Source organism: Paeniglutamicibacter gangotriensis Lz1y, from assembly GCF_000348945.1.
Classification (GTDB): domain Bacteria; phylum Actinomycetota; class Actinomycetes; order Actinomycetales; family Micrococcaceae; genus Paeniglutamicibacter; species Paeniglutamicibacter gangotriensis.
Window position 1 is genome coordinate 57,321 of record NZ_AOCK01000013.1, and the last position, 103,390, is coordinate 160,710.

Consider the following 103,390-nt stretch of genomic DNA (forward strand, 5'->3'; position numbering starts at 1 on the left):
GGGTGGTGGTGCTGGGGCTCGGGCTAGAAATTCTGGGAGTCGCCGCCCTCGTGTTGGTACTGCGTGTCGGGGCACCGATGCCGGCGCTGGTGGGGTTCTTGGTGCTCTACGGGCTGGGATTGGGGTTGGCCTCCGCACAGTTGACCAGCACCGTGCTGCGTGACATTCCTACTGCCGCCTCGGGGCAGGGCTCGGCCACTCAGAGCACCGTGCGGCAGCTGGGGTCCGGGTTCGGCACCGCAATTGCGGGCAGCGTGCTGGCAGTGGTCACCACGCACGCGGCAACGACCAAGCTGGAGGCGCTGTCACTGCCCGGGATCAACGCCGCGGAATGGGCCCAAAAACTCAGCGATTCTGCCGGCGGCTTGATCCCGCTGGTACTACATACCCATGCCGGCGCCGCTTTCGGGGAACATGCCGCCCAGGTCGCGGGGCTTATGTCCGATGCCTTCACCAGCGGTGTGGAGGCCGCCATGGGCACCGCCGGGATCTGCTTGATGGTGGGGTGGATCGGATCCCTACTGCTCAGCAGGGCGGCACAGCACAAGACACCGTTACCGCCGAGCGCACCCTGAGAAAACGCCAAGGGGCGTGGCGCGGACGCCGCCAGGATGATTTCCTGTTGGTGTCCGCGCCACGCCCCTGGTGCTGGTGGAACCTAGTCGTTGATGAGATCGTGGCGGACGATGGTCTGCTCACGATCCGGCCCGACGCCGATCGCGGAGATCCGGGTACCGCTCATGGCCTCGAGCGCCAACACGTACTTGCGCGCGTTTTCCGGCAGGTCTTCCAGTGTGCGCGCGGTGGTGATGTCCTCGGTCCAACCATCGAAGTACTCGAAGATCGGCTTCGCGTGGTGGAACTCGGTCTGCGTCATCGGCATTTCGTCGTGGCGCACCCCGTCGACATCGTAGGCGACGCACACCGGGATCTTCTCGATGTTGCTCAGCACGTCAAGCTTGGTCACGAAGTAGTCGGTGAAGCCGTTCACACGCGAGGCCTGGCGGGCCATGACTGCGTCGTACCACCCGCAGCGACGTGGGCGGCCGGTGTTCACACCGAACTCGCCTCCGGTCTTCTGCAGGTATTCGCCCATGTCGTCAAACAGTTCGGTCGGGAACGGACCGGCTCCCACACGGGTGGTGTAGGCCTTGATGATGCCGATCGAACGGCTGATACGGGTCGGACCAATTCCCGAACCGACCGAGGCGCCGCCTGCGGTGGGGTTCGACGAGGTCACGAACGGGTAGGTGCCGTGGTCAACGTCCAAGAAGGTGGCCTGGCCGCCCTCCATGAGCACGACTTTCCCTGCATCCAAGGCATTGTTCAGCTCAAGGGTCGCGTCGATCACCAGCGGACGCAGGCGGTCGACGTAGGAGAGGAAGTATTCGACAATTTCCTCGACCTCGACGTCGCGGCGGTTGTACACCTTGACCAGCAGCTCGTTCTTCTGGCGCAACGCACCTTCGACCTTTTGGCGCAGGATTGACTCGTCAAAGACGTCCTGAACTCGGATGCCGAGGCGTCCGATCTTGTCCATGTAGGCCGGACCGATACCGCGGCCGGTGGTTCCGATGGCACGCTTGCCCAGGAAACGTTCGGTGACCTTGTCCATGGTCTGGTGGTACGGGGCCACCAGGTGGGCGTTCGCCGAGACGCGCAGCTTCGAGGTATCGGCGCCGCGAGCTTCCAACCCGTCGATTTCCTCGAAGAGTGCCTCGAGGTTCACGACGCAGCCGTTGCCGATGATTGGGATGGCGTTGGGTGAAAGAATACCGGCGGGAAGGAGCTTGAGCTCATACTTTTCACCGCCAACGACGACTGTATGCCCTGCGTTGTTGCCGCCATTTGGCTTCACAACGTAGTCGACATGACCACCCAAAAGGTCTGTGGCCTTACCCTTGCCTTCGTCGCCCCACTGGGCTCCGACGATCACGATTGCTGGCATGGGATCCTCCCCCTTGCATCGATTCAGCGCGGCCGGCAAATATACCGGGTCCCGGCGGTGCCGGGCGCAGAAATGCCCCTCGCTCTTCGAATGGCCCAAGCATGGATCAGGAAGAACAGTAAGGGGCTCTTACGGCACGAGTTTACCCGATGAAGCATCAATGGGTGGATTTATGGTTCCTAGGGCTCGTCATCCGCCGCGTGCGCCGCGGTTAATGCTGCCCGCAACAAAGTTTCCCAGTGGGACATTGAACTCTCGGGGACACCGACCCAGTCCCGGAAGGGCCGACCCTGGCCCGAGGGGTCAAAGAGTTCTGCCCCGGGGTATCCCATGGCGGTCCGCATTGCTTCGCTGCCACGGCCCACCTTGAACCCCATGACGTCCTCGAGCAGACAGGCGATTGCCTTCGACTCATATTTCAGGGCGTCCTTGCCAAACATCTTTCCCTCGACGATTCCTTCGCCGAGCGTGGCCCGGGCGATCCTCTGGAACTCGCCCATTGCCTCTGGGGTAGGAAATTGCATGCTCATGCCCCCATCAAACCTCGCTACTGCCCCTCGCGTCGAGAGGTGAGCCACAAAGTTTTCGAGCGAATGCCAAAACGTCTAGGCTTCCTTTGCTTCCTTGCGCCGGTTGCGTTTTTCCCTCAGCCACCAGAACGGGAGCAGGAAGGTACCCAAGGCGCTGACAAGCCAGACCAGAAGAGCCCCCAGCACCCAGGTGCTGCCACCCCTGATCTCCAGCCCGCCGGGGAAAAGCTGGGCGATGAACAGTGCTAATGCGGTCGCCAGCAATCCGACTCCGCCCAGGAATGCCGAGGCGTAACGTTTGGCCATGGTCGCAACAAACGGGGTGATGATCCCCTGCACCACGGTGAACACGAGCACGGCAACGATGAATCCGGACACTTGGATCTTGAAGTTCTCCAGAAGCCAACTGGTCACGATGAGCCCAAGGGCCGATGAGACCACAAAGATAGCGAGTCTGATCAGGAAGCGGATCATAGCCCCGAGTGTACGGCCAGCAACTTACTCGGCATAGCCAGGTGGGGACGGAGTCCCCACCTGGCTATGCCGCCTAGACTGGATCCATGGCCCTGACTCGTGGACAACTTATCGATGCTGCTGTGGGCGTGCTTTCGGAATTTGGTCTGGCCGACCTGTCGATGCGCCGTCTGGCTAGGGAACTCGACGTCCAGGTGGGCGCGTTGTATTGGCATGTGAAGTCCAAACAGGAACTTCTCGTGGATGTCGCCTCGAAGCTTCTGGATTCAGTACCGCGGCCCGAGACTCCCACTCCTGGCCTGGCCCCGATGGCGGTTGCCGTTCTGTTGCGCCACCTGCGCAATGCCTTGATCACGGTTCCGGACTCTGCAGAGGTGGTGCAGCTGGCCCTGTCAATGCGCCCGGAATCGCTTGATCCGTTGGGTTGGCTTCTGGATTTCTTGAAGATCGCAGGGCTCCCCGATCCCGAGGCCGGATTTGCTCGCCACGTGCTGGTCAACCACTTGTTGGGCTCGATCGCTGCGCACCAGGAAGCAGTGGCACTTGCCGCAGGCCAGGAGTCTTCTCAGATTTTGGCCGAGTGGGAAGACTCAGCCTTTGACTACGGGGTGCGGGTGATCCTGCAAGGGATCTCCGCGGAGCACCCGGCAACCATTTAGCTTCCCAGTCGGCCGTGCGAGGCTTCCAGGTAGCAGGATCCGCATAGCGATTCGTACCAGACCTCGTCTCCGTCAATAGCCACCTGGTCTCCGTCGAAAACAATCTTGTTGCCGAGGCGCCGGGTGTTGAAGACCGCTTTCCGGCCGCAGCGGCAAATGGTCTTGAGTTCCTCCAGGGTGTGCGCGATTTCCAACAGGCGCCGTGAACCGGGAAAGGCGTGGGTCCGGAAATCCGACCGGATCCCGTAGGCAAGCACCGGGACGTTGTCGAGGATTGCGACACGAAACAAGTCATCGACCTGTTCAGGACTCAGGAATTGGGCCTCATCGATCAATAGGCACGCCACCGGCGGCGCATCCACGTGCTGCAGTAGCGCGTCCGGATCGTCCCCGGACGCTTGTTGGGCAAATAATTCCCTGACATTGGCCGTCGGAGGGATCAGGAAATCCACGTCGCGGCTCATGCCCAGCCGCGACACAATACCGGAATCACCCTTCGTGTCCGCACCAGGCTTCGCCAGCAGGACTCGCTGCCCACGCTCCTCATAATTGAACGCGGCCTGGAGCAGTCCAGTGGACTTGCCGGAATTCATCGCGCCATAACGGAAATACAGCTTCGCCACATCGTTCCTTTCGATTTGGACCCAGTGGACGATTCTATGCGATGGCGCGAAGGGGCCCGGTGTTGCCCGAACACCCAATTACTCGTTCCTACAACACCGGGCCCCACCCAGGGGACGATCCACTAGCGATGGTTCGGCGGCTACACCGATTCGTCGATCAGCTCGGTATCACCGTCGGGATTCCCCTCACCGCTCGATTCCTCTGCAGCGTCGTCCGCCGGGACCATGCACTTACGCATCACGAAGTAAAACACCGAGACGGCCGCGGCAAAGGGAACCCCGAAGATCAGCGTCATGGTGAATTTCTCGGTGAACAGCGTGGTGAATAGCAGAGCAGCCATCAGCAGAGCACCGCAATGAGCCCGCCGATGACGTAGCTGATGATGACGCGGGGCCCGCGAAAGAGATCGCGAACTTGCTGCCCAGGAACAGGCCCGTGCCGATGGCCCCGCCCTGAGCAATCATGCTCAATTGCGGGGATGTCAGCTGCCGGGAAAGCCCGGCCTCTCTTTTTTGATGTGATCCAGTGACGAACTCATGGGAGACCTCGAATGATGTGGAGGGGGTGCTGCGACGGGAGTTTTTGGGTATGACGATTCCCGCGATGGGGTACCGGGCAGATTTCTCCCGTGCCCAACCGCTGAGGTGTGTTGTTGCGGTCGCCAGCGGGACTAGGTGACGGCGTTGCGATTCCTGTAGGCCGGAACATCCCAGGCCCGGGTTTCAAGGATGTCGCGCAGGATCTCCACCGCGTCCCAGATATCGGTGTAGGAGAGGTAGAGCGGGGTGATGCCAAAGCGCAGTACTTCTGGCTCGCGGTAGTCGCCAATGACGCCGCGGCCGATCAGCGCTTGGATAATGGCGTAGCCCTCGGGATGACGGAAGCTGACGTGGCTTCCACGTTCTGCATGGTTTGTGGGGGTGATCAGTTCGAGCCCGAACTCGCCACAGCGCTCGTCGACCAGTGTGATGAACAGGTCGGTGAGCGCCAGCGACTTGTCCCGTACCGTGCCCATGTCTGCGTCTAATGCCACGTCGAGCCCACATTCGACCATTGCCATGGAGGTGATGGGCTGGGTACCGCAGAGGAACCGGCGGACATCGTTGGCAGCGGTGTAACTATCTGCCATCTCGAACGGGGCCGCGTGCGACCACCAACCGGTCAGCGGCTGCCAGAAGCGGCCCTGGTGGCGGGCGTTGACCCAGATGAATGCCGGTGAGCCGGGACCACCGTTAAGGTATTTGTAGGTGCATCCCACCGCGTAGTCGGCGTTGGCACCGTTCAGGTCCACCGGGACGGCGCCTGCCGCATGGGCGAGGTCCCAGATGACCAGCGCGCCGGCCGTGTGTGCGGCAGCGGTCACTGCGTCCATGTCCCACATGGCACCGGTGCGGTAATTGACATGAGAGAGGGCCAGCACCGCCACCGAATCATCCAGGGCCTGCTCCAGCGACAGGTCCTCGTCGATCAGCCGCACTTCATAGTGCTCATTGGTTTCGGCGTTGACGGAGTTCAGGAAGTCGCTGATGCCCTCGGCAATGTAGATGTCGGTCGGAAAGTTGTCGCGTTCGGTCAGGATCACCCGACGTTCCGGGGCGTCCTGCTGTTGAATGCGAACGGCGGAGGCAATGGCCTTGAAGAGATTCAGGCTGGTGGTGTCGGTGACAACGGTTTCACCGGCGTTCCCGCCGATGAGCTTCGAAAGCTTGTCTCCCAGACGGGATGGCATGTCAAACCAGCCAGCATCGTTCCATGAGCGGATCAGTCCATTGGACCATTCCTCGTTGATGACCTGTGCCGCGCGTTCGGCAGCACCCACGGGGTGGGGCCCCAACGAGTTTCCGTCAAGGTAGATCAGGTCCTCGGGAAGGGAGAACCGCTCGCGGAACGGTGCCAAGGCATCGTTCTTGTCCGCTTCTTGAAGATCTGTGCGGCTGGTACGCAGGGCTGGAGTGCTCATGAGATGCTGGTCCTTCGTAGAATATTGAGAGTCAGCGACGATAGTCATGCTGGATCGATGCTCAAAGACCATCCTAGAATTATTCGTCACTCAATTGATAGCATGCTGAATAACTGATCAGATCCAAGGGGGAATCTCGTGCTGAGTTCAGAATCGATCGGAAATCATCACCAACAGCTGAATACAGTTCGGCTCGACGACGCCGATCTGATCATTCTTCGGGAGCTCAGCAAGGATGCCCGGACACCGAACAATTTGCTGGCTTCCCGTGCGGGGATAGCGCCGTCGACATGCCTGGGTCGCGTTCGCGCGCTTCAGGATGCGGGGGTCATCAGGGGGTTCCACGCCGACATCGACCCACAGCTGCTCGGATTGCACGTCTCCGCCATGATCTCCGTGATGGTGCGACCCGACTTCCGGCACGAGATGTTGAATTCCGCCCGCATGCTGCAGTCCCTGCCGGAAGTACAAGACGTATTTGTCCTCGGCGGAACGCCCGACATCCTTATCCACGTCATCTGCACCTCGGTTGAGGCCTTGCGCGACTTCGTGGCCAGGAACCTCGGAGCAAAAACGACGTTCTCTGCGACGCAGACCAATCTGGTCTTCGAGCACCTCTCCCCCACTGCGTAGGGATACTGGGCGTGGAAAACCACCATCCAAAGCCCTCAGGGCGCCGACTCCGCATAGGCCCGAAGCGCCCTCAACGTTCCGGCTTCCGCCGAGGCCACCGCGGCGCGCAACTCGCCCACCTCATCGGCCAACAACTCAGAGGCATCAATGACCACCCGCAGCCTGACCCGGGTATGCCCGGAGTCCTCCGCGAGGTCATAGCAGTAGTGCACACTGACATCGCCTCCACCAGAAGACAGCGTGATCGACTGCTCCTCGGATAGTTCGATGATGGCCAGCTGGCGTTCATGGGTCCCCGAACGATAGTCGAGCACCGCGCCAAGTCCCGTGAGTTGCTCGGCTTCCATTGAATCGACGCCGGGCATCCAACGTGGAGCAGCAACCCAATCGGTGAGAAGCTCCCACACCCGTGCCACCGAGAGGTGAATCAGCTCTTGGGTATCCAAAGCCTGAAACTGTGCCATAACCGAATCGTGCCACGCCGCGTACCAAAATGAAACGCTTAAACGACTGGTGTCCGCTCCAGCCCCAATTGGGGCCGGTGCGAACACCAGTCATGAATCCACGATAAGCCCGAAGCTACTCGGCTTCGAGAGCCGCAACCGCCAACGGGTCGGAGTCGTTGAGGAAACGGCCGATGCGTTCGACTTCCTCACTCTCGCCGATGGCAGCTGCAGCGCGCAGCAAGGCGTACAGCGAGCGCAGGAAGCCGCGGTTGGGAACGTGCGCCCACGGCACCGGCCCCTGGCCACGCCAACCGGCCTTGCGCAGGGCGTCAAGCCCACGGTGGTAGCCCACGCGGGCATAGGCGTAGGACTCGATGATGTGGCCCTCCGCATGCGCCTCATTGGCCAGCAACGCCCATCCGATCGAGGATGACGGGAAGGCTGCGGCAATGTCTACTGCCTCATCTCCGGCGTCCACGCGCGCGTTGACCTCGGTTTCCTCGGGCAAGGTGGTTGCCGGGATGCCGAGCAGGTTCGCTCCTATTGCTGCCATTTTTACTTCAGAGCCTTTCCTGCAGAACCGAGCTGCTGGGCAGCCTCGACGATGCGGGCGGCCATGGATTCCTCGGCCTTGGCACCCCAGACGCGCGGATCGTAAGCCTTCTTGTTGCCAACCTCGCCGTCAACCTTCAGCACACCGTCGTAGTTGGAGAACATGTGTCCAACGACCGGGCGGGTGAAGGCGTACTGGGTGTCGGTGTCGATGTTCATTTTGATGACGCCGTAGGAGACCGCGTCGGCGATTTCCTTTTCCGAGGAGCCGGAACCGCCGTGGAAGACCAGGTCGAACGGGTTGGTCTTACCGAGCTTGGCGCCGACCTGCGCTTGGATGTCCTTGAGCAGCTCGGGGCGCAGCTTGACGTTGCCCGGCTTGTAGATGCCGTGGACGTTGCCGAAGGTCAGCGCGGTGATGTAGCGGCCTTGCTCACCGGTGCCCAGAGCAGCGATGGTGGCCAGGGCGTCATCGACGGTGGTGTAAAGCTTTTCGTTGATGGCGTTTTCCACGCCATCTTCCTCGCCGCCGACAGCACCGATCTCGACCTCGAGAATCTGCTTGGCCGCAGCGGTGCGCGGCAGCAGTTCCGCAGCGATGCGCAGGTTCTCTTCAAGGCTCTCGGCGGAGCCGTCCCACATGTGGGAGTTGAAGAACGGATTGCGGCCCGCGGCGACCTCGGCCTCGGAGGCGGCCAGCAGCGGCAGGACAAAGTCATTGAGCTTGTCGGCCGGGCAGTGGTCGGTGTGCAGCGCGATGTTCACGTCGTAGCTCTTAGCGACTTCGCGGGCGAAAGCGGCGAAGGCCAGTGAACCGGTGACCATGTTCTTGACCGAGGATCCCGACCAGTAGGCTGCACCGCCGGTGGACACCTGGATGATTCCGTCGGATCCGGCTTCGGCGAAACCGCGGATGGCGGCGTTCAAGGTCTGCGACGACGTCACGTTGACCGCGGGGTAGGCGTATCCGCCGGCCTTCGCGGAATCGATCATGGCGTTGTACTGTTCCGGTGTTGCGATGGGCATACTGACTCCTATGTAGATAAGGAATGTGTGGGGAGTAGACCTCGTTGGCTGTTCCCATCCTATCTACTTGTGTGCGAGATAGCTCACGGCATGACGCCGGCGTCGAAGGCGGAGACCCCGAAGAGGGTCATGGGGGTCCGCAGCGGAGCTTTCCCTCAGTGCGTGTCTTCGTCCCGGAGATCCCCGAGGTGCCCGGCAAGGCGGAGGACTCCGTCGAGGTCTACACAGGGTTCGTCTGTGGCGTGGTCTGGGCCGGGTTCGTCTAATTGCTCTTGGTCATCGGCGGAGACTGCTTCACACTTCGGGGCCTTCTCTAAAGGTGCGGGTTGCTGCCCGGATTCCGCTAGGGGCGGTTCCGGGACGGGCTCCGTCGTCTGGGGTGTGGCCGATTTGGGACCTTTTTTCGCCACCGGGGGTGCAGTGGTGGCCCCGGGGACATCGGATGGTTGGCTCGGGTCATCCGAAGGGGGTGCCGGAACCTCGAGTAGGGGAACATCTTTCACCGGAGGTAGCGTCTTGCCGGGCTTCGGATTAGCGGTGGTCGGTGCCTCGGCTTCCGGAGCAGGGGCCTCGGTTTCCGGCGGCTCGGCGGTCGGTGCCGGTGCCGTCGTTTCTGGGCTCGTGGTTTCCGGTGCTGGCGGCGTGGGCTTGGGGCTTGGCGATGGCTTCGGTTCAGCCTTCGGTGTCGGCGCGGGCGATACTGGTGGCGTGGGCCTGGGGCTTGGCGCTGGCTTCGGGTCGGCCTTCGGCGTCTGCTTGGGGCTTGGGGCTGGCTTCGGTTCGGCCTTCGGCGTGGGCTTGGGGCTTGGCGCTGGCTTCGGGTCAGCCTTCGGCGTGGGCTCGGGTTTAGTATCCGACTTTGGTTTTGGCTTTGGCGCGGGTTCGGGCCGAGCTTTGTCATCGGGCTTGGCCCGCGGCTTCGGTGTCGCGGTCGGCCCCTGCTGGACAACCGGCTCAGGCTTCGAGCCGCGCGGCGCGGAGTCGGTGAGCTCCGGGAAATCATGGGCCCCTGCTACCGGGGTCCGAGGAGTGCCGGCGTAGCGAATCGGCGGGGCCCCAACGGTGGTCCGGCGCGAATCAATCATGGCATTACGCTGGCCGGAGATCGGCGGCAGGAAGTTACGCGGGTCGTTCCAACGACCGTTGATGATCACTTCGAAGTGCACGTGGCAGCCGGTGGAGTTTCCCGTGGTGCCGCTCAAGGCAATGATCTGGCCCTGTTTGACGCTGTCCCCCACCCGGGCAATGAGCCGCGAGTTGTGGCTGTAGCCCGTGCGTACCGACGAGCCGTGATCGAGGGTCACCCGCATCCCCGAGTGTCCGGCCCATGCAGATTGGATGACCACCCCGTCCGCTGAGGCATACACCGGGGAGCCGCAGGCAATCGCGTAATCCTGGCCAATGTGAATCTGCGTTCCAGCTCCGGTGGGGTTGTTTCGCCAGCCGTAGGGGCTGGTGATGTGTCGGGAGGAGACCGGATGCATCAGCTGGATCGCGCCCGGCAACGCCCCCAGCACTCCGACGCTTTGACCCACTATGGTCGTGTCGCCGTTGAATGGTGCTGCTGCCTGTTCGGCCCCGGTGCCCTGTCCCGGGTAGACGGAAGGGCTCTGGGCGGTCCCGCCCGCAGTTCCGGGACCCGCTGCGCTGCTGGTGATGTCGGGGGCTTGGAAATTGATCGCGTCCACCCCACTGAGCAGCGAAACGCTGACCGGCTCCAGATAGGCGATCGCTTGGTAGCCGGGGGTTTCGGCGGGATGCGCTGCCCGTTGGTCCGGTACCACTCCCAAACCCGGGGCTCCGGAAACAGCCACCGCTGCCGCCACTGCCAGGCACAGCGCCGTAAGTCGGGGGATCTTGAATTTGCGGGCACCGGTTCGTCGGGGAGACCGGCCCCGATTCACCTGATGCTTGTTCAACGGTAACAACCCCCTGTTGCGTCACCCTGAAGATCTTGCGCAGCCACATGAGGGCCGGATCCTGGCCCCAAGCCAGCGGATTATTCGTGTCGCCCCCAAGCAACTGAACACTTAGCGCCCACCTTAACCCACCGTGCGCGCGGAACAAAGGGGTTTTGCTGCCGCAACGTAAATTGTCCCAATAATTCTCTGGCGACAGCGCTTCGCTGCCCAGGCTAAAAGCGGGCGGGAATCCACCGCGGCCAGCGACGACAGAGACCAACGCGGAGGTGGCGGGCCAAAATGATCAGGCTTTTGGACAGCGGTGAGCGGTGCCGCGAGTCCGGGCAGCCTGGGTAGTGGCTACGAGGATTTCGTCGTGGAGGATTCCGTCGTGGCTCCTGATGGGGAACCTTGCGTGGTTTCGGTCTGGCCTCCGCCGCCCTTGCTCGATTCCGAGCCGGGGGCACTTGAGGTTGGCTTCTCGGGCTTGGGTTCGGTTTCCTTGGGCGGCACCGTCGTCGGTGCTGCGGGGCCCGAGTCCGTCGGGTCCGGACTAAGTACGTCCGTCGGGCTGGGATCCGGCTTGCCGGTGTCTGTTGGCAAAGGCGTGGTGGTTCCCGGCGGCGTGGTCCCGGGCTTCTCAGACTCCGAAGGATCCGGCTTCGGCTTGGGCTTCGGCTTGGTGTTTTCCCCCGGCGTCGGCGAGCCTTGGTTCTGTTCAGGAGTCTTGGACGGCGGCTGAGCTTTAGGCGGATCGGGCAGTTTGGCATCGATGTCGTGCCCGTTGCTATTTTCGGACTTCGGGGCGGCACCATTGCGGATCGGGTCGGCTGCGATGGTCGTGCGACGCGAATCGATCATGGGGTTGGGCTGACCGGGAATGGCAGGCAGGAAGTTGCGCGGGTCGTTCCATCGTCCGTTGATGATGATTTCAAAGTGCACGTGGCAGCCGGTCGAGTTTCCGGTGGTTCCGCTCAGCGCAATCAGCTGGCCTTGTTCCACGTGTTGCCCAACGGCCGCGATGAGCTTGGAGTTGTGGCTGTAACCCGTCCGCACCGAGGACCCGTGGTCGATGGTCACACGCATGCCCGAATGCCCTGCCCAGGCGGACTGGACCACTGTCCCGGAGGAGCTGGCATACACCGGAGATCCGCAGCCGATGGCGTAGTCCTGGCCGATGTGGATTTGTGTTCCAGCACCCGTGGGGTTGCTGCGCCACCCATAGGGGCTGGTGATGTGTCTGGAAGATACCGGGTGCATCATCCGGATCCCTGCGGGGAGCACTCCGAGCGGGCCCACGTTTTGTCCGACCAACTGGGCGGTCGCCCCGGCAACGCCGATCACGGCTCCGGGGTCGGAGGCATCTGCGACTTGGGCGCCGGCCGCGGCGCTGGTGATGTTTTCAGACTCCCAACGGATCGCGTCGACTCCGCTGAGCAGTGATACCTCGACGGGTTGGGCAAAGGAAGCTGCTTGGGCATCAACGGCACCCAGGCCCAGTGGGGAAGCATCCACCTGGCGACCTTCGAGGACCGGGGAGACCGACAGCGCAAGAGTTGCCAGTACCGCGGTACCTACCGCGGCCGCGCGGGAGAGCTTGGGCCGACGGCGCAGTTGCCATCGTTTGGGCAGCTGAGGTGAGTGATTGACTTGATGCTTCTTCACCAGCTGAGTGCTCCATTCCCGTAGCCTGAGACCTCGTCCGACGACCGGCACGGACCGACTTGCCGTTCACCGGTCCGGCTGCCTCGCCTGCACGGTGCACTGGATTGAACGTCCAAGATTCAGGCTAACCCACGCTGCACAGGGAATGAAAGGGTATTCGCTAAACGTTTGGCTTTCTAGCCATACGGCCAGTCGCGACTACACCGACTGGCTGAAAACGTGCCGGCGGATCCAGGCGTGCATGGCGATCCCAGCTGCCGAGGCGGCATTGATGGAGCGGGTAGAACCGAATTGTTCGATCGAGAGGGTCGTTTCGGCGACCTGGTGGACCTCTTCGCTCAGCCCGGGCCCCTCCTGCCCGAAGACCAGCACACAGTTGCGTGGCAGGTCGTAGGTTTCCAGTTTCTGGGAATCCGGGAAGATGTCGATCCCGATGATCGCCAGCCCCTCGCCCTGTGCCCAGGAAACAAAATCCTCGACCGTTGGATGATGGCGCACGTGCTGGTAGCGGTCGGTGACCATGGCCCCACGCTTATTCCACCGGCGGCGCCCGATGATATGCACCTCTTTGGCCAGGAACGCGTTGGCGGTACGCACCACGGTGCCGATGTTCATGTCGTGCTGCCAGTTCTCGATGGCAATGTGGAAATCATGGCGGCGCGTATCGAGGTCGGCGACGACGGCTTCCATCGACCAGTAGCGATATTTGTCCGCTACATTGCGTCGGTCACCGTTCTCCAGCAGGTCGGGATCATAATGCTCACCTTCTGGCCACTCGCCTTCCCATGGGCCAACGCCCACTTCGGGGCGCTCCTCATGGACGGGGTCGTATTCGACGGGTTCTGATGCGGGGGAATCAACGGCGGAAGTCACCCTCCAAGGGTAGTCGCCATTACCCGAACACCGTTCTCGAGGATTGCCTCCCGACCGGATCCGCTGTGTCCGGGCTGCCTTGGGGACCGCTTGATGGCAAACTTGGCTAAAGATCCATTGGCCCGCCGGATATTTCTCCGGCCCGACGCGCAAGGAGGCCGCCATGCCCATCGTTGACAATGCAATCTATGTTGCCGGAAAGCGCGTGATCCACCCGCCCGATCTCAGCAGTACTTTCGAATCGTTGAAGGAATGTGGCGGCATGGCCTGGTTGGGCCTGTATCGCCCGGACCAAGCGGAGATGAAAGAGGTCGCCGAGGAACTGGGCCTACACGCGCTGGCCGTGGAAGATACGCTTGCCGGCCATCAGCGTCCCAAGCTGGAGCACTACGGCGACCATCTCTTTGTGGTGCTGCGCCCGGCCCGCTACATCGACGAGTCTGAAAAAGTCGAGTTCGGGGAACTGCATATCTACGTCGGGACCGACTTCGTGGTCACCGTCCGCCATGCCGAGTCTCCCCAGGTCGCGGCCGTACGAAAACGCCTCGAACATGAACCCGACTTGTTGTCCATCGGTCCGGCTGCCGTGGTTTATGCGGTGCTTGACCAGGTCGTCGATGAGTATGAGCCGGTCTTAGTCGGGTTGGGCAATGACATCGATGAAATCGAGGATCAGCTCTTTTCCGGTGCAGCACACGTCTCGCGTCGCATCTACGAGCTCTCACGCGAAGTCATCGAGTTCCAGCGTGCCCTGGCCCCGTTGGAGGCTGTACTAGGTGATCTCCGCCGGGACTTCAGGCTCAGCAACATTTCCGAGGACGACGCCCTGGAACTGGACCGCAAGCTCATTGACGTTCAGGACCACGCGATCCGACTCACCGAGCGCATCACCTCGTTTCGGGCGCTTCTAGCCAACGCGCTCTCGCTCTCTTCGACGCTGGCATCACAAAGGGCCACCGAAGCCGGTTTGGCCCAGAACGAGCAAATGAAAAAGATCTCCTCCTGGGCCGCGATCATTTTTGCGCCGAGTCTGGTCACCGGCATCTACGGCATGAATTTCAGCAACATGCCGGAACTGGAATTTAGTTTTGGTTATCCTGCCGCAATCGGTTTGATGCTGGTGCTTGCCGGGGGCCTCTATGCCATTTTCAAGAAGAACAATTGGTTGTAATCCGTTCCTCACTTCACGCGCAAGGCCGGAACCTGAAAGACTGGCAGTTGCAGCAGGTTTTCTCTCGAAAGGAACACCCCCCTCGTGTCAACGCATGAACCACGTAACGTCCACGACATCGAAAGTTGGCTCACGGACATGGATGGGGTGCTGATCCACGAAAACGAGGCTATCCCCGGAGCCGCGGAGATGATCTCGCACTGGGTTGAAACCGGCAAGCGTTTCTTGGTGCTGACTAATAACTCCATCTACACCCCGCGCGACCTGCGCGCCCGACTGCTGTCCTCCGGCCTTGATGTCCCGGAGGAAAACATTTGGACCTCGGCCATGGCCACGGCGGAGTTCTTGCGCCGTCAGCGTCCGGGCGGACGCGCATTCGTGATCGGCGAGGCCGGACTGACCACCGCGCTGCACGATGCGGGATTCATCCTGACAGACCAGGATCCGGAATACGTGGTGCTCGGTGAGACCCGCACCTATTCGTTCGAGGCCATCACCAAGGCCATCCGGTTGATCGCCGCAGGCGCCCGGTTCATCACCACCAACCCGGACGCCACGGGTCCGTCGCCCGAAGGCCTGTTGCCGGCCACCGGTTCGGTGGCCGCGTTGATCACCCAGGCCACCAGTCGCGCGCCGTACGTGGTGGGCAAGCCGAACCCGATGATGTTCCGCTCCGCCTTGAACCGAATTGACGCACATTCGGAAACCACCGCGATGATCGGTGACCGCATGGACACAGACATCATTGCGGGCATGGAAGCCGGGCTGCTGACCATCCTGGTGCATACCGGGATCACCAAGCCCGGCGATGTGGCTTCGTTCCCGTTCCGCCCGGATCTGGAACATGATTCGGTGGCCGACATCCTGGCCGAGCTTCACGAGCGCGACGGCCTCGAAGTAGGTATTTCCTCGGGTCCGCACGAAGACTGAGCCCCGCCCGAGCCTTGGTGGCTGTGCCCTGACAAGGGCACGGCCACCGCGCGTTAAGCTCCGGGCCGGCCCTCGTCCCCGGTACTGCCTGCCATCGCGATGTGGGTCATGGGCTTCCAGACCAGCAGCAGCACGATGAAGGATCCGACAAAACCGAACCAGAACGGTGCACGATAGTCGAAGAGCTGGCCCAGCACCCCGCCGAGCAGGGCCCCGGCGGCGATGCCGCCCACGCCGCCGAGCATGTAAACCGAGTTCACCCGGCCGCGCAGCCTCTCGGGGACCGCCCGTTGGCGAACGGTGGAGGAGACCGAACTCCAGACCAGCGTATGGACTCCGAAGAGGAAGAGGACGCTCATCGCCAGCCAGGCCTGGTGGGTGAGTACCAGCACCACATGCGTCAGGGTTTCTAGGACCAGTCCGGTGCGCAGCAGCGAAGCATAGCTGAACTTACGCTCCAAACACGGGAAAAGGATGGATCCGATGATGCCGCCCACGGCGCTGGCGCTGATCAGCAGGCCGTAGCCCACATCGCCGAGCCCCAGCTGCCCCGTCGCATAGAGCACCAGCATCGCGAAGGTGGCCCCGAAGGTGATGTTGAAGCTGGTGATCAAGATGGCCAGGGCGCGCACGGCAAAGTGTCTGCGCATCCAGCCCAGCCCCTCCCGGACCTCCAATAGCATCGACGTGCCGGCGGGGCCGGTGCTCCCAGGTGCCGGCAATGGCACCGCAACCTTTGAATAGAGCACTACGGCCAGCGTCAGCAGCACGGCGAATCCCGCGTAGGGGAGGGCGTGGGACATGGCAAAGAGCAAGGCACCCAGCGGTGGTCCGGCCAATTGGTTGCTCACCGTGATGGTGCCAAAGAGTCGTGAATTCGCTAGGCCCAACTGGCTGCTGGGCACCAGTGCGGGGATCAAAGAGGTGGAGGCGTTATCGGCAAAGGTCTCCGCGGTGCCCAACAGGAACAGCGCCCCGTAAAGCACCGGAAGACCCAAGGCACCAGAGAATATGACCACAGCCAGGGCTGCCATAACCAGCATCCGCAGGAAGTTGACCAGAATCATCAGCTTGCGCCGATCCACCCTGTCCACGACGGCACCGGCCAACAGCCCGAAGAGCACCCACGGGACCTGTTGGGCAAAAAGCGCCAGAGCCACGGCCAACGGGTCGCGGGTGATGGTGGTGACCAGGAGCGGGCCCGCGGCCAGCAGCATTCCGTCCCCGAGGTTGCTCACGGAGGCACCTGCCCACAGCCAACGGAACGGCACCGGCAGCTTGTTGTGGGCTCGATTCGTGTTCACATGCCACAGCGTACGGGACAGCTGCCCATCCCCATGGCTGCGATCGTCCCTGCGTGGGCGCCATCGATCTTGGTACCGCGCCCAGCCTGGCGACGGAGGGAGTCCCGGATGTCGACCGAACACGTTGTGCGCCCGGGCTGTCGAGTCCGTTCCCTGGGGGAACGCTGCACCCCGCCCCGGATACGGCAAAGGGTGCGATGTCGGACGGGATCCCATTCCGGCACCGCACCCGGAGCTCTCTGACGCTAGGCACGCTTTTGCCGCCAGGCCGCTGCCCGGCTGGCCAATTGCTCCGGCGTGGCAGCGATGTCCAGCACCACGGCGGCCTCGACCCGGCCCAACGGTTCGAGCGTTGCCAGCTGGAATTCAAGCAGGCCAAACAAGTTCGCGGAGATCGCGTGGCTTCAAGGTCCAGAGGGCAGCCCATTGGTAGATTATTTCTCGGCCATGATCGAAGCGGAATTTCGCGAACGATTTCGGGCCAAGACCCACACGATCCTTTTCTGCCGTGTTCGCCATGCTGAGGTCACCGACATCGGGCCGATGGTCTACAAGGCCGGACGCTTCTACAACGGGGCTAACCTCGAGTCTCTCGAGAGGGACGGCCATCGGGAGTTCCTCGATAGGGACGATGAGACAGTGCCCTTACATTACTGATATCATTTTTCACTTCGGTTTCCGCGCGACTTAACGCGCCTTGGTGCTCTTGAAGCCAGATTTGGATGATGGGACCCATAACCATGTAATCGTGAAGCTGGCTCAGTTGTATTTCACTGTCCGCGGCGGAAAACACACGTCTTTCTAAACCCCTCGAGCCGCCCCAGGCCACACCGAATATTGGAATCATGCCTAGATATCAGGCCAAATCTTACTTTTAGTCATACATTCTTGATTCTTATCGAGCCCTCGAATGGCCCGGAATCACAGAAAGCTTTCCCCTAGTCGACCGAACAAGAACGAAATAGCCGGGAAATTCCCGCTAGAGCACCACACACTAAGCCGCCCGGCTGTTCAGGCGGACCATGCACATTAATGTAGGAGACCGTTATGGTCGAGAAGACACTTGCCAAGAAATCGAGTCTTGGTGCGACTCAACGAGGCCCAGCGCCACAGAACGACCAAAAGGCCCGAATTGGTGCCGTGTTCTGGGCGTCATTGATCGTGCTTGCTGCGTTCCTGCTTTGGGCCAGCATCTCCCCAAGTAGCTTGGGTGAACTCATGACGAGCAGCATGGATTGGATTGCGCGGTCTGTCGGCTGGAGCTATCTGCTGGTGACGCTGGGGTGTATCGGCCTGATGGTCTATTTGGGCGCCAGCCGTTTCGGCAAAATTCGACTCGGTTCGAACGACGACAGACCTGAATTCTCCACGTGGGCATGGCTGGCAATGATCCTTTCCGCCGTGATGGGAATTGGCTTGATCAGCTACGGCGTCGCAGAACCAATCTCGCATTTCATGGCTCCCCCGCATGCTCTAGAAGAGCCAGAAACAATGGCGGCCGCTGTGCGAGCGCTGCAATTCAGCTTCTTCGATTGGGGCCCCCATGCGTGGGCGGTATTCGGCGTCTTCGGTCTTGCCATCGGATATTCGACTCATCGCAAGGGTCGTCCGGGGTTGGTGTCCCCCATGTTGCGCCCCGTGTTGGGGCGCTTGGTGGATGGATGGTTCGGAAAGCTCATTGATGTATTTGCCATCCTTGCCACACTGTTTGGCACCACAACGTCCCTTGGCTTGGGTGCGGCTCAGATCGAAGAAGGACTCAATCGGGTTTTCGGGCTGCCTACCGGCATCGGTGTTCAAGTCATCATCATCGCCATCATCACCGTGTTGTTCACGCTTTCGGCATTGTCGGGAGTTAACCGTGGCATCAAGTACATCAGTCAGGTCACGATGGCGCTATCGGCCGGGCTCGCACTTTTTGTGCTGCTTTTCGGCCCGACCAGCTTCGTCGGAAATATCTTCTTCCGGTCCGTCGGCCAGTATGCCAACGATTTCTTCCAGGTTTCTCTACTCACTCCTTCCACCCCCGATGACCTGCAGTGGATGCAGGGGTGGACTTACTTCATGATGGCCTGGTGGCTCAGCTGGGGAGCGTTCGTCGGAGTTTTCTTGGCGAAAATATCGAAGGGCCGAACGATCCGCCAATTCGTCGCCGGTGTCCTCTGTGTCCCCAGCTTGGCTTTCTTCGCATGGTTCTCCATCTTTGGCGGAACCGCCATTAAGTTTGAGATGGAGGGAGCCACCATCGCTGCTCAAACGGCGGAGAACTTGAATTCGGCCTTCTTCGCAATGCTCAACGAGCTACCGCTGGTTCCGCTCACGTCCGTGATCACCATGATTCTTGTAGCCCTGTTCTTCATCTCAGGCGCCGATGCGAACACCTATGTTCTGAGCATGATGTCCAGCCAGGGACATTTGTCGCCGACCCGGCCGGTATTGACTCTTTGGGGTTTCCTTACCGGCCTCTGCGCAGTGCTTCTTCTTCTTGTCGGCGGGCTGGCAGCCTTGCAACAGGCCGCGATGCTGTCCGCGTTGCCATTCACGATCATCGTTGCGCTGCTGGGAATTTCGCTGACCAAAGAACTGCGAAAAGATCCGGATTTCGATCTGTAGCGGAAATCCAGGTTAAGTTTGCGCAAGGCCGTCTTCGTACAAGGGCAGCCGCCGAAAAAGTAGTCCTCGCTCAAACTGTAAATTGATCGCCTTTGTGGCAGCCTTAGCTGCCGCAAAGGCGATTTTCATTGCTATTCATGACTGTGGCAGTGAGGTCGCATGAAAACCGCGGACTTTTGCACTTGTGGTCTGAATCTTCGGACACGACGACCTCGTACGGTCGGCGGCCGTCCCACAACCGTCGAGAATCTCATTCTCCTAGGACTACAAGTGCTTGCAATGAAGCCGGATTTAGCTCAAGAAAGTTTCTAGGGTTCGTGGTGCTCGGGATGCAAGGCCGAGTGCGGTGCCTGCATCTGGTGCAACAGCCGATGCACGTCCGGATGGGTCAGAATCCAGCGGCGGTAGCGGCCATCGGCCCGCACATCCACCACCCCGGCCTTATACAAGGTGGCCAGTGCCTGGGTGACGGTGTTGGCGCCCAAGGACGTGGCGGCTGCCAGCTGGCTGACCGAGGAATCCGGGGCCGCATGCATGGCAATGAGGATCTTCATTCTGGTGGCATCCGCACAGAGGGCAAAAACGTCGATCCAGTCGGGCATGCTGTCTTCGGATGCGGCCACCGCGTCCGCCCCGATCCTGCCGTGTTCCGTTTCCGGCATCTGGTGATCCCCCTCTCTAGGTCGAAATTCGTTTGTTGGTGCGTGAACTCACCGGTGTCTATTCCTCAACCCCTCATCTGTCTGCTCACACAGATGTAAGGTGGGGGAAAGCTCCCCTCACACACGCCCCGGTGACCGACGCGAAAGGCCAGAGCCCGCAACATGCGCAAACTCACATCACTGACGCCATGGGCAGTTCTTGGCACCATTCTATTGGTCACCACCGGTTGTGCACTCTCGGCCCCGGGCAACGGCGACGCCACGGGGCAGAACACTTCGTTGGCCCTGTTGACCCCGGCACTGCCCGAGACGCTGAATCCACTGGCGGGATTCGACAACAACGGTACGGGCAAGATCAACGAATCGCTGTACACCCTCGAGGGATCGCCCAATCAGCTGCCGCAGATCGTACCCCTGCTAGCCGCGGACGAGCCGAAAATTTCGTCCGATGCCCGCACCTGGACCATTTCGCTGCGCACGGATGCCTCATTCAGCGACGGAACCACCTTTGAAGCGTCCGACGTGGTCGCCAGCTACCAGACCATCATGGATCCGGCGAGCGCTTCACCCATTCTTGGCACCCTGACCAACCTCGCGGAAGTGAAGGCCCTTGACGCACACACCGTTGAATTCACCTTGCGCGAATCCCAAGTTTCCTTCAAAACCGCCCTACTCATCGGCATCGCTCCGTCCGAGGCCGTGATTTCCGGCCAACGCGTGGAGGAATCGGTGCTTAATCGCGCACCGGTGGGCACCGGCCCCTACCGGGTAGATTCCATCGGCCCCGCACGCTTGGTCCTGGTGGCCAACCCGGATTTCCGCGACGGGGAGGCCGCAGTCAAACGCGTCACCTATGAGGCAGCACCGGACGACAACGCCCGCGCCCAACGCATGATGGCCGGCGATTTCGATGGCACAGTCCTGCCCCCGCGACTGGCCCAGAGCTTCGCCACGAATCCGGAATTCGATGAAGTGGTGGCCACCTCCGCTGACTGGCGCGGGCTCTCACTTCCTGCCGACAATCCGCTCACTGGCGATGCGCAGGTTCGGCTGGCACTGAACCTCGCGGTGGACCGGCAGGTACTGATCGACGGGGTGCTGGCCGGTGCTGGGCGCCCGGCACATACCTTTGTGCCGGCAGAGTACGGGGAGGCGTTTGATCCCTCCGCCGTCTTTGCCCACGATCCGCAGCGCGCCGCAGCGCTGCTCGATGAGGCCGGCTGGGTGGCCGGGAGCGACTCGATGCGCTCGAAGAACGGGACCCCGGCGGCATTTACGCTCATGTACAACCCCGGCGATGCGATGCGCCGCGACCTGTCCCTAGCCTTCTCGGCGCAGATGCAGCAGCTGGGCATCGATGTGTCCGTCGAGGCGGCGACGTTCGAGACCGCCGAGCCACGGGCAGGCACCGACGCGATCATGCTCGGCGGGGGCGACACCCCGTACGACGTGGACACCCAGCTGTACAAGATGCTGCATTCCACCTACCCGGCCACCGGTGCCTACTACGACAACCCCAGCAGGTTCGCGGACCCCGCCATGGACAAGGCCTTGGAAGCCGGGCGCACCTCCCTGGATCCCGCCAAGCGTGCCGCAGCCTACCGCGAGGTCCAACGCCGCTACGTCAAGGACCCGTCCATGGTCCTGCTGGCCTTCATCGATCACACCTACATCCAGCGAGCCTCGGTCTCCGAGACCTGGCAGGGCACCGGAACATTACTCGAACCCCACGACCACGGCACCGCCTGGGGTCCGTGGGCCAAGATCGGCGACTGGGTCCCGAAACCATGAACGCCCGAGTCCCGGCACTGAGTCCGGCATCGCGGCGTTCGCGTACACGCGAGGTCTTCTCCCTGCTCGGTCGCCGGGCACTGGTGGGGGTTCCGGCCACCGCCGGGATCACCGCCGCGGTCTTCTGGCTCGCATCATTGGCCCCGTTCAACCCGCTGGCCCAATACTTGGGCACGCAATACGAACATGCGACGCCGGCTCAACGCGAGGCGCTGGCCGTACAGCTGGGGCTCAATGACGCTTGGTATGCGATCTGGGGCCGTTGGATCGGCTCGGTGGTGCGCGGAGACTGGGGAACATCCAGGGTCTTTGGGCAACCCGTGGCCCAGGTGCTCACCGAACGCCTGCCCTACACCGCGTTGTTGGTGGGGCTCGGACTGCTGGTGGCCATTGCACTCTCGGTGCTGCTGGCGGTGGGTGCTGCCCGGCGTCCCGGCTCGCTGATCGACGCGGTGGCCTTGGGCCTGGTGCACCTGGCCCAGGCGATCCCGCCCTTTGTGTTGGGTTTGGTGGCCATTGCCGTCTTCGCGATCGGTCTGGGTTTGCCGGCCGGAGGCGCTTCCTCGGGAGGCTTGGACCCCACCATCGGCGGCCTTGCCCTGCATCTGGTGCTGCCCGTGGGCGTGCTGGCCGTGACCCTACTGCCATGGTTGGTACTGAATCTACGGGCCTCGATGCTCGAGGCATTGGAGTCCGATGCGGTGCTGGCAGCGCGCGGACGCGGGTTGGGCGAGTTCACGGTGCTGCGTACCCACGTGCTTCCGGTGGCGTTGTTGCCGTTCATCACGGTGCTCGGTTCCCGGCTGGGCGAACTGGTCACCGGGGCGCTGCTCGTCGAGGCGGTGTTCTCCTGGCCCGGCCTAGCCTCGGCGACGGTGTCTTCGGCAACGGCCGGGGATTTTCCGTTGCTTGCCGCGGTGACCGCGCTGACCTGCGCGGCGGTCTTTGCCGGGTCCGCTTTGGCGGACGCCTGCTACCTGGTCCTTGATCCACGGGTGAGCGATGTTTAAGCCTCGCCTGGTGCCCTTGGTGCTGCTGGGCCTGGCCCTCGCCTACGCCGTGCTGGTTCCATGGCTGCAACCCCTGGATCCGCGTGCCGTGGACCTGTCCGCGGTGCTGCAAGTCCCCTCGACCGACCATTTCTTTGGCACCGACCAATTGGGCCGCGACGTATGGATCCGCTCCGCCCAGGGCTTGCGCATGTCCCTGCTGCTGGCGTTGTTAGCCTCGGTCTTTTCCACCGTCTTGGGTGTGGGGGTGGGGTTGCTGGCAGCCTGGCGCGGAGGGACCGTGGACAGAATTGCCATGCGCCTGGTGGATGTCACCAACGCCTTGCCGCACCTCTTGCTGGCGGTAGTGATCGTGGCCCTGTGGCGCGGACAATGGTGGGCGATCGTGTTGTCCATAGCCTTGACGCACTGGACCCAGGTGGCACGGATCGTGCGCTCGCGGTTGCTGGCCGAGCGCACCGCGGACTACGTGCAGCTGGCCCGGGCTTCGGGGGCCCCGACGGCCGCCATCTGGTGCACCCACTTAATTCCGGCTGTCGCGCCACAAGCAGCCATTGCGCTGGTGCTGCAGTTGCCCCACGCCATTTGGCACGAAAGCGCCCTGTCGTTCCTCGGGGTTGGCCTGCCGCCCGAATCCGCGTCACTGGGCCTACTGCTGGAGGATGCCCGTGGCGGGCTACTGGCCGGGGCATGGTGGCTGTTGGTGTTCCCCGCCGGGCTGCTGGTGTTAGTCAGCTGGTCCACTGCGTCGATGGTGGATACCGCGGGGCCTGGGCGTAGGCGCGGCCCGATACCCCGACTGTTGTCCGGGCTCTTCACCAAGGGCCGCGGCCCGCTCCCAGCAGCCGGTGCCGCCAGGGTCGATCCATCGGTGCGCCAGTCCCCTGCCCCCGCGGCGATCCAGAGCAGCAACCTAGACGTTTTCCTCCCTTCGACCACGGGCACCGACACACCTTCGCGCCTCCTGCGCGGGGTCGATTATCGGGCCGAGGCAGGGGCTATCAACGTCATCCTCGGGGCCTCGGGGGCCGGCAAGTCGCTGCTGCTGCGTACGCTGACCGGGTTGCTGCCTCTCGGCGCCGGCTTCACGGGAAACATCAGCATCAACGGACGTTCCCGCGACACAGCAGGGCTGGCTGAAGCACGGGGGCCAGAAACAGTTCTGGTCCCGGGATCGGCAGGCACCGCGCTGAACCCGGTGCGCACCGTTGCCGCGCAAATGCGGCAAACGCTCAAGGTTGCAAGGCGGCCTGCCTCCCGGGCCGACGTCCTCCAGGCGCTGAGGGACGTGGCCATCGACGAATCGCTGGCGCACCGCTACCCCCATGAATTATCCGGCGGGCAGGCCCAGCGGGTGGCCCTCGGGCTGGGCGTTGCCGTGGGTTCACGGATCCTGTTGGTGGACGAACCCACCAGCGCGTTGGATGCCCAGACGATCGGCCGCATGGAAACGCTGCTGCTGGCCCGCGCCGCGGCAGGAGTAACCATCATCATGATCACCCACGATCTCGAGCTGGCCCGGCGCATCGCTGATTACGTAACGGTGCTCCAGGAGGGGCGGGTCATTGAATCTGGCACCGCGACCGACGTGCTGGGCGACCCCGCGCCGCCGGCGACCGGCGTGCGGTTGGGAGTGCCTCTATGAGCCTGGAACTCAGAGGTGTCTCCTTCACCCATCGCGGGGCCGATCCGGCCGCCGGGAGACTGCTTGATGGGGTGGACCTGAGCGTGGGTTCCGGGGAAGTCACGGGGCTCAGTGCCCCGTCAGGTGCCGGTAAGTCGACATTGCTGCGTTTGGCTGCCTTGATGGTTCCCGCGGATTCGGGAACCGTGCTCATTAACGGGCGGGGATTTGCCTCCGGGGCCACGGTGCCGCGTGCGGTGCGCCAGTCCGTGGGCATGGTGTTCCAGTCCCCACGTGCTGCGGCGGATCCGAGGTTGCGTCTAGATGCCTTGGTCTGTGCTCCGTTGGACTTCCGCGATGGTGCGCTGCGTCCGCGCCCGCGGCATCATGCCGAGCGCCTCGCCGAACTTACCGAGCTGGCCCAGTTGGATGCGGCGCTCCTGCACCGCTATCCGCATGAGGTCTCCGATGGGCAGCTTCAGCGGGCCATGGTGGCCCGCGCGCTCGCTCTTGATCCGGACGTGCTGATCTGCGACGAGCCTACGGCCCAGCTTGATGCAGAGACCACCGCGGCAATCCTGGGTGTGCTGGCCGATTGCGCCGCTGCGGGGGCTGCGGTCCTGATCGCTTCGCACGACCGTGCGGCGCTGTCCAGGGTTGCCGACACCATGGTGGACCTGTCGCAGATCAACCATGCGAGCTCCGCCTGAACACCGATTTCCGGTGCGTGACCGCAGCCAGGTGTTTCACGGATTCCAGCTACGGATTCCTTCAATCCATCTCCAAAGAAGTCGGGGGCTGTATCCGGATATCTAGGTACAGCCCCCGACTCAGGATGGGGAAGCGAAATGATCAGCCGACCGGCGCGAAGGCGGCCCGGCCCTGGACGGCGGAGGTGCCCAAGTCGCTCTTGGGAAGCGCGGCACCCTCCTCGATCTGGAATGGCTATATGGGTGGCGCCATCCGCTCCGGCCGCCGGGCTGCTGACGAAATTCTCCACGCCTTCTGATGAGGTGGCCGTATCTACGGCTCCCTGGCACTCCGACCCCGGATTGGCGTCGGAGTGCCAGCGAGCTTCGGCGTCCTACCCACACGAGTACTAGCTGCTAGTAATTGAGGATGCGCGTCAACCTCACCTAGATGCCGCAGTCGACTTCTGAATAAGTTTCAGAGCCGCATCGGGCAGTGAGTGCGCACGAGGCATCCTCGCTCGACTCTTGCTCCTCAGGCACGCATGCGGCCCGGCGAGCAGGCCCGTGCAGTGAGTCGATTCATGGCAACTCGGCGACAGGTTTCGGGCGGCCTTTCCTGGGCAAGAGCCGTGCAGTCCGGACCTTCAGTCGGGCGGGCGCTGGGCGGGAATCGTGCCCGGCATCGAGAAGAGGGCTGCCGGCGGCCTTCAAATGGAGCATCGTGTCGGCGCTCAGGGTGTCGTAGAACGGGACCTCCATGCCTCGGCGCACGGCGCTCAGCACCCCCAGGGCAACGAAGCCGGTGAGCAGTTTATCGGCCAGCGAATGAAACACATTCGATCCCAGTACGGCCACGGACAGGGGGTTTCCCATCGCCGTGAGGTTCCGGGTAGTGGACTCGGATGCGTGGCCGGTTCCTCCGTTGAACAACAGGACCAGCAGGGTGGATGCGATCACCGAACAGCTGAGCGCAACCAAGACATTCAGCAACAGGTATCTCGGGAGGGTTTGGCACAGCCGGAGGCGACGTGCCCCGTATCCCCACACCAGGGCGCCGACGATATTCACCAGCCCGAAGGCAATCGACGAAGAGTCGGTGATTGCCAATCCAATGGCGTTTGTTGACAGCCCCACGGCCACGCCCGCCCAAGGGCCAAGCGCGATTGCTGCAACGGCGGTCCCTATCATGTCGAAATAGAGCGGAAGCCCCAACATCGCCACGACAGTGAACCCCAAAACGTTCAATCCGATACATGCCAGGATCAGCATAAGTTTGCGGCTTTTCGCCGGAGTCTGTGTTTCGACCACTGCTGGCTGAGGTGTCGGCGGGTCCGGTTCGGGCACGGCGATTGGTGCCGCCGGAGGGTTCTTTCTGGCGAGAAGGCAACGCGCCTCCCACTGCGCTACTTCAAGGTCCGAGGCCCCGAGTGCGCCGGCGATTTCGCCGACAAGATGCGGATTGACCCGAGTCCGTCCGATCCTGAAGACGTCGTAAACGGTAGTTCGGGCGGGGCGGGCATGACCTGCTTGCACGCCGTTGCGTTCACGGCGGACCGCGATACGTCGAACGATCTCGGCGTAGGGTACGTCGCCTGCGGCGAAGCGCATTTGCTGCAGGTCCTGCGCGATTTCGTCATACAAGCCCGCCGGGGCTTCCACTACGCGCGGCTCGTCAGTCAGTTGATCCCCTTTGGCCGCGACCGCGCGAATCCCGCGCGATGCATTATCTGCAATCTTAGGCCCGGCTAGCGTCACTTTGAACGTTGCGACGAATCGTTGGGAACATCCGGCGTTGTTCGGGGTTGTTCGGATACCGACAGTTCAGGTATTTTCGCTTGCTGTGTGGGCTATCTTGATATTTAGGTGGCATGCAACGCGCAAAAGTCCTGCATCTTGAACTTTCCGTATTGGCTAGCGGTGGCCGCGGGATGCTTGAACGCTCGGGCCCTGGCTATATTCCTCATTTGGAGTTTGATACCAGTACGGTGCCGTGCTGCACCAAGCAAAGACCCTGTCGGTTCCAGGACCGTCATCCTTGTACTCGGCGCGACCAAACTTGGGGGCGTGCCGAGCACAAGGATGACGGTCTTCCCTCCGAGCGACGTCCGCGGCGGGACAGCACGGCCAAAATTATCCCCTGCAGGCCATCCACAGGACCCGGGCTGGGCCATCGGAGTGCAGAATGGGGAGAGCGCCCTAATATTTGCGCAGGTTCAGTGGCTTTTGGCCCCGCAGGTGGTGGCGCAGCGCGTCGATCACTGCCATCAGGACCGCGTTGATGGCCTCGGTGGAGTTCGACAGTGCCCGCACCGCGATACCGGGACCCGGCACCTGGCTGATGCCTAGGTGCACCTCTGTGCGCTGGGCCTCGCCGATCTTGTAAGCCAATTCCCGCATGCGCTCGACGTCCCCGGCACCAATGTTCGCATCGATGGCCAACAACATGCCCACGTGCGTGTAGTCCTGCAAAAAGAGCAACGAGTCCAGCGAATCCGCCCCCGGCTTCACCAACAGGTTGTCCAGCACCACCAAGCGCCCGTCCACCGATACCTCGGTGCGCATCCGCACCTCGTCGTAGCGGAAAAGTTTCCCGTCCGGGCTCCAGCCCGGGGTCAGCACCTCGCAGAAAAGCAGGCTGGAATCCTGTTGCATGTCCACGTGCGTGAATTGCCGGTAACTGGCACCCCTGTACGCGATGAGCTGGTCGGGCACGTACTCGAGCACAGCCCCAGGGCCCAGGCTCACCACCATGTCCTGTCGGACAAAGGTGCCGGGGGTCTTGTAGACCTTGGTCGCCGACTGGGTGGTCAGCAGCAGCGAGGTATCGGCGTCTACCGAGACCTCAATGCCGTAGTTATCTCCGCCCAGGTACCCGCCGCCGGGGTTCACGATGGTGTAGCAGACCTGTGCGGTGTCATCGAGGTAGTGCGGGCGCAGGATCCTTAGGGCACCGGCATGGTATTGCCGGGTGGCGATTCCCTTGCCGGCGCGCGTGCCCACCTGCAGGCGCAGCTCGCCAACGAGCTTGGTTCCGGCAAAGGGCGAGGGGCCCAGCTCTCGGATCGCCGGTGGCTCGGCCATGATTGCGCTCATCCTCGCCTAGCCCAAATCCAGCATCAGCACCTCGTGCTTGAGCCAGTCGATCACGGTGTCCAGGCCCTCGTCGGTTTTGAGGTTGGTGAAGCAGAATGGCTTCTCACCACGGAATTCCTTGGAATCTCGTTCCATCACCGACAGGTCAGCGCCCACGTAAGGGGCCAGGTCCATCTTGTTGATGACAAACAGGTCCGACTTGATCATGCCCTGGCCGGCCTTGCGCGGAATCTTCTCCCCCTGGGCCACGTCAATGATGTAGATCGAGAAGTCGACGAGTTCCGGGGAGAACGTCGCAGAGAGGTTATCTCCCCCGGATTCGACGAAGATGATCTGCAAATCGGGGTGTTTGGCCTTTAGTTCCTCGATCGCCGCGGAGTTCATCGAGGTGTCCTCGCGGATAGCGGTGTGCGGGCAGCCGCCGGTCTCGATACCGACGATCCGATCCAGTGGCAGCACGCCGTTGGCGGCCAGGATCTTGGCGTCTTCGATGGTGTAGATGTCGTTGGTGATTGCCGCCATCGACACCTCGTCGTTCAGCCGCCGGGTGATCCGCTCGATGAGCTGGGTCTTGCCCGCTCCCACGGGTCCTCCGATGCCAATACAAATCGGTTCCATCATGCACTTCCTTCTTCTCTAGGTAACTCGTGCCCACCTGTCCCTGTCCTATTAGGACATGAACATGCGGGCGCGTAAGTGTTCGTGGCGCATCTGCGCTATTTCCAGGCCCGGTGCCGCAGCACCCAGATCTTGGACCTCAAGCCCGAAGATCATGTCCACGGTTTGCAGGACCGGTGCGTGCATGGCCCGCAGGACCCGCTGCCCGGCGTTCTGCCCGATGGGGATCCCACGGATCGCATTCTGTGTCAGCGAGGTGATGGTGGAGAACAGGTAGGCGGCCACGGTATCGGCGCACGGGGCACCTGCACCGCGGGCGCCCAGCGCAAAGGCAATGCCCGGGTGCCCGGAGCATGCCCCGGACTGAACCTGCAGGCGGTACTCCTCCAGCTCGGGCGTGGGGAAGACGTTGGTGGCCACGTGCAACATGCGCGCACCCATCTTCACCCCGGCCTCACGGATCTGCCGTGGCACCGCCGCGGCAGTCACCAGCGCATCGATGCGTGCCAGCTCTGCTCCGCCGGCCGCCTCGTAGGCCAGCCGCACGGTGAGCCCGTCGGTGTAGGCCAGCGACTGGGACAGGAACTTTTCAAGCCACAGCGTGAAGCTGGCCTCGTCGTGCACCGCCTCGGTGGACAGGTAGCTTTCCAGGCCCAGCGAGTGGCTGAACGACCCGGTGGGCAGCGCCGAGTCGGAGAGTTGCAGCAGCGTGAGCAGGTGCCCCGCCGCCGGGCTAGTGGGTGTGTTCGGCATGGCGGAACGGCACCGGCATCACGCGTTCCTGGCGCTGATAGGGCGTGTGGTGGTGCTTGAGGAAGTCCTCCACGGTGTGGTCGTATTGCACCACCATCACCGCCGCGGCGTAATCGGAATCCGCGTCGAAGAACTGGGCCTGTAGGTGCCGGTTGCCCAGCGCGTGGGCGACCTGGCCCATTTCGAAGATGGATTCCGGGGCAATGACCAACACGTCGGTGGGCAGCACCGAGATCGTGATGATCTCCTCCTCGTTGCGGAATAAGATGTCCCCATCTTCCAGGTCGGCGCCGGGGGCCAGACGGATGCCCAGCTCCCGACCGTGGTCCGTGGTGACGCGCTGAATGCGCTTGACCAGAGCCGAGGAAGGCAGCACGACTTTTTCTTCGTGCAGCTTCGCCAGCTCGGCCGCGGGAACGTCTTTCTTGTTCCCCGTGAGCCGCTCGATGATCATGAAACTCCTTGTGGTTCTCGCCGTCGGTCTAAAAGAGGAAGTAGCGCTGGGCCATGGGCAGCACGCTGGAAGGCTCGCAGGTGGCCAGTACCCCATCGACGGTGACCTGGTAGGTTTCCGGGTCGACCTTGATGTCGGGGGTTTCCCCGTTGAACTTCAGGTCAGCCTTTTTCAGTGTCCGGATTCCGGACACCGGTCGGATGACCTTGCGCAGCCGCAGGCGTTCGGGCACGCCCTCCTCGATGGCTGCCTGGGACAGGAAGGTAATGGAGGAGGAGTGCACCGCGGTGCCCAGCGCACCGAAGTTCGCGCGCAGCGTGCGCGGCTGCGGGGTGGGGATCGAGCCGTTCGAATCCCCCATCAGCGACTGCACGATCAGCCCTCCCTTGATCACCATCTCCGGTTTGACGCCGAAGAACGCCGGATCCCACAGCACCAGGTCGGCGAACTTGCCTTCCTCGATGCTGCCGATGGAATCGGCGATGCCGTGGGCAATGGCCGGGTTGATGGTGTACTTCGCGACGTAGCGCTTGATCCGGAAGTTGTCCCCCACCTCCAGGTCCTGCGGCAGCTTCCCGCGTTGGCGTTTCATGGCGTCGGCGACCTGCCAGGTGCGCAGCACCGTCTCACCGACTCGGCCCATGGCCTGGGAGTCCGAGGAAGTGATGGAGAAGACGCCCATGTCGTGCAGGACGTCCTCGGCGGCGATGGTCTCCGAGCGGATGCGCGAATCGGCGAAGGCCACGTCCTCGGGAATATCGGCGTTGAGGTGGTGGGCCACCATGAGCATGTCCAAGTGCTCGTCCACGGTGTTGTTGGTATAGGGCAGCGTGGGGTTGGTGGAGGCCGGGAGCACGTTGGGCAGGCCCGCCATGCGGATGATGTCCGGGGCGTGCCCGCCACCTGCCCCTTCGGTGTGGAAGGTGTGGATGACCCGTCCATCGATGGCGGCAATGGTGTCCTCCACAAAGCCGCACTCGTTGAGGGTGTCTGCGTGGATGGCGACCTGAATATCGAATTCGTCGGCGATCTTCAGTGACTCGTTGATCGAGGAATGTGTTGCTCCCCAGTCCTCGTGGATCTTCAGGCCGATGGCACCGGCACGGATCTGCTCGGCCATCGGCCCACGCGCACTGGCGTGGCCTTTGCCCAGGAACCCGATGTTAATCGGCAGATTTTCCACTGCCTGTAGCATCCGGGCGATATGCCAGGGCCCGGGCGTCACGGTCGTTGCCTTGGAGGCATCGGAAGGTCCGGCGCCACCGCCGATCATGGTGGTGACTCCGGAGGCCAATGCCACGGGGACCTGGTCGGGGCTCACGAAGTGCACGTGGGTGTCGATGGCACCGGCGGTAAGGATCTTGTGTTCCCCGGCGATGATGTCGGTGGCGGCGCCGATGGTGATGTTCACCCCGTCGGTGATGTCGGGGTTTCCTGCCTTGCCGATCTTGAAGATGTGCCCGTCACGCAGGGCCACATCGGCCTTGTAGATACCGGTGTAGTCCAGCACCACCACGTTGGTGATGACGGTGTCGGGGATGTCCTGATCGCGGGTCAGTTGGCCGTTTTGGCCCATGCCGTCGCGGATGACTTTGCCGCCGCCGAAGACCACTTCGTCGCCGTAGTTGGTGTAATCGTGCTCGATCTCGGCCAGCAGCTCGGTATCGGCCAGACGAACGGCGTCCCCGGTGGTTGGCCCGTACATTTCCGCATAGTGTTTGCGGCTCATTTCGAAGCTCATGCTTGGTCCTCCTCCTGGGTCGGGTTCTTCGCGGCATTTTTCTCGGTGGCGCGCCGGACCTCATCGGGGTGCGGCGGCAGGGTTTCATCCACCGGGTCCACACCGTAATCGGTGTGGAAGCCCTTGGATTCGCGGCCAAGGTTGGGCAGGTCGATGTCGTAGTCGGAGACAAGCTCGGCTTCTGTCACCGGGTTGATGCCTGCGGAACCGCCGATGGCCTCGGTTTCTTTGGCGGGGATGGTCTCGCCCAGCGGCCCGTTCACCCGGTCCTGGAAGCCGTAGACATGCCGACGGCCGGCGAATTCGACCAGGTGCACGGTGCGTGCGTCCCCCGGTTCGAAGCGCACCGCGGTTCCCGCGGGGATATCGAGCCGGAAGCCGCGGGCTGCGACCCGGTCAAGGTCGAGCTGCGGGTTGACTTCGGCGAAGTGGTAATGCGATCCAACCTGGACGGGGCGGTCCCCGCGGTTGACCAGGTTCAGGATTCGGGTTTCGAGTTCCGCGTTGCAGAGCACTGGCTCGTCACGCAGGATGTATTCTCCCGGTTTCATGCTGTTTTCTCCCTTGCCTAGCGAATCGGGGTGTGGACGGTGATGAGCTTGGTTCCGTCCGGGAACGTCGCTTCGACCTGGACGTCGGAGATCATGTCGGCGACGCCCTCCATGACCTGTTCGCGGGTCAGGATGGTGGTTCCGTAGCTCATTAAATCCGCCACGGTGCGCCCGTCCCGGGCGCCTTCGATGAGTTCGTAGGTAATGATGGCCACGGACTCGGGGTGGTTGAGCAGCAATCCGCGGGCTTGGCGTCTACGCGCCAGATCGGCAGCCACGACAATCATGAGTTTTTCGTGCTCACGCGGGGTCAGATGCATCTATGGGCTCCAGTTCTCAACAGCAGTAAAAACAATGCGCCACCCGTTATCTACAACCGGCGAAATACTACGCCGGGAGGTCCGTGGATAAGGCCACAGTAGCAGATCAAACCGGGTAAATGCGCCACTTTCACTGGCACGTTAACCCTGCGGAACCGTAGTACTTCACAGGCGGCTTCCAGAGCCCTTGGGCGCCGCTTAAACCACGATGTCCCACGGTTTCCATTGGTGATGGAACCGCGGGACACGCAGGTTTTTGTTGACAATTTTTCGGACGTTTACAGACCCAGTTCGTCTTTGCCGAAGGCGTAGAGGTACGGTACCCCGGCCTCGGCCTCGATGCGCTCCTTCGACCCGGTGTCGCGGTCGACGATCACTGCCACGGCCACGACGTTGCCACCGGCCTTGCGCACTCCCTCGACGGCGGCCAGTGCCGATCCACCGGTGGTGGAGGTGTCTTCCAGGACCACGACGTTGCGTCCTTCGACCGAGGGGCCTTCGACCTGGCGGCCCATGCCATAGGACTTCTGGGCCTTGCGCACCACAAATGCGTCAATCGCCCGTCCCGCATGGCCGGCGGAGTGCATCAGCGCGGTGCCCACCGGGTCGGCGCCCATGGTCAGGCCGCCGGCGTTGGTGAAGTCGATGCCGGCCGTATCAAGCATTTCCAGCATGACGGAGCCAACCAGTGGTGCTGCCTCGTGGTGCAGGGTGATGCGGCGAAGGTCGATGTAGTAATCGGCCTCCTTGCCGGAGGAAAGGATGACCTTGCCGTGGACCACGGCGAGTTCCTTGATGAGTTCGAGCAGGCGGGTGCGCGCGGCAGTGTTGGTCATGGTCATAATTCTAGATTGGTCGCTGGGCCACTCGCGATCGCAGCCGCTATGTGTCACCGAAAAGCCGTCTTCGGCCCACGACCTGCTGCCCCCGGACAGGGGACCAAACTCGCTACAGACAGGCAGGTGGTCCCCGGGTTAGGGTAGGGACATGACCGATTCTCGCCCATTGGGTTACTGGCTTAAATTGGTTGACTCGCTCATTTCCGAGCAGTTCGCCAACTCCCTCGAAGAGCACGGCGTTACGCGCCGACAATGGCAATTGCTCAATGTCTTATCCGTTGGTCCCGCCTCCGGCGGTGAACTCACCGCGGCTCTGGCCCCGTTCTTCGGGGAGGCACAGGCCGAGGACGAGCCCTCCAGCCCCTCCGAGCATTTATCGGAGCTCGTTGAATCCGGTTGGGTCGCCGAGGAAGGGCAAACCTTTACGCTCACCGAGCGCGGCGCTGTCTCTTTGGACCGGCTGACCGAGATCGTCGATGAGATGCGTGAGGAATCCAGCGCCGGGATCACCTCGGAGGAGTATTCCACCACCGTGAAGTCGCTGAAGAAAATGGCGGCCAACCTTGGCTGGGATCCCAACAGGCCACCTGCCGACCTCTAAGTCCCCGCTGGTTCCAGGCCAGTCCCGGAGACGGGCTAGTCTTGGTTCATGCGCGAACTACAGGCCGTCATCATCAAGGAAATGGGTGTCAAGCCCCGGATCGATCCCGCCGCGGAGGTCCGTGCCCGCATCGATTTCCTCAAGGACTACATCCGTGCCACACACACCAACGGCTTCGTCTTAGGCATCTCCGGAGGCCTCGACTCCACGCTGGCGGGCCGATTGGCGCAGCTTGCCGCCGAGGAGCTGCGTGCCGAAGGCACCGAAGCCTCATTCGTGGCCGTTCGGTTGCCCCATGGGGAACAGCTCGATGAGGCCGATGCGAAGGCTGCCATGGACTTCGTTTCCGCCGATGTGGAACGCACGCTGAATGTGCGTGCCGGTGTCGAGGGGCTCGAAGAAGCATTCAGGTTGGCCACCGGCGGACCGATCTCCGATTTCAACAAGGGCAACGTCAAGGCCCGCATGCGGATGATCGCCCAATACACGCTGGCCGGCGAGGATAATCTGTTGGTCATTGGGACCGACCACGGCGCCGAATCGGTCACCGGCTTCTTCACCAAGTTCGGCGACGGTGGTGCGGACATCCTGCCCCTCTTTGGGCTGGACAAGCGCCAGAACCGTGAACTGCTGCAGTATTTGGGCTCGCCACGGTTGCTCTGGGAAAAGGTTCCCACCGCGGACCTATTGGATGGCCAGCCGCTGCGCACCGACGAGGACGAGCTAGGCATCACCTACGACCAGATCGATGACTACCTTGAGGGACGCCAGATCCCGGAGGATGCTGCAAAGATCCTCGAAACGAAGTTCTTGCGCTCACGCCACAAGCGCACCACCCCGGTCACCATTTTCGATTCATGGTGGCGGTCCTAGAACGCGTTGTTCTCGCAGCCACGGGCCGCGCGGCGTTGACGAAGCCACCCAAGAACCGCGTCGCCCTGCTGTTTCTGGAAGGCCCGAAGGATGGGACCGGGTTTGGCTCGCCGCGATGCCGGGGCTAATCAAATAGGGTGGACGTTGTGGAAGCCACCGAAAACGACCCAATCCCAGAGACCACCGCCGAGACCAGTGTCGAGGAGTTCCCGGAGCCGACCGGCGAGCTGGTTCAGCCGATCATCTTGCTGGTGGACCGCGAAGAACCCTGCCCGGAGGAATCCGGCATTGCCGTGGCCGCCCTGGCATCGGTGAGCGCGCTGCTGGCCAATCCGCGCCACCCCTATTGGCGGCCTTGGGCACAGGGCGCGTTTGCCAAGAGCGTCCGCCGGGCTGATGCCAAAATGTTCGCGAAGGTCGCCGCCGAGTTCCCGGACCACGTACTGGCCGAGATCGGTACCGCCAAGGCATTGGGGTTTGCCCCAATACAGGCCGACTCCCTGGCCAAACGTCTGGCCAAGCTCCAAGTCTCCGGGACCACCCTGCCACCCGGCGATCCCATGGATTCGACCCCGGTTCGCATCGTGCTGAACGATTCGCTGGGGATGAGTACGGGCAAGGCCGCCGCCCAGGCGGCCCATGCCTTGTTCGCCTGGGTCCTAGAGGGAAAGCCGGCGGAGCTTGAAGCCTGGCGCTCCGGCGGCTGCGCGCTGTCGATCGAACGCGCGGATTCCAAGATGTTCACGAAGAACGCGCGCACCGCCAGTGGTCCGTTGATCCACGATGCCGGGCGCACCGAAATCACACCCGGCTCGGCGACCGCGTTTGTCAGTGTCCACTGACGAAGGCGGAGATCCCGGTCATGGCCCTTCCGACGATCAGCGAGTTGATCTCGTACGTTCCCTCGTAGGTATAGAGGACTTCCACATCGCCGAATAGCTTGGCCATCTCATGGTCGGTGGTGATGCCATTGCCTCCCAGCAGGGCGCGGCCCTTGGCCGCGGATTCACGCGCCAGACGCGTGGTCGTCGACTTCGCCATGGCCGCCTGGACCATTTCAAGGTCCCCGGAACTCTGGATCCTAGCTAGGTCGGTCATCAGGGAAAGGCTGGCCATGGCGTTGCCCAGGATCTCGGCCAACGGCAGTTGCACCAACTGGAATCCGGCGAGAGCTGTGCCGAACTGCGATCGCTCCAGCGCGTAGTCCCGCGCAATGTCAAAGATCCCCAATTGGACCCCGGCCGCCTGCCAGCCCACCCAAGCACGCGAATGCTTAAGCAGTTCGTTCGCGGCGGCAAAGTTCTTGACCCCGGGAAGTCGGTTGCTTTCGGGCACCCTGACTGCCTCGAGGTCGATGTCGGCATTCTGCATGATCCGCAGGCCGATCTTGTGGGAGATCTTTGTCGCGGTGAAACCTGGCCGGTCGGATTCCACGATGAAGGCCTTGATTTCTCCGTCCGAGGTGTCTCTGGCCCACACCAGGGAGAAGTCGGCCATGGTGGCCGCCCCAATCCAACGCTTAGCACCGTTGATGACCCATTCATCTCCTTCGCGGGTGGCGGTGGTGGCGAGCCCTCCGGCGATGTCGGATCCGTGGTCCGGTTCGGTCAGGGCGAATGCCCCGAGCGCGGTGAAGTTGCCCAGTGCGGGCAACCACTTTTCCTTTTGTTCCTTGGATCCGAGTTGGTGGATCATCCCGACGATGAGCTCGTTGTGGATCCCGACCATGGCGGAGAGCGAGACATCGGCGCGTGCGGCCTCGACGTAGACCAGCCCCTTGAACAGGTCGCTACTGCCGTCAATCTGGAGGTTGCCCAAACCGTGGGCGGCCATCTCGGGTAGGAGGTGGTGCGGGAACTCCTCGCGGTTCCAGTAGTCGATGGACTCCGGGCGCAACCGTTCCTGTAAGAAGGTTCGGATCTCGAGCAGTCGTTGGTGCTCGGCCGGATCTAGGAGCTGCCATACGTGCATGAGGTCAACGTCCATAAATGCAGGTTCCGGGGTGCTGGAGGTCCGACTCTTGGGGGTGGCTGGTGTCGGGGATTCGCTCAGTGGCATGAGAGGGGGTGTCTCCTGTCGATGAAATATTTGGCTCGGTGGTGGTCAACCCTTCCAAACCCTTGGATATCAAAGTATATTTGCAAGTGACTCAAATCACTAGGGCTTCCTACTAATTAGGGATCGAAGCGACAGGACGACAATGACCGTTACCGAAGAATTCCGTACAGCACGCAACCGACTCCTCGAATTGCGCACCAACTATGCAGGGGCGATGGCGGAATTCCGATGGCCCGAGTTCACCGAGTTTAATTTCGCTCTCGACTGGTTCGATGCTGTCGCCAAGGACCCGGCGCGCGCCAACACCAACGCTCTGGTCATTGTCGAGAAGAATGGTTCCGCCACCCGCTGCACCTGGGCTGGCCTCTCGGCCCGATCCAACCAGGTTGCCAACTGGATGCGCTCAATCGGCATGAAGCGCGGCGAAAAGATGATCGTGATGTTGGGCAACAGGGTGGAACTCTGGGAAATCATGCTCGCCGGCATCAAGCTGGGCATGGTCATGATCCCCACCACCACCCAAATGAACCATCTAGACCTGCAGGATCGGGTTGATCGCGGAGGCGCCCGCTGGGCGCTGGCGGGATCCGGCGATACCGGCAAGTTCGACAAGGTCACCGGCGAGTGCACGGTCATCCACGTCGACGGCGATGTCCCGGACGGCGCCCTGGACTACACCCAGAGCAGTGGGCACCCCACGGATTTCGTTCCCGAGGTCCCCACCAAGGCCGACGAGACCTTGCTGTTGTATTTCACCTCCGGGACCACGTCCAAGGCCAAGCTGGTGGAGCACACCCACACCTCGTATCCGGCGGGCCATTTGAGCACGATGTTCTGGATCGGGCTGGAACCAGGCGACGTGCACCTAAATGTCGCCTCGCCCGGGTGGGCCAAGCATGCCTGGAGCAACTTTTTTGCTCCCTGGATCGCCGAGGCCACGGTCTTCCTCTACAACTACGATCGGTTTGATGCCAAGGCACTCATGGGGCAGATGGACGCCGAGTCCGTCACCAGCTTCTGTGCACCGCCCACGGTGTGGCGCCTGCTGATCCAAGCCGACCTCACCGCGCTGAAGACACCGCCGGCCAAGCTGGTCTCTGCCGGCGAGCCGCTGAACGCGGAAGTCATCGACCAGGTCAACCAGGCCTGGGGCCAAACGATCCGTGACGGATTCGGGCAAACCGAAACCACCGTGCAGATCGCCAACCCGCCGGGGCTTCCGATCAAGATCGGCGCCATGGGCCGCCCAATGCCCGGCTATGACGTGGTCCTGATCGATCCGGCCACCGGCCAGGCGGGGCGCGAAGGGGAAATCTGCCTACGGCTGGACCCTCGCCCGCTCGGGTTGATGAAGTCCTACTACGGGGATCAGGAAAAAACCGACGAGGCCTTCCGCGACGGTGTTTACCACACCGGGGACATGGCTGAAATGGACGAGCAGGGGGTCATCACCTATGTGGGGCGCGGCGATGACGTCTTCAAATCCAGCGACTACAGGTTGAGCCCCTTTGAATTGGAGTCTGTACTGATCGAGCATCCCGCGGTGGCCGAGGCAGCGGTGGTCCCCTCCCCCGATGCCCTGAAACTCTCGGTCCCCAAGGCCTTCGTGGTCACCGCCGACGGGTACCAGGCCTCGGCGGAGCTGGCCGAGAGCATCCTGCGGTACTGCAGGGAAAATCTGGCTCCCTTCAAACGGATCCGCCGGCTGGAATTCGCTGACCTTCCCAAAACCATCTCCGGGAAAATTCGTCGGGTGGAACTGCGGCGCAACGAAGCCGCACGCCACGAAGGCGCCGCGGCAGCCGAAGGCCAAGGCATTGAATACCGCGATGACGACTTCCCGTCGCTGAAATCCTGATCGCCGTGCGGGCTTGGATATGCTGGGGCACGAGTTCTAACCGGAGGGAAAATTGAGCCAGCCATTATCGCGCGACCCGATCCTGGAAGCGCAACGCAATTGGGAACGCCACGGGTGGGAGGATGTCGCCGAGCCCATGGCCGCGATCACCGCCCTGATGCGCACGCAACAGATCCTCTTGCAGCGCGCGGAAACGGTGCTCAAGCCCTTCGGCCTGACCTTCGCCCGCTACGAGATGCTCGCACTGCTCAGCTTCACCCGCGACGGTGCGCTGGCCATGAACAGGGCCAGCGCACTACTCCAGGTCCATGCCACCTCGGTGACCAACGTCGTGGACCGCTTGGAGCGTGCCGGACTGGTGGCCCGCACCAAGCATCCGACCGACAAGCGAACCACCCTCATCGCTTTGTCCACGCAGGGTCGTGATTTGGCTGCCGACGCCACGCTCGAATTAAACGCCCAGGTCTTTGCCGACTCCGGTTTCTCGGATCGGGACATCTCCACGTTGATCCGGATCTTTTCCAAGTTCCGTAAGGAGGCCGGGGACTTCGCCGCAGAGGATTCCATCGACTCGTAGTGCCGGAGATGCCCCCGATCCCCTACTCTGGCATGTCCCCCGGGGGGGGTGTTCTTCCTAGACTCCGACGAGCTCGGAGGCTCCCAGGGCTCCGTCACGCATGGTGGCGACCGAGTCGGTGAGAGAAATGAATTCGGTGTCGTGCGTGACCATGACCGTGGCGACCGAGAATTCCTTGGTCACCTGGGCCAGCAGCTTCACGATCGATTCGCTGCGCGCATTGTCTAGCGCGGCGGTAGGCTCATCGACCAACAGCACCTTGGGCTGCCCCATCAGGGCCCGGGCGATGTTCACGCGCTGGCGCTGACCGCCGGAGAGCTGGTGCGGGCGCTTCTTGGCACTGTCCTGAAGCCCCACGATCTCCAGCAATTCCAAGGCACGGACCTTGGCGGCCTTCAACGGCTTGCCGCGCAGGTGGTCGGAGATCATCAGCTGCTCGACGGCGGTCAGTGAGGCCAACAGGTTGGGCTGCTGGAAGATGATGCCGATCTTCTCGCGGCGCAGGGTGGTCATCTGGGCATCGTTCAGGTCGCTGGCGGTGGTCCCGTCGATGATCACCAATCCATGGGTCGGACGGATCAGGGTGGCAGCCGCGGCCAGCAACGAGGACTTGCCTGACCCCGAGGGGCCGATCAATGACAGCACTTGCCCCGCACCGACGCTGAGGTTCACCGAGTCCAGTGCCTTGATGGTGCCCTCCCCGTCGGGGTATTCCAGGGTCAGGTCAATCAGTTGCAGGGGCATGGCGGCGGATGCTGCGTACTGTGTGGTGGTGGGGGTGTTCATGGGGGTTCCTTTGCACAGAAGTCTGGGGCGAAACGGGGAGAGGTGCGGGGGGGGTGCTAGTTGCCGCCGAGGGCGATGAGCGCATCGACCTTGGTGACACGGGAGACGGCGAGCGCCGCACCGGCCAGCCCGAGCACGACGACCCCGACGATGGGCAACACCGTGGTGGCGGGGCTGACGAGGAAGGGTGCGGCGTTGGCGGCGAAGAAGCCACCGATAATGCCGATGCCTCCGCCGATTCCCGCGCCGAGCAGCAACACGATGCTGGCCTGCGTGATCGCGTCCTTCAAGACGTAGCTGCCGGAGCCACCCAGGGCCTTGAGCACCGCGATGTCACGGGTGCGCTGCACGGTCCAGACCGTGAGGAAGGCCAGAATCACCAGGGCCGAAATTCCGTAGAGGAATCCCTGCATCATCAGCAACGAGCCGTTCTCGCTCTTGTAGGAGCCCAGTGCCGCATACGATCCGGTGCGGGTGGTGCTGAGCGTTTCCGCTGCCGCGTTTGCGGCCTCGGTGTCAACGGTGGCCCCGTCCTGGTTGGTGATGGCAATGACGGTTCCGGCCTGGCTGGTATCACCGAGGTGGGCCAGCTTGGCCCACGAGCCCAGATCCGTGTAGAGGACCGAGGTGTGCGAGTACCAGTTGTCGGCCTCGATCCCGCCCACGACCAGGTCGACCCCGGCCATGGAAATGGTGTCGCCCTGTTCCAGGGCGAGGTCCTTGGCCACCGATTCACCGATGACGACCTTGCCCTCTTCGACCGGCGCCGGTGCTAGGGAACTTCCCGCTGGAACACCGAAGACCGCAACGTTGGTGGTTCCAGAGCTGGTCTCGGACCCTGCTGCGGATCCGGTCAGGCGGGTCTGGGTGATGCCGATGGCCTCGGCCGAGGCGACGCCGGGGCTCGTGGACCAGGCCTCGACCTGCTCCGCCGAGACCTGGCTTTCGGTGAAGGATGCCTTGGGTTCGTTGCCGCTGGCGGCACCAAAGGCGATGGAGTCGACGGGTGTGGTGGCCGAGCCGAGGTTTTTCAGCGCCGAGGTGGATTGGTCGCCCAACCCCGCGGTGAGCCCCGAGAGCATAACCAGCAGCAGCGTGATGAGGGCGACCACCGAACCCATGAGGGCGAAGCGGCCCTTGGCGAAGCGGATGTCGCGGATTGCAAGAAACACGGTAGGAGGTTCTCTTTCAGTGGAGGGTTCGAGGCTCTTGCCACCGGCAATGTCCCCGTTCTTATCTCTATCCTCCAATTTCCCCCGGCGTTGCACATCGACCATTCGGTCGATAGTTGCACCCGACCCTATTCGGGCATTTCTCCGCGGACCCACGAAATATAGCGCTTCAGGGTTTCCTCGACGATGGCGTGTGCGTCATCCTCCAACACGGCAAATGCGCTATACATCCGAGTGAACTCCAACGGCAGCACGGTCTCAAGGATCCGTTCGATGGTGGTGGCCGGCAAGGGGATGTTATTCACGTAGCTGCGCATGGCATTTGCCGATTTCCTGTCCCCGCCCACGGCGATGGTGTCCCCGGTGATCAGCACCCCTGCACCGCGGTTCCCGGCCGGCCAGTGCACCACGGAACTCCCGGCAAAGTGTCCACCGCATGGGTACATCCAAAGCCCGGGGAGCAGTTCAGTTTTCCCTTCCCAGAGTCTGATGACCGGGTCGGGACGTTGGATCCACTGGACGTCGGCCGCCGCGACGTAGACGGGCACATGGCCGAAACGGTGACTGTACTGGATCGAGGATCCGGTCAGGTGCGGGTGGCTGGAGGCAATGGCGGCAACCCCGCCGAGCTCATTGATGCGCTGTGCCCCGGCGTCGTCGATGAATCCGGGCGGTTCGAAGAGTAGATTGCCGCCGGGCGTGCTGATCAACAGCCCGCGTTGTCCGATGCCCAGTCGCGGTGTGGAGGTGATGGCGTGGAGGCCGGGCTCAAGTTCGTTGATGACCAGCGTGGTGCCCTGGGACGCGAGTTCCTCACGCGTGGTCCAGGACTGCCCGGAGGCGGGAACCCACTGGCGTTCGTCCTGGCAGATCGCGCAGCACGCCGGCGGGATCGGCGCCTCGGAATGCTCGATGGCGCAGGTGGAGCAGCTGAAGATCGTCATCGAAGTACCCCCGGAGATAGGTGTCGAGTCGTGGCCGTTTGATACAAAAGGCACCCACGGTCTGGGACGGTGGCCCCGGAGCAAAGACGTTTAGCGCTGGTCTCTTCTCCGGGATCATCGTCCCCTTTCCATCGATGGGTCGACGCTAGGCTTGCGAGCCGTCCCTGATATCGGTGATGATGCCGGAGAAATCGCGGCCAGCCCCGCCCTCGTCGGCGAACTTGCGGTAGATCTGCGCGGCCAGCGGGCCCAGCTGCGCGGCAACCCCGGCATCTTCGAGCGCATTCAGCGCCAGCCCCAGGTCCTTGGCCATCAAGGCCCCGGCAAAACCGGGGACATAGTCCCGGTTCGCCGGGGAAGCCGGCACCGGACCGGGGACCGGACAGTTGGTGGTGACCGCCCAGCATTGGCCCGAGGCCGTGGAGATCACGTCGTAGAGAGCTTGGTGGCTCAGGCCCAACTTTTCGCCCAGCACGAAGGCTTCCGCCGCACCGATCATGGAGATGCCCAGCAACATGTTGTTGCAGATCTTCGCCGCCTGGCCAGCCCCGTGTCCACCGCAGTGCACCAGCTTCTTTCCCATGACTTCCAGCAGCGCAGTGAGCTGTTCAATCTCCGATTCTTCGGCCCCGATCATGAAGGTCAGGGTTCCGGCCTCGGCGCCGACCACCCCGCCGGAGACAGGTGCGTCGGCGGAGCGGTGTCCGGCGGCCACCGTCAGCTCTGCTGCTTCACGGGCCTGAGCCACATCGATGGTGGAGCAGTCCAGAAACAGGGTGTTTGGCGGTGCGACCTCGAGCAGCCCGGGTTCGCCGGCACCACGGTAGGCATCTAGCAGGATGGCCCCGGAGGGGAACATCGTCAGCACGACCGATGCCCCGGTCACGGCCTCCGCAGCGCTCGTGGCACAAGGCACTCCGGCCTCGGTGGCTGCGGCCATCGCCGCGGGAACCACGTCGAAGCCCACCACGTCGAAGCCCGCTTTGATGAGGTTCACCGCCATGGGTTCGCCCATGTGTCCAAGCCCCAGGAACGCTATCCGGCCCGCGGAGACGGGTGATTTCTCGGTCATGTTCTTCCTCCAGTCCTATTCGGCCGCGTCGCTGAGAGCGCGTGGGTTGAGTTTGAGTTCGCGTTCCCCCAGCGAGGCGAAGCTTGCCTCCAACACCGAAGCGTCCACCTCGCCCAGGGTGGCGGGGTTCCACGCCGGGGCGTAGTCCTTGTCGATGACCTGGGCCCGAATGCCCTCGGGGAAATCGCTGGAATCCAGGGCCCGCAGCCCCACCCGGTATTCCTGCTCCAAGACCTCTTCGAGGGTGGTCATGCCCTTGGCACGGCGCAGCGAGGCGAGCGTGAGCTTCAGAGCCGTCGGGGATTTTTTAGCCAAGGTCTCCACCGCAGTCTTGGCCTCCTGATTGCCTTCGGCCGCCAAGACTTCTAGTGCCGAGACGATATCTTCAACTTCGGTGCCGGCATAGGCAGCATCAAGCCAGCCCTGCCAGGCTTCGAGCTGAGAGGTGGGTGGGGCCAAGACGAAGTCCGCCAGCACCTCGTTCACTGGTTGCGTCTGAAGTGCAGTGAACAGCTCTTCGGCACGGTTGAAGTCGATCAGGTGGTCGGCCAGACCCAGGTAGAGCACCTCGGCGGCGCCTAGGTGTTCCCCGGTCAGCGCGGCGTGGGTGCCGCTTTCTCCCGGGGACCGCGAGAGCAGGAAGGTTCCACCGACATCGGGGACGAAGCCGATGGTGGTTTCCGGCATGCCGCTGCGCGTCCGGGTGGTGACCAGCCGGTGGCTTCCGTGGGCCGAGATCCCGACTCCCCCGCCTAACACCAGCCCGTCCATATAGGCGATATAGGGCTTGGGGTAGGCATTGATCAAGGAATTGAGCCGGTATTCGGTAGCCCAGAATTCCTCGGTTTGGGTACCGCCGGCGGCGATGTCGCGGTGGATCGCCACGATGTCCCCGCCGGCACACAGTCCCCGTTCCCCGGCCCCGCGCACCAATACCTGGTCAATGGCCGGGTCATCGGCCCACGCGCGAAGCGTGTCGAGCATGGCCGAGGCCATCGACCCGGTCAACGCATTGACCGCACGGGGCCGGTTCAGCGTGATCACGCCCAGGGTGCCACGCACTTCAAAAAGGACTTCGGATTCGGTCATGGGATCAGCTGCCTTCCGGCATCACGAAGCTGGTACCCTCGCGTATCCCCGAGGGCCAACGCGTGGTGACGGTCTTGGTCTTGGTGTAGAACCGGAATCCGTCGGCACCGTGCTGGTTCAGGTCCCCGAAGCCCGAGGCCTTCCACCCGCCGAAGGTGTAGTAGGCGATCGGAACCGGGATCGGCACGTTCACACCGACCATGCCCACCTGCACCCGGGAGGTGAAGTTCCGTGCGGTGTCCCCGTCGCGGGTGAAGATCGACACGCCGTTGCCGAACTCGTGTTCGGAGGGAAGCCGCAGGGCCTCCTCGTAGTCCTTGGCTCGGATGATGCACAGCACCGGACCGAAGATCTCTTCCTTGTAGATCCGCATGGATTCGGTGACATGGTCAAAGAGTGTGGGGCCGACCCAGAACCCGTCCTCATGGCCGGGCACGACCAACCCGCGGCCGTCGATGAGCAGCGAAGCGCCCTCGTCCACGCCGACCTGGATGTAGTTTTCGATGCGTTCCTTGGCGCTTTGGGCGACCACCGGGCCGAAGTCGGAGGATTCGTCCATGCCGTCGCCGACCCGGAGCTTGCCGATGCGTTCGGTCAGCTTGGCCACCAGCACATCGGCCGTTTCCTCGCCGACCGGGATGGCCACCGAGATGGCCATGCAGCGTTCTCCGGCCGACCCGTAGCCGGCACCCATCAGGGCATCGGCGACCATGTCCAAATCCGCGTCGGGCATGATCACCATGTGGTTCTTAGCCCCACCGAAGCACTGGGCACGCTTGCCATTCGCTGCCGCCGTGGCGTAGATGCTCTGCGCGATGGGGGTGGAGCCGACAAAGCCGATGGCCTGCACCCGCGGGTCCTCCAGCAGCGCATCGACGGCTTCCTTGTCCCCGTTGACCACGTTGAACACGCCGTCGGGCAGGCCCGCCTCGGTGAACAGCTCGGCCAGGCGCAGCGGGACCGAGGGGTCGCGTTCGGAGGGCTTGAGAATGTAGGAGTTGCCCGAGGCCAGGGCCGGTCCGGCCTTCCACAGCGGGATCATGGCCGGGAAGTTGAACGGGGTGATGCCGGCGACCACACCGAGAGGCTGGCGCATCGAGTGGACGTCGATGCCGGTGCCGGCACTGTCGGAGAATTCGCCCTTGAGCATGTGCGGGGCTGCGGCACAGAACTCGATGACCTCAAGCCCGCGCTGGATGTCGCCCTTGGAATCGGGGAAGGTCTTGCCATGCTCGAGGGTCAGCAGCGCGGCGAGTTCATCCATGTTCGCATAGACCAGGTCAACGAACTTGTTCAGGATCCGGGCCCGGCGCTGGGGATTCGTCGCTGCCCACTGGATCTGGGCGGCCTCGGCCACATCGATCGCGGCGCGGACCTCGTCGACCGAGGCCAGCGGGAGCCTTGACTGCACGGCCCCGGTGGACGGGTTGTACACATCGGCGAAACGTCCGGAAGTTCCCGCGGCATGGGTGCCGCCCACGTAATGGGACAGTTCACGAGTCATGTGATTGATGCTCCTTGCAAAGTTCGCGAAAAACGCGGCAACGTCCTGTGATGCGCGCCACGCCTGTTACTCAAAAATATACTCGGACTTCCTACTAAATTGCTAGGGCCGCCGCACCCTGTTGCTTTCGTGTTCCCTAACCTGACCGCGTGGAGCGAAGTTGATAGGTTGGAAGAGTGAAGATTGCTACTTGGAATGTGAACTCCCTCCGTGCCCGTGCCGACCGCGTCGAGGACTGGCTACGCCGCTCTGATATTGATGTCCTGGCCATCCAGGAAACCAAGTGCAAGGACGAGAATTTCCCGTGGGAATTGTTTGAGAACAACGGCTACGAGGTGGCGCACTTTGGCTTCAGCCAGTGGAATGGCGTGGCCATCGCTTCGCGCGTGGGCCTCGACGACGTCGAACGCACCTTTGGTGACCAGCCGGCCTTTGGCAAGGGCGGCAATGACCCGGTACAAGAAGCCCGCGCCATCGCCGCAACCTGTGGCGGCGTGCGCATCTGGAGCCTCTACGTGCCCAACGGCCGCGCTCTTGAAGACGAGCACATGCCCTACAAGCTCTCCTGGCTGGACACCCTGAACCAGCAGGCGGCCGGCTGGCTCGCGCAGGACCCCGAGGCGCAGGTGGCACTGATGGGCGACTTCAACATCGCCCCGCGCGACGAGGACGTCTGGGACATCGATTTTTTCCGAGACAACAACATGACCCACGTTTCCGCCCCGGAACGCCGTGCCTTCGAAGCATTCGCCGAGACCGGCTTCACCGATGTGGTGCGCCCCTACACCGACACACCCAAGACTTACACCTACTGGGACTACACCCAGCTGCGCTTCCCGAAGAACCAGGGCATGCGCATCGACTTCACCCTGGCCTCCCCGGCGCTGGCGGCCCGGGTCACCGGCGCAAGCATCGATCGCGAGGAGCGCAAGGGCACGGGCGCCTCGGACCACACGCCGGTGATCGTTGAGCTGGATTAGGCCATGGTGCAGATCAGTGGTGCCAACCGGCGGGCCCTGCCCCCGACCTCCTATCTGCGCGTTTTTGAACCCCTGAGGGCCTTTTCGGACCAGGACCAGGCGGTGGCGGTGTCCACCGGCCGAGTCGGCCGCGAGGTATTGGAAGACTCAACGGCCGCAGCGGCGATCAAACGGCTGACCCGGCCGTTGTCCGACCCCTTCCCGCACCAACACCGGGAGAGTTTCCGCAAATTGGTCACCACGACCTGGGACGGATCAATCCATACCCTGTATTGCCCGGACCAGCTGGCCACCCGGACCATCCTGGCCTCGGAGCAACTCGACGGGTCGATGCGCCCGCAGCTGCTGGAGCTGTTAGTCCCCAGTGCCGCGCGGGAAGCCAATGCATTGCGCGTGGACAAGGACCAGTTCACCGAAGATCTGGCCCATCTGCACACCCGGACCTCCACCTGGGGAATCCCCTTTGGGTGGTTGATCCTGGTGCACGAGGACGACGAGGTCGAGATCGTCGAGGACGGGGAGGAACTGCTGGCCAGCAGGATCTACACTCCCTTGCACCAAGCCTTGGACCGGGCCAGGTATGCTGCGGCAACCCTGGCGATCCACGCCCCTGAGATGGATCTGCTCGATGAGCTGGCAACACTGAGCGAATGGTTGCAGCTCTTTGACAAGGAATCGGTGATCGAGCTCGACTACGGACGCATCGCCGCACTGGTGTGGCCCGATGAGTCGCCCCACGACCTGCGCCTGGGCATCGAGTCGTTGGCCGAATCGGACATGACCGGGGCCGCGGCCTCCTATCGCCGGCTCTCGAACCGCTGGTTGGCCATCCGTCAGCTCGCACGGGCCAACTGATTCGGCCTCGGCCCCCGGCCGCACCTGCAGTGTGAGCGCAATGAGTTGAGCACTGGCGATTCTCGACGTTGATAGTCTGACGGTTGTGATCTTCATTCCCGCATTGCTGCTCTTCGCCCTGTACTTCTACCTGCGCCACCGCGACCGCCGGATGCTGCGCAATGGAGTGGTGCTCGTGGCCGCGTGCTACATGCTGTTAATTGAGCTCGGGAACCTATTCGCGCGCTGGGTGCCGGGTGCCTCTTATGTGTTCTTGGCAGTACTGGCCTTGGCGCCGCTGGCCATCTTGGCGCTGGCCGCCGTGCTGATCCACAACGGTCTCGTGATGAAAAGGAACGAAGGCCGGCGGCTGGCGAACATGGTTTCACTGCTGTTGGGGTTACTGCTGATCGCACTGCCGATTCTGGCGCTGGCACTGGTGCTCACCACCAATGCCGTGGCCATCGGGCTGGCAGCCTTGCTCTTTTTCCTGTGCAGTTACTTCGGCGTGGTTTTCGTGGTGTTCCTCGCCTATGCGATTGCCTACGGGCGCATGCCGTTCCGCGAGGCACCGCAGGGAATCGTGGTGCTAGGTTCCCGGCTGATCAATGGCGAGGTACCCCCACTGCTGCGTAGCCGCTTGGACAAGGCCTTGGAGATCTACCGCGACACCGAGCCCCGCCCGCTGTTGATTCCGTCCGGCGGGCAGGGGCACGACGAGCCGCACCCTGAGGGGGTTGCCATGGGCGATTATCTGCTGGCTGCCGGCGCTGACCCGGCGGACGTCGCGGTGGAGGATCAGGCGGTGAACACCGAGGAAAACCTCAGACTCTCCGAAAGGGTGTTTGCCGCTTCGGGGCGCAGCGGCCCACTGCTGGCCGTGACCAACAACTACCATGTGTTGCGTGCTGCGCTGCTGGCCCGCCAGCTGAAGATCGACGCCGAGGTGGTTGGTTCACCCACCGCCAAGTATTATCTGCCCAGCGCCTTCCTCCGTGAATACGTGGCAGTGCTGGTGGAGCACAAGTGGCTCCACATCCTCTTGTTCCTGCCGTTCATGGGTTTTACCGCGGTGTTGGTGATGGCTGTACTCGCCAATCAGGCCTGAGGCGCCCGGATCACAACACCCGTTCGGTTCTGGCGAAGCGTGAGCGAGCCCCAGCCACCAGGTAGATGACCACCGGACCGCCGACTCCCAGCGCGTCCTGGGTGAGCCGCGCGGCCCTGGCCACGTCCCGTCCCAACGCCCCGGGGGCGGTGCCCTTACGAGGTTGGACCTTGATCCGCAGTCCGGCCTCGGGATCCAGCGACCACACACTGACATTGATGGATAGGACGTCACGGCGTTTGCCGAGGTAGTGCCGCAGCGCCTGCTCCACCGTGCTTTGGGAAATTTCCACTCGCCCCGGCACCGGACCCTCGGGCAGGAAGACCGAGACATAGTCTCCGCCCCTGCCCCGACCCTGAACCGCAATCCACCACAGCATCAGCAGGATCAGGCAGATCAGCAACGCGGCCACCACGATCCACAGCCAGGAGTCCGACTGCCCCGGCAAGGTCGTCTGGGCCAGCACCGCATCGAACCAGGTGCCAACATTCGCCGCGGTATTTCTCCAGCCTTGAGCATAGTCGGCAGAGACGGCAACCAGCAGCAGGTTCAGGCCGCACGCCAGCAGCAGCACACCAAGCACCACGAGGATGACCCGGTTGAGCATTCTGGGAGTCCGGTTCACTGGCCGATCACCCCGCGTTCGGCGACCCTGACATGGACCTGGGGCAGAGGCTCGACCAGATTGACCCGCAGTTCGTCCTCCAGCCCGGCCATGATCGCTTCGGGGTTGACCGGCGTACCGGAGGTCGGGCTGAGCTGTACATCGACCCGCTCACGGACCACAGTGACAAGCACTTGGCCGGGGCCGACTCCGGCCTCGGCCCGGGCACGGTGGGCCAGGGATGCGGCCAGGACCTGGTCATCGACCATGAGGATCCCGTCCTCACAGGCCAGTAAGTGTCGTGCACGCCGCCCGCGGCGCAGCCCCTGAACCAGCAGCACCACGCCAAGCAGGACCAACCCCGCACCCATGGCACCCAGCCATGCAGGGTCGAGTTCTCCGGGCAGTGCAGCGATCCAGTGCCACCAGGTCCCTGGGGCGGCTACCAAGGGTAATTGTCCCAGCGCCTTGAGTGCCGCTTCGAACAAAGCGTAGAGGCACAGCACAATGATCAGTGCGGCCACGGTGATGGCTGCCGGGGAGCGTCCACTGGTCAGTTCGCGCTCTTGGATGTCTTTTGCTTGCTCCGGCATCAGCGTCTCCGTCCAGTGGCCGGGTCAACGATGCCGGTGACCCGTACGTCCACGCGGCTGACCAAGGAACCTGTCAGCGCCGTGAAACGCTCTCCGATTTGCGCTCTCTTCTGACGAACTTGGTCCAGCACCGTGCCGCGGAAGGCACTATCGGCAGCGGAAAGGGACACCGGAAGATGGATATCGAGAGCCAGGTAGCCCGAGTCATCGCGCAGGAATGCACGCACCAAGCTTGGATCCACGGCGAATGCTTGCGCGGCCGCCGCACGCGCGGTGCCGGTCAGAGCCTGCGCGCTGACGCGGGTGTATCCCGCACATGGCGGAGCCGAGGGCTTCGGGTCAACGTCAACAGGTGTCGAGCTCATGAGGAGGAGCGTCGCCCGGTCAGGGAATCCAAGATCGCACGCACGTCGACATGGCCGCCGATGATCCGTGCAATCAGCGCTCCAACGGTCATGAACAAGGCCATCAGTAGGAAGCCGCCGAGTCCGTAGGCCAGTGCGGCCCACGCCAGAATGGCCCCAATGAGCGCACCAATCAGTGTTGGTTTCATGATGTTCCTTCCATCGCCTCGTGGGGCCGGTTCCCGAGAGGTGCACCGGGACCCGGAATATGGACGTCGCCGATTTCGATATTGATCTCGATGACTTCGAAGTCGGTGAGGTCCTGGACGGCGTTGAAGACTGCCTCGCGCACTGTGGCGGCGAGGGCGTGGAGACGGACTCCGTATGTGGCCGTCAGCATGAGATCGATGGCGACTTGACGGGTGCCTACTTGGACGCTGACGCCGTGTGCTGGTTCCTGCGAAGATCCCACCGCGCCACGGATGGCTCCCAGTGCGCGAGAAGTCCCCAAACCCGTGGAATACACGCCCGGAATGGAGCGGGCGGCGGCGGCAACGACCTTTGCGACGGCAAGGTCCGTGATTTTTGTGGTCCCACTGGCTGCCGTTTCGGGCAGATCGTGCACCGGCTGATCATGATCCATGGGTCAGCTCCTCTTCTGTGCGCGCCATCCAATACCTTGGCGTGGACTTCCAGCCTACAACCGATTGTGACCGATACCGCAAGAACCGACAGGTGAGGGCGGAGACTTGGTTGCAAGTGTTTGATGAACGAGTGAGGGTCGGGAGCCGCTCCCGAGGACCGGGTTTAGGGAGGAACGAGAATCCCGGCGATTTTGGTTAAAGCAAAAACCCCCTTGTTTCCAAGAGGGTTTTAGATGGTGGCTCCGACCGGCGTCGATCCGGTGACCTTTCGATTTTCAGTCGAACGCTCTACCAACTGAGCTACAGAGCCTGGCATCATCAGGCAAGATGATCACCCGATCTCCCGGCGAACCAGAAAACCAAAGCGACCCTGACGGGACTTGAACCCGCGACCTCCGCCGTGACAGGGCGGCGCGCTAACCAACTGCGCTACAGGGCCTTATTTGCGAAGTCTCCCTCGCTCACAAGACAAGAACTCTACCAGAGAATTTCACTCAAGTACAATCCATATTTCATGCGTACCCCCAACGGGATTCGAACCCGTGCCGCCGCCGTGAAAGGGCAGTGTCCTAGGCCGCTAGACGATGGGGGCCAGGAACCTCCGCCGCGGATAACTCCGCAGCAGTGGACTCAAACAACTATAGAGGTAAATTTCCAGTCACGCAAAACGAGACGCCCTAAATCGCGAAAAGAGACCTACTTCACACCCAATCCCCTCCGTCACCTGACCAAACGTCCCCGCGGCCAACTGCGGGCGGCCGGTAGAGTGCACTGCATGGGATTCCAAATGACCGACGACGAATTTGAGGTTGTGGCCGAGCGGGCCCTGGACGAAATTCCGCAGGCACTGCTGGCCATGATGGAAAATGTTGCGATCTTCATCGAGGACGCCTACCGACCGCAGCCCGGCGAGGATCCGCGAACCAAGCTTTTGGGCCTCTATGAAGGCACCGCGCTGACCGATAGGGATTCGGGATGGGGCGCCGGGGCCATGCCGGATCGCATCACGATCTTCAAGGACGCAATCCTGGAAATCTGTACCTCGGAGAAGCAGGTCGTGGAGGAAGTCGGCATCACGATCGTCCACGAGATTGCCCATCACTTCGGCATCGATGACGAGCGATTGCATGATCTCGGCTGGGGGTAAGGGCCCAACAGAGTCATGTCGGTCTTCGCGTCCCAAGGGCAGCCACCGCTACGCGACGGTCACGGAATTTCCTCTCTAGTGTCGGACTGTCACATTTAGGCCCGAAAGCGCACCCGAAACTCTTCCGCATCGTTATGACTTCTTGATTTCAATCATCCCTTCACTTACTGGGGCACCCTTCACGAATGGGGCCAAGGAAGCGAGGCCCGGGATCTCCTGGGCGCCCAGTACGTTGAATATCGGTTTCACGAAACGGGGCCGACCGAATCACGCCGCGCGCTAGTTCGATATACACATGGCCGGATCTACTGCCCGGACGTTCTGGCCACATGAACCGAAAAGCGCGGGGTTACAAGGGATTTGCTCCGTAACTACTGGGGCCGCCTACTGACACGCTCCCTACCTGCAGCGTTTCCGAGCGTAGTCCTGAGCTCCTGGTCGGGGGACGGCCGGCACTCCTTCCGTCGCCGGCGACCCACGAGCGCCCCTTCTCTCCTCGAGAGACGTCATTACTGGGCCGTTATATAAGTTCCCAAGAAAAAGCGTGCCAGAGCACACATTGGACACACACCGACAGGTTGTTTCGACGCCCCGCTTTCCGACATTTATCGAAGACACCCCTACGCTGACCTGTAGTGATATGACGCGGGCACAAGTACGTTCTTTTGGTTTCAAATCCCGAATCACGAGCAAATTACGGAATAGTTACACCGTTGTAATTGAAGTTTTTTATGTGACGGCTGTTGCCAGTGTGAATAGGTATCCCATAGGGTGCTATAGGAAGCAGCGATCAGGCCGATCCGTTCAGGCCGCATTTCTCGCATCGGTTAAGCGAGGAATGCACACCGATCGCCGCGGTAAGGATCAACACGGCATGGCAATCAGGGAAACTTTGGGCGTTGCAGCCTGCTCAATTGCATTGGCAGCCGCTTGCCTCACGGGAGCACTCCCCGCACAGGCAGCTCCCCTCCCGGCATCGGGCGCCATTGGCGTTGCGGCACAGCCCAACAGCTCGGGTAACGTGCTGCCCTCCCAAGTGCAGCTGGAAGCAGCCAAGTCTGATCCCGAGGCGCTCAATGCTCTCGTTGACAGCCTTGAGTCCCAGATCGAAGCAGGCCGTCAAGGCATCATCACCGCCGAAGCCGCGGCATTGGACGCCCAAGACAACTTGTTGGCCGCCGACGAACTGCTTGCCGAACGCACTGAAGCCGCAGATGAAGCACGCACCGAAGCAGACAAGGCCACCGAGTTCTTGCTCTCCAGCAAGAAGGACGTTGGCGCGCTCGCTTCGGATCTGTACCGCAACGGGGGTATCAACCCCGGCGTGGTGACCCTGCTAGAGGACACCAAGGACAACGACGTCCTTTACAAGGCCTCAACCATGGACGCGTTGAGCGCCAACCGCACCATGACAGTGAGCAACGCTGAGGACGCCTCCGCGCTATGGACTGCTTGGCAGGATTACGCTGCAGCGGCCGCAACCGCCGCCGACGAAGCCACTGCCGCACAGCGCACCGCGGCCGAAGAAGCCACTCAGAGTCTCACTAGCTACCAGGAATCGGTAGCACCACAGGAAGAACTCCGTTCACAGCTCATCGGCCAGCTCGCTTACCTGAACGAGGTGGACGCTGCCGAGGAAGCTGAGCGCATTGCCGCCAAGGAAGCTGAAATCGAGGCTGCGAACCTTCAGGAACTGATCGATAACGCTGCCGAGGCCAAACCGCTCGAAATCGAGGTCAGTGAGGCCCCGAAGATCCAGCCGCTGGCAGCTCCACCGAAGGTTCCGGAGGAGCAGCCACAGAGCCAGAGCCTTGTTCCGAAGGCCTCCACACCCAAGCCACCTCAGATAACGGTCGAGAGCCCTTCCAAGGAACCAGAGTCGGCGCCGAAGCCAAAGCCCGCCCCGGAGAAGCCTAAGGTCACTCCCAAGCCGGAAGCCCCCAGGGAATCCGCAAAGCCCGAGGTCACTCCCAAGCCGGAAGCACCGAAGGAAACGGCCAAGCCGAAACCGAAGGAAACGGTCAAGCCGAAACCGAAGGAAACGGTCAAGCCCAAGGCGACCCCGAAGCCGAAGCCGGTGGCTCCCAAGCCCCCGAAGCAAACGCCCAAGCCGAAGCCTAAACCGGCTCCTGAATCAGTGAAGCCGCAGTCTTCGCGAAGCTACAACGCGGCCATTTCTTGGGCCCATCAGATCGCCAATGACAACTCTAAGGGCTACATCTACGGCGCGAATGGTCCCAGCAACTACGACTGCTCGTCCTTTACCCAGGCGGCCTATTCCAAATCGGGCATCAGCCTGCCACGGACCTCTTCTGCGCAATACGCTGCGGCACCGACCAAGGTCCCGCTGAGCCAGCTGCGTCGCGGGGACTTGGTGTTCTCCTCGTCCAACGGCGGAAGATCGTTCTACCACGTAGCCATCTACTTGGGCGGCGGGCAGGTACTGCACGCACGTAACCCCTCGAGCGGGATCTCCGTGACCCCCTTGAGCTGGGTCAATAACCTGCACTCCTCCGCGGGACGCTACTAGGCAGCACGGGACGTTCCCACGAACAAAGCAGTGAGGGCCGCAGACAACTTTCGTTGTCTGCGGCCCTCACTCATTTGCTAAGACGCTGGTTTACAGGCCGTTGGCCTGGTCTTCGAATTCCTGGCGGGATGCCAAGCGCGGGTCATCGCCGTCGGGGACCACCATCACCGGCCCCTTGGAGTGGTGCAGGACGCCTTGGCTGGTCGAACCCAGCAACATCCCCGCAAAGCCACCGCGGCCCCGTGAGCCGGTGACCAGCAGCTTGGCGGTTTGGGATTCGCGGATCAAGATCTCCACCGGAGCCCCGTCAATCACGTCGGTTTCGATGGTGAGGTTCGAGAACAGGCTCTGCAACCAGGCCTTGCCGATGCCCATCTGGTGGCGAACATCGGCGGTGACGGCTTCCTGGTCGACAGTAGCCGGCATCCAGGCCAGAGCCCCACTGATCGGGGTCAGGGCACAGACTACGCGCAGGGTCAGGCCGCGGGTGGCGGCCAGCTCCGCTGCCACCAACACCGCGAGGCGGGCCCGGTCGGACCCATCCACGCCGACCACGACACGGTCGGCGACCTTTGCATCGTCTTCGTCCCGCTTGGCGACGCAGAGCGGCACCACGACCGTAGGGCACTTGGCGTGTGCTGGAAGTGCGCTGGAAACCGATCCAAGCAACCTCCCCACAAAGCCGCCGCGGCCCCGGGTTCCCACCACGATGAGCTCGGCTTGGCGGCTGAGGTCCAGCAGGACCCCGGCCGGATCCCCGGATTCTATGTAGGTACGAACCATGATGTCTGTGTCGGTCAGCGTGGCGCGGGCCTGGCGCACGACCTCCTCCGCACCATTGCGGATCAATTGGTCATCCAGGGTGGCGTATCCCGCGTCCATGGACGAGGCGGCGAAAACCGGGATCGTGTAGGCCGTCACAATGTTCAGGACGCTGCCGCGCCGTTTGGCTTCCTGCGCTGCCCATTTCAGGGCGCAGAGGCCCTGATCCGAACCATCCACACCGACAACGATTCCTTCGATGACTTCGGTGTCGTCTTGGGGCCTGTTGTTTTCGCTCATCGTCTTCACTCCTACGTCTTACGGTCTGAGTCCTCCCGGGCTTCCCCCGTTCGAGGTCCCGTGTTCCCATTGTTCACCACAGTGTGACGTGGGTCTATCTATGCTCGAGCGTGGCGCATTTCTCCCCCGGTTTTTCGCCTCGTGGCGTAAAGACGAACTATAATTCCCCCATGCCCTCACCGGAAAACTCCCTGCTCGAAAAATCCAAAATTTCGCGTCTGGACCGATACTTCAAGGTCACCGAACGCGGATCCAACTACGCCCGAGAAATTCGTGGCGGCTTTGCCACGTTCTTTGCCATGAGCTACATCGTGGTCCTTAACCCCTTGATCCTTGCTGGTGCGGATTCCACCGGCGCGGAACTTGGAGCGACCCGCGTCGCGGCCGTGACGGCGCTGGTCGCCGGCATCATGACCATTTTGATGGGCGCCTGGGCCAGGCACCCCTTTGCGATGGCCGCCGGCCTTGGCGTCAATGCCTTCATCGCCGTAACCGTGGCAGCCAACCCGGGTCTGACTTGGCCCGATGTTATGGGTCTGGTGATTATTTCCGGTGTGACCATGCTGGTGCTGGTCCTCACCGGGTTCCGAACAGCGGTGTTTAATGCCGTGCCCTCCAGCCTCAAGACCGCAATCGTGGTCGGAATCGGCATGTTCATTGCACTGATCGGGCTGGTCAATGCCGGCTTCGTCCGCCGCATCCCCGATGCCGCCGGAACCACTGTCCCGGTAGGGCTGGGTTTTGAAGGAACGCTGAACGGCTGGCCCATCCTGGTGTTCATTGTGGGACTGTTGCTGACCGTCGCCCTGGTGGTGCGCAAGACCAAGGGCGCCATCCTCATCGGCATCGTAGTCTCCGCGGTGCTCGCCAACATCCTCGAGGCCGTCTTCGACATCGGCCCGTCCTTCGATGCCGCGACAGGTACCCCGAATCCGCAGGGCTGGTCGCTGGTGGCCCCCTCGATGCCGGACTGGGCACTGCCCGACCTCTCACTGATCGGCCAGGCCAACGTGTTTGGCGCGTTCCAGAACATGGGTGTCACCGCTGCCCTGCTGCTGGCCTTTGTCATTCTGCTCTCGATCTTCTTCGACGCCATGGGCACCATGGTGGGCCTGGCCAACGAGGCCGGCTCCGTCGATAAGGACGGGAACATCCCCGATGTGGACAAGGTGCTCTTGGTTGATGCCTTGGGTGCCGTGGTCGGCGGCGGCGCTTCGGCGTCCTCCAGCCAGATCTACGTGGAGTCCGGGGCGGGTATCGGCGAGGGTGCACGCACCGGGCTGGCCTCCATCGTCACCGGCGTATTGTTCCTAGCGGCAATGTTCCTGACCCCGTTGATCCACCTGGTGCCGTTCGAGGCCGTCGCCCCGGCCCTGGTGGTCGTCGGGTTCATGATGATCTCCCACGTCTCCAAGATCGACTGGAACGACTGGGGCGTGGCCATCCCCGCGTTCCTGACCTTCGTGTTGATGCCGTTCACCTACTCGATCGCCAACGGCATCGGTGCCGGCTTCGTGACCTTCGTGTTCATCCGCGCCATCCAGGGCCGCGCCCGCGAGGTACACCCGCTGATGTGGGTGGTTGCAGGGGCCTTCGTGCTGTTCTTCGGCATCGGCGTGATCGAGTCGATCGCGGGCATCTAGCCCCTGAGATCCCCGAGATTTTTCAGCAGCGAGGGAGCGGGACGGACGGAGAATTGTTCCGCCCGGCCTACTCCCTTTTTGCGTTCCCTCAAGAGCTCTCTTCGGTGGAAGCTACCGTGATGCCAGCTTCCACAGCGATGTCACTTCGCCGGAGCGCTCGGCGTGGAAAGGATCGGTGGCATCCGCGGCCCGGCCGTGTGACGGGGTCGTGTCATCGCGCCCCAGCACCACCAGCCCTGCTTCTTCGATCCAGCCCAACAGTTCCTCACGGCTGCGCAGTCCCAGGCGTTCGGCCAGGTCGGAGATGATGAGCCAGCCCTGGCCGCCGGCACTCAGGTGCTCGGGCAGCCCGGTCAGGAAGGCGCGCAGCATAGCGGACTTCGGGTCGTAAACCGCGTAGTCGAGCAGTGTCGAGGGGGTCCCCGGGAGCCACGGCGGGTTGCACACCACCACGTCCGCCCTCCCTTCAGGGAACATGTCCTGCAGCACCGCGCTGGCGCTTTGTTCCAGCCCCAGATCGGTGAATGTCGCGTTCGCGCAGGCCACGGCCCGGTCCTGGGAGTCGGTGCCGATGACCTCGCTAACCCCGCGCCGGGCCAGAATTGCGGCAAGCACCCCGGTGCCGGTGCCGATGTCGAAGGCCCGTCGGGCCGCGGGCAGTTCCGCCCGGGCGACTAGTTCTAGATATTCTCCGCGCACCGGTGCAAAGGTGCCATAGTGCGGATGGATCGTGGCATCCAGTGCTGCGACGTGCAAACCGTTGGCACGCCATTGCTGGGCACCGATGGCCCCGAGCAGTTCCTGCAGGGACACCACCGTGGGTACCGAAATCTCGCCGAAGGCGTTGGTCCAGGCCTCGGTGATGTCTGGGGCGCGGCGCAGCGAGACCACCGGGCCCGGATCGATTGGGACCAGCAGCATCGAGAGTATCTTTGCGCGCTGTGTGCGCCCCTGGCGGTACTTGTAGAAACGTTCGGCAGTGGTGGGGACCGCCGCGGTGCGCTTGGGCTTGGAACCGGCAGGGATCCTGCGGGCGATCGCTCCCAGCAGCTGGCGGGCATTGTGGTAATCGCCGGTATACAGCATCCCGGTGCCGGCCACGGCCAGACGGTAGGCCTCGTCCGCGGTCATGGCGTCGTCGATGACCACCACGCGCTTGGGCGGGGTCGCGGCATGGGCCGAGGAGAAGCGGGCGCTCTCGTCGAGTCCCTGCCGGGTGAAGGAAATCGTTGCCGGGGTATTCATCGCGGTGCTTGCGCTCCTGCTCGGTGGGGTGGGGTGGTGCACTGAAGTCTGCTGTTTGCCGAGGATCCGTTGTGGACCCCCAGCTTATAGGCGTGCGATTCTCAGACTGCGGCGGAGTGGCGCGCAAAGGCGCGCACCCTGGCATCGTCCCAGTGCTGGGCCGGCACCCCGCCGCCGAGCAGCTCACGGATGAATCCTGCCCCGGCCGGGATCGGGGCATCGGATCCGGCAATGATGACGTTGCCGTGGCGCCGGCCCTTGAGCATGGTCGGGTCAGCGACGATGGCCACGTACTTGAAGACCGCCGAGATGGTGGCCGCCTCCCGCCTAGCGTTCTCCAGTGCGGGGGTATCCCCGCAATTGACGATGTACAGTCCCCCGGCATCCAGCACCCGGGCAGCCTGCGCGGTGAAGGCCAAGGTGGTCAGATCCCGCGGGGTCTGGTCCCCGGCGAACACGTCGCGGATGAGTAGGTCGCGGGTCGCGTCGGTGAGCGTGCTCAGCACTTCCCCAGCTTCTCCCACGCGGATGCGCAGCAGCGGGGCGCGCGGCAGGTCGAACCAGGCACGCACCAGTGCCGCGAGCTTGCCGTCGAGCTCCACCACAACCTGGCGGGCGTTGGGATAGGTCACCGAGGCCCAGCGGGCCATCGAGCAGGCTCCGCCGCCCAGATGCAGGATGCGGAGCTTGTGCTCCGCTGCCTGGATGTCGGCCGGGGCGAAGCGCGCACGGATCAACGCCGCGATCCAACGCATGTACTCAAAGTCCAGATGCCCGGGGTCGGCCAGGTCCACGTGCGAGGACGGCACGTCGTTGATGCGCAGCAGCCAGCCGGTGGGCGAATACGGGTCGCGTTCCAGCTCGGCGGCGCCGGTGTCGATGGGGTAGATGCCTTCCAGCGGCCCGTCCTGCGGATCCGCAGAGACCACGGAATCTAGCGGGGCATTGCTCTTGGTGCGTTTGTTCCTGCCCTTAGCCACGGTTGGCCCCGCGGCGGAGCATGCGGATTTCTTTGAGTCCGGCCCAGTCATCGGCCAACGCTTCGATGCGGCCATCGGCGACAAATCCGTGCTTGGCGTAGAACCTGCGGGCACGCGGGTTATGTTCCAGGACCCACAGCAGCGCGTCGCGGTTCCCCAGCACGGTGTCCATCAGCCTCTTGCCCAGACCGGTGCCGTGGTGCTCCGCCAAGACATAGAGGATCTGCAGCTCAATGCCGATCCCGGTGTCGGCGTCGTCATCAGCACTCGGGCCGCCGCCGGCGACACCGACAATTCTTGAGTCGACATCGGTGGCGATCCAGAGCTCCGCGCCCTGCGCCAGACCGCGAGCCCACCAGTCGCTCTGCTGTTCAAGCGCCGCGTGGGCGTTGTCGAAGAAGGAGCCCGGACGCTGGTCCGCGTAGGTCTCTTCCCAGGCGGCCAGCTTCATCTCGAGGGCTGCGGGAATGTCTTCGGGCGTGGCCAGGCGGAGGGTGTAAAGATTGGTATTCACAGCCGCAAGCCTATGCGCATTCCGCGGCCGCGCGCGAACGCATCAGCGCATCGGCCCCGGGCTGCCGACCGGCCCCCGGGGAGAAGGTGTCAGCGGATCAGCGCCAGTGCCAACCCGTCCCACCCCTTGGACCCGACGGTCTGCAGTGCCGTGGCATCAAGCCGCGGGTTGCTGCCGAGCACGTCGATTCCTTGCCTGACACCGTTGATCATCCGTCCGGCTTCCGAGAGCGGGTCCCCGGCCTGCAGCACCGCGCCTTCGCGGACCACGTTATCCACCACGATCACGGTGCCCGGACGGCCAAGGGCGATGGCCAGCTCAATGTAGTGGCCGTTGTTTTCCTTGTCCGCGTCGATGAAGATCATGTCGAAAGGCTCCCGCCCTTCGGCCAGCAGCGCATCGAGGGTATCCAACGCGGGGCCGATGCGGATATCCACCCGTTCCGCGACTCCACAAGCGGCAAGGTTGTCGGAGGCAACCCGTGCATGCAGAGGCTCGAATTCGCAGGTGGTCACTTGTCCGTCGGGTCCGACCCCGCGTGCCAGCCAGGTCGTGGAGTATCCGCCGAGGGTGCCGATTTCCAAGACTCGCCTGGCCCCGGCAATCTGTGCCAGCAACATCAGGAACTTGCCTTGCGTCTCGCTGACCTCAATGCTCGGCAGCCCGGCTTCGTGGGCACGGGCCCTGGCAGCCTCCATCTCAGGCTCCGGCGCGAGCAGCCTCTCGGTCAGGTACGCATCAACGTCGGTCGGATTGGCGGGTTCCGCTGGGGTGCTCATGGTCGCTACTTCCGCGTCTCGATCGCTTGTTCCAGACGCTCGAGCTTCCCGGTCAGTTCCCCGGTGTAGCCCGGCCGGATATCGGCCTTGAGGACCAGAGAAACTCGGGACCCGTAAGCGGATACCGCCTCGGTTGCCCGCTTGACGACATCCATGACCTCGTCCCATTCGCCTTCCAACTCGGTGAACATGGAAGAGGTCGAGTGGGGCAGACCCGATTCCCTGACGATCTGCACGGCGGCGGCGACTGCGTCGTGCACCGATCCGTCGGAATTCTCTGTGCTGGGGGCAACTGAAAAAGCTACAATCATGCTCCCACTGTGCCACCGCGGTCCCGACATGTCACTTGCCGTGGCGCGGAATACGTCATGCTGGGCGCCATTGACGCATTTCCCTTGCCAACACCCACGAGCTCTGCAAGGCTCAAACAAAGCAGGGGAATACTTGGGAGACGGTAATTGTGGGGCGACTCATGCAGGGCGGTGCGGCCCTGGGCTTGTTATTTGTGCTGGGCGGATGCTCCGCGATTTCCGCGGACCCGCCAACCGCCGATGCATCCTCGGTCAGCCTGGAGAATCTCATGGATCGGGTCCCCGGCGGGGCCCAGATCCTCATGGGCATGGGATCCGTCGAACAGGCCGGGGTCAGTGCCATTGCGAGGTTGGAAGCCCACCCGGGCACGGCGCTGACGATGGTGGCCGTGTGCGGTGGCCCGGGAACGCTGCACCTCGAACTAGAACATGACGACGGATTGGTCGTTCCATGCGATAGCAAGGTTATCTCCACCGACATCGTGTCCGGCCCCGGTGCGCGCTCCGACACCGTGACCATTACCTTGGAGCCCGGTAATTCCTATTCAACGCTGGTGTACACCGCCGAATCCGAGCCGGAGGATTAACCCCAGCCCAGGAACCGCACCAAGGCCGCAGCCACGGCGCCAACGATGACCACCACGAGGAAAGGTGCGCGCAGCAGCAAAGCAATCGCTGCGGCCACCAAGGCCGCAAATCTGGCATCGAAGGAGACCTCGCTCCCACTGGCCACCGTGTTGACAATGGTCAATGACGCCAGCAATCCAATGGTCAGCGCCCCCGCGGCACGAGTCATCTTCTCGTTTTCAAGGATCCGTTCCGGAACCAGATAGCCCAGCAGTTTGATTCCGTACGCCGCCGCGCAGCCGGCCAGAACCCACCACCACAGTGCACTCATGAGTGGTCCTCCCGTGATGTGTGCGGCTCGATGTCGGGCTCAAGCCCTTCGGTCGCCGGCCCCTTGCCAAAGTATCCCCACACTCCGGCGATCAGTGCTGCCACCAGGATCGGGACACCCGGCGGAACCATGGGGATCGCCAATACCGTCGCCAGCGCACAAACACTGGCGATGGCGATCGACTCGCCGCCCTTCAACCGCGGCCACAACAACCCCAGGAACGCTGCCACCGCTGCACCGTCGAGGCCCCACGCCTTGGGGTCCCCCAGGGCGTCGCCAAGCAGCGCCCCCACCACGGTAAAGATATTCCATAAGACGTATACACCGATTCCGGCGACCCAGAAACCGCGCTTCTGCTCTTCAGGGTCCTGCTGTCCGGCAGCGGTGGCAGTGGATTCATCGATGGTCACCTGTGCGGCAACCAGCTTTTTCCACCCGCGCGGCTTGAGCATGGCCTTGACTTGCATGCCATAGACGGCATTTCTCACTCCGAGCAGCGTGGCCGCGCCGAAGGCCGCCCCGGGCGTTCCGCCACCGGAGAGCACTCCAATGAAGGCGAATTGCGATCCGCCAGTGAACATGAGCAGGCTCAGGGCCATGACCTGCCAGAGACTGAGTCCGGCGGCGACGCCCAGCGCGCCATAGGAAATGGCATACAGTCCCGTCGCAACGGCAATGGAGAGACCAATCTTGGTTGCTGGGGTCATTTGGGCTGGCACAGAACCAAGCTTAGCTATCGTTTTGAGCACCGAGGGGCTTCGTGTCGCTGCGCGGCGCTGGAGCGGTGCTGGAGCGGTGCTGAGCCGGGTTTAGTTGTGGGTTGCCTCGTAACGGACCTTCAGCGATCCGCGCTTGACCTTGGCTTCAAGGACCCGTGCATCACGCAAAGCTCCCAGATCGCCAACGTGGGTGCCGCCGCAGGGTTCGGCGTTGACCCCGGCAATTCTCACCGTGCGGATCCCCTGCGTATCAATGCTGCTGGTGACCTCCACCCGGGTATCGATCAACGCTTCCACCTGCGCTTGAATCTCCTGGACGACGGTCATCCGCGAGGCCGGGGTGCCCAAGTCGTCAGCAACCGATGCGGGGTCGAAGTCCAACCGCGCCTGACCCGGGAAATGGCTGTGCCTGCTGTGTTGCCAGCCGCGCTTCTCGCCGAGGAAGCCGACCAGGTGACCGGCGGTGTGCAGGGCGGCATGAAGGCGGCGTTTCTGCGGGTCAATCGCCGTGCGCACCGTGGACCCTACTTCGTGTTCCGCGGCGCCGGTCAGGATGACCAGCCCATTGTCGTGGCGGGCTACCGCGACCTCGGTACCGTCAACGGTTCCGGTGTCTTCCATCTGCCCGCCGCCCCGAGGATGGAAGATGTTCGGGCTGACCGCGATCCACGGTTCGTCGTCCGCATCCAGGCCGGATGCTATGACGGTAGCTTCGGCTTCGAAGAGGTAAGTATCGGCGAAGTATGCGTTTGTTTGTTGCTCCATCGAAGCGATTCTACGCCCCGCGCACCCCGGTAAGAGGGCACTGTCTCCAGATCTTTCAGGCGATGCCGAGGTGCTCTTTGATGAGGGCCGGGACGTTACTGGTCAGCTGGGCCACTCCGCGTTCCACGAGGTAGGTGGCGTCGCGAGGGTCATCGACGGTCCAGACCCGGAACGTTGCACCGCGGGCGAGCCATTGATCGGTCAGGCGTGGATGTTTGCGCATATAGGCCACGCCGGGTCCGGCAAGCTGCGGCTCTCCGGAGCTGAGCAGCTCTGCCCCCTCCGTCATGGCCTGGGCCAGCACCGCAGCGACACCCGCCTTGTCGGTCTCCCCCGCCTCGCACAATTCTTCGATCCATTGCTCATCGACTTCGGTGACCAATTGACAGATATGTTCCGCGGAGACTCGATCCATCATGAAACGCACCGACCCCGGGTCGAAGCTCATGAATGAAACCTGGATGTCGCCCAGCATCGACGTACCGGAATTCCAGCCCAAGGACTCGAGCTCCGTGAACATTGCTTCTTCCAGCTGCCTGCCGAACGGACTGGGATGTTTGATCTCCACGGCCAGGCCCACGCCGGGACCTGCGTCCTTCATCAGTTCTATGAGTTCACCCAGCGTCAGGAACTGGTCATGGAGCTGGCCGTAGGCTGCGGGGATCTCCGGGTTCCGCCAGGAAGAAAAATCAAGGGATTTCAGCTCTTCCAGAGTTTTCTCTCCGATCCGGCCACTGGAATTTGAGGTCCTATCGACCGTCGGGTCGTGGTGGCACACCACAAATCCGTCGGCACTGAGGTGGATGTCGCATTCGATGCCGTCCGCGCCGTCAGCCAACGCTTGCATATAGGCTGCACGGGTGTTTTCCGCATAGGCCTTCGATGAACCGCGGTGGGCAAAGACAAGGGTTCTCATGCCTTTCACGCTACCGCCGGGATCGGCACCCGTGCCGCTTGCCGCGCCCGTGGTTTGGTGAACTATCGTTGGATCCTGTTCAACCCGCATGCCGAGGCCAAGGGAGCCATTGCCCATGACATCAACAGGATTAGGTCTCGCCGCCGTCAATGATGCAGCGAAGGCCGTCGCCCTGCGCAGGATGAAACGCCTGGCCACGTCCCTGCTGGTGCTCTTTGCCGCGATCTTTGCCGTGGCTTTCGCCCTGCAACACAGCTACCCGTGGTTGGAGTATGTGAGGGCCGCGGCCGAGGGTGGCATGGTCGGGGCCCTGGCCGATTGGTTCGCCGTCACGGCCTTGTTCAAGCACCCCATGGGGCTGAAGATCCCGCACACGGCGATCATCCCGCGCAAGAAGGACCAGATCGGCGAAAGCCTGGGCCAGTTCGTCCAAGAAAACTTCCTGTCCGGGGACGTCGTGGACACCAAACTGCGCGAACTCGATGTCTCCCGTGGCGTCGGCACGTGGCTGGCCAAGGAAGCATCCGCTACTCGTGTGGTCCAAGAAGTGTCGACGGTTGCCCGGGCGGTGTTGGAGGTCTTGGACGACCGGGACATCTTGGCCCTGTTGGAATCCTTGGCGAAAAAACACATGTTGGCTCCAGAATGGTCATCGACGTTGGGTCGGATCATGCACCGCGTGGTGATCGATGGGCATCACAAACCCGCAGTGGATCTGTTGGCCGAACGTGCAGGTCAGTGGGTGGACGCCAACCGGCAGATGATCGTGTCCCTGGTCGCTGAACGCTCGCCCTCGTGGGTTCCCGCGGTGGTCGACACGCTGCTGGGCGAAAAGCTGCATCGCGAAATGCAGAAGTTTGTTCGGGCGGTGCGGGAAAACCCGCACCATTCAATGCGGCTGAGCATCGATGTGTGGCTGGAAAAGTTCGCCACCGACATGCAATCGGACGAGGAAATGATTGCCAAGGTCGAGGCCTTGAAGCATTCGTTGCTTGGCGATGCACAGTTGCGGGACCTGGCCGCGACCAGCTGGTCCTCGATCAAGGCCGCCCTCATCGATGCTATGGAAAACCCGGAATCGGAACTGCGCAAGTCGATGATTGCTGCGATCATCGAGCTCGGTGGACGGCTTCGCGACGACGTTCAACTCGCATCGAAGGTCAACGGGTGGGTATCAACTGCGGTTCGCTACGTCGTGGAAAACTATCGTGGCCAGATCACCTCGTTGATCACCGACACCGTGGCGCGCTGGGACGGCAAGGAAACCAGCGAGAAGATCGAGTTGCAGGTCGGCCGGGACCTGCAGTTCATTCGCATTAATGGAACGGTCGTGGGGTCGCTGGCTGGACTGGTGATTTTCACGGTGGCCAACGCCCTGCTGCGTTAGTGCTCCGCGCCGGATTCTAGGACTGTCCCACGCCGGAGCCGTTCGGCTTCGATACCGGCTTCGACCTCCGCCATGGCTTCTTTGCGCTCTCCCTCGCTGACCAGCTGCCCGGGGATGGTGGTGGGCAGGGTTCCAAAGGCCAGTGAAGCTGCCTCGATGACCTTCTTACCCAGGAAACGGTTGCCGAATCCCCCGACTGCCGCACCGATGCCGAAGGGCACCATCCGCCCGAGCATCGAGGCGCCTTGGGTGGCGAACATCTTTTTCAGGAACGTCCGTTGCATGGTGCCTTGCAGCGTCGCCCACAGGCTGGAGGGCTTGTTGCTCCCGAACATTGCTGCCCAGCCCTTGACAGGTCCTGTACCGCGACCTGCGGCCTGGTGTGTCAGCGCGGAAATCATCGAGCTTCCCTCGTCACCCAGCAGGATCGCCATGACTAGGATCCGGGCCTTGTCCGGGTCCTCGGTGGTGATTCCGTGGAGTTCCGCCAGCGACTGGGCGTAGAGGGCACTGGCTTCCAGAAAGCCAACAGTTGCCGCCGCCGAGAACCCCAGGGCAGCCACGGTGCCGACGCCGGGAATGGCAGCCGTGGCACCGACTGCAGCACCGGATCCGGTAATCGTGAGCAGGTAGTCGCGCTCGACCATCTTGGCCAGTTCCGCTGCGGTGCGCTCCGGCTGCTTGCGGCGCATGCGCCGCAAATAAGCCAAGACCAGGGGCCGCTGCACACTGACTGCCTTCATCAGGGCGCTCTGCACCCCCGGCTTGGGTTTGCCGTCCGGACCAATGACACTGGAAGTAATCGGGTTCTTTTTCATCCTGTTCCCACTCTATGGGCACCGACCCCGTCGTTGTAAACATATTTTCGCTGGGCATAAGCACACAATGATCTTGCGGGATCGACGATTCGTTTCCACGGCTATCAAACCCTTTCAAAGCACAGGTTTCCGGCTATCCTAAAACTACTGGCAGAAACCACCAAGATCGTCCGTTCTCAAGAAGTGGGCTCATCATGAATTTCGCAGAAACGCTTTGGTCGTTGATCGTCATTTTTCTGTATTTGTCATACCTCGTGGTGATGTTCCAGATCGTCGCCGATCTTTTCCGAGATTCCGAACTCGGCGGCGGACTGAAGGCCCTGTGGATCTTGCTGCTCATCGTTGTTCCCGTGTTGAGCGCACTCGTGTATCTGGTGCTGCGAGGCCGCGGAATGGCATTGCGCCAGGAGGCACGTGCCCAGGAAGCCGTGACCAGCACCGAGGACTACCTTCGTTCCGTGGCCGGAGCGCCCGGGCCTGCGCGTCAGATATCCGAGGCCAAGGAGCTGCTGGATTCCGGAACGATTACCGAGGCCGAATTTTCTATGCTTAAGGCCAAGGCCCTGGCATAACGCCGATGCCCCTCAAAACTGGGGGCATCGGCGTTATCGCCTGCCTCGTTTAGCGGTCGGCGAGCGCGGGTGCCGAGGTTCCGGCGGCGTCAACCTTTTTCAGTGCGGCACGCAGTGCCACGAAAAGCACGATCACTGCGGCGGTCAGGGAGATATGTCCCATTCCGGCGATTCCGGCGAAGGCCGCGGAGCTCGCATCGTTGCCCAACACCACTAGGGTGCCCTTGACGAGCATCATTCCTCCGGTTACAGCGACGCCGAGAGTCCAGAGCCAGTAAAACCAGCTGAAGGTGCGCGGTGCAGCGGACGAGATGGCAAAGAGTTTCTCGAGTGCCAACACGATGAGCAGGAACACGAATCCGAGCACCAGCAGGTGGGTGTGGACCAGCGGCAGTTGGGAAGCGGACCGATCAATGAAGTCGTTGGCTTTCGTCAGCTCGCGGTAGTAAAGGCCCGAGAGTACCCCGGTAACTCCAAAGGCAAAGGCGGTGTACATCAAGCGCATCATGGCGTTGTGGTTCCTTTCGGCGGTGCCCGAGCGAGTGATGGTTATCTTGGCAGGGCCCTCGGGCACTGGACCTTGCCTCGTCCTACCAACAACATTGCCCGGTTCCGCTCCCCGGCGAATCAACCATCCGGTTGATTAGGCGCGGATACCCACGGAAATCACCTGGCGGGTGTTGGCGGCAGGTAGTGCTTGAGGAAGCTGCGTACATCGCGGTGCTCATCCGCACCAAACCCGTGCCCCATGCTTGGGTAGGTACGCACCGTCAATGCGGTGTTTTCCGCAAGCCATTGCTCCGTGTGCGAGATAGCGTCCGAGTTGATCACCACGTCCTGCGGGTCCCGACCCCAGAAAAACGGGACCGCCGCCCCAGGGGCGGGGGCCACGTCCGTGAGATTCAACAGCTCGTTGGAGAGCACAAAGCCACTAAGCCCCACGACGCTCCGGTAGGTCCCGGGGCGCAACCGGTGCAAGGTAGTAGCCATGGCCATCCCCTGGGAATGGCCCAACACGCTGATCGAGCGATAGCCCCGGGCATGGCGGTCCTGCCAATCGAGGACCTGCTGGGCGGCGGCAACCACCTGGGCGAAGTCGTTGGTCAAGAAGTAGTCGAGCAGGAACCAGCCGCGATCCCCTCCCACCTCCATGGGCCCGCGCAACGCGACCCCCGTGGCGTGTTCCGGAAGCTCCTCGAACCAGCCGGTCATCCGTTCGGGGTTAGAGCCGTAACCGTGCAGCATCATGACCAGGTCGGTGCCGCGGCGCTGGCCCTCGGGCCGGGAGTAGATTCCCTCATCCATCCATCTACCGTAATGGGTCGCACTGGCTAACACGGAGCTTTGCGTGAGCGGTGTTGTAGATTGATGCCAACCGGGAGTGGCGCACCTCACTCCGCCCGTTGTTGCCGTGCCCCAGGAGCCCCGTGCCGACCACAGATAATGCCCCACCCACCAGCCCTCGCGATGCCGGAGAACGTTTCGCCGCCTATGAGCGCGCACTGGAACAGGCGGGAATGGACTCCCGGCCCGTGGGCATCCTCGATCTGGATGACTTTGATGCCAACGCCGCGGACCTCCGGAGGCGAGCCGAGCCCAAACCGATCAGGGTGGCGTCCAAGTCGCTGCGTATACGCTCGGCGGTGCAACGCGCCTTGCAGCTGCCCGGGTTTGCCGGGGTGCTGGCCTTCAGTCTGCCGGAGGCCATCTGGCTTGCCGAGTCAGGGATCCAGGACGTGGTCATGGGTTACCCGTGCACCGACCCCGTGGCGTTGCGGGCGCTGGCCGGCCATGAGCAGGCCCGCGAGCAGGTCACCTTGATGGTTGATGACACCGCCCAGCTTGATGCCCTGGCGGCCGCGGCCCCCGGTCATCCGCCGCTGCAGATTGCCGTGGAGCTGGACGCAGCCTACCGACCCATGTGCGGGGTGGGCATCGGGGCGGCGCGCTCCCCGCTGCGCACCGCGGCGCAGATTGCTGCCCTCGGGGCGGCAATTGTGCACCGACCCAACCTCTCGCTGGTCGGCATGATGGCTTACGAGGGTCAGATCGCCGGTGTGCCGAACGCGGGTCCGGGCCTGCGCGGGGCAGTGGTCCGGGCCATGCAGCGGGCCTCTGCGGCGGACATCGCCGAGCGCCGGGCCCTTGCCGTTGAGGCGTTGGGCACCATGGCAGAGCTGCGCTTCGTCAACGGCGGAGGCACCGGATCGCTGGAATCCACCGCGGCAGAGCCGGCCGTGACGGAGGTGGCCGCGGGCTCGGGCCTCATCGGCCCCGGACTCTTTGACGGATACCGAAAATTTATGCCGCGTCCCGCCCTGCATTTTGGTCTGCAAGTAGTGCGCCGGCCCGATCCGCGGACCGTCACGGTGCACGGTGGCGGCTGGATCGCCTCGGGACCGGCCGGAACGGATCGGCTACCGATCGTCGCCTGGCCACAGGGACTGAAGTACCGCGGCTCCGAAGGCCCCGGCGAGGTCCAGACACCACTTCTCGGAGCCGCCGCGGCGTCGATGCGACTGGGCGATACGGTCTACTTCCGCCATGCCAAGGCCGGAGAACCGGCCGAACACCTCAATGCGGTTGCCGTGTATTCCCGGGGAAGCATTGTGGGGCAGTGGGCCACCTACCGCGGGGAAGGCAAGGCGTTCCTGTGACCCGGGGGCGCTTTCCGGGGCTGGATGGCACTGGGGTGTGGCGCAACTGGGCGGCCAGTGCTATTTCGCGGCCCGGGGCCACCGCAGCCCCGCGCAGCGAGGATGAGATCACCGCACGGCTGGTTGCCGCCAACGAGGCGGGAACGGGGTTGAAGGTCGTTGGTGGAGGGCATTCCTTCACGCCCCTGGCGGCCACCGATGGCATGCTGCTGAACCTGGACGGGTACACCGGGATCATCCACGTCGAGACGGCCAGCCGCAGGGTGCGCTTCCGGGCCGGCACCCGGCTGCGCGATGTCGCGGCACTCTTGCAGCCCTATGGGTTGGCGCTGGCCAATATGGGGGACATTGACCATCAGTCCTTGGCCGGAGCCATCAGTACCTCCACGCACGGGACCGGGCTGGGCTTGACGGGATTCTCCGGCATGGTCACCGCGCTGCGACTGGTGCTGCCCGACGGCACGGCCCGGGAGTGCTCCGCCGACTCGAACCCGGACTTGTTCCAGGCCGCACGGGTAGGTCTCGGCGCCCTGGGCGTGCTCACCGAGGTCACCATCCAATGCGTCCCGCGCTTCAAGCTGCGCGCCCTCGAGGCCCCCGAGTCTTTAGCCGGCATGCTCGAATCCTTTGTGGAACGTTGCGCTAGCACCGACCACCTCGAGTTCTACTGGTTCCCGCACACCGAAGTGGCCCTGGCCAAGACCAATGTGCGGCTTGACGACTCCTCGCCTGCCCATCCGCTGCCGCTGCATGCTCGAATCATCGACGACGAGCTGCTGGGCAACGGGGCCTTCGGGCTGACGTGCCGCCTCGGATCCAGTTTCCCCGCGATGGTTCCGGGACTGAACCGTTTTGCCGCCGGGACGCTGGCCGCCAGGAGCTACACCGACCAGTCAGAACGAGTATTCACCGCCCCGCGCCGGGTCCGTTTCCGCGAGATGGAATACGCCATTCCCTTAGAAACACTGCCCGAGGCTTTCGCCGAGGTGCGCAAGTCGGTGGAGGCTTACCCACAGAAGATCTCTTTCCCTCTCGAGGTCCGCGCGGCAGCCGCCGATAACACCTGGCTGGGCACTGCGTCAGGCCGGGACACCGCATACATTGCCGTGCACCGTTACGCCCGAGAACCGGCAGGACCATTTTTGGCGGGCGTCGAGCAGGTTTTCAAGGGATTTGCCGGGCGCCCGCACTGGGGAAAGCTGCACACCCGGGACGCATCGTTCTTCGTTTCCGCCTACCCTCATTTCGCCGATTTTCTGGCCCAGCGCGCGGCCGCTGACCCACAGGGAACCATGCTCAACGAGCATCTGAGCCATATTTTGGGCGTCGGCCGAACGGAGCTCGATTCGCGCACAAGGTGAGCCGCGTCGCATACTGGGGCGCATGAGAATCGATTCGTTGGACGTGTCGCTGATCGAGCTTTTCACCGACTTTCCGGGCATCGGGGTCATGGAATGCTCCAAGCGACTGGGCGTGGCCCGTGGAACCGTGCAGAACCGGCTGAACCGGCTGCACGAATCCGGGGTGATCACCCGCATCGCCCCGCACATTGACGCCACGGCCATGGGCTACCCGGTCACGGCGTTCTGCTCACTGCAGATCCAACAGAACCTCGGCCAGGACGGCATGGCCGAGAAGCTGGCTCAGATTCCCGAAGTCCTCGAGCTGCATACGGTCTCGGGCTCCAGCGACTTCCTGGTGAAGATCGTGGCCACTTCCACCGCCGACCTACAACGGGTGCTCGATGCGATTTCCTCCACCGAGGGAATGGGCCGCTCGTCGTCCTCGATCGTGCTTGCCACGCATTTCGAGAACCGCATCATTCCGCTGGCTCGCGAGGCGGCACTGCTGAACCCCGAGACCCCGCCGGAGCACGTCGCGGCGTCCCGAAGCGCCGCCGCCCGCAATGGCGGTAGGCTGATTCCGGCTCGAAAAAATACTGGACACAATGTTCAGTGATTCACCTCACGCGCTGAACTTTCTGTACATCCTGCGTGGTGTTTCACGCCGCGGTTGACCCGTATGCGACGACTTTCATAGCTTATGTGAGTCGCATCACTCAAAGGCGTGCGAGCAGCTATTTTCACGGAGGCACCCCACCATGAGCATTGTCCAGCGCAGTTCCCTGCAAGCGATCCCCGCTTACAAGCAGGGCGCAACACCGGGAACCGATGAGAAGGCGTTCAAGCTTTCCTCCAACGAAAACCCCTTCCCGCCGCTGGCCTCGGTCACCGCCGGAATTGCCGCCGAGCTGGGCACCATCAACCAATACCCCAACGCCGCGGCCCCCGAACTGGTGGGCGTACTGGCCGAACGCTTGGGCGTAGAGCCGGAGACCATCGCCTTGGGCGCAGGCTCGGTGGAGGTCGCAGGGCAGCTGATCCACGCCACCACCAACCCGGGCGACGAAGTGCTCTTCGCTTGGCGCTCCTTCGAGGCCTACCCGATCCTCACCCACGTGGCCGGGGCAACCCCGGTTATGGTCCCGCTGGACTCCGCCGGCGCCCACGACCTAGAGGCCATGGCCGAGGCCATCACCGAGCGCACCTCGCTGGTCTTCATCTGCAATCCCAATAACCCCACGGGCACCATCGTTGACACCGCCGCGGTGGACGCATTCATGGCCAGGGTCCCGGCCCACGTACTGGTGGTCATCGACGAGGCGTACCTGCACTTCAATACCTCCGCTGACACCGCCATCGGCATGGACTTCTTCCGCCGCTACCCCAACATCGCGGTGCTGCACACCTTCTCCAAGGCCTACGGTCTGGCCGGGATGCGCATCGGCTACGCCGTCGCTCCAGCCGCGGTCGCCGCCAACCTGCGCAAGACCGCCGTCCCCTTCGGTGTCAGCGCGCTGGCCCAGCGTGCCGCACTGCTCTCCCTGGAACACGAGGCCGAGCTCCAGACGCGCATCGATGAGTTGGTGGCAGCCCGCGAAGCCCTGCTGGGCACGCTGCGCGCCAACGGCATCGCAACCACCGAGTCCCAGGCCAACTTCATCTGGCTTTCAACCGGAGAGGACACCATGCGGGTCGATGCCGCCCTGCGTGAGGCCGGCATCTGGGCGCGCCCTTTCCCCGGGGACGGGATCCGCGTCTCCATCGGCTCCGCCGAGGCCAACGCGATTATTGCCGCGACGCTCACCTCCGTCTTGGCGGAAGCACCCGCGCATGTCTAAGGCTGCAATGTCACCCACCTCAACCAGCATGAACACCCGCCAGATCACCATGATGGGCATCGGTGGCGCCATCGGTGCCGGATTGTTCATCGGATCCGGTCAAGCGGTGTCGGTGGCGGGGCCCGCAGTCATCGTGGCCTTCGCTCTGGCCGGATTCCTGGTCATCTTGATCATGAACATGCTCGGCGAAATGGCCGCAGCCAACCCCTCCTCGGGTTCCTTTTCCGTCTATGCCGCCAAGGCCATGGGGCCCAATGCCGGGGCGATCATCGGCTGGCTTTACTGGATCCAGGGCGTCATCGTCATTGCCGCGGAGGCCACGGGCGCCGCGGCCATCATTGGCGGCTGGCTGCCCGGGGTTTCCCAAGGCACTTGGTCGCTGCTCTTCGTGGTGCTGCTGACCGCGGTGAACCTGGCCAACGTGGCACGCTTCGGCCAGTTCGAATACTGGTTCTCCTTCCTGAAGGTCGCCGCGATCGTGGCCTTCCTGGGCATCGGCGTGGCCATCATCTTCGGGCTGGTGCCGGGCGTGGAGGCCACCGGCCTGTCCAACCTCGTCGCCCACGACGGCTTCCTGCCCAACGGCGTGGTGGGCTTGTGCGCCGGGCTGCTGATGGTCATCTTCGCCTTCGGCGGCATTGAGATCGTGGCAATTGCTGCAGCCGAGAGCGATGACCCGCGCACCTCCATCCGCAAGGCCGTGCGCGGGGTGCTGGTCCGCGTGCTGGTCTTTTACGTGGGCTCCGCCCTGGTGATGGTCTCGGTACTGCCTTGGTATTCGCCGGAGCTGGCCGCCTCCCCGTTCGTCGCGGTACTTACTTTCGCACACATCCCGTGGATCGATTCGATCATGGCCCTGGTGGTGGTCATCGCGCTGCTTTCGGCCATGAACGCCAACATCTACGCAGCGTCGCGCATGTTGCTTTCGCTCTCCGAGCGCAAGATCGCCCCGCGGGTGATCCAGGTGCGCAACCGCAACAACACCCCGTACATCGCGGTGGCGGCCTCGGTGATCCTGTGCTCGGTGGCCGTGGTGATGAACTATGTGGCCCCGGATCTGGTCATGCCGATGCTGCTCAACGCCGTGGGTTCCACGCTGCTGGTCACCTGGGGATTCATTGCCCTCTCGCAGCTGATCCTGCGCGTACGTGCCGACCGGGACCCCTCGATCCATTTGCCGGTGCGTATGCCACTCTTCCCGTACCTCTCGATCCTGGCGCTGGTGATGCTGGCGGGCATCGTGGTACTGGCACTCTTCGACCCCGCCAGCCGCACCCAGTTGATCGCCACCTCGTGCCTCACCGTGGCCATCGGAGTACTCAACGCCTTGGCCCAGCGCCGTGCCCGGCGCCTGGCAGGATCCGACCCCGAAGATACCAATAGCGCGTCGGCCGACGCATCACGAACCTCGGACCGAGTGTCCTAAAAGCGTCGACCCGGCACAGACCAACGGCCGCAAGCCCCCTTAGGGGGTTTGCGGCCGTTGGACTCTCTAGCGGTGGGCTTTGTGCCGTGAGTACGGAGAGACCGACTCAGGGCTTGAGATCGACCCAGACCAGGCGGTGATCACTGCTGGCAGGGGGCCAGCCAGAGACCAGTTCGGCACCGTCCTGTCCGGCTTCGGGCCAATACACCCCGGCGTTGCGCACCGGCAGGGTCACTGAGGGCAGCACATAATCCACGCGCAGCACCCCGGAGCTTCCGCGGCCAAAGTCTGCGGTGCCCAACCCGTTGTTGTTGATTCCGGCGACCCCGCGTCGGGGGTGGTTGGCACCTTGTTGCGCGGCGGGCAGCGGATCTTGAAGCAGCGGGTTCTCACGCAGCGCGGTAATCGCCTCCGGGCTGGAATCCCCGGCGTCCGCGTCGGCGTTCAGGTCCCCGAGGACCACGAAGTCGCTTCCGGCTTCCAGCGCCCCGGTCTTTCCCTCGTCGTCGTAGATGTAGTCCCCTGCGCCGTCGGCGCCGAGGTAGTCGTTGATCATGCGGATCTCGTCGTGGTTGCGTGCCCGGTTGCGTTTTTCCGGGCCGTCGAAGACCGGCGGGGTCGGGTGCGCGGCGATCACGTGGATGGTTTTGCCGCCGACCGTGACCGGCACGTCCCACAGGGATTTACTGGGCAGACGCAATACTCCGCGGACCAGTTTGTCGTAGTGCTCGGTGGGCAGCTGCGAGTCGGGCATGTCTTTCCACAAGAAATTCTGGAAGGTCCGTACGTTTGCGGTGTCGATGGGGTGCTTGGAGTACAGCACCATCCCGTATTGGCCTTCGAAGTCGCCATAACCCAGTGCGTCGGCGGGTCCGCCGACGATGCCGTCCCCGTCCAGGTCGGCACCGCTGGGGATCCCGGTGTTGGACGGTGCCACATACATGTAGGGGTAGTCGACCGGGCTCTGGCCGCCCTGGGAGCGGGCCAGATAGTTGTCCCTGAAGCTTTCCGCGGCGGCGGCGTCCGCGTCGTAGTCGAATTCGTTGAGTAGCAGTACGTCGGGGGCATTGCGCTGCACGATCTCGGCCACTGCCTGCGCCTGCGCATCGAGCGGCGAGGCGAGGTCTGCGGCCAGCTGACCGGCCTGCGGGCGGTTGAGCGAGGCGTTGAAGGTCGCCACGCGTAGGCTCGGGCCCACGGAATCGACCCCTTGGGCGTATGGCATGGGGGCTGCACGATTCGGCTGCACGGTGCTGTGCCTCGCTTCGATCACGGGATGGGCCAGGGCAGGGACGGCGCCAGCCAGCGCCAACGCGGCGACTGTTGCAGCGGCCGCGGCCGTACGGATCAATTTGCGCACCACTCCACCCTAGGTGGCGAACCTACTTTACGGTAGGTCATTATTTTATCCACTCAGAGGTTTTTCTTCTGGCGAACTCTGCGCCTCTCGGCGGTGGCACCCCGGAACCTAGCCGCGTACCGCCGCTGCCTTGCGGTTGGCCTCCAGCACCTCTGACATATAAGGGGCACGCACCTCCGGGGAGATGCGGCAGTCCACCAGAAATACCCCGTTCGATCCCTGCGAGACCCAGTCCCGCAGCCCGCCCAGGTCCTCCAACGTGCGGACCTTGGCGGCCTGGGCGCCTAGCCCGCGTGCCACCGCGGCGAAGTCGACGTCGGGTATCAGCATGGGTCCCTCGTGCAGCCCGATGGAGCCGTACTGGTGGATCTCTGCTCCATAGGCAGCATCGTTGTAGATCACGATGATTCCGCTACGCACCGAGCGGATGACCGATTCAAGATCCGCCAGGCCCATGAGGAACCCGCCGTCGCCGCTGGCCAGCACGATCGTCGATTCCGGGGCCGCGGCCCCCGCCCCCACGGCGGAGGCCAGTCCCAGGCCGATGCTTTGATAGGCGGTGCCCACCAGGTTCAGCGCGTGTGGGCCCGGGACTCCCCAGTACATGGGGCCCCAGCCGATGAAGTGTCCGCCGTCCTGCACCACCACACGGTTCTTCGGGATGATCGTGTCCAAGGTACGTGCCACGGCGCGCGGGTCGAGTAATCCGTCCGGTGCGGCATCCTCCCCCGGCTCCTGGTCCCCGGTCTTTTCCAGTCGATCCTGGACCTGCTGGACCCAACGCGAGCCGTCCCGTCGGGGCGTCACTAGCGGCAGCAGGGCCTCGGCCGCTTCCCCGGCATCCGCTCGGATGAACGCATCCACCCGAGGGTTGGTCGCGGCCTGTGCCACATCGACCTGGATTACGTGGGCGCCGTCGTTGAACAGGTCCCCGAAGCGGGTGGTGAATTGGTTCAGGCTGGCTCCGAGCACCAACACCGCATCCGCTTCTTGGATCAGGGCTGCGGTTTCCGGGGAGGAGAATCCTCCGGTGATCCCCAGGTCCCCGTGACGGTCGGCCAGCAGGTTCGGTGCCAGCACGGTGCTCGAGCTCAGGGCCCCCAGGGTGTCGGCGAGCGCGGTGATGGCCGGTGCGGCATCGGCCAGGCGCGCCCCGCGGCCATAGAGCAGCAGCGGTCGCTTGGCACCGCTCAGGGCCGTGGCAGCCTGCTTCAGGAGTTCGGGTGCGGCGGACGGGTAGCCGGGATCCAGCGTGAAGTCCGCCAGGCTCAACTCCGCTTCCGCGGCGGCTTCGTCGGCGACAAGGTCGTAGGGAATAGCCAGTACCACCGCAGTGCGCTCACGCAGCGCGTGGGCTACGGCCTCGAAGGCAATGGCCATCGGTCGCTGGGCATCGACGACGAAGGTCGTGGCGCCCACGGCCCGGTTGATCGCGGTTTGGTCAATGTCCCAGGGGCGGGGCCCGGTCGAGGGCTGGTCTCCGGTGAGCAGCACCATCGGGATTCGGGCCTTGGCGGCCTCGGCCAGCGGGGTGATCGCGTTGCTGAACCCCGCCCCATAGGTGGTGGTGGCGATGGCCAGCTTCCCGGTGATCCGGAAGTAGGCGTCGGCGGCCGTGACCGCCGCCGATTCGTGGCGGACGGCGGTGAAGCGGAAATCGCTGCGCACAGCGGCGTCCAGGAAGTGGGCATTGCCGTTCCCCATGACCCCGAAGATTTCCGAGGTGCAGGTTAAAAGGGCGCGGGAAACAGCGGTAGAAACTGTAGGCATGGTGTGTGACTTTCGAATGCAGCAAAAAGAAATATGGCCATATTCGTCTTCGGGCAACGAGCCCGGATTTCGCCCATTTTTAGAGCGACGGCCGGAACGTCACAAAACGTTCCGCCTGACCTGACAACAATATCTGCGCCACTGTGTCCTGCGCAACATTACGTCGCCGCTGCGGCAGCGCACTTGCGAAGCTTCCAACGGTACCGGCAATTCCGACCCCTCGGCAAGGAGCGGGATGCCACGCACCCAGGTGTTGGTGAATCACGGCAAAGATCGTCATAAAACACGATCGACATGGACGCGAACTCTTCCAGAACCGCGCCCTGCAGGCTCAAGAACAGTCGATAGGCCGATCAGCAAGATGCCCGGGAGTCCGTAGTTGACCCAGAATTTCTCCGAACTCGGTGTCAATGGAGCCGCCGAACGCTTACACAAACAGCAGCATCGAGCCCAAGCCCGGCGGCCAATCCGCGCGGCCATGGCCTGCCATCGGCCGACAGCGGCGCTTGCGGTTCCGCCAGCCGAGTCGTTCAGGAAACAGCAGATCCCCGCCCTCAGAATGAGAACGGGGATCGGTCTGTGCGCCCTGCGGGGCTCGAACCCGCGACCAATGGATTAAAAGTCCAGTGCTCTACCAACTGAGCTAAAGGCGCATTGGCACTTAGCCATCATCCATATTAGCGGATAACTCAGCATCCTTCGGACACCCTTGCGAGATTCAACGGGCGCTTGAATACGTGCCGTGTGCAGCAGTCGTCATGGCCCTGGCCTTGCTGGCCGCGAGCCTCCTCACACAGGCGGGCATACAGGCGCGGTTGCCTTCTCGTGGAGGTCGCCCTGCGGACCGGAATCCAATTGGCCGCCATCACTATGCTTTTGCTCGGCGTGGAGTCGGTGCCGTACAACTTGAGCGAGGCGCTGATCCCCAACTTCAACCCAACCACGCCCACCAATCTGGTGATCCTTGCTGGCTTGGCCCTGGGCGGAACAGTGACCAGGCAAGTCGCCGCAGGCTCGGCCCGGCTTCTCGGCAATGGGTAAAAATCCAGCCGGGCAGAGTATCCTCAAGGCCATGAAGGGCCACCCAGCATTGACTCCCCCGGCAACCACGTTTCGCCACCACAAGCCCAAACCGTTTGCGCCCATGGACTTCGACCCCTTCGAGGGCGGGGCCGATCCAGCCCGCGTTTCGGAGGCCGCGCATCTCTCCGCCCAAGCCCTGGTGCGGGCGGGACAACTCAATGACGATCCCGAGGTCCGAGAACGGCTCGTGCGGCTCGCCGAGGACGAGGGCTTAGAAGTCATTGCCGGGCTCTGGTCCAAGGCCCCGGCGCGATCGCTTCCCGGAGCGCTGTGGCGGCTATATGCCATCCGCGCGGCCACGATGAACAATCCCGAGACGATGGCCTCATTCTTTGCCGCAGGAGCCATCCGTGCGCAGGTCGAACGCGTGGTCGCCGGCGCCGCGGAACCACCGGGGGCACAGGAGCTGTGCACCATGACCGGGTCCATTCTCACCGGCGCCTTTGACGGCGAATTCGACGTGGCCCTGGAACGCACTGCCGCCTATTGCCGGGTCATCGCCCTGGGCCAGGCCGAACAGGCGGACGCGTCCGAGCTCTCCCACCCGGAACGTGCCACCTTGATGACCACACGCGCCCATGCGCTGCTCAAGACCGCCGAGGATTTGGAATCAGCGGCCGCCGCCTGGAGGCGCGGGGAACTGGACTGAGAATTCCTCACGCTCAACGCGTATCTGGCTCCGCCGTGTTGACAGAATGGTCTCTTACCTAGAAAACTGGAGTCACGGTGCCGGACCGCGGCAGCCCCGGGCTCCAACTTTCAGCCGCTACGAGCGGCCTTCCGCCGAGAGGCGCTCCCGGTTCGGCACCGCCAACTTCCCCCCCGAATGTACGGGGGACACACTTCACGCCGCCTTGGGCGGAGTTGTTCACCTTCAATGCGTAAACTGGGCATCGACCCGCATCCTCCTTCCTATCCGGTGGTATCTTCGTGAAGTTTAGATTGTTCCCTTCGGATACGCGCGGCCTCGAGCTGCTGCGTGATCTGGCTACCGAAGTGCATCAATGCGTCGGCGTGCTTTCCGAAATGCTCGGATCCGATGAGGACCGTGATTTGCACCTCGAGGCGCTCAACGCCTCGGAGGTCAAGACCACCGACCTGCATTACGCGGTGCTCACCCATTTGCGCACCAGCTACGTCAACCCGTTGCCACGCGAGGACGTGTACACCTTCTCTAGGTTGCTGCACGAGGCTGTCGAGCAGCTCAGCGGCGCCGGAGTTCTCATCGGCCATCTGGGCAACCGCCAGCTCTCACACCGGGCCGCGGAACAACTTGAACTCATCGGCCGTCAGGCCGAACTCACTACCCAGGCCCTGGGCCAGCTCCAGCGCCTGGACGACCTCGAAGATCTCTGGCTCGACTTGGTGCGCATTTCCAAGCGCGCCCACCGGACCCACCGGACCTGGATCGGGGAAATCGGGGAACTGAGCAAGGCTGGCACCATCATCCGCCACCGCTCGGTCGCCGAGCAGTTCCTGGTCGCCGCGCAGTCGCTGCGAGCCGTGGCCGATCACCTGGGACGCGTCTTGGTCAAGGAATCCTGAGCCCGGCGTGGTGAACGGCGAGTCCTTCATGATGGTCCTGGTGCTGTTGTGCACCTGCGCTTTCGCGTTCCTCAATGGCTTCCGCGATGCCCCGAACTCGATTGCCGTGGCAGTGCGCAACCGGGCCCTGACCCCCACCTATGCTGTGCTGGTCGCGGCATTCTTCACGTTCGTGGGCACCATGCTCTCCACCAGCTTCGGCGTGTACCTGATTTCCGCTGTGGAACTGAACGTCCCCACCGGTGTCCCGGGCATGGCCCTACTGCTTTCGGCACTGTTATCCGCCGGCGCCTGGGGTTTACTGTGCTGGTGGCGAGGCCTGCCGATTTCTTCCACGCACGCGTTGGTCTCGGCGCTGGCCGGGGCATCCGGTGCCGCGGCGTTGCTCGGTGACGACGGAGTGCATGATGCCTGGCGAATGCTGGCCGGTGGGGTGCTGCTTCCCCTGGTGTTCACCCCGATATTGGCCTTCATCGTCTCCTATGTCTTGGTCATCCCCGTCACCTGGCTGGTGCGCCATTCCACCGCCTCGGACGTCAATGGGGTCTCGCGTGCCGGGCAGGCGGTTGCCGCGTGCGCCGTGGCCTTGGGCAACGGGCTGCAGGATGGGCAGCGCACCGGCGCCATGTTGACCCTGGCCCTGGTGACCGCCGGCGCCGCGCAGCCCGGAGCCATTATGCTCGGCCCCCAGCTGCTCGGGGCCACCTGCCTGGCCGCAGGGGTCCTGTTCGGCGGCTGGCGCATTGCCCACACCATCGCCTACCGACTGGTCACCCTGGACCCCATGCGCGGCATGGTGGCCCAGAGCGTCTCCGCGGCCATGCTTTTCCTCGGTGCCATGCTGATCCACCTGCCGATCTCCACCACCCAGGCGGTCACCAGCTCGATCGTCGGGGCCGGATGCAACCAACGATTCGAGTCGGTCACCTGGAACCAAGTCAAACGCGTGCTGCGGCATTGGGTGGCCACCCCGTTAGTCTGCGCCGCAGTCGGCGGGATCCTGTGTCTGGCCGTGCACCCGCTGATCAGCTGATCAGCGAGCGCCGGCCGTGCGGCTACGGCTCGCGGAGGGCTTCGGGCATCGTCAGCTCCAGCGCAGCGGCGATACGGCCTAGTTCCGCCCAGGTCTTGGCGTTGACTTCCACGCTCCGGGACTGCTGATCGGCGTCCCCGGCGACGGATGCTTCTCCCGGAACCCGCAGCGGGCCGCTGCCATCTTCCGGATCGCCGGATTTCACGTGGGTGATAAATTCCTCGACCTGCGCGGTGAAGTCGTCCAGCTCCCGCAGCTGCGCCACATCGATGGCGATGATCAGCGTGCCCTGGTGGTCGGCGGTCTTCCGCGCCGAGACTGTCTCGGATCCTGACAGTGCCCCACCCAGTGCCTCGACGAGCAGGCCCAGACCGAATCCCTTGAATCCGCCAAAGGGTTTGAGTAGCCCCGACTGGTTGACCCATTCCTCGGGCAGCACGGTGCCGCGGTCGCGTTCCTCCGCCAGCCGCCCGCCGGCGACGGTGCTGGTGGCGAAGTCGATGACCAGGTGCGGGGCGCTGCGCCGCGGTACTCCCGCGGCAATCGGGTTGGTGGACAGCCGTGCCTGGGTCCCGCCCGGTGGCACCACGACTTGCCCGGCACCGTTGTTGTTCCCGAAGAGTAAGGTGGCGACCCCGGCACTGGCGGCTTCCTCGCAAAAGGGGGCCAGCCGCCCGGCGTATTCGCTATTGCGCACCGTGACGGCGGCGATCCCGTTCGCCTTGGCACGTTCAACGGCCAGGGCCGTGGCATCGCGCAGCGCAAAGTGCCCGTAGGTCCCGTTGCCGTTCATCCGCACCAGGGAACCGGCATCGTGCTCGATCATGGTCTGTGCCCCGGGCTGGGCGAATCCGTTCAGGGCCCGGTCCACGTACTCGGGAAGCCGACGCATGCCGTGCGAGGGGTGGTTGGCCAGCTCGGAGTCGATCAGCTGATCGGCCATGTAGGCGGCATCGGCCTCATTGGCCCCCACCGCGATCATGGCCCGGTGAACGAATCCGTGCAGCTCTTCGGACCTGCTTGAAAGTCTGGCAACACCTGGGTCTTGGCTCACGTGACATCCTTCTGTATTCGGCACTCAATGGCTTCCCACCCTACCTACGCCGCGGGTATTTGTTCCCTCGCCAAGTTCACACAGCGAGGCAATGGTCCCTTCCCGGTTAAGATCCCGAAGACGGGGCTGAGCTGGCAGGTGACGATTCGTCAGGTGTGTTCGGTATCGTCGATGTTCCGCTCGGCGCCGGGGTCTCGCTGGCCGGAGCGACTGGGGAATCCACCGGCTCTGGGGCTTGCGCCGCGGGCGTGCATTGATCCAGCAGCGGCTGCACATGGGGGAACGGCAGCGGTGCGCCCATGCGGACGGGGTCCTCGAGCTGTTCGGTGATGTCCAGCTCGGGATCGGCGTCAATCGCCTCCAGCGGGAAAATGTTCCAGCCGGCACTCGTGGAGAGGAATTGGCTCGGGAGCAGGTACAGGCCGGCGTCGGCCGAGGGAGCCAGATCGGAGATGTAGTGGTCGTACTGGGTGCCGACGGCGATCTTGTTGCCCTCTTGATCAAAGAGCTGCACGTTGGTCATCGGTGCGCCACTGCAGTCGTAGGGAAAGATGTTTGAGACCCCGGAGCCGTCCAGAACCAGGCCCTGGGTCGCCTCCACATCGGCGGCGTAGGCCGGCTTCCCCGTGGAATCAAGGATCATGGCCGCCCAGCCGCCCATGAAGGGGATGGCCAGCACCGCCATCAGCGTGCTGGTCCCCAGCACGATTTTGCGCCCCACCGGCCCGCCTTGCCAGCGCTTGCGGCCCCACTGGACGCTGGCCACCAACAGGGCGGCCCAGGCCAGGAACTCCAGGGTGTTGCGGGGCAGTAGCAGGAACTCGCCGGAGAACACCTGGATCAGCAGCGTGAAGGCTACCGCGCCGCGCAGAATCCACCAGGCAGGGCGCACGGCCAGCGCAAAGTCCACGATCGAGGCTCCGGTTCGATGTGAACGGAACTGCGCCAATTCGGCGGTGAAAAATTCGGACGGGCTTCGACGCACGGGGGTACTTTTTGCTTCCCTGGCGCCCGGGCCCAGTCCGGCGGACTCGCGTAGTTCCTCGGCGTAGGCCGCCGGGTCGCCCAGTTCCGAGCCGTCCTCGGCGAGCCGTTCGGCGAGGTCTGCTTCTAGGCCTTCGGTGAGGTCTTCTACCTCGGCCGGTGGCAGGTCACCCAGTTGGGCGCGGACCGCTGCGGCAAATCCGCGCACGGCATCAATGTTGTTGTTCATGGTGCTTCGGATCCGTTCGCTTGGTTCTTGGCAGCATCGGGTGTTGGGGTGTTGATCAGGGTGGAGAAGATGGCGGCAAAACCGTTCCAGGTCGCGCGTTGGCTTTCGAGCATCGCCGCGCCCTCGTCTTTCAGGGCATAGTATTTGCGGTTCGGGCCACCCTCCGAGGGCACCACGTAGGTGGACAGGGCTCCGGCAGCGTACAGCCTGCGCAGCGTGCCGTAGACCGAGGCGTCGCCGACCTCGGTGATTCCGGCGGCGCGCAGCCGCCTGACGATGTCGTAGCCATAGCCGTCCTCGTCGCGCAGGACGGCCAGCACCGCGACGTCCAGCACTCCCTTGAGCAATTGCGTGGTATCCATCAGGAACCCCCTTCTCCACACACCACACACCACAGTATTACGCTTTGCACAGTAGTGTGCATATTGAAGCACCGGCGTGTCCACACAGCACCCGACCCCAAGCCACCCTTAAACGCAGCAACGGCGGTACCAGGGGCACTCATGCGCCCGGTACCGCCGTTGCGATCCCCCTCCAGGGATCCCCGGAAGATCCCCCTTCCGGTACCGTCGCCTCGGCCTATTCGGCCGCGACGACGAATTCTTGTCTTGCGTAGTGCCCCTCTTGCGAAGGTGTTATCCGAAGCGACCCGAGACGTAGTCCTCGGTGGCCTTGACCCCTGGGTTCGAGAAGATCGTGGCCGTCTCGGCATATTCGATCAGCTTGCCCGGCTTGCCGGTGCCGGCGATGTTGAAGAACGCGGTCTTGTCACTCACCCGCGCTGCCTGCTGCATATTGTGGGTCACGATCACCACGGTGAACTCGTTCTTGAGCTCGTTGATCAGATCCTCGATCGCGAGGGTGGAGATCGGGTCCAGAGCCGAGCAGGGCTCGTCCATCAAGATGACCTGGGGCTTCACCGCAATGGTGCGGGCGATGCACAGGCGCTGCTGCTGGCCGCCGGAAAGGCCGGAGCCCGGCTTGTCCAGACGGTCCTTGACCTCGTTCCAGAGGTTAGCGCCGCGCAGCGACTTCTCCACCAGGGCATCGGCATCCGAGCGGGAAATCTTCTTGTTGTTCAGCTTCACCCCGGCGAGCACGTTGTCCTTGATGGACATCGTCGGGAAGGGGTTGGGTCGCTGGAAGACCATGCCGATCTGGCTGCGCACGGTCACCGGGTCGACGCCCGACTCGTAGAGGTTATCCCCGTCCAGGAGCACCTCACCCTCGACGCGGCCGCCGGGGATGACCTCGTGCATACGGTTCAGCGTGCGCAGGAAGGTGGACTTGCCACAGCCGGAGGGGCCGATGAAGGCCGTCACACTCTTGGCTTCGATTTCGATGTTGACATCTTCCACGGCCAAGAAGTTGGTGTAGTAGACGTTGAGGTCTTTGACGTCGATGCGCTTAGACATGTGCTTTTTCCTTAGGAAGTTTGTGTGTTTTCAGGGTCCGGAGCCGATCGGCTCAACGGCCCTTCTTGGGGGCGAACAAGCTGGCGATCAGGCGTGCACCGAGGTTGAGCACCATGACCATGACGATCAGCAGCAGTGCCGCGGCCCAGGCTCGCTGGATCGAGGGATCCACGTTGGTCGGCGAGGTCGGGGTGAGGATCTGGTAGTAGATGAACGTGGGAAGCGTGGCCATCCAGTTGCCAAAGACATTCACGTTGATGTTGTTCGCCAGACCGGCGGTGACCAGGATCGGCGCCGTCTCACCGATGACTCGAGCAATGGCCAGGGTGACACCCGAGGCGATACCCGAGATGGCCGTGGGGATGACGACCTTGGCGATGGTGCGCCACTTGCGCACGCCCAGTGCGTAGGCTGCCTCACGCAGCTCGTTCGGGACGATCTTGAGCATTTCCTCTGTGGAGCGGACCACCGTGGGGATCATCAGCACGCTCAAGGCCACAGCTGCGACGATGCCCATGCGGGCCGTGGGGCCCATGAGCACCGCGAAGAGCGCCGTGGCGAAGAGGCCCGCGACGATCGAGGGGATGCCGGTCATCACGTCGACGAAGAAGGTGATGCCGCGCGCCAGCGGGCCGTTCTTGCCGTATTCGACCAGGTAGATGGCCGTGAGCATGCCCACCGGAACGGAGATCAGCGAGGACCACAGGGTGATCAGCAGGGTGCCGATGACCGCGTGGTAGGCCCCGCCCAGGACGGGGGTGCCGTCCTCTACACTGGCATTGTCGGTGGCGCCGGTGATCCCGTTCATGGAGTGGAACAGGAAGTGGGTGTTGATACCTGGCAGCCCCTTCTCCAGCACGGTGTACAGCACCGAGGCCAGCGGGATGAGCGCGAGCAGGAACGCAGCGTAGACCAGGTGGGTGGCCAGGGCGTTCTTTCCGCGCCGCGCGCCCTCTACCAAGGTGGTGATGGTGCTCGAAGCCACCACGAAGATGATCGCGGTGTAGATGGCGAAGGTGACTACGGAGAATCCTCCGAGGGTCGATCCGGCGGCGCCCAGGATCAACGACCCAACGGCGATGCCCGGGAGGGCCCAGCGCGGCAGATGGCCCTTGGACAGGGCATTGCGCTTACGGGCGACCGGCGGCCGACCCGGCTGCTGGCGCGGGTTCTTGGGGAGTTTGTTGGTGGTCAGCGTGTTCATCAGTTGGCTCCCGAGAATTCCTTGTGGCGGGCGATGATGGCCCGGGCGATCAAGTTGACCACCAAGGTGATCACGAACAGCACCAGGCCGGCTGCAATCAGCTCGGAGAGGCGCAGGCCGAAGGCCTCGGGGAAGTTCAGGGCGATCTCTGCGGCAATCGTCTGGTTACCGGACTTGACCAGCGACGGGATCAGCCCGCCGGTGGAGAGCACCAGGGCCACCGCCATGGTCTCGCCCAGTGCGCGGCCCAGGCCGAGCATGACCGCGGAAATGATTCCGGGCCGGGCGAAGGGCAGCACCGACATGGTGATCATTTCCCAGCGCGTAGCGCCCAGTGCGAGGGATGCTTCCTCATGCAGCTTGGGCGTCTGCAGGAAAATTTCTCGGCTCAACGAGGTGATGATGGGAAGCACCATCACGGCCAGCACGATGCCGGCGGTGAGGATGGTCTTTCCGGTCTGCGATGCCGGGCCAGCAAAGATCGGGATGAATCCGAGGTTTTCACTCAGCCACTGGAAGGTGGGGACCAGCGCCGGGGCCAGCACCAGGTACCCCCAGGCACCGTAGATGACCGAGGGGATCGCGGCGAGCAGGTCGATGACGTAGCCCAGTCCGGAGGCCAGACGGCGTGGTGCGTAGTGCGAGATGAACAGCGCCACGGCGATACCGACAGGGGTCGCGATCAGCAGCGCGATGGCTGCGGCGATCACCGTGCCGATGACGATCGGGTAGATGTAGCTGAAGAAGCCTGCACCGCCACTGATGAGGGTCGGGTCGGCCATGAACGTCGGCAGCGCCTGGATCAGCAGGAAGACCGCTACAGCCAAGAGTGTTGCCAGGATCAGGATGCCCGCGCCAAGCGCGGCACCGGAGAATATCTTGTCTCCGGCTTGTCCCTTGGATCCGTTGCGCCGCAGCGCGTTGGTAGTCATATGGGTAAGCCTTTGGGGATCTGCGCAAACGGGTAAGGGGATCTAGCGACCGTTTGTGCTGGGATGTGTGGAGGGGTTCAATCAGATGCTACTGCGCCCGGTGGGGAATATCGATGTAAGACATCGGCATTCCCCACCGGGTAAGTGTTAGCTAGGAAGCAACCTTGATTGATTCGATGGCCTTGGTGGCCTTTTCGCTCATCGTGGAGGAGAGCGGGGCGTTGCCGGCGGAATCTTCGGCCTGCTTCTGCCCTTCCTCGGAGACCACGTAGTTGCCGAAGCTCTTGACCAGGTCAACGGTTTCCTGGTCCTTGTAGCTGGAGCAGAACACGTGGTAGGAGACCAAGATGATCGGGTACGAACCCGATTCGGTGGTGTCGCGCTTCAGGTCCAGGGACATGTCGTTCTCGCCGCGGCCTTCGACCGGGGTGGCGGCCTCGACGCCCTTGGCTGCAGCCTCGGCGGAGATCTCCGTGAAGTCGTCGCCGACCTTCACGTTCACGGTGCCGAGATTGCCCACGGCCGAGAAGTCGGCGTAGGTGATTGCACCTTCGGTGGCGGTGGTGGTTGATACGACACCCGAGGTGCCCTTGGCGTTCTCGCTGGCGAGGTCCGAGGGCCAGTCACCGGAGACGTCGTAGCTCCAGACGTCCTTGGCGGCGGCCGCGAGGTAGTCGACGAAGTTCTCGGTCGTGCCCGACTCATCGTTGCGGTGCACCACGGTGATGGCGGTGTCCGGGAGTTCCACACCCTCGTTGGCTGCGGCGATGGCCGGATCGTTCCACTTGGTGATTTCCAGCTTGAAGATCTTGGCAATGGTTGCCGCATCAAGGTTCAGGGTCTCAACGCCCGGCAGGTTGAAGGCAACCGCGATCGGCGAAACGTAGGCAGGAATGTTGAAGGCGCCCTCGGGACCGCAGATCTCCTTCGAGGACTCGATCTCCTCATCCTTCAGGTAAGCGTCCGAGCCGGCGAACTGTGCACCGCCGGCCAGGAATGCCTTGCGGCCCGCTCCTGAACCATCCGGGGAGTACTGAACCATCGCACCGGGGTTAGCAGCTTCGTAGCCGGCCTTCCAAGCTTCCATGCCGGCCTTCTGCGAGGACGCGCCGCTACCGGTCAGCGTGCCGGTGACAGCAGAGCCGCTTGCCGATCCGCTGGCCGAGGAATCCGTGCCAGCCGAGGCGGCCGGGGTGTCCGAACCGCAGGCTGTGAGGGCCAAGGCGGCAACGGTAAGAACTGCAGCCGCGCTGCCGATGCGATGAAGCTTCACGAGTTATCCTCTTTCAAATGCCTGTCATTGACGAACCATGTCGTCCTGAGTGTGTTCCCAAGGATGCGTACTTCTCTGCATCGCTTCCCTATTGAAGTTAAACCTCCGAGGTAACCAGCTGCTGCTCCGAAGGTAAACGGAAGGTGAACACGGCTCATTCATCCCCGTGTTTCGCGTCACCTTTAACACTTGTCGGTGCTCCGCTCGTACCGTGACAGACTGGTGCTCATGGGTATCGGATCATCGACAAGTGGAGCCTGGAGGTTCCTCAAGCGCCGCAACCGCGTTGGTGCGCGCCGCGTGGGAACCTCTTTCCCCAAGATCATCCAGATGACCCTCTCCGCGGTGCTCGCGTTTTGGATCGCAGAGCAGCTGCTGGGGCACGTAGACCCGATCTTCGCGGCAACCAGCGGCCTGCTGGTGCTGGGCTTCGGCACGGCGACCACGTTACGCCGTTCCCTCGAGGTGGCCATCGGTTGCACCTTGGGCGTGGCGGTCGGCGATTTGCTGCTGACCATACTGGGAAGCGGCCTCTGGCAGGCGGGATTGGTACTGCTGCTCTCCCTGACGATCGCCAGATTCCTGGATTCGGGCCCCATCTTCACCACCCAGTTGGGCCTGCAGTCGGTGCTCGTGGTCCTGTTGCCGATAGCCGATGCCGCCGGCCCGTTCAGCCGTTCCCTTGATGCGGTGGTCGGTTCCCTGTGTGGTTTGTTGATCATGATGATTTTCCCCCGTGATCCGCGCCGCACCCCCGTCCTCGAGCTGGGCAAGCTGCTGGGCGAACTCTCCGCAATCCTCCAGGAGTGCTCACGCGCAGTGAGTTCCTCCGACGCAACCCTGGCCTTCCATGCCCTGGTCCGTGCGCGCGGCACGCAGAAACTTTTGGATTCGTTGCCCGCAGCCCTGAACATGGGCCGCGAGGTAGCCACCCTGTCCCCTGCCCATCGCCATCGCCGAGGCGACTTGGGCCGGCTGAAGGTCACGGCGGACAAGACCGACCTGGCGGTGCGCAACTCCCGGGTCCTAGCACGGCGACTCACCACGGTGATCAACCATGGAGCCCTGACGGACCACGGGGTCGAGGCCGTGGCAAGCCTGCTGTCTGAGTTGGCCGAGGCCGTCGACGCTCTGGGCTACGCAGTACTGGAAACCAGCGATTCCGGGTACCGGAGGGCAGTGGGCCGGGCTAAGCACGAGCTCGCCGACTGTGCATCCCAGCTGGACCCAAAGACTCTCCAGGTCAGCGGCCTGCAGGGCGAAGGCATGGTGTTGCTGCTGCGCCCGCTGGTCGTCGACCTGCTCGAAGCCACCGGCGCCAGCCACGATGACGCCGTGGCCTTGCTGCCGCGCCTATAGCGAAAACCCGCCCCGCCGGAACCAAACGGTCCGCGGTGGGCGCTAGCATCAAGCACATGGCAAAAAGCACCCGCACCAAGTCCACTCCTTCATACCGCTGCGCGGAATGCGGGTGGACCGCGGTGAAATGGATCGGCCGCTGCGGCGAATGCCAGGCCTGGGGCACCGTAGAAGAGATGGGCGCGGTAACCGCCAAGACCACCGTGGCGACCACGATCGCCACACCGGCCCAGCCCATCGGCGAGGTCGATGCCACGGCCGCCTCGTATCGCCCCTCCGGCGTGGACGAACTGGACCGGGTGCTTGGCGGCGGGCTCGTGCCAGGGGCGGTGATCCTGCTGGCGGGCGAACCCGGGGTCGGGAAGTCCACGCTGCTGCTCGACGTCGCGGCCCGCGCCGCACGCACCAACCGCAAGGTCCTGTACATCACCGGGGAAGAATCCGCGGCGCAGGTCAAGGTCCGTGCCGAACGGATCGACGCTCTGGCCGACACCCTGTACCTCACCGCCGAGACCGACCTGGGCATCGCGTTGGGCCAGGTAGAAAAAATCGACCCCGAACTACTGGTCATCGACTCCGTGCAGACCCTGGCCTCGTCCGAGGTCGACGGGGCCGCCGGTGGCATCTCCCAGGTCAAGGAGGTTGCCGCCTCCCTGATCAATGCGGCCAAACGGCGGAACATGACCACCATCCTCGTCGGCCACGTGACCAAGGACGGTGCGATCGCCGGGCCACGAACTCTCGAGCACCTGGTTGATGTGGTGTGCCAATTCGACGGCGAGCGCCACTCCCGCCTGCGCCTGCTGCGCGCGCTGAAGAACCGCTACGGCCCCACCGACGAGGTCGGCTGCTTCGACTTGACCGAGGGCGGCATCGAGGGCCTCGCCGACCCCTCGGGGCTCTTTGTCACCCGCACCAAGGACCCGGTCTCCGGAACCTGCATCACCGTCACCCTCGAGGGTCGCCGGCCCCTGGTGGCGGAGGTCCAGACCCTGCTCTCGCGTGCGGCCAGCGCCATCCCGCGCCGTGCCACCAGCGGACTGGACGCCGCGCGTACCGCGATGATCCTAGCGGTCCTGCAGTCCCGAGCCCGGATGGAGCTTGGCGGCCTGGACTCCTACGTGGCCACCGTGGGCGGGGTCAAGCTCAGCGAACCCGCAACGGACCTGGCCACGGCCTTGGCGCTGGCTTCCTCCATGCACAATCATCCGCTGCCCCCACAATTCGTGGCCTTTGGCGAGGTCGGGTTGGCCGGAGAGGTCCGCCCGGTTCCGGAAATCGGTCGGCGCATCATCGAGGCCGAAAGGCTCGGATTCCGCTACGCGATGGTCCCCGCTTCCCCACACCCACCCAAGAATATTCCCGATTCCATCAGGGTCTTCACCGTCTCATCGGTCCACGAGGCCCTGGACATTGCATTCCAGCAGCGGGTTAAGACCGAGTCATAGGAGTGTCCCTGATAACAAAGGGATACCGAACACCGCCCCGTACGCCCTAAAGCGCGCTGCGGCGCACCACCATGGCCATACCATGGGTAGGTAGTCACCCCTTGGAAGGAACTGGTCCATGTCGAAGAGCCCCGAAGGCGCCTTACGCGCCACCCTGGCCCGCGTTGCCCCCGGCACGGAGCTGCGCGACGGCCTCGAGCGGATCCTTCGCGGCCGCACCGGTGCGCTGATCGTCCTGGGTCAGGACAAGGTCGTGGACTCCATCTGCTCCGGCGGCTTCGACATCAACATCGCTTTCTCCCCCACCCGGTTACGCGAACTGGCCAAGATGGACGGGGCGATCGTCTGCGACAGGGACGGTTCAAACATCCTGCGGGCAGGCGTGCAGTTGGTCCCCGACCACACCATTGCCACCCAGGAGTCCGGCACCCGGCACCGCACCGCCGAACGCGTAGCCATCCAGACGGGTTTCCCCGTCGTCTCGGTCTCGCAGTCGATGCACATCATTGCGCTCTACGTTCAGGGGATCCGCTACCTGCTGGAGGGCTCCGAGCCGGTATTGGCCCGTGGCAACCAGGCGCTGGCCACTCTGGAACGGTACCGCTCGCGCCTCGACCAGGTCACCAGCGCACTCTCGGCCGCGGAGATCGAAGCAGTGGTCACGGTTCGCGACGTCGCGGCGATGTTACAGCGCCAAGAAATGGTGCGCCGCATTTCCGAGGAAATAGCCCAGTACGTGCTCGAGCTAGGTGCCGATGGCCGGTTGCTGGCGCTGCAGCTCGATGAGCTTTCCGCCGGGTTGGGCCCGGGCTCCGATCTTTTACTCAAGGACTACTCGAACCTGGGCCGCGAGGAACTAGACATCGAGGCCGCGCTGAAGAAGCTGCGGGCGCTGGATAGTACCGATTTGATCGATCTGGGAAAGTTCGCCGCCATTTTGGGCATCAGCCCGGGCATCGATTCGTTGGAAGCCGTCGTGGCCCCCAAGGGCCACCGGCTGCTAGCCGGCATCAAATCGGTGCCACGTGCCGTGGCCGACCGTCTGGTCAACAATTTTGGTGGGCTGCAACGCCTGATGGCCGCAAACATCGAGGACCTCATGGCCGTGGACGGGATCGGCGAACAACGTGCTCGCACCGTGCGTGAGGGCCTCTCCCGCGTCGCCGAGTCTTCGCTGCTCGACCGCTTCTTGTAGGAAGCTTCTACTTCAGCTCAAATTTCGCGTTCTCACTGGTCAGGTCGCCAAGTTTTGCGGTAAATCCGTACCAGCCCGGCCGGGGCTTCGCGTTGATGACCTTGCAACCCGGGGCACTGCGTACCCGAGTCCAGGTGAAACGCGCGGTTTCACTGGCGCCGGGCTTGATGGTGATCTCCGTGTCCGTCGGGTCTTGTACGCAGTCCGAGGTGGAAAAAATCCGGTCCGATCCGCTCGTCACGGAAAAATCCTGTTGGCTGGTGCCCACATTGACCGAACAGTCGAACTTCCCCTCGTTGGTAATCGTCATCACCAATACCGGGTTTTCTGCCGGCCCGTGCGTGCCCTGCGCCGTGGATGCGCGCAGCGAGACATCGCCGTCCAAGCAACTGGTGGGTTCCGGTGTCGGTTCGTTCGTGTTTTCCTGGCTCGGCTGCGGCGAAGCACTCCCGGTGCCCCCGGCGACCGCGCCGGTTCCCTGCTCCGTGGCACCGGGATCTGCGGGACGCAGCACGGAGGCAATGCCGAATCCGGCCCATACCAAAAGTCCGATCGCCACCAGCAGGGCAATGAGCACCGCGAGTCGACGACGCCGGTACACCCGTGCGGAGGAGGGGGTGGAGCGGACCTGCTTTTGTGCCATGCCTCAAGGCTACGAAAACATTCGTTTTCCGGCCGACTCCCACGCCGCCAGCTAGAGTGATATCGTCGGCGTTTCCCTCCAAGCCAAAGGATTTCCCCTTTACCGTGCCCCATCCAGAGCTGTCCCGGATCCACCGTGAAATCACCGCCTGGTACCGCACGCACGCACGTGCCCTACCGTGGCGCATCGAGTCCGCCGGACCGTGGGCGATCATGGTCTCGGAATTCATGTTGCAGCAGACCCCTGTGGTGCGGGTGTTGCCCGTCTGGGAAGCCTGGATGGAGCGCTGGCCCACCCCTGCCGCACTGGCCGCAGAACCGGTCGCCGAGGCGGTGAAGGCCTGGGGCAGGCTGGGCTACCCGCGCCGTGCACTGCGCCTACATGCCGCCGCAATCGTAATCACCGAGGAACACGACGGCCAGGTCCCCGGCAGCCCAGAAGAGCTGCTGGCACTTCCCGGGGTCGGCACGTACACCGCGGCCGCCATTGCCTGCTTTGCCTTCAAGGTCCCCACGGTGGTGGTGGACACCAACATCCGCCGGGTCCATGCCCGGCTTATCAGCGGCAAGGCCCTGCCGGAGCAGAACCAGAACGCCGCCGAACTCGCGCTTGCTACAGAGCTGCTTCCAGAATCTTCCAGCAAGGGAGACGACGGCACCACCTTGGCCAACAGCTGGAACATCGCGGTGATGGAACTCGGTGCACTGGTCTGCACCGCACGCTCCCCGCGCTGCGAGGAATGCCCCGTTGCTGCACAGTGCGCCTGGACCGCTGCGGGACGTCCAGAGCCGCACTACAAGCCCAAGGGGCAGCCGTGGCACGGCACCGACAGGCAGGTGCGTGGCGCCATGATGGCGGTGCTGCGCCATTCGTCTGCCCCGGTGGACCGCGACGAACTGCTCATGGTCCCGGACCTGGCCATCGCGGCAAGCAATCCCCGGATCCTTCGCTCCGCACGGCAGGGAGACCCTGCCCATGAAGCGTGGATCACCCTGCATGCGCTCCCGGCCCTGGCCGAGCAGCGCGAGCGCGCCCTTGACTCGCTGTTCTCAGACGGGCTGGCGCAGCAAACTTCGCTGGGCATCAGCCTTCCTGGCTAGCCTCGCTGGATGCAACGGTGCGTCAGCGGATCAGAAGTTGACGATCATGCGGGTGTTGCCCAGCGTATTGGGCTTGACCCGCGCCAGATCCAGGAACTCCGCCACGCCCTCATCGGTCGAGCGCAAAAGCTCGGAATAGACTTCCGGATCCACCGCGGACTGCTCGGCCATCACGGAGAATCCGTTGCGCGTAAAGAAATCGACCTCAAAGGTCAGACAAAATACGCGTGAGACACCGAGTTCACGGGCCTCCACGAGTAACTTCTGCAGCAATCGGTGCCCCACTCCATGGCCCCTCCATCGGGCGTCGGTGGCCAAGGTGCGGACCTCGGCGATGTCCTCCCAGATCACGTGCAGACCGCCACACCCGATGATGTTGCCCTCGGAGTCTTCGGCGACGATGAATTCCTGCAAGTTCTCGTAGTAGGCGACGGCTTCCTTTTCCAGCAGGACGCGCTCCTCGGCCAGCGGCCGGACAAGGGTCCGGATGCTCTTAACATCGCTGGTCTTGGCACGTCTGATGCTAAAGGAATTCATCTAAACATCCTATGCCCGGCACCGGGGCCGCGCGTGAATTGTGTAGCTGCCCCAAGGTGCCGGCGCTCCACGCACAACGCCCTGGGGGTGACATCCTTGCGGATGCCGCCCCCAGGGCGTTGTTGACGATCGGTCGGACTAGCCTTCGATGGCCACCGGTGCCGGTTCGCCTTCGATCTGCGGGGTCCCGCCTTCACCGTGGAAGGTGAACGTGGCTTCGTCGCCTTCGCCATCGACGTCGACCTTGATGTGCTGGCCGGCAACCAACTCACCGAAGAGAATCTTCTCGGAGAGCTGGTCCTCGATGTCGCGCTGCATGGTGCGGCGCAGCGGACGAGCACCCATGGCCGGATCGTAGCCGCGGGTCGCCAGCAGGATGCGGGCGGCCGGGGACAGCTCGATGGTCATGTTGCGGTCGTCCAGACGCTTCTGCAGGCGGCCGAGGAACAGGTCCACGATCTCCACAATCTCGTCCTGGGTCAGCTGCGGGAAGACCACGACGTCGTCGACACGGTTCAGGAACTCGGGACGGAAGTGCTGGCGCAGCTCTTCCTGAACCTTGGCCTGCATCCGGTTGTACCCGGTTTTGGTATCGGTTGCCGACTGGAAACCGGTCATCACACCCTTGGAGATGTCGCGGGTACCAAGGTTCGTGGTCATGATGATGATCGTGTTCTTGAAGTCCACGACGCGGCCCTGGGAGTCGGTCAACCGACCGTCTTCCAGGATCTGCAGCAACGAGTTGAAGAGGTCCGCGTGGGCCTTTTCAACTTCGTCGAAGAGCACCACGGAGAACGGGCGACGGCGGACCTTCTCGGTTAGCTGGCCACCTTCCTCGTATCCGACGTAGCCCGGAGGGGCACCGAACAGACGTGAAACCGTGTGCTTTTCCGAGTATTCGGACATGTCCAAGGTGATCAGGGCGTCTTCCTCACCAAAGAGGAATTCCGCCAAGGCCTTGGCCAGCTCGGTCTTGCCGACACCGGTCGGGCCGGCGAAGATGAACGAACCACCGGGGCGGTTCGGGTCCTTCAGTCCGGCACGGGTGCGGCGGATGGCCTGGCTAATCGCCTTGATTGCTTCGTTCTGGCCGATGACCCGCTTGTGCAGCTCATCTTCCATGTTCAGCAGTCGCGTCGACTCTTCCTCGGTCAGCTTGATGACCGGGATGCCGGTGGAGTTGGCCAAGACCTCTGCGATCAGATCGGCGTCGACCTCGGCGATCTCGTCGAGCTCACCGTTCTTCCAGGCCTTTTCCTTCTCGCCGCGGGCTTCTTGCAGCTTGCCTTCCTTGTCGCGCAGCGAGGCAGCTCCCTCGAAGTCCTGCGCGTCGATCGCGGCTTCCTTTTCCAGGCGAACCGTGGCGATTTCCTCATCCATGACCTTGAGTGCCGGAGGGGCGGTCATGCGGCGGATGCGCAGGCGTGCGCCTGCCTCATCAATCAGGTCGATCGCCTTGTCCGGCAGGAAACGGTCCGAAACGTAGCGGTGCGCCAGCTCCGCGGCAGCCACCAGGGCGCCGTCGGTGATGGACACGCGGTGGTGCGCTTCGTAGCGGTCGCGCAGCCCACGCAGGATCTGCGTGGTGTGCTCAACCGATGGTTCCTTGACCTGGATCGGCTGGAAACGACGTTCGAGGGCCGCATCCTTTTCGATGTGCTTACGGTACTCATCAAGCGTGGTCGCGCCAATGGTCTGAAGTTCGCCACGGGCAAGCATCGGCTTGAGGATCGAAGCGGCATCAATCGCGCCCTCGGCGGCACCTGCACCCACCAGGGTGTGGATCTCGTCGATGAACAAGATGATGTCGCCACGGGTGCGAATTTCCTTGAGCACCTTCTTCAGGCGCTCTTCGAAGTCACCGCGGTAGCGGGAACCGGCAACCAGGGAACCAAGGTCAAGGGTGTAGAGCTGCTTGTCCTTGATGGTCTCTGGGACATCGCCGCGGATAATCGCCTGGGCCAAGCCCTCGACGACCGCAGTCTTGCCGACGCCTGGCTCACCGATGAGTACGGGGTTGTTCTTGGTGCGGCGGGAGAGGACCTGCATGACGCGTTCCATCTCGAACTCGCGCCCGATGACCGGGTCGAGTTTGCCTTCACGGGCGGCAGCGGTCAGGTTGCGACCGAACTGGTCGAGCACTGCCGAGCCAGCTGGGGTGCCTTCGGCTTGCCCTCCGGAGCTGACTCCTGCGCCTGCGGTTTCCTTGCCACCTTGGTATCCGGACAGCAGCTGGATGACCTGCTGGCGCACACGGGAAAGATCGGCTCCGAGCTTCACCAGAACCTGGGCAGCGACCCCTTCGCCCTCACGGATGAGGCCGAGCAGGATGTGCTCTGTTCCGATGTAGTTGTGGCCAAGCTGCAGCGCCTCGCGTAGCGAGAGCTCCAGCACCTTCTTGGCCCGGGGGGTAAAGGGGATATGACCGGAAGGGGCTTGCTGCCCCTGACCGATAATCTCTTGGACCTGCTCACGCACGGCGCCAAGGGAGATGTTCAGCGACTCAAGGGCCTTGGCCGCTACTCCCTCGCCTTCATGGATGAGGCCGAGCAATACGTGCTCGGTTCCGATGTAGTTGTGGTTGAGCATGCGCGCCTCTTCTTGGGCAAGCACGACAACGCGACGGGCACGGTCGGTAAATCTCTCAAACATGCGGCACACTCCTAGCTAACACGTATTTCGATGCTACGCATCAAATACGGGCAAGTGTTGCATGTTCGCCGAAGGGATAACATTGTTCACCCTCGGCGTTCAGCTTCAGATTAAACAACGTCGGGGGATTGTACCCATTTCCATGGATTCAATCCCCCGACGTGAATTCGTGTGCCCCACAGCGGTCAGGAGCCCTTGGCTCCCAGAAAATAACAGGTGCCGGTCGACGCTACTTCGACTTTGAGCGCGACTTCTTCGCCATGGCTGCGTGATAAGCGGAGATTACGTCCGCCTGCAGGCGACCGCGAGCGTTGACCTTGATGTTGTTCTCCTTGGCCCAGCTACGAATAGCCGGGGCTTCCTTCGGCGTGAACTGCTTGGAAGTGCGAGCAACTTTAATGTACGGCTTAAATGCTGCGTGGAAAGCTTCAGCATTCTTCTCGTTGAGATCAATTTCATAATGCTGTCCGCCGATGCCGAATACGATGGACTCCGTTGCCTCGGAACCATCGATATCGTCAATCAATGCGATTTGGACCTGACGTGCCATTACCGTCTCCTTGCTGTGGTGGGAATTCACATGAACCGTTTAACGGTATTAGTCCATGCTTGCACCAATATCATAAACACAAGTATGCATCATCCAGCAAGTAGAAATGAAGATAACAGGCTAATTATCAGCTTTTGGGGTTTCGTTGTCATTTCGCCCTGTTGTCCATTTGTTTTCTTGGTCCACTTTGGCTTTTGCGGCACGCTCGCTGCGATCCACGTTGGATACCGCGCGCATGACAAACCAAAAGACCAGCGCAACAACAATTGTGGGAAGAAGAGCCTCTACGTACGGCATTTCAGGCCTCCGGCTTGAGCACTGGGAACAGAATGGTTTCGCGAATTCCGGTGTTAACAAAGAGCATGACCAACCGGTCAATGCCGAGTCCGATGCCGCCCATTGGCGGGGCACCGTACTCCAACGCGCGCAAGAAGTCTTCATCGAGCTGCATGGCCTCTTCGTCGCCGCCGGCAGCCATCAGGGACTGCTCGGTCAAACGTTCACGCTGGATCACCGGGTCGATCAGTTCAGAGAATGCTGTTCCACGTTCCATGCCACCAATGATCAGGTCCCAGGCCTCGATGAGGTCCGGCTTGCTGCGGTGCTGGCGGGCGAGCGGCTGTGCCGCCGGCGGGTAATCGTAGACGAACGTCGGATTGATCAGGGTCGGTTCGACGATTTCACCAAACATCTCAATGACGAGCTTCTCGGCATTCCAATTCGGATCAATTTTCACGTGGTGCTTATCAGCGATTTCACGAAGCGTTTCAGCAGAGGTTTCCGGGGTAATTTCCTGGCCCACTTCGGCAGAAAGTCCTGGATAGACTCCCAGCCATGCCCATTCACCGTCAAGGTCGATGGCACCCTTGGAAGTTTCGATCTGGCGGCCGGCTCCCACGGCATCGGCCGCGTTGAGGATGATTTCCTTCATCCGGTCGGCCATCACGAACTGATCCGCGTATGCCTCATAGCATTCCAGCATCGTGAATTCTGGGGAGTGCGTGGAATCTACGCCTTCATTGCGGAAGATCCGCCCCATCTCAAAGACCCGGTCAATCCCGCCGACCACGGCGCGCTTGAGGTAGAGCTCAAGGGCAATGCGAAGCGTCATGGGCTGGTCGAAGGCATTCAGGTGCGTCTCGAACGGGCGTGCAGAGGCGCCGCCGTGAACCAGCTGAAGCATCGGGGTCTCCACCTCGACGTATTCGCGGGCATGCAGGGTGTCACGCACGGACCGAGTGATTGCAGCTCGCTTGTAGACCATTTCTCGGGCTTCGTCCCGCACAATGAGGTCTGCGTAGCGCTGGCGCACACGCGTTTCCTCGTTGAGGTCGGCGTGCAGCACCGGCAGCGGGCGCAAAGCCTTGGAGGCCATCTGCCAGTCTGTCGCCATGACGGACAGCTCACCACGACGCGAGGCAATGACCTCACCGGTGATTAGCACGTGGTCACCCAGATCGACAAGGGCCTTCCAGTTCGCGAGCTTCTCCTCACCGATGTTGGCAAGGGACAGCATGGCCTGCAGCCGCGTCCCGGAACCTTCCGGGCCGCCCTCCTGCAGGGTGGCAAAGCAGAGCTTGCCGGTATTGCGCATGAAAACGATGCGGCCCGTGATGCCCACGGTCATGCCCGTAGTGGTATCAGCGGCAAGATCGGGGAACTGTTCCCGGATCTCATGCAGCGAGTGAGTCCGTGCGACGCCTACTGGATAGGCTTCTTCGCCACGGGCCAACAAAGCGGCACGCTTGTCCATGCGCACCTGGCGCAGGTCGTTGGTCACGGTGGGATTGGCTTCTGGGGCAGTATTTTCGGCAGTCACAATATGCAATTCTAGTCCGAATATTCTGAGTGCGGGCTGAGAGGTGTTTAGCGCCACCCCGCGCGCATATCAAACGACGAATAGGATGGTGAATCATGGAAGAAAAGATTTTGCGAACCGCCGATGGTGGATCCCTAGCGCTCTACACATATGGTGATCCCCACGCTCCCGGGGAACGTCGTATCCTCGTGGTGGGCGGAGCGTTTCTGACCGCCATGATCTATCGTCCCTTCGCTGCCGCGCTCGGGGCCCGGCTGGGTGACGATTGGACGGTGGATGTCTACGATCGTCGAGGACGGGGAAATTCGAGCGAACAGCCCGATGACTATTCCATGGACACTGAGATTGATGATGTGAAGCTGGCACTTGAGTACACCGGTGCGAAGAACCTCTTCGGGCACTCCTTGGGCGGCGCCGTGGTGCTCAATGCGGTGCGTAGCTTCCTCGATCCACAGGAGCCGTGGGACGCGCCAATTCCTACGCGCCTGGCAGTTTATGACCCTGCAATCAATCTCGATGCATCGATCGACATGGCTTGGTTCAACGCTTTCTCAGACGATGTGGCGGCCGGACGAAATAGCCGGGCGTTGGCACGTATGCAACGGGGCATGAACTTCTCGCCCACCCTGAGCAAGGTCCCTCAGCCGATCCTCGCAGCCCTCTTGGCAGGGACTTCGCGGACGAAGGCGGGAAAATTGGCCCGCACTTTGTTGCCAAGCGGTGTCGGTGAGTTGAGTGCAGCACTTGAAGAATCAGTGCCGGCCCAAAATTTCTCAATTCTGCCAAAAAACACACACTTCATGGCGGGGGCTAAAAGCGCCGCTTATTTCCGGTCGACGGCACGCACACTGCATGAGGTGGTGAAGGGCTCGACTTTCGCCGAGACGCCCAAGGGCATCCACGGCTCGGCTCCGGCCGATTTCAAGGATTTACTCGATGAAATTGGCGACTACTTCTCCGGCAAAAAGCCCGAAAAATGACAATGCTGCTTTCGTCCTTCCCGAGAAATGAAGGACGAAAGCAGCATTAACGGCAAATCACCAGATCTTGACGCGGTCCTCTGGATCCAACCACATGCCGTCTCCGGGCTTGGTGCCGAAGGCTTCATGGAATGCATCCATGTTCTTTGGCACCTGGTTACAGCGGAACTCGCCAGGCGAGTGCGGGTCGGTGGTGATGCGGGTGACCATGGTTTCCGGTCGCATCAGGGTCCTCCAGCACTCAGCCCACGAGTAGAAGAAGCGCTGGTCCCCATTCAAGCCGTCGATGATTTCATCTGACTCCACTCCACGGGCGGCCAAGTCCAGCTTGTAGGCGGTGTAGGCGATGCCCAGACCGCCTAGGTCCCCGATGTTCTCTCCGAGGGTCAGTTTGCCATTGACGTGGTGCTCCGGAGCCTCCGGGGGCACCAGCGCATCGTATTGGTCAACGAGTTTCCCGGTGAGCTTTTCAAATGCCGTCCGGTCCTCGTCGGTCCACCAGTTCTTCAACTCTCCAGTTCCATCGAACTGCGATCCTTGGTCATCGAAACCGTGCCCGATTTCATGGCCGATCACTGCCCCGATAGCCCCGTAGTTCGAGGCAGCATCGCGGTCGGCGTCAAAGAACGGTGAGCGCAGGATGGCCGCCGGGAACGCAATTTCATTGAGCAAGGGATGGTAGTAGGCGTTGACCGTCTGTGGGTACATGAACCATAGTTCTCGATCCACCCCGTCATCGATCTTTTTGAGTTCACGAAGGAATTCGAATTCGTTGGCCGCGGCCGTATTGGAGATGACGTTGTCGGCGACCGTTGACATGCTTGAGTAGTCGATCCACTCATTCGGGTAGCCGATCTTGGGACGGAACATCGAGAGTTTTTCGAGTGCCTTGTCCTTGGTTTCCGGACTCATCCATTCCAGTTCACCGATGGATAGGCGGTACGCGTCAATGAGGTTGGCAACCAGCGCATCCATTTCGTCCTTGCTGCGCTGGGGGAAGTGCTTGGCCACGTATATCTGGCCGATGTCCTCGCCGACCGCACCTTCGGTGAATGCTACGCCACGCTTCCAACGCTCACGTAGCTCCTTAACTCCGGAGAGTTTCGCGGAGTAAAAGGAAAAGTTCTCGTTGACGAATGCGCTAGATAGGTAGGGCGCGTTCGAGCGAATCAGCTGCACCGCCAGCCAGTGCTGCCAGGATGCCAGTGGCTCGCTGCCCAAGACTTCTTCCAGCCCCTTGAGGTAGCTGGGCTGCCAGACGTCGACCTCGGCAAAGTATTTCTCTTCGATGCCGGCCCCGGCAAACCAGCCGGCGAGGGAAGGAATGTGCTCAAGCAGCGTTGCGGCATCCATGAGGTTGTAGCGGGCTTGAGCGTCGCGGCACTTGACCCGGTCCCAGTGGTGGGAGGCCAGCGCCGTTTCAAGTGCAATGACAGCTTGAGCCGCTGTCTCGGTGTCGCTGCGTTCGCCCAAGGTAAGCAACCGGCTCAGGTGTGCCTGATACTCACCAAGAAGCTCTACGAACTGCTCTTCACGGTAATAGGATTCGTCTGGCAGTCCGAGACCGCCCTGTATCAGGGTCAAAAGGTTGCGTTCCGGGGACCCTGCATCTGAGCTGGCGCCTGCCTGGATGAAGCCGGAGACCCCACGGCGGTAGAACGATCCGCTGAGGCTGATCAGCTCCGCAATACTGGTAGTGGCGTAGATGGCGTCAAGGTCCGCGCGAATGGGCTCGACACCGTTGGATTCAATACGTTCTTCGTCCATGAAACTGGCGTAGAGGTTGGCAATGCGTTCCTTACGGGCATCGATTTCTCCGCCGGCCGCCTCAAGCTCTGCCTGGGCGGATTCGATAATGGCGTGCACCGAGGACTCTGAGTCGTCCCGCAACGCCATGAAGGAGCCGTAGCTGCCCTGGTCGGCCGGAATCTGCGCACTGTTCAGCCAAGCACCGTTTGCGTGGCGGTACAGATCGTCCTGCGGACGTGTACCTTCATCTCGGTGGCTCGTGCTGAGTTCTGGTTGCTCGGCGTTGGTTGCAACTGACGAATCGGTGCTCATTGTGGTTCTCTCCATTCATCCGTACGCATGCAACAGTTATCGCGCATCTGCACATCTGTCCCCGGGGCTGACACGGGAAAGCGGGATGGCAAAATACGGGCGGCGATGCACATCGTGTTATACGTCTCAAACACACACTGTACGCGTATGAAGCAAGAACTTGACACAATTCCCTCACGGTTATTCCGCGGGTGAAATGATGTCGCACCGCGGGGTCGAGCTTCGCGGCAGTAAGGGCGCATCTGGGCAAGTGGGCGCTTCGGCTTGTGGGCGATTGGGACCGTGCTGCCCTGCTCAGTGCTTCTGCAAAAACCTGCACGGTGCGTCCAGGCGCCTAACTTCCTCCGCACATGAACTCCGTGCCGCTGTTCGTGGGGCCAACACCGGTCGGTCCGCATCCCGTTTCTCGCAGTCAGGGGAATGCCGTTGCCTTATCGACCGCAATGAATCGTTGTCCACAGGAGTTGTGGATAACTTTCGGCCTCACCCCCGGCCTGCACGAATCGCGGCCTGGAC

At 63.0% G+C, this 103,390-nt stretch carries 103 protein-coding genes, 4 tRNA genes and 1 pseudogene (1 of these 108 running past the window's edge); 39 read left to right on the top strand and 69 right to left on the bottom strand.

Going from position 1 to position 103,390, the window contains the following annotated elements; genetic code table 11:
* Positions 1-575 carry the final stretch of an MFS transporter gene (locus ADIAG_RS18115; RefSeq protein WP_043475906.1) on the top strand. 1,054 nt of this gene lie to the left of the window's left edge, so the window shows 575 of its 1,629 coding nt (coding positions 1,055-1,629); its start codon lies off the left edge, out of view; the stop codon is at positions 573-575.
* A gap of 83 nt (positions 576-658) precedes the next feature.
* Here the strand turns inward: ADIAG_RS18115 and ADIAG_RS18120 are convergent, their stop codons facing one another.
* From ADIAG_RS18120 to ADIAG_RS18130, 3 genes are all read right to left on the bottom strand, one after another.
* Positions 659-1,948 carry an adenylosuccinate synthase gene (locus ADIAG_RS18120; protein WP_007272887.1) on the bottom strand — a complete coding sequence of 430 codons (1,290 nt, stop codon included), beginning with the start codon at positions 1,946-1,948 and terminating at the stop codon, positions 659-661.
* Between the two features lie 179 nt (positions 1,949-2,127).
* Positions 2,128-2,478: a hypothetical protein gene (locus tag ADIAG_RS18125; RefSeq protein ID WP_007272888.1), complete on the bottom strand. Its 351-nt coding sequence runs from the start codon at positions 2,476-2,478 to the stop codon at positions 2,128-2,130.
* Positions 2,479-2,553: 75 nt separating this feature from the next.
* Positions 2,554-2,952, bottom strand: coding sequence for a phage holin family protein (locus ADIAG_RS18130; RefSeq protein ID WP_007272889.1), 399 nt, complete (start codon positions 2,950-2,952; stop codon positions 2,554-2,556).
* An 86-nt stretch (positions 2,953-3,038) separates the two neighbouring features.
* On the opposite strand from ADIAG_RS18130, the gene ADIAG_RS18135 reads away from it, so the two are divergent.
* Entirely contained in the window at positions 3,039-3,611 is a 573-nt protein-coding gene (locus ADIAG_RS18135; protein WP_007272890.1) for a TetR family transcriptional regulator, read from the top strand.
* On the opposite strand, the gene ADIAG_RS18140 is transcribed toward ADIAG_RS18135, so the two are convergent.
* From ADIAG_RS18140 to kynU, 3 genes are all read right to left on the bottom strand, one after another.
* Entirely contained in the window at positions 3,608-4,234 is a 627-nt protein-coding gene (locus ADIAG_RS18140; RefSeq protein ID WP_007272891.1) for a thymidine kinase, read from the bottom strand. The genes ADIAG_RS18135 and ADIAG_RS18140 overlap by 4 nt on opposite strands.
* Before the next feature lie 140 nt (positions 4,235-4,374).
* Positions 4,375-4,575: a hypothetical protein gene (locus tag ADIAG_RS21235; protein ID WP_007272892.1), complete on the bottom strand. Its 201-nt coding sequence runs from the start codon at positions 4,573-4,575 to the stop codon at positions 4,375-4,377.
* Between the two features lie 330 nt (positions 4,576-4,905).
* Positions 4,906-6,195 carry a kynureninase gene (gene kynU / locus ADIAG_RS18150; RefSeq protein WP_007272893.1) on the bottom strand — a complete coding sequence of 430 codons (1,290 nt, stop codon included), beginning with the start codon at positions 6,193-6,195 and terminating at the stop codon, positions 4,906-4,908.
* Positions 6,196-6,333: 138 nt separating this feature from the next.
* On the opposite strand from kynU, the gene ADIAG_RS18155 reads away from it, so the two are divergent.
* Positions 6,334-6,828, top strand: coding sequence for an Lrp/AsnC family transcriptional regulator (locus ADIAG_RS18155; RefSeq protein ID WP_007272894.1), 495 nt, complete (start codon positions 6,334-6,336; stop codon positions 6,826-6,828).
* Positions 6,829-6,863: 35 nt separating this feature from the next.
* Here ADIAG_RS18155 and ADIAG_RS18160 read toward each other — a convergent pair whose 3' ends face one another.
* The 6 genes from ADIAG_RS18160 to ADIAG_RS18185 form a co-directional block, all read right to left on the bottom strand.
* Positions 6,864-7,292: an SRPBCC family protein gene (locus ADIAG_RS18160; protein ID WP_007272895.1), complete on the bottom strand. Its 429-nt coding sequence runs from the start codon at positions 7,290-7,292 to the stop codon at positions 6,864-6,866.
* A gap of 115 nt (positions 7,293-7,407) precedes the next feature.
* Positions 7,408-7,827, bottom strand: a complete 420-nt coding sequence (locus ADIAG_RS18165) for a DUF3151 domain-containing protein (protein WP_007272896.1) — start codon at positions 7,825-7,827, stop codon at positions 7,408-7,410.
* A 2-nt stretch (positions 7,828-7,829) separates the two neighbouring features.
* A complete protein-coding gene (gene fbaA, locus ADIAG_RS18170) occupies positions 7,830-8,852 on the bottom strand; it encodes a class II fructose-bisphosphate aldolase (RefSeq protein WP_007272897.1) in 1,023 nt (340 codons plus the stop codon).
* A gap of 155 nt (positions 8,853-9,007) precedes the next feature.
* Positions 9,008-10,666 (bottom strand): M23 family metallopeptidase, encoded by a 1,659-nt coding sequence (locus ADIAG_RS18175; RefSeq protein ID WP_152426213.1) that lies wholly within the window; start codon positions 10,664-10,666, stop codon positions 9,008-9,010.
* A gap of 447 nt (positions 10,667-11,113) precedes the next feature.
* Positions 11,114-12,418: a M23 family metallopeptidase gene (locus ADIAG_RS20535; protein WP_007272899.1), complete on the bottom strand. Its 1,305-nt coding sequence runs from the start codon at positions 12,416-12,418 to the stop codon at positions 11,114-11,116.
* Between the two features lie 198 nt (positions 12,419-12,616).
* Positions 12,617-13,291, bottom strand: a complete 675-nt coding sequence (locus ADIAG_RS18185) for a TrmH family RNA methyltransferase (protein WP_043475912.1) — start codon at positions 13,289-13,291, stop codon at positions 12,617-12,619.
* A 163-nt stretch (positions 13,292-13,454) separates the two neighbouring features.
* Between ADIAG_RS18185 and corA the strand changes: the two genes are divergently transcribed.
* Entirely contained in the window at positions 13,455-14,462 is a 1,008-nt protein-coding gene (gene corA, locus ADIAG_RS18190; protein WP_007272901.1) for a magnesium/cobalt transporter CorA, read from the top strand.
* 138 nt (positions 14,463-14,600) lie between these two features.
* A complete protein-coding gene (locus tag ADIAG_RS18195) occupies positions 14,601-15,392 on the top strand; it encodes an HAD-IIA family hydrolase (protein ID WP_007272902.1) in 792 nt (263 codons plus the stop codon).
* 53 nt (positions 15,393-15,445) lie between these two features.
* Here the strand turns inward: ADIAG_RS18195 and ADIAG_RS18200 are convergent, their stop codons facing one another.
* Both ADIAG_RS18200 and ADIAG_RS22300 read right to left on the bottom strand, forming a co-directional pair.
* The gene (locus tag ADIAG_RS18200; RefSeq protein WP_007272903.1) at positions 15,446-16,696 is read right to left on the bottom strand and encodes an MFS transporter; all 1,251 of its coding nucleotides are present in this window, start codon (positions 16,694-16,696) and stop codon (positions 15,446-15,448) included.
* Positions 16,697-16,941: 245 nt separating this feature from the next.
* Positions 16,942-17,079, bottom strand: coding sequence for a hypothetical protein (locus tag ADIAG_RS22300; protein ID WP_235045961.1), 138 nt, complete (start codon positions 17,077-17,079; stop codon positions 16,942-16,944).
* 43 nt (positions 17,080-17,122) lie between these two features.
* On the opposite strand from ADIAG_RS22300, the gene ADIAG_RS21090 reads away from it, so the two are divergent.
* Complete coding sequence (locus tag ADIAG_RS21090) at positions 17,123-17,353, top strand: hypothetical protein (protein WP_407636058.1); 231 nt, start codon at positions 17,123-17,125, stop codon at positions 17,351-17,353.
* A gap of 390 nt (positions 17,354-17,743) precedes the next feature.
* Positions 17,744-19,309, top strand: a complete 1,566-nt coding sequence (locus ADIAG_RS18210; RefSeq protein ID WP_007272905.1) for a BCCT family transporter — start codon at positions 17,744-17,746, stop codon at positions 19,307-19,309.
* Positions 19,310-19,617: 308 nt separating this feature from the next.
* Here the strand turns inward: ADIAG_RS18210 and ADIAG_RS18215 are convergent, their stop codons facing one another.
* Positions 19,618-19,971 (bottom strand): ArsR/SmtB family transcription factor, encoded by a 354-nt coding sequence (locus ADIAG_RS18215; RefSeq protein ID WP_007272906.1) that lies wholly within the window; start codon positions 19,969-19,971, stop codon positions 19,618-19,620.
* A gap of 162 nt (positions 19,972-20,133) precedes the next feature.
* On the opposite strand from ADIAG_RS18215, the gene ADIAG_RS18220 reads away from it, so the two are divergent.
* Genes ADIAG_RS18220 through ADIAG_RS18235 form a run of 4 tightly spaced genes read left to right on the top strand, consistent with a single transcriptional unit; the run spans position 20,134 to position 25,106 of the window.
* Positions 20,134-21,762, top strand: a complete 1,629-nt coding sequence (locus ADIAG_RS18220; protein WP_007272907.1) for an ABC transporter substrate-binding protein — start codon at positions 20,134-20,136, stop codon at positions 21,760-21,762.
* Positions 21,759-22,772 (top strand): ABC transporter permease, encoded by a 1,014-nt coding sequence (locus tag ADIAG_RS18225; RefSeq protein ID WP_007272908.1) that lies wholly within the window; start codon positions 21,759-21,761, stop codon positions 22,770-22,772. Before ADIAG_RS18220 ends, ADIAG_RS18225 begins: the two co-directional genes overlap by 4 nt.
* Positions 22,765-24,417: an ABC transporter permease subunit gene (locus ADIAG_RS18230; RefSeq protein ID WP_007272909.1), complete on the top strand. Its 1,653-nt coding sequence runs from the start codon at positions 22,765-22,767 to the stop codon at positions 24,415-24,417. Before ADIAG_RS18225 ends, ADIAG_RS18230 begins: the two co-directional genes overlap by 8 nt.
* Positions 24,414-25,106 (top strand): ABC transporter ATP-binding protein, encoded by a 693-nt coding sequence (locus ADIAG_RS18235; RefSeq protein WP_007272910.1) that lies wholly within the window; start codon positions 24,414-24,416, stop codon positions 25,104-25,106. The genes ADIAG_RS18230 and ADIAG_RS18235 overlap by 4 nt, the downstream gene beginning before the upstream one ends.
* 561 nt (positions 25,107-25,667) lie before the next feature.
* Here ADIAG_RS18235 and ADIAG_RS18240 read toward each other — a convergent pair.
* The 9 genes and pseudogenes from ADIAG_RS18240 to pyrE form a co-directional block, all read right to left on the bottom strand.
* Entirely contained in the window at positions 25,668-26,729 is a 1,062-nt protein-coding gene (locus tag ADIAG_RS18240) for an ECF transporter S component (protein ID WP_152426214.1), read from the bottom strand.
* Positions 26,730-27,284: 555 nt separating this feature from the next.
* Positions 27,285-28,169 carry an urease accessory protein UreD gene (locus ADIAG_RS18245; protein WP_051060009.1) on the bottom strand — a complete coding sequence of 295 codons (885 nt, stop codon included), beginning with the start codon at positions 28,167-28,169 and terminating at the stop codon, positions 27,285-27,287.
* Between the two features lie 18 nt (positions 28,170-28,187).
* A complete protein-coding gene (ureG, locus tag ADIAG_RS18250) occupies positions 28,188-28,802 on the bottom strand; it encodes an urease accessory protein UreG (RefSeq protein WP_007272913.1) in 615 nt (204 codons plus the stop codon).
* A 48-nt stretch (positions 28,803-28,850) separates the two neighbouring features.
* Positions 28,851-29,552, bottom strand: a complete 702-nt coding sequence (locus ADIAG_RS18255; RefSeq protein ID WP_007272914.1) for an urease accessory protein UreF — start codon at positions 29,550-29,552, stop codon at positions 28,851-28,853.
* A complete protein-coding gene (gene ureE, locus ADIAG_RS18260) occupies positions 29,533-30,006 on the bottom strand; it encodes an urease accessory protein UreE (RefSeq protein WP_007272915.1) in 474 nt (157 codons plus the stop codon). Before ureE ends, ADIAG_RS18255 begins: the two co-directional genes overlap by 20 nt.
* Before the next feature lie 28 nt (positions 30,007-30,034).
* Positions 30,035-31,747 (bottom strand): urease subunit alpha, encoded by a 1,713-nt coding sequence (ureC, locus tag ADIAG_RS18265; RefSeq protein ID WP_007272916.1) that lies wholly within the window; start codon positions 31,745-31,747, stop codon positions 30,035-30,037.
* A gap of 209 nt (positions 31,748-31,956) precedes the next feature.
* A pseudogene (locus ADIAG_RS22305) lies at positions 31,957-32,298 on the bottom strand (urease subunit beta); the annotation flags it as partial.
* A gap of 17 nt (positions 32,299-32,315) precedes the next feature.
* On the bottom strand, positions 32,316-32,618 hold the full coding sequence (locus ADIAG_RS18275; RefSeq protein WP_007272918.1) for an urease subunit gamma: 303 nt from the start codon (positions 32,616-32,618) through the stop codon (positions 32,316-32,318).
* A gap of 278 nt (positions 32,619-32,896) precedes the next feature.
* Positions 32,897-33,454 (bottom strand): orotate phosphoribosyltransferase, encoded by a 558-nt coding sequence (gene pyrE / locus ADIAG_RS18280; protein WP_007272919.1) that lies wholly within the window; start codon positions 33,452-33,454, stop codon positions 32,897-32,899.
* Positions 33,455-33,605: 151 nt separating this feature from the next.
* On the opposite strand from pyrE, the gene ADIAG_RS18285 reads away from it, so the two are divergent.
* The 3 genes from ADIAG_RS18285 to ADIAG_RS20545 all read left to right on the top strand — a co-directional run bounded on the left by ADIAG_RS18285 (position 33,606) and on the right by ADIAG_RS20545 (position 35,773).
* Positions 33,606-34,058, top strand: a complete 453-nt coding sequence (locus tag ADIAG_RS18285; RefSeq protein ID WP_007272920.1) for a MarR family winged helix-turn-helix transcriptional regulator — start codon at positions 33,606-33,608, stop codon at positions 34,056-34,058.
* Between the two features lie 48 nt (positions 34,059-34,106).
* Positions 34,107-34,931: an ammonia-dependent NAD(+) synthetase gene (gene nadE, locus ADIAG_RS18290; RefSeq protein WP_007272921.1), complete on the top strand. Its 825-nt coding sequence runs from the start codon at positions 34,107-34,109 to the stop codon at positions 34,929-34,931.
* 146 nt (positions 34,932-35,077) lie between these two features.
* Complete coding sequence (locus tag ADIAG_RS20545) at positions 35,078-35,773, top strand: peptidyl-tRNA hydrolase (protein ID WP_007272922.1); 696 nt, start codon at positions 35,078-35,080, stop codon at positions 35,771-35,773.
* On the opposite strand, the gene ADIAG_RS18300 is transcribed toward ADIAG_RS20545, so the two are convergent.
* Positions 35,760-36,989, bottom strand: a complete 1,230-nt coding sequence (locus tag ADIAG_RS18300) for an acyl-CoA dehydrogenase family protein (RefSeq protein ID WP_007272923.1) — start codon at positions 36,987-36,989, stop codon at positions 35,760-35,762. The genes ADIAG_RS20545 and ADIAG_RS18300 overlap by 14 nt on opposite strands.
* A gap of 142 nt (positions 36,990-37,131) precedes the next feature.
* Between ADIAG_RS18300 and ADIAG_RS18305 the strand changes: the two genes are divergently transcribed.
* A complete protein-coding gene (locus ADIAG_RS18305) occupies positions 37,132-38,847 on the top strand; it encodes an AMP-binding protein (protein ID WP_007272924.1) in 1,716 nt (571 codons plus the stop codon).
* 52 nt (positions 38,848-38,899) lie between these two features.
* Positions 38,900-39,424 carry a MarR family winged helix-turn-helix transcriptional regulator gene (locus tag ADIAG_RS18310; protein ID WP_007272925.1) on the top strand — a complete coding sequence of 175 codons (525 nt, stop codon included), beginning with the start codon at positions 38,900-38,902 and terminating at the stop codon, positions 39,422-39,424.
* 57 nt (positions 39,425-39,481) lie between these two features.
* Here ADIAG_RS18310 and ADIAG_RS18315 read toward each other — a convergent pair whose 3' ends face one another.
* The 6 genes from ADIAG_RS18315 to ADIAG_RS18340 all read right to left on the bottom strand — a co-directional run bounded on the left by ADIAG_RS18315 (position 39,482) and on the right by ADIAG_RS18340 (position 45,991).
* Positions 39,482-40,210, bottom strand: coding sequence for an ABC transporter ATP-binding protein (locus tag ADIAG_RS18315; protein ID WP_007272926.1), 729 nt, complete (start codon positions 40,208-40,210; stop codon positions 39,482-39,484).
* Between the two features lie 56 nt (positions 40,211-40,266).
* Positions 40,267-41,382, bottom strand: coding sequence for an ABC transporter permease (locus tag ADIAG_RS18320; RefSeq protein ID WP_043475923.1), 1,116 nt, complete (start codon positions 41,380-41,382; stop codon positions 40,267-40,269).
* Between the two features lie 128 nt (positions 41,383-41,510).
* Entirely contained in the window at positions 41,511-42,326 is an 816-nt protein-coding gene (locus tag ADIAG_RS18325) for an MBL fold metallo-hydrolase (protein ID WP_007272928.1), read from the bottom strand.
* A gap of 145 nt (positions 42,327-42,471) precedes the next feature.
* Positions 42,472-43,398: a 3-hydroxyisobutyrate dehydrogenase gene (gene mmsB / locus ADIAG_RS18330; protein WP_007272929.1), complete on the bottom strand. Its 927-nt coding sequence runs from the start codon at positions 43,396-43,398 to the stop codon at positions 42,472-42,474.
* Positions 43,399-43,413: 15 nt separating this feature from the next.
* Entirely contained in the window at positions 43,414-44,487 is a 1,074-nt protein-coding gene (locus tag ADIAG_RS18335) for an enoyl-CoA hydratase/isomerase family protein (protein WP_007272930.1), read from the bottom strand.
* Positions 44,488-44,491: 4 nt separating this feature from the next.
* Complete coding sequence (locus tag ADIAG_RS18340) at positions 44,492-45,991, bottom strand: CoA-acylating methylmalonate-semialdehyde dehydrogenase (protein ID WP_007272931.1); 1,500 nt, start codon at positions 45,989-45,991, stop codon at positions 44,492-44,494.
* Positions 45,992-46,167: 176 nt separating this feature from the next.
* On the opposite strand from ADIAG_RS18340, the gene ADIAG_RS18345 reads away from it, so the two are divergent.
* The 3 genes from ADIAG_RS18345 (at position 46,168) to ADIAG_RS18355 (ending at position 48,913) form a co-directional block, all read left to right on the top strand.
* The gene (locus ADIAG_RS18345) at positions 46,168-46,971 is read left to right on the top strand and encodes an exodeoxyribonuclease III (protein WP_007272932.1); all 804 of its coding nucleotides are present in this window, start codon (positions 46,168-46,170) and stop codon (positions 46,969-46,971) included.
* A gap of 3 nt (positions 46,972-46,974) precedes the next feature.
* Complete coding sequence (locus tag ADIAG_RS18350) at positions 46,975-47,826, top strand: hypothetical protein (RefSeq protein ID WP_007272933.1); 852 nt, start codon at positions 46,975-46,977, stop codon at positions 47,824-47,826.
* 85 nt (positions 47,827-47,911) lie between these two features.
* Entirely contained in the window at positions 47,912-48,913 is a 1,002-nt protein-coding gene (locus ADIAG_RS18355) for a YdcF family protein (protein WP_007272934.1), read from the top strand.
* A 10-nt stretch (positions 48,914-48,923) separates the two neighbouring features.
* Here the strand turns inward: ADIAG_RS18355 and ADIAG_RS18360 are convergent, their stop codons facing one another.
* The 8 genes from ADIAG_RS18360 to ADIAG_RS18395 form a co-directional block, all read right to left on the bottom strand.
* Positions 48,924-49,538, bottom strand: a complete 615-nt coding sequence (locus ADIAG_RS18360) for a hypothetical protein (protein WP_043475926.1) — start codon at positions 49,536-49,538, stop codon at positions 48,924-48,926.
* On the bottom strand, positions 49,535-50,110 hold the full coding sequence (locus ADIAG_RS18365; RefSeq protein ID WP_007272936.1) for a hypothetical protein: 576 nt from the start codon (positions 50,108-50,110) through the stop codon (positions 49,535-49,537). The genes ADIAG_RS18360 and ADIAG_RS18365 overlap by 4 nt, the downstream gene beginning before the upstream one ends.
* Entirely contained in the window at positions 50,110-50,475 is a 366-nt protein-coding gene (locus ADIAG_RS18370) for a hypothetical protein (protein ID WP_007272937.1), read from the bottom strand. The genes ADIAG_RS18365 and ADIAG_RS18370 overlap by 1 nt, the downstream gene beginning before the upstream one ends.
* On the bottom strand, positions 50,472-50,663 hold the full coding sequence (locus ADIAG_RS18375; RefSeq protein WP_007272938.1) for a hypothetical protein: 192 nt from the start codon (positions 50,661-50,663) through the stop codon (positions 50,472-50,474). The genes ADIAG_RS18370 and ADIAG_RS18375 overlap by 4 nt, the downstream gene beginning before the upstream one ends.
* Positions 50,660-51,097, bottom strand: a complete 438-nt coding sequence (locus ADIAG_RS18380; RefSeq protein WP_007272939.1) for an Asp23/Gls24 family envelope stress response protein — start codon at positions 51,095-51,097, stop codon at positions 50,660-50,662. Before ADIAG_RS18380 ends, ADIAG_RS18375 begins: the two co-directional genes overlap by 4 nt.
* A gap of 235 nt (positions 51,098-51,332) precedes the next feature.
* Positions 51,333-51,408 (bottom strand) — tRNA-Phe (locus ADIAG_RS18385).
* A 55-nt stretch (positions 51,409-51,463) separates the two neighbouring features.
* Positions 51,464-51,537 (bottom strand) — tRNA-Asp (locus ADIAG_RS18390).
* A gap of 80 nt (positions 51,538-51,617) precedes the next feature.
* Positions 51,618-51,690, bottom strand: a tRNA-Glu gene (locus ADIAG_RS18395).
* A gap of 195 nt (positions 51,691-51,885) precedes the next feature.
* Here ADIAG_RS18395 and ADIAG_RS18400 point away from each other — a divergent pair.
* Both ADIAG_RS18400 and ADIAG_RS21710 read left to right on the top strand, forming a co-directional pair.
* Positions 51,886-52,245 carry a metallopeptidase family protein gene (locus tag ADIAG_RS18400; protein WP_161623979.1) on the top strand — a complete coding sequence of 120 codons (360 nt, stop codon included), beginning with the start codon at positions 51,886-51,888 and terminating at the stop codon, positions 52,243-52,245.
* Between the two features lie 874 nt (positions 52,246-53,119).
* Positions 53,120-54,775 carry a C40 family peptidase gene (locus ADIAG_RS21710; protein WP_007272941.1) on the top strand — a complete coding sequence of 552 codons (1,656 nt, stop codon included), beginning with the start codon at positions 53,120-53,122 and terminating at the stop codon, positions 54,773-54,775.
* A gap of 90 nt (positions 54,776-54,865) precedes the next feature.
* Here ADIAG_RS21710 and ADIAG_RS18410 read toward each other — a convergent pair whose 3' ends face one another.
* Positions 54,866-55,837, bottom strand: coding sequence for a universal stress protein (locus ADIAG_RS18410; RefSeq protein ID WP_007272942.1), 972 nt, complete (start codon positions 55,835-55,837; stop codon positions 54,866-54,868).
* Positions 55,838-56,007: 170 nt separating this feature from the next.
* On the opposite strand from ADIAG_RS18410, the gene ADIAG_RS18415 reads away from it, so the two are divergent.
* Positions 56,008-57,480, top strand: coding sequence for an NCS2 family permease (locus ADIAG_RS18415; protein WP_007272943.1), 1,473 nt, complete (start codon positions 56,008-56,010; stop codon positions 57,478-57,480).
* Between the two features lie 111 nt (positions 57,481-57,591).
* On the opposite strand, the gene ADIAG_RS18420 is transcribed toward ADIAG_RS18415, so the two are convergent.
* From ADIAG_RS18420 to ADIAG_RS18440, 5 genes are all read right to left on the bottom strand, one after another.
* A complete protein-coding gene (locus ADIAG_RS18420) occupies positions 57,592-58,725 on the bottom strand; it encodes a methyltransferase (protein WP_007272944.1) in 1,134 nt (377 codons plus the stop codon).
* Between the two features lie 101 nt (positions 58,726-58,826).
* Positions 58,827-59,756 (bottom strand): spermidine synthase, encoded by a 930-nt coding sequence (locus ADIAG_RS18425; RefSeq protein WP_007272945.1) that lies wholly within the window; start codon positions 59,754-59,756, stop codon positions 58,827-58,829.
* Positions 59,698-60,219, bottom strand: a complete 522-nt coding sequence (locus ADIAG_RS18430) for a GNAT family N-acetyltransferase (protein WP_007272946.1) — start codon at positions 60,217-60,219, stop codon at positions 59,698-59,700. Before ADIAG_RS18430 ends, ADIAG_RS18425 begins: the two co-directional genes overlap by 59 nt.
* Positions 60,220-60,308: 89 nt before the next feature.
* Positions 60,309-60,998 (bottom strand): O-methyltransferase, encoded by a 690-nt coding sequence (locus ADIAG_RS18435; protein ID WP_007272947.1) that lies wholly within the window; start codon positions 60,996-60,998, stop codon positions 60,309-60,311.
* Positions 60,999-61,003: 5 nt separating this feature from the next.
* On the bottom strand, positions 61,004-61,309 hold the full coding sequence (locus ADIAG_RS18440; protein WP_043475929.1) for a thiamine-binding protein: 306 nt from the start codon (positions 61,307-61,309) through the stop codon (positions 61,004-61,006).
* A gap of 149 nt (positions 61,310-61,458) precedes the next feature.
* On the opposite strand from ADIAG_RS18440, the gene ADIAG_RS18445 reads away from it, so the two are divergent.
* Complete coding sequence (locus ADIAG_RS18445; RefSeq protein ID WP_007272949.1) at positions 61,459-61,896, top strand: hypothetical protein; 438 nt, start codon at positions 61,459-61,461, stop codon at positions 61,894-61,896.
* Here ADIAG_RS18445 and ADIAG_RS18450 read toward each other — a convergent pair.
* From ADIAG_RS18450 to ADIAG_RS18465, 4 genes are all read right to left on the bottom strand, one after another.
* On the bottom strand, positions 61,893-62,207 hold the full coding sequence (locus tag ADIAG_RS18450; RefSeq protein ID WP_007272950.1) for an AzlD domain-containing protein: 315 nt from the start codon (positions 62,205-62,207) through the stop codon (positions 61,893-61,895). The two genes, ADIAG_RS18445 and ADIAG_RS18450, sit on opposite strands and share 4 nt — an antisense overlap.
* Positions 62,204-62,914 carry an AzlC family ABC transporter permease gene (locus ADIAG_RS18455; protein ID WP_007272951.1) on the bottom strand — a complete coding sequence of 237 codons (711 nt, stop codon included), beginning with the start codon at positions 62,912-62,914 and terminating at the stop codon, positions 62,204-62,206. The genes ADIAG_RS18450 and ADIAG_RS18455 overlap by 4 nt, the downstream gene beginning before the upstream one ends.
* A gap of 102 nt (positions 62,915-63,016) precedes the next feature.
* Complete coding sequence (locus tag ADIAG_RS18460) at positions 63,017-63,691, bottom strand: alanyl-tRNA editing protein (RefSeq protein ID WP_007272952.1); 675 nt, start codon at positions 63,689-63,691, stop codon at positions 63,017-63,019.
* Between the two features lie 55 nt (positions 63,692-63,746).
* On the bottom strand, positions 63,747-64,607 hold the full coding sequence (locus tag ADIAG_RS18465; RefSeq protein ID WP_007272953.1) for a glycerophosphodiester phosphodiesterase: 861 nt from the start codon (positions 64,605-64,607) through the stop codon (positions 63,747-63,749).
* Between the two features lie 115 nt (positions 64,608-64,722).
* On the opposite strand from ADIAG_RS18465, the gene ADIAG_RS18470 reads away from it, so the two are divergent.
* Complete coding sequence (locus ADIAG_RS18470; protein ID WP_007272954.1) at positions 64,723-65,994, top strand: DUF445 domain-containing protein; 1,272 nt, start codon at positions 64,723-64,725, stop codon at positions 65,992-65,994.
* Here ADIAG_RS18470 and ADIAG_RS18475 read toward each other — a convergent pair.
* Positions 65,991-66,812 carry a hypothetical protein gene (locus tag ADIAG_RS18475; RefSeq protein ID WP_007272955.1) on the bottom strand — a complete coding sequence of 274 codons (822 nt, stop codon included), beginning with the start codon at positions 66,810-66,812 and terminating at the stop codon, positions 65,991-65,993. The genes ADIAG_RS18470 and ADIAG_RS18475 overlap by 4 nt on opposite strands.
* A 194-nt stretch (positions 66,813-67,006) precedes the next feature.
* Here ADIAG_RS18475 and ADIAG_RS18480 point away from each other — a divergent pair, with 194 nt between their 5' ends.
* Positions 67,007-67,384 (top strand): SHOCT domain-containing protein, encoded by a 378-nt coding sequence (locus ADIAG_RS18480; RefSeq protein WP_007272956.1) that lies wholly within the window; start codon positions 67,007-67,009, stop codon positions 67,382-67,384.
* Positions 67,385-67,433: 49 nt separating this feature from the next.
* On the opposite strand, the gene ADIAG_RS18485 is transcribed toward ADIAG_RS18480, so the two are convergent.
* Together ADIAG_RS18485 and ADIAG_RS18490 are read right to left on the bottom strand one after the other, a co-directional pair.
* The gene (locus tag ADIAG_RS18485; RefSeq protein WP_043475934.1) at positions 67,434-67,892 is read right to left on the bottom strand and encodes a DUF2871 domain-containing protein; all 459 of its coding nucleotides are present in this window, start codon (positions 67,890-67,892) and stop codon (positions 67,434-67,436) included.
* A gap of 158 nt (positions 67,893-68,050) precedes the next feature.
* Positions 68,051-68,689, bottom strand: coding sequence for an alpha/beta hydrolase (locus tag ADIAG_RS18490; RefSeq protein WP_007272958.1), 639 nt, complete (start codon positions 68,687-68,689; stop codon positions 68,051-68,053).
* A gap of 122 nt (positions 68,690-68,811) precedes the next feature.
* On the opposite strand from ADIAG_RS18490, the gene ADIAG_RS18495 reads away from it, so the two are divergent.
* The 5 genes from ADIAG_RS18495 to ADIAG_RS18515 all read left to right on the top strand — a co-directional run bounded on the left by ADIAG_RS18495 (position 68,812) and on the right by ADIAG_RS18515 (position 74,648).
* Entirely contained in the window at positions 68,812-70,041 is a 1,230-nt protein-coding gene (locus tag ADIAG_RS18495; RefSeq protein ID WP_007272959.1) for an alanine racemase, read from the top strand.
* The gene (locus ADIAG_RS18500; protein WP_007272960.1) at positions 70,038-71,402 is read left to right on the top strand and encodes a D-arabinono-1,4-lactone oxidase; all 1,365 of its coding nucleotides are present in this window, start codon (positions 70,038-70,040) and stop codon (positions 71,400-71,402) included. The genes ADIAG_RS18495 and ADIAG_RS18500 overlap by 4 nt, the downstream gene beginning before the upstream one ends.
* Positions 71,403-71,424: 22 nt before the next feature.
* A complete protein-coding gene (locus ADIAG_RS18505; protein WP_007272961.1) occupies positions 71,425-72,000 on the top strand; it encodes an Lrp/AsnC family transcriptional regulator in 576 nt (191 codons plus the stop codon).
* Positions 72,001-72,142: 142 nt separating this feature from the next.
* Complete coding sequence (hisC, locus tag ADIAG_RS18510) at positions 72,143-73,222, top strand: histidinol-phosphate transaminase (RefSeq protein ID WP_007272962.1); 1,080 nt, start codon at positions 72,143-72,145, stop codon at positions 73,220-73,222.
* The gene (locus ADIAG_RS18515; protein WP_051060004.1) at positions 73,215-74,648 is read left to right on the top strand and encodes an amino acid permease; all 1,434 of its coding nucleotides are present in this window, start codon (positions 73,215-73,217) and stop codon (positions 74,646-74,648) included. The genes hisC and ADIAG_RS18515 overlap by 8 nt, the downstream gene beginning before the upstream one ends.
* Before the next feature lie 106 nt (positions 74,649-74,754).
* On the opposite strand, the gene ADIAG_RS18520 is transcribed toward ADIAG_RS18515, so the two are convergent.
* The 3 genes from ADIAG_RS18520 to ADIAG_RS18530 form a co-directional block, all read right to left on the bottom strand.
* Positions 74,755-76,008: an endonuclease/exonuclease/phosphatase family protein gene (locus tag ADIAG_RS18520; RefSeq protein ID WP_152426217.1), complete on the bottom strand. Its 1,254-nt coding sequence runs from the start codon at positions 76,006-76,008 to the stop codon at positions 74,755-74,757.
* A gap of 108 nt (positions 76,009-76,116) precedes the next feature.
* Entirely contained in the window at positions 76,117-77,778 is a 1,662-nt protein-coding gene (locus ADIAG_RS18525) for a thiamine pyrophosphate-binding protein (RefSeq protein ID WP_007272965.1), read from the bottom strand.
* Positions 77,779-78,358: 580 nt separating this feature from the next.
* Positions 78,359-78,431 (bottom strand) — tRNA-Lys (locus ADIAG_RS18530).
* 202 nt (positions 78,432-78,633) lie between these two features.
* Here ADIAG_RS18530 and ADIAG_RS18535 point away from each other — a divergent pair.
* From ADIAG_RS18535 to ADIAG_RS18550, 4 genes are all read left to right on the top strand, one after another.
* Positions 78,634-78,819 carry a hypothetical protein gene (locus ADIAG_RS18535; RefSeq protein ID WP_152426218.1) on the top strand — a complete coding sequence of 62 codons (186 nt, stop codon included), beginning with the start codon at positions 78,634-78,636 and terminating at the stop codon, positions 78,817-78,819.
* 31 nt (positions 78,820-78,850) lie between these two features.
* Complete coding sequence (locus ADIAG_RS18540; RefSeq protein WP_051060005.1) at positions 78,851-79,510, top strand: hypothetical protein; 660 nt, start codon at positions 78,851-78,853, stop codon at positions 79,508-79,510.
* Between the two features lie 281 nt (positions 79,511-79,791).
* Entirely contained in the window at positions 79,792-80,406 is a 615-nt protein-coding gene (locus tag ADIAG_RS18545) for a hypothetical protein (RefSeq protein WP_007272968.1), read from the top strand.
* A 7-nt stretch (positions 80,407-80,413) separates the two neighbouring features.
* Entirely contained in the window at positions 80,414-81,439 is a 1,026-nt protein-coding gene (locus tag ADIAG_RS18550; protein WP_007272969.1) for an inorganic phosphate transporter, read from the top strand.
* Positions 81,440-81,461: 22 nt separating this feature from the next.
* Here ADIAG_RS18550 and ADIAG_RS18555 read toward each other — a convergent pair whose 3' ends face one another.
* The 7 genes from ADIAG_RS18555 to pstS form a co-directional block, all read right to left on the bottom strand.
* Entirely contained in the window at positions 81,462-82,493 is a 1,032-nt protein-coding gene (locus ADIAG_RS18555; protein WP_007272970.1) for an Ldh family oxidoreductase, read from the bottom strand.
* 106 nt (positions 82,494-82,599) lie between these two features.
* Positions 82,600-83,706, bottom strand: coding sequence for a hypothetical protein (locus tag ADIAG_RS18565; protein WP_007272971.1), 1,107 nt, complete (start codon positions 83,704-83,706; stop codon positions 82,600-82,602).
* The gene (locus ADIAG_RS18570) at positions 83,703-84,068 is read right to left on the bottom strand and encodes a PadR family transcriptional regulator (protein WP_007272972.1); all 366 of its coding nucleotides are present in this window, start codon (positions 84,066-84,068) and stop codon (positions 83,703-83,705) included. The genes ADIAG_RS18565 and ADIAG_RS18570 overlap by 4 nt, the downstream gene beginning before the upstream one ends.
* 273 nt (positions 84,069-84,341) lie before the next feature.
* Entirely contained in the window at positions 84,342-85,121 is a 780-nt protein-coding gene (gene pstB, locus ADIAG_RS18575) for a phosphate ABC transporter ATP-binding protein PstB (RefSeq protein ID WP_007272973.1), read from the bottom strand.
* Positions 85,122-85,173: 52 nt separating this feature from the next.
* Positions 85,174-86,325: a phosphate ABC transporter permease PstA gene (gene pstA / locus ADIAG_RS18580; protein WP_007272974.1), complete on the bottom strand. Its 1,152-nt coding sequence runs from the start codon at positions 86,323-86,325 to the stop codon at positions 85,174-85,176.
* Positions 86,325-87,257, bottom strand: coding sequence for a phosphate ABC transporter permease subunit PstC (gene pstC / locus ADIAG_RS18585; protein WP_007272975.1), 933 nt, complete (start codon positions 87,255-87,257; stop codon positions 86,325-86,327). The genes pstA and pstC overlap by 1 nt, the downstream gene beginning before the upstream one ends.
* A gap of 151 nt (positions 87,258-87,408) precedes the next feature.
* Entirely contained in the window at positions 87,409-88,530 is a 1,122-nt protein-coding gene (gene pstS, locus ADIAG_RS18590; RefSeq protein ID WP_007272976.1) for a phosphate ABC transporter substrate-binding protein PstS, read from the bottom strand.
* A gap of 228 nt (positions 88,531-88,758) precedes the next feature.
* Between pstS and ADIAG_RS18595 the strand changes: the two genes are divergently transcribed.
* The 3 genes from ADIAG_RS18595 to disA all read left to right on the top strand — a co-directional run bounded on the left by ADIAG_RS18595 (position 88,759) and on the right by disA (position 92,532).
* Positions 88,759-89,889: an FUSC family protein gene (locus tag ADIAG_RS18595; protein ID WP_007272977.1), complete on the top strand. Its 1,131-nt coding sequence runs from the start codon at positions 88,759-88,761 to the stop codon at positions 89,887-89,889.
* Positions 89,890-89,945: 56 nt separating this feature from the next.
* Positions 89,946-91,337, top strand: coding sequence for a DNA repair protein RadA (gene radA / locus ADIAG_RS18600; protein ID WP_043476050.1), 1,392 nt, complete (start codon positions 89,946-89,948; stop codon positions 91,335-91,337).
* Between the two features lie 118 nt (positions 91,338-91,455).
* Positions 91,456-92,532, top strand: coding sequence for a DNA integrity scanning diadenylate cyclase DisA (disA, locus tag ADIAG_RS18605; RefSeq protein ID WP_007272979.1), 1,077 nt, complete (start codon positions 91,456-91,458; stop codon positions 92,530-92,532).
* Between the two features lie 7 nt (positions 92,533-92,539).
* Here disA and ADIAG_RS18610 read toward each other — a convergent pair whose 3' ends face one another.
* Positions 92,540-93,175 carry a hypothetical protein gene (locus ADIAG_RS18610; RefSeq protein ID WP_007272980.1) on the bottom strand — a complete coding sequence of 212 codons (636 nt, stop codon included), beginning with the start codon at positions 93,173-93,175 and terminating at the stop codon, positions 92,540-92,542.
* A 104-nt stretch (positions 93,176-93,279) separates the two neighbouring features.
* On the opposite strand from ADIAG_RS18610, the gene ADIAG_RS18615 reads away from it, so the two are divergent.
* Positions 93,280-94,275, top strand: coding sequence for an HhH-GPD family protein (locus tag ADIAG_RS18615; protein ID WP_007272981.1), 996 nt, complete (start codon positions 93,280-93,282; stop codon positions 94,273-94,275).
* 30 nt (positions 94,276-94,305) lie between these two features.
* Here the strand turns inward: ADIAG_RS18615 and ADIAG_RS18620 are convergent, their stop codons facing one another.
* The 5 genes from ADIAG_RS18620 to lysS all read right to left on the bottom strand — a co-directional run bounded on the left by ADIAG_RS18620 (position 94,306) and on the right by lysS (position 99,833).
* The gene (locus ADIAG_RS18620) at positions 94,306-94,812 is read right to left on the bottom strand and encodes an amino-acid N-acetyltransferase (protein ID WP_007272982.1); all 507 of its coding nucleotides are present in this window, start codon (positions 94,810-94,812) and stop codon (positions 94,306-94,308) included.
* Positions 94,813-94,950: 138 nt separating this feature from the next.
* Complete coding sequence (locus tag ADIAG_RS18625; RefSeq protein ID WP_007272983.1) at positions 94,951-97,464, bottom strand: ATP-dependent Clp protease ATP-binding subunit; 2,514 nt, start codon at positions 97,462-97,464, stop codon at positions 94,951-94,953.
* A 229-nt stretch (positions 97,465-97,693) separates the two neighbouring features.
* Positions 97,694-98,014 (bottom strand): histone-like nucleoid-structuring protein Lsr2, encoded by a 321-nt coding sequence (locus ADIAG_RS18630; RefSeq protein WP_007272984.1) that lies wholly within the window; start codon positions 98,012-98,014, stop codon positions 97,694-97,696.
* A 120-nt stretch (positions 98,015-98,134) separates the two neighbouring features.
* Positions 98,135-98,311, bottom strand: a complete 177-nt coding sequence (locus ADIAG_RS21925) for a hypothetical protein (protein WP_007272985.1) — start codon at positions 98,309-98,311, stop codon at positions 98,135-98,137.
* A 1-nt stretch (position 98,312) separates the two neighbouring features.
* Positions 98,313-99,833, bottom strand: a complete 1,521-nt coding sequence (gene lysS, locus ADIAG_RS18635; protein WP_007272986.1) for a lysine--tRNA ligase — start codon at positions 99,831-99,833, stop codon at positions 98,313-98,315.
* Between the two features lie 95 nt (positions 99,834-99,928).
* Here lysS and ADIAG_RS18640 point away from each other — a divergent pair, with 95 nt between their 5' ends.
* Positions 99,929-100,813: an alpha/beta fold hydrolase gene (locus tag ADIAG_RS18640; protein ID WP_007272987.1), complete on the top strand. Its 885-nt coding sequence runs from the start codon at positions 99,929-99,931 to the stop codon at positions 100,811-100,813.
* A gap of 57 nt (positions 100,814-100,870) precedes the next feature.
* Here ADIAG_RS18640 and ADIAG_RS18645 read toward each other — a convergent pair whose 3' ends face one another.
* Entirely contained in the window at positions 100,871-102,874 is a 2,004-nt protein-coding gene (locus ADIAG_RS18645; protein ID WP_007272988.1) for a M13 family metallopeptidase, read from the bottom strand.
* Positions 102,875-103,390 lie beyond the last annotated feature (516 nt).

What these genes read in the sequence shown, in the direction of transcription:
- ADIAG_RS18425 (WP_007272945.1), bottom strand. Translation starts at nt 59,756, where the DNA reads ATGACTGGGCCGGACTCAAAGAAATCCGCATGCTCCGCCGCGGGGCCA.
- ADIAG_RS18220 (WP_007272907.1), top strand. Translation starts at nt 20,134, where the DNA reads ATGCGCAAACTCACATCACTGACGCCATGGGCAGTTCTTGGCACCATT.
- ADIAG_RS21710 (WP_007272941.1), top strand. Translation starts at nt 53,120, where the DNA reads ATGGCAATCAGGGAAACTTTGGGCGTTGCAGCCTGCTCAATTGCATTG.
- ADIAG_RS18490 (WP_007272958.1), bottom strand. Translation starts at nt 68,689, where the DNA reads ATGGATGAGGGAATCTACTCCCGGCCCGAGGGCCAGCGCCGCGGCACC.
- pstB (WP_007272973.1), bottom strand. Translation starts at nt 85,121, where the DNA reads ATGTCTAAGCGCATCGACGTCAAAGACCTCAACGTCTACTACACCAAC.
- ADIAG_RS18470 (WP_007272954.1), top strand. Translation starts at nt 64,723, where the DNA reads ATGACATCAACAGGATTAGGTCTCGCCGCCGTCAATGATGCAGCGAAG.
- ADIAG_RS18515 (WP_051060004.1), top strand. Translation starts at nt 73,215, where the DNA reads ATGTCTAAGGCTGCAATGTCACCCACCTCAACCAGCATGAACACCCGC.
- ADIAG_RS18235 (WP_007272910.1), top strand. Translation starts at nt 24,414, where the DNA reads ATGAGCCTGGAACTCAGAGGTGTCTCCTTCACCCATCGCGGGGCCGAT.
- ADIAG_RS21925 (WP_007272985.1), bottom strand. Translation starts at nt 98,311, where the DNA reads ATGCCGTACGTAGAGGCTCTTCTTCCCACAATTGTTGTTGCGCTGGTC.
- ADIAG_RS18400 (WP_161623979.1), top strand. Translation starts at nt 51,886, where the DNA reads ATGACCGACGACGAATTTGAGGTTGTGGCCGAGCGGGCCCTGGACGAA.
- ADIAG_RS18460 (WP_007272952.1), bottom strand. Translation starts at nt 63,691, where the DNA reads ATGGAGCAACAAACAAACGCATACTTCGCCGATACTTACCTCTTCGAA.
- ADIAG_RS18475 (WP_007272955.1), bottom strand. Translation starts at nt 66,812, where the DNA reads ATGAAAAAGAACCCGATTACTTCCAGTGTCATTGGTCCGGACGGCAAA.
- ADIAG_RS18450 (WP_007272950.1), bottom strand. Translation starts at nt 62,207, where the DNA reads ATGAGTGCACTGTGGTGGTGGGTTCTGGCCGGCTGCGCGGCGGCGTAC.
- radA (WP_043476050.1), top strand. Translation starts at nt 89,946, where the DNA reads ATGGCAAAAAGCACCCGCACCAAGTCCACTCCTTCATACCGCTGCGCG.
- ADIAG_RS18225 (WP_007272908.1), top strand. Translation starts at nt 21,759, where the DNA reads ATGAACGCCCGAGTCCCGGCACTGAGTCCGGCATCGCGGCGTTCGCGT.
- ADIAG_RS18465 (WP_007272953.1), bottom strand. Translation starts at nt 64,607, where the DNA reads ATGAGAACCCTTGTCTTTGCCCACCGCGGTTCATCGAAGGCCTATGCG.
- ADIAG_RS18350 (WP_007272933.1), top strand. Translation starts at nt 46,975, where the DNA reads ATGGTGCAGATCAGTGGTGCCAACCGGCGGGCCCTGCCCCCGACCTCC.
- ADIAG_RS18595 (WP_007272977.1), top strand. Translation starts at nt 88,759, where the DNA reads ATGGGTATCGGATCATCGACAAGTGGAGCCTGGAGGTTCCTCAAGCGC.
- mmsB (WP_007272929.1), bottom strand. Translation starts at nt 43,398, where the DNA reads ATGACCGAGAAATCACCCGTCTCCGCGGGCCGGATAGCGTTCCTGGGG.
- pyrE (WP_007272919.1), bottom strand. Translation starts at nt 33,454, where the DNA reads ATGACCAACACTGCCGCGCGCACCCGCCTGCTCGAACTCATCAAGGAA.
- ureC (WP_007272916.1), bottom strand. Translation starts at nt 31,747, where the DNA reads ATGAGCTTCGAAATGAGCCGCAAACACTATGCGGAAATGTACGGGCCA.
- ADIAG_RS18375 (WP_007272938.1), bottom strand. Translation starts at nt 50,663, where the DNA reads ATGAAACCAACACTGATTGGTGCGCTCATTGGGGCCATTCTGGCGTGG.
- ADIAG_RS18285 (WP_007272920.1), top strand. Translation starts at nt 33,606, where the DNA reads ATGACCGATTCTCGCCCATTGGGTTACTGGCTTAAATTGGTTGACTCG.
- ADIAG_RS18160 (WP_007272895.1), bottom strand. Translation starts at nt 7,292, where the DNA reads ATGGCACAGTTTCAGGCTTTGGATACCCAAGAGCTGATTCACCTCTCG.
- ADIAG_RS18335 (WP_007272930.1), bottom strand. Translation starts at nt 44,487, where the DNA reads ATGACCGAATCCGAAGTCCTTTTTGAAGTGCGTGGCACCCTGGGCGTG.
- corA (WP_007272901.1), top strand. Translation starts at nt 13,455, where the DNA reads ATGCCCATCGTTGACAATGCAATCTATGTTGCCGGAAAGCGCGTGATC.
- ADIAG_RS18505 (WP_007272961.1), top strand. Translation starts at nt 71,425, where the DNA reads ATGAGAATCGATTCGTTGGACGTGTCGCTGATCGAGCTTTTCACCGAC.
- ADIAG_RS18415 (WP_007272943.1), top strand. Translation starts at nt 56,008, where the DNA reads ATGCCCTCACCGGAAAACTCCCTGCTCGAAAAATCCAAAATTTCGCGT.
- fbaA (WP_007272897.1), bottom strand. Translation starts at nt 8,852, where the DNA reads ATGCCCATCGCAACACCGGAACAGTACAACGCCATGATCGATTCCGCG.
- ADIAG_RS18135 (WP_007272890.1), top strand. Translation starts at nt 3,039, where the DNA reads ATGGCCCTGACTCGTGGACAACTTATCGATGCTGCTGTGGGCGTGCTT.
- ADIAG_RS18370 (WP_007272937.1), bottom strand. Translation starts at nt 50,475, where the DNA reads ATGAGCTCGACACCTGTTGACGTTGACCCGAAGCCCTCGGCTCCGCCA.
- ADIAG_RS18565 (WP_007272971.1), bottom strand. Translation starts at nt 83,706, where the DNA reads ATGAACAACAACATTGATGCCGTGCGCGGATTTGCCGCAGCGGTCCGC.
- ADIAG_RS18315 (WP_007272926.1), bottom strand. Translation starts at nt 40,210, where the DNA reads ATGAACACCCCCACCACCACACAGTACGCAGCATCCGCCGCCATGCCC.
- ADIAG_RS21235 (WP_007272892.1), bottom strand. Translation starts at nt 4,575, where the DNA reads ATGGCTGCTCTGCTATTCACCACGCTGTTCACCGAGAAATTCACCATG.
- ureE (WP_007272915.1), bottom strand. Translation starts at nt 30,006, where the DNA reads ATGATCATCGAGCGGCTCACGGGGAACAAGAAAGACGTTCCCGCGGCC.
- ureG (WP_007272913.1), bottom strand. Translation starts at nt 28,802, where the DNA reads ATGATGGAACCGATTTGTATTGGCATCGGAGGACCCGTGGGAGCGGGC.
- ADIAG_RS18485 (WP_043475934.1), bottom strand. Translation starts at nt 67,892, where the DNA reads ATGATGCGCTTGATGTACACCGCCTTTGCCTTTGGAGTTACCGGGGTA.
- ADIAG_RS18275 (WP_007272918.1), bottom strand. Translation starts at nt 32,618, where the DNA reads ATGCATCTGACCCCGCGTGAGCACGAAAAACTCATGATTGTCGTGGCT.
- pstC (WP_007272975.1), bottom strand. Translation starts at nt 87,257, where the DNA reads ATGACTACCAACGCGCTGCGGCGCAACGGATCCAAGGGACAAGCCGGA.
- ADIAG_RS18365 (WP_007272936.1), bottom strand. Translation starts at nt 50,110, where the DNA reads ATGCCGGAGCAAGCAAAAGACATCCAAGAGCGCGAACTGACCAGTGGA.
- ADIAG_RS18210 (WP_007272905.1), top strand. Translation starts at nt 17,744, where the DNA reads ATGGTCGAGAAGACACTTGCCAAGAAATCGAGTCTTGGTGCGACTCAA.
- ADIAG_RS18125 (WP_007272888.1), bottom strand. Translation starts at nt 2,478, where the DNA reads ATGAGCATGCAATTTCCTACCCCAGAGGCAATGGGCGAGTTCCAGAGG.
- ADIAG_RS18230 (WP_007272909.1), top strand. Translation starts at nt 22,765, where the DNA reads ATGTTTAAGCCTCGCCTGGTGCCCTTGGTGCTGCTGGGCCTGGCCCTC.
- hisC (WP_007272962.1), top strand. Translation starts at nt 72,143, where the DNA reads ATGAGCATTGTCCAGCGCAGTTCCCTGCAAGCGATCCCCGCTTACAAG.
- ADIAG_RS18645 (WP_007272988.1), bottom strand. Translation starts at nt 102,874, where the DNA reads ATGAGCACCGATTCGTCAGTTGCAACCAACGCCGAGCAACCAGAACTC.
- ADIAG_RS18540 (WP_051060005.1), top strand. Translation starts at nt 78,851, where the DNA reads ATGAAGGGCCACCCAGCATTGACTCCCCCGGCAACCACGTTTCGCCAC.
- ADIAG_RS18300 (WP_007272923.1), bottom strand. Translation starts at nt 36,989, where the DNA reads ATGCCACTGAGCGAATCCCCGACACCAGCCACCCCCAAGAGTCGGACC.
- ADIAG_RS18165 (WP_007272896.1), bottom strand. Translation starts at nt 7,827, where the DNA reads ATGGCAGCAATAGGAGCGAACCTGCTCGGCATCCCGGCAACCACCTTG.
- ADIAG_RS18570 (WP_007272972.1), bottom strand. Translation starts at nt 84,068, where the DNA reads ATGGATACCACGCAATTGCTCAAGGGAGTGCTGGACGTCGCGGTGCTG.
- ADIAG_RS18440 (WP_043475929.1), bottom strand. Translation starts at nt 61,309, where the DNA reads ATGATTGTAGCTTTTTCAGTTGCCCCCAGCACAGAGAATTCCGACGGA.
- ADIAG_RS18255 (WP_007272914.1), bottom strand. Translation starts at nt 29,552, where the DNA reads ATGCCGAACACACCCACTAGCCCGGCGGCGGGGCACCTGCTCACGCTG.
- kynU (WP_007272893.1), bottom strand. Translation starts at nt 6,195, where the DNA reads ATGAGCACTCCAGCCCTGCGTACCAGCCGCACAGATCTTCAAGAAGCG.
- ADIAG_RS18195 (WP_007272902.1), top strand. Translation starts at nt 14,601, where the DNA reads ATGGATGGGGTGCTGATCCACGAAAACGAGGCTATCCCCGGAGCCGCG.
- ADIAG_RS18625 (WP_007272983.1), bottom strand. Translation starts at nt 97,464, where the DNA reads ATGTTTGAGAGATTTACCGACCGTGCCCGTCGCGTTGTCGTGCTTGCC.
- nadE (WP_007272921.1), top strand. Translation starts at nt 34,107, where the DNA reads ATGCGCGAACTACAGGCCGTCATCATCAAGGAAATGGGTGTCAAGCCC.
- ADIAG_RS18630 (WP_007272984.1), bottom strand. Translation starts at nt 98,014, where the DNA reads ATGGCACGTCAGGTCCAAATCGCATTGATTGACGATATCGATGGTTCC.
- ADIAG_RS18245 (WP_051060009.1), bottom strand. Translation starts at nt 28,169, where the DNA reads ATGGCCGAGCCACCGGCGATCCGAGAGCTGGGCCCCTCGCCCTTTGCC.
- ADIAG_RS18120 (WP_007272887.1), bottom strand. Translation starts at nt 1,948, where the DNA reads ATGCCAGCAATCGTGATCGTCGGAGCCCAGTGGGGCGACGAAGGCAAG.
- ADIAG_RS18435 (WP_007272947.1), bottom strand. Translation starts at nt 60,998, where the DNA reads ATGAGCACCCCAGCGGAACCCGCCAATCCGACCGACGTTGATGCGTAC.
- ADIAG_RS18305 (WP_007272924.1), top strand. Translation starts at nt 37,132, where the DNA reads ATGACCGTTACCGAAGAATTCCGTACAGCACGCAACCGACTCCTCGAA.
- ADIAG_RS18525 (WP_007272965.1), bottom strand. Translation starts at nt 77,778, where the DNA reads ATGCCTACAGTTTCTACCGCTGTTTCCCGCGCCCTTTTAACCTGCACC.
- ADIAG_RS18455 (WP_007272951.1), bottom strand. Translation starts at nt 62,914, where the DNA reads ATGACCCCAGCAACCAAGATTGGTCTCTCCATTGCCGTTGCGACGGGA.
- ADIAG_RS18380 (WP_007272939.1), bottom strand. Translation starts at nt 51,097, where the DNA reads ATGGATCATGATCAGCCGGTGCACGATCTGCCCGAAACGGCAGCCAGT.
- ADIAG_RS18480 (WP_007272956.1), top strand. Translation starts at nt 67,007, where the DNA reads ATGAATTTCGCAGAAACGCTTTGGTCGTTGATCGTCATTTTTCTGTAT.
- ADIAG_RS18410 (WP_007272942.1), bottom strand. Translation starts at nt 55,837, where the DNA reads ATGAGCGAAAACAACAGGCCCCAAGACGACACCGAAGTCATCGAAGGA.
- pstA (WP_007272974.1), bottom strand. Translation starts at nt 86,325, where the DNA reads ATGAACACGCTGACCACCAACAAACTCCCCAAGAACCCGCGCCAGCAG.
- ADIAG_RS18420 (WP_007272944.1), bottom strand. Translation starts at nt 58,725, where the DNA reads ATGAATACCCCGGCAACGATTTCCTTCACCCGGCAGGGACTCGACGAG.
- ADIAG_RS18620 (WP_007272982.1), bottom strand. Translation starts at nt 94,812, where the DNA reads ATGAATTCCTTTAGCATCAGACGTGCCAAGACCAGCGATGTTAAGAGC.
- ADIAG_RS18610 (WP_007272980.1), bottom strand. Translation starts at nt 93,175, where the DNA reads ATGGCACAAAAGCAGGTCCGCTCCACCCCCTCCTCCGCACGGGTGTAC.
- ADIAG_RS18215 (WP_007272906.1), bottom strand. Translation starts at nt 19,971, where the DNA reads ATGCCGGAAACGGAACACGGCAGGATCGGGGCGGACGCGGTGGCCGCA.
- ADIAG_RS18325 (WP_007272928.1), bottom strand. Translation starts at nt 42,326, where the DNA reads ATGACGATCTTCAGCTGCTCCACCTGCGCCATCGAGCATTCCGAGGCG.
- ADIAG_RS18340 (WP_007272931.1), bottom strand. Translation starts at nt 45,991, where the DNA reads ATGACTCGTGAACTGTCCCATTACGTGGGCGGCACCCATGCCGCGGGA.
- ADIAG_RS18640 (WP_007272987.1), top strand. Translation starts at nt 99,929, where the DNA reads ATGGAAGAAAAGATTTTGCGAACCGCCGATGGTGGATCCCTAGCGCTC.
- ADIAG_RS18130 (WP_007272889.1), bottom strand. Translation starts at nt 2,952, where the DNA reads ATGATCCGCTTCCTGATCAGACTCGCTATCTTTGTGGTCTCATCGGCC.
- disA (WP_007272979.1), top strand. Translation starts at nt 91,456, where the DNA reads ATGTCGAAGAGCCCCGAAGGCGCCTTACGCGCCACCCTGGCCCGCGTT.